At 61.6% G+C, this 115343-nt stretch carries 95 protein-coding genes, 1 other RNA gene and 11 pseudogenes (1 of these 107 running past the window's edge); 37 read left to right on the top strand and 70 right to left on the bottom strand.

Annotation, left to right across the window (positions count from 1 at the left end):
• The 4 genes from MF410_RS04145 to MF410_RS04130 form a co-directional block, all read right to left on the bottom strand.
• On the bottom strand, positions 1-1033 hold the 5' portion of the coding sequence (locus MF410_RS04145) for a SpoVR family protein (RefSeq protein ID WP_097628271.1). 518 nt of this gene lie to the left of the window's left edge; the window shows 1033 of its 1551 coding nt (coding positions 1-1033); its start codon is at positions 1031-1033; its stop codon lies off the left edge, out of view.
• On the bottom strand, positions 1030-2304 hold the full coding sequence (locus MF410_RS04140; RefSeq protein WP_097628270.1) for a YeaH/YhbH family protein: 1275 nt from the start codon (positions 2302-2304) through the stop codon (positions 1030-1032). The genes MF410_RS04145 and MF410_RS04140 overlap by 4 nt, the downstream gene beginning before the upstream one ends.
• A gap of 12 nt (positions 2305-2316) precedes the next feature.
• Entirely contained in the window at positions 2317-4260 is a 1944-nt protein-coding gene (locus MF410_RS04135; protein ID WP_003593409.1) for a PrkA family serine protein kinase, read from the bottom strand.
• A gap of 408 nt (positions 4261-4668) precedes the next feature.
• On the bottom strand, positions 4669-5145 hold the full coding sequence (locus MF410_RS04130; RefSeq protein WP_097628269.1) for a VOC family protein: 477 nt from the start codon (positions 5143-5145) through the stop codon (positions 4669-4671).
• A gap of 227 nt (positions 5146-5372) precedes the next feature.
• Here MF410_RS04130 and MF410_RS04125 point away from each other — a divergent pair, with 227 nt between their 5' ends.
• Entirely contained in the window at positions 5373-7850 is a 2478-nt protein-coding gene (locus MF410_RS04125; protein WP_097628268.1) for a UvrD-helicase domain-containing protein, read from the top strand.
• Between the two features lie 28 nt (positions 7851-7878).
• Here MF410_RS04125 and MF410_RS04120 read toward each other — a convergent pair whose 3' ends face one another.
• Positions 7879-8226, bottom strand: a complete 348-nt coding sequence (locus MF410_RS04120) for a hypothetical protein (protein ID WP_097628267.1) — start codon at positions 8224-8226, stop codon at positions 7879-7881.
• Between the two features lie 275 nt (positions 8227-8501).
• Here MF410_RS04120 and MF410_RS04115 point away from each other — a divergent pair, with 275 nt between their 5' ends.
• The 3 genes and pseudogenes from MF410_RS04115 to MF410_RS04105 all read left to right on the top strand — a co-directional run bounded on the left by MF410_RS04115 (position 8502) and on the right by MF410_RS04105 (position 10719).
• A complete protein-coding gene (locus MF410_RS04115) occupies positions 8502-9005 on the top strand; it encodes an EF-hand domain-containing protein (RefSeq protein WP_097628266.1) in 504 nt (167 codons plus the stop codon).
• A 250-nt stretch (positions 9006-9255) separates the two neighbouring features.
• Positions 9256-9881, top strand: a pseudogene (pncA, locus tag MF410_RS04110) (bifunctional nicotinamidase/pyrazinamidase).
• Between the two features lie 172 nt (positions 9882-10053).
• Positions 10054-10719, top strand: a complete 666-nt coding sequence (locus MF410_RS04105) for a dihydrofolate reductase family protein (protein ID WP_097628264.1) — start codon at positions 10054-10056, stop codon at positions 10717-10719.
• A 23-nt stretch (positions 10720-10742) separates the two neighbouring features.
• Here MF410_RS04105 and MF410_RS04100 read toward each other — a convergent pair whose 3' ends face one another.
• Both MF410_RS04100 and MF410_RS04095 read right to left on the bottom strand, forming a co-directional pair.
• Complete coding sequence (locus MF410_RS04100; RefSeq protein WP_097628317.1) at positions 10743-12335, bottom strand: hypothetical protein; 1593 nt, start codon at positions 12333-12335, stop codon at positions 10743-10745.
• A gap of 87 nt (positions 12336-12422) precedes the next feature.
• Complete coding sequence (locus MF410_RS04095) at positions 12423-12677, bottom strand: DUF2164 domain-containing protein (protein WP_097628263.1); 255 nt, start codon at positions 12675-12677, stop codon at positions 12423-12425.
• Between the two features lie 133 nt (positions 12678-12810).
• On the opposite strand from MF410_RS04095, the gene MF410_RS04090 reads away from it, so the two are divergent.
• Both MF410_RS04090 and MF410_RS04085 read left to right on the top strand, forming a co-directional pair.
• Positions 12811-13542, top strand: coding sequence for an AzlC family ABC transporter permease (locus MF410_RS04090; protein WP_097628262.1), 732 nt, complete (start codon positions 12811-12813; stop codon positions 13540-13542).
• A gap of 3 nt (positions 13543-13545) precedes the next feature.
• Entirely contained in the window at positions 13546-13854 is a 309-nt protein-coding gene (locus MF410_RS04085; protein WP_097628261.1) for an AzlD family protein, read from the top strand.
• A 24-nt stretch (positions 13855-13878) separates the two neighbouring features.
• Here MF410_RS04085 and MF410_RS04080 read toward each other — a convergent pair whose 3' ends face one another.
• Entirely contained in the window at positions 13879-15714 is a 1836-nt protein-coding gene (locus MF410_RS04080; RefSeq protein ID WP_097628316.1) for an aminopeptidase P family protein, read from the bottom strand.
• 278 nt (positions 15715-15992) lie between these two features.
• Between MF410_RS04080 and MF410_RS04075 the strand changes: the two genes are divergently transcribed.
• A complete protein-coding gene (locus MF410_RS04075) occupies positions 15993-16166 on the top strand; it encodes a hypothetical protein (protein WP_165503931.1) in 174 nt (57 codons plus the stop codon).
• A gap of 363 nt (positions 16167-16529) precedes the next feature.
• On the opposite strand, the gene MF410_RS04070 is transcribed toward MF410_RS04075, so the two are convergent.
• Together MF410_RS04070 and MF410_RS04065 are read right to left on the bottom strand one after the other, a co-directional pair.
• The gene (locus tag MF410_RS04070; RefSeq protein ID WP_097628260.1) at positions 16530-17408 is read right to left on the bottom strand and encodes a 50S ribosomal protein L11 methyltransferase; all 879 of its coding nucleotides are present in this window, start codon (positions 17406-17408) and stop codon (positions 16530-16532) included.
• A 68-nt stretch (positions 17409-17476) separates the two neighbouring features.
• Positions 17477-18078 (bottom strand): annotated as a pseudogene (locus MF410_RS04065) (SCO family protein).
• Between the two features lie 319 nt (positions 18079-18397).
• Between MF410_RS04065 and MF410_RS04060 the strand changes: the two are divergent.
• Positions 18398-18922: a chemotaxis protein CheW gene (locus MF410_RS04060; protein ID WP_239620183.1), complete on the top strand. Its 525-nt coding sequence runs from the start codon at positions 18398-18400 to the stop codon at positions 18920-18922.
• Positions 18923-19105: 183 nt separating this feature from the next.
• On the opposite strand, the gene MF410_RS04055 is transcribed toward MF410_RS04060, so the two are convergent.
• Complete coding sequence (locus MF410_RS04055; protein WP_097628258.1) at positions 19106-19597, bottom strand: CreA family protein; 492 nt, start codon at positions 19595-19597, stop codon at positions 19106-19108.
• 180 nt (positions 19598-19777) lie between these two features.
• Positions 19778-20368, bottom strand: coding sequence for a 3'-5' exonuclease (locus MF410_RS04050; protein WP_097628257.1), 591 nt, complete (start codon positions 20366-20368; stop codon positions 19778-19780).
• 283 nt (positions 20369-20651) lie between these two features.
• On the opposite strand from MF410_RS04050, the gene MF410_RS04045 reads away from it, so the two are divergent.
• Positions 20652-21188 (top strand): GNAT family N-acetyltransferase, encoded by a 537-nt coding sequence (locus tag MF410_RS04045; RefSeq protein ID WP_097628256.1) that lies wholly within the window; start codon positions 20652-20654, stop codon positions 21186-21188.
• 35 nt (positions 21189-21223) lie between these two features.
• Here the strand turns inward: MF410_RS04045 and ligA are convergent, their stop codons facing one another.
• From ligA to aqpZ, 10 genes are all read right to left on the bottom strand, one after another.
• Positions 21224-23380 (bottom strand): NAD-dependent DNA ligase LigA, encoded by a 2157-nt coding sequence (gene ligA, locus MF410_RS04040; RefSeq protein ID WP_097628255.1) that lies wholly within the window; start codon positions 23378-23380, stop codon positions 21224-21226.
• A gap of 387 nt (positions 23381-23767) precedes the next feature.
• Positions 23768-24295, bottom strand: coding sequence for a DUF6886 family protein (locus MF410_RS04035; protein ID WP_097628254.1), 528 nt, complete (start codon positions 24293-24295; stop codon positions 23768-23770).
• A gap of 73 nt (positions 24296-24368) precedes the next feature.
• On the bottom strand, positions 24369-26042 hold the full coding sequence (recN, locus tag MF410_RS04030) for a DNA repair protein RecN (protein ID WP_097628253.1): 1674 nt from the start codon (positions 26040-26042) through the stop codon (positions 24369-24371).
• 5 nt (positions 26043-26047) lie between these two features.
• Complete coding sequence (locus MF410_RS04025) at positions 26048-26917, bottom strand: outer membrane protein assembly factor BamD (protein WP_172643284.1); 870 nt, start codon at positions 26915-26917, stop codon at positions 26048-26050.
• A 244-nt stretch (positions 26918-27161) separates the two neighbouring features.
• Entirely contained in the window at positions 27162-28118 is a 957-nt protein-coding gene (lpxC, locus tag MF410_RS04020) for a UDP-3-O-acyl-N-acetylglucosamine deacetylase (RefSeq protein WP_097628252.1), read from the bottom strand.
• Positions 28119-28379: 261 nt separating this feature from the next.
• Complete coding sequence (ftsZ, locus tag MF410_RS04015) at positions 28380-30095, bottom strand: cell division protein FtsZ (RefSeq protein WP_097628251.1); 1716 nt, start codon at positions 30093-30095, stop codon at positions 28380-28382.
• A 55-nt stretch (positions 30096-30150) separates the two neighbouring features.
• Complete coding sequence (gene ftsA / locus MF410_RS04010; RefSeq protein ID WP_003565034.1) at positions 30151-31482, bottom strand: cell division protein FtsA; 1332 nt, start codon at positions 31480-31482, stop codon at positions 30151-30153.
• Positions 31479-32411, bottom strand: coding sequence for a cell division protein FtsQ/DivIB (locus MF410_RS04005; protein WP_097628250.1), 933 nt, complete (start codon positions 32409-32411; stop codon positions 31479-31481). The genes ftsA and MF410_RS04005 overlap by 4 nt, the downstream gene beginning before the upstream one ends.
• Positions 32399-33298 carry a D-alanine--D-alanine ligase gene (locus MF410_RS04000; RefSeq protein WP_239620180.1) on the bottom strand — a complete coding sequence of 300 codons (900 nt, stop codon included), beginning with the start codon at positions 33296-33298 and terminating at the stop codon, positions 32399-32401. Before MF410_RS04000 ends, MF410_RS04005 begins: the two co-directional genes overlap by 13 nt.
• Before the next feature lie 324 nt (positions 33299-33622).
• Positions 33623-34309, bottom strand: coding sequence for an aquaporin Z (aqpZ, locus tag MF410_RS03995; RefSeq protein ID WP_097628248.1), 687 nt, complete (start codon positions 34307-34309; stop codon positions 33623-33625).
• A gap of 206 nt (positions 34310-34515) precedes the next feature.
• Between aqpZ and MF410_RS03990 the strand changes: the two genes are divergently transcribed.
• Positions 34516-35445 carry an SDR family oxidoreductase gene (locus MF410_RS03990; RefSeq protein WP_097628247.1) on the top strand — a complete coding sequence of 310 codons (930 nt, stop codon included), beginning with the start codon at positions 34516-34518 and terminating at the stop codon, positions 35443-35445.
• A gap of 4 nt (positions 35446-35449) precedes the next feature.
• Here the strand turns inward: MF410_RS03990 and murB are convergent.
• From murB to MF410_RS03900, 18 genes and pseudogenes are all read right to left on the bottom strand, one after another.
• A pseudogene (gene murB, locus MF410_RS03985) lies at positions 35450-36425 on the bottom strand (UDP-N-acetylmuramate dehydrogenase).
• Positions 36422-37837, bottom strand: a complete 1416-nt coding sequence (gene murC, locus MF410_RS03980) for a UDP-N-acetylmuramate--L-alanine ligase (RefSeq protein WP_003593362.1) — start codon at positions 37835-37837, stop codon at positions 36422-36424. The pseudogene murB and the gene murC overlap by 4 nt, the downstream one beginning before the upstream one ends.
• A pseudogene (gene murG / locus MF410_RS03975) lies at positions 37834-38957 on the bottom strand (undecaprenyldiphospho-muramoylpentapeptide beta-N-acetylglucosaminyltransferase). The gene murC and the pseudogene murG overlap by 4 nt, the downstream one beginning before the upstream one ends.
• Before the next feature lie 6 nt (positions 38958-38963).
• Positions 38964-40118 carry a putative lipid II flippase FtsW gene (gene ftsW, locus MF410_RS03970; protein ID WP_003565051.1) on the bottom strand — a complete coding sequence of 385 codons (1155 nt, stop codon included), beginning with the start codon at positions 40116-40118 and terminating at the stop codon, positions 38964-38966.
• A 1-nt stretch (position 40119) separates the two neighbouring features.
• Positions 40120-41532 (bottom strand): UDP-N-acetylmuramoyl-L-alanine--D-glutamate ligase, encoded by a 1413-nt coding sequence (gene murD, locus MF410_RS03965; protein ID WP_239620177.1) that lies wholly within the window; start codon positions 41530-41532, stop codon positions 40120-40122.
• A gap of 7 nt (positions 41533-41539) precedes the next feature.
• Positions 41540-42640 (bottom strand): phospho-N-acetylmuramoyl-pentapeptide-transferase, encoded by a 1101-nt coding sequence (gene mraY, locus MF410_RS03960; protein ID WP_003593357.1) that lies wholly within the window; start codon positions 42638-42640, stop codon positions 41540-41542.
• A gap of 22 nt (positions 42641-42662) precedes the next feature.
• On the bottom strand, positions 42663-44096 hold the full coding sequence (locus MF410_RS03955) for a UDP-N-acetylmuramoylalanyl-D-glutamyl-2,6-diaminopimelate--D-alanyl-D-alanine ligase (protein ID WP_097628243.1): 1434 nt from the start codon (positions 44094-44096) through the stop codon (positions 42663-42665).
• Complete coding sequence (locus tag MF410_RS03950; RefSeq protein ID WP_097628242.1) at positions 44093-45613, bottom strand: UDP-N-acetylmuramoyl-L-alanyl-D-glutamate--2,6-diaminopimelate ligase; 1521 nt, start codon at positions 45611-45613, stop codon at positions 44093-44095. Before MF410_RS03950 ends, MF410_RS03955 begins: the two co-directional genes overlap by 4 nt.
• Positions 45614-45619: 6 nt before the next feature.
• The gene (locus MF410_RS03945) at positions 45620-47380 is read right to left on the bottom strand and encodes a penicillin-binding protein 2 (protein WP_003593354.1); all 1761 of its coding nucleotides are present in this window, start codon (positions 47378-47380) and stop codon (positions 45620-45622) included.
• Positions 47380-47863: pseudogene (locus MF410_RS03940) on the bottom strand (hypothetical protein). Before MF410_RS03940 ends, MF410_RS03945 begins: the two are co-directional and overlap by 1 nt.
• A gap of 1 nt (position 47864) precedes the next feature.
• Positions 47865-48890 (bottom strand): 16S rRNA (cytosine(1402)-N(4))-methyltransferase RsmH, encoded by a 1026-nt coding sequence (gene rsmH / locus MF410_RS03935; RefSeq protein WP_097628240.1) that lies wholly within the window; start codon positions 48888-48890, stop codon positions 47865-47867.
• A gap of 17 nt (positions 48891-48907) precedes the next feature.
• The gene (gene mraZ / locus MF410_RS03930) at positions 48908-49345 is read right to left on the bottom strand and encodes a division/cell wall cluster transcriptional repressor MraZ (protein WP_024320776.1); all 438 of its coding nucleotides are present in this window, start codon (positions 49343-49345) and stop codon (positions 48908-48910) included.
• A gap of 427 nt (positions 49346-49772) precedes the next feature.
• Positions 49773-50170: RNase P RNA component class A (gene rnpB / locus MF410_RS03925), an RNA gene on the bottom strand.
• Positions 50171-50223: 53 nt separating this feature from the next.
• Positions 50224-51398: pseudogene (locus tag MF410_RS03920) on the bottom strand (FAD-dependent oxidoreductase).
• An 11-nt stretch (positions 51399-51409) separates the two neighbouring features.
• Entirely contained in the window at positions 51410-52597 is a 1188-nt protein-coding gene (locus tag MF410_RS03915; RefSeq protein ID WP_097628238.1) for an FAD-binding oxidoreductase, read from the bottom strand.
• Positions 52598-52753: 156 nt separating this feature from the next.
• Complete coding sequence (locus tag MF410_RS03910; RefSeq protein ID WP_097628237.1) at positions 52754-53281, bottom strand: lytic transglycosylase domain-containing protein; 528 nt, start codon at positions 53279-53281, stop codon at positions 52754-52756.
• A gap of 261 nt (positions 53282-53542) precedes the next feature.
• Complete coding sequence (locus MF410_RS03905) at positions 53543-54304, bottom strand: N-acetylmuramoyl-L-alanine amidase (protein ID WP_097628236.1); 762 nt, start codon at positions 54302-54304, stop codon at positions 53543-53545.
• Positions 54301-55008, bottom strand: a complete 708-nt coding sequence (locus MF410_RS03900) for a DnaJ family molecular chaperone (protein WP_097628235.1) — start codon at positions 55006-55008, stop codon at positions 54301-54303. Before MF410_RS03900 ends, MF410_RS03905 begins: the two co-directional genes overlap by 4 nt.
• Positions 55009-55467: 459 nt before the next feature.
• Here MF410_RS03900 and MF410_RS03895 point away from each other — a divergent pair, with 459 nt between their 5' ends.
• The 3 genes from MF410_RS03895 to MF410_RS03885 all read left to right on the top strand — a co-directional run bounded on the left by MF410_RS03895 (position 55468) and on the right by MF410_RS03885 (position 58420).
• Positions 55468-56679, top strand: a complete 1212-nt coding sequence (locus tag MF410_RS03895) for a pyrophosphate--fructose-6-phosphate 1-phosphotransferase (protein ID WP_131711341.1) — start codon at positions 55468-55470, stop codon at positions 56677-56679.
• A 57-nt stretch (positions 56680-56736) separates the two neighbouring features.
• A complete protein-coding gene (locus MF410_RS03890; RefSeq protein ID WP_003593341.1) occupies positions 56737-57372 on the top strand; it encodes a LysE family translocator in 636 nt (211 codons plus the stop codon).
• 115 nt (positions 57373-57487) lie between these two features.
• The gene (locus tag MF410_RS03885; protein ID WP_097628234.1) at positions 57488-58420 is read left to right on the top strand and encodes a lytic transglycosylase domain-containing protein; all 933 of its coding nucleotides are present in this window, start codon (positions 57488-57490) and stop codon (positions 58418-58420) included.
• A gap of 26 nt (positions 58421-58446) precedes the next feature.
• On the opposite strand, the gene MF410_RS03880 is transcribed toward MF410_RS03885, so the two are convergent.
• The gene (locus tag MF410_RS03880) at positions 58447-59871 is read right to left on the bottom strand and encodes a serine hydrolase (RefSeq protein WP_097628233.1); all 1425 of its coding nucleotides are present in this window, start codon (positions 59869-59871) and stop codon (positions 58447-58449) included.
• A gap of 192 nt (positions 59872-60063) precedes the next feature.
• Here MF410_RS03880 and MF410_RS03875 point away from each other — a divergent pair, with 192 nt between their 5' ends.
• From MF410_RS03875 to MF410_RS03855, 5 genes and pseudogenes are all read left to right on the top strand, one after another.
• Complete coding sequence (locus tag MF410_RS03875; protein ID WP_097628232.1) at positions 60064-61308, top strand: DUF3419 family protein; 1245 nt, start codon at positions 60064-60066, stop codon at positions 61306-61308.
• Positions 61305-61979 (top strand): class I SAM-dependent methyltransferase, encoded by a 675-nt coding sequence (locus tag MF410_RS03870; RefSeq protein WP_097628231.1) that lies wholly within the window; start codon positions 61305-61307, stop codon positions 61977-61979. Before MF410_RS03875 ends, MF410_RS03870 begins: the two co-directional genes overlap by 4 nt.
• 125 nt (positions 61980-62104) lie before the next feature.
• Positions 62105-62902, top strand: a complete 798-nt coding sequence (locus MF410_RS03865; RefSeq protein WP_097628230.1) for a GH25 family lysozyme — start codon at positions 62105-62107, stop codon at positions 62900-62902.
• Between the two features lie 81 nt (positions 62903-62983).
• A pseudogene (locus tag MF410_RS03860) lies at positions 62984-64211 on the top strand (lytic murein transglycosylase).
• 132 nt (positions 64212-64343) lie between these two features.
• Positions 64344-65249, top strand: a complete 906-nt coding sequence (locus tag MF410_RS03855) for a DMT family transporter (protein ID WP_239620175.1) — start codon at positions 64344-64346, stop codon at positions 65247-65249.
• A gap of 457 nt (positions 65250-65706) precedes the next feature.
• Here MF410_RS03855 and metF read toward each other — a convergent pair whose 3' ends face one another.
• The 4 genes from metF to MF410_RS03835 all read right to left on the bottom strand — a co-directional run bounded on the left by metF (position 65707) and on the right by MF410_RS03835 (position 70287).
• On the bottom strand, positions 65707-66609 hold the full coding sequence (metF, locus tag MF410_RS03850; protein WP_097628227.1) for a methylenetetrahydrofolate reductase [NAD(P)H]: 903 nt from the start codon (positions 66607-66609) through the stop codon (positions 65707-65709).
• Between the two features lies 1 nt (position 66610).
• On the bottom strand, positions 66611-67636 hold the full coding sequence (locus MF410_RS03845) for a metalloregulator ArsR/SmtB family transcription factor (protein WP_097628226.1): 1026 nt from the start codon (positions 67634-67636) through the stop codon (positions 66611-66613).
• A 162-nt stretch (positions 67637-67798) separates the two neighbouring features.
• Positions 67799-69448: an energy-dependent translational throttle protein EttA gene (gene ettA / locus MF410_RS03840; RefSeq protein ID WP_097628225.1), complete on the bottom strand. Its 1650-nt coding sequence runs from the start codon at positions 69446-69448 to the stop codon at positions 67799-67801.
• A 98-nt stretch (positions 69449-69546) separates the two neighbouring features.
• Complete coding sequence (locus tag MF410_RS03835; RefSeq protein ID WP_097628224.1) at positions 69547-70287, bottom strand: ribonuclease; 741 nt, start codon at positions 70285-70287, stop codon at positions 69547-69549.
• 159 nt (positions 70288-70446) lie between these two features.
• Here MF410_RS03835 and MF410_RS03830 point away from each other — a divergent pair, with 159 nt between their 5' ends.
• The 4 genes from MF410_RS03830 to MF410_RS03815 are packed head-to-tail and all read left to right on the top strand — an operon-like array spanning position 70447 to position 75256.
• Positions 70447-71391 (top strand): alpha/beta hydrolase, encoded by a 945-nt coding sequence (locus tag MF410_RS03830; RefSeq protein ID WP_097628223.1) that lies wholly within the window; start codon positions 70447-70449, stop codon positions 71389-71391.
• Between the two features lie 17 nt (positions 71392-71408).
• Positions 71409-72365, top strand: coding sequence for a DMT family transporter (locus MF410_RS03825; RefSeq protein WP_097628222.1), 957 nt, complete (start codon positions 71409-71411; stop codon positions 72363-72365).
• Positions 72366-72381: 16 nt separating this feature from the next.
• On the top strand, positions 72382-73581 hold the full coding sequence (locus MF410_RS03820; protein WP_097628221.1) for a CaiB/BaiF CoA-transferase family protein: 1200 nt from the start codon (positions 72382-72384) through the stop codon (positions 73579-73581).
• A 16-nt stretch (positions 73582-73597) separates the two neighbouring features.
• Positions 73598-75256 carry a thiamine pyrophosphate-binding protein gene (locus MF410_RS03815; RefSeq protein WP_097628220.1) on the top strand — a complete coding sequence of 553 codons (1659 nt, stop codon included), beginning with the start codon at positions 73598-73600 and terminating at the stop codon, positions 75254-75256.
• Positions 75257-75306: 50 nt separating this feature from the next.
• On the opposite strand, the gene MF410_RS03810 is transcribed toward MF410_RS03815, so the two are convergent.
• The 3 genes from MF410_RS03810 to MF410_RS03800 all read right to left on the bottom strand — a co-directional run bounded on the left by MF410_RS03810 (position 75307) and on the right by MF410_RS03800 (position 76979).
• Positions 75307-75651: a RidA family protein gene (locus MF410_RS03810; RefSeq protein ID WP_097628219.1), complete on the bottom strand. Its 345-nt coding sequence runs from the start codon at positions 75649-75651 to the stop codon at positions 75307-75309.
• Between the two features lie 78 nt (positions 75652-75729).
• Positions 75730-76068, bottom strand: a complete 339-nt coding sequence (locus MF410_RS03805; protein ID WP_097628218.1) for a TIGR01244 family sulfur transferase — start codon at positions 76066-76068, stop codon at positions 75730-75732.
• 71 nt (positions 76069-76139) lie between these two features.
• Positions 76140-76979 (bottom strand): DUF4432 family protein, encoded by an 840-nt coding sequence (locus MF410_RS03800; protein WP_097628217.1) that lies wholly within the window; start codon positions 76977-76979, stop codon positions 76140-76142.
• Positions 76980-77234: 255 nt separating this feature from the next.
• On the opposite strand from MF410_RS03800, the gene MF410_RS03795 reads away from it, so the two are divergent.
• The gene (locus MF410_RS03795; protein WP_097628216.1) at positions 77235-78626 is read left to right on the top strand and encodes a L,D-transpeptidase; all 1392 of its coding nucleotides are present in this window, start codon (positions 77235-77237) and stop codon (positions 78624-78626) included.
• Positions 78627-78699: 73 nt separating this feature from the next.
• Here the strand turns inward: MF410_RS03795 and MF410_RS03790 are convergent, their stop codons facing one another.
• The 6 genes from MF410_RS03790 to MF410_RS03765 form a co-directional block, all read right to left on the bottom strand.
• A complete protein-coding gene (locus tag MF410_RS03790; RefSeq protein WP_097628215.1) occupies positions 78700-79398 on the bottom strand; it encodes a ParA family protein in 699 nt (232 codons plus the stop codon).
• Positions 79399-79627: 229 nt separating this feature from the next.
• Positions 79628-80779, bottom strand: a complete 1152-nt coding sequence (locus tag MF410_RS03785) for an iron-containing alcohol dehydrogenase (protein WP_097628214.1) — start codon at positions 80777-80779, stop codon at positions 79628-79630.
• Positions 80776-82161 (bottom strand): aldehyde dehydrogenase family protein, encoded by a 1386-nt coding sequence (locus MF410_RS03780; protein ID WP_097628213.1) that lies wholly within the window; start codon positions 82159-82161, stop codon positions 80776-80778. Before MF410_RS03780 ends, MF410_RS03785 begins: the two co-directional genes overlap by 4 nt.
• Before the next feature lie 203 nt (positions 82162-82364).
• Complete coding sequence (locus MF410_RS03775) at positions 82365-83729, bottom strand: glutamine synthetase family protein (RefSeq protein WP_097628212.1); 1365 nt, start codon at positions 83727-83729, stop codon at positions 82365-82367.
• Between the two features lie 144 nt (positions 83730-83873).
• Complete coding sequence (locus MF410_RS03770; protein WP_097628211.1) at positions 83874-85436, bottom strand: amino acid permease; 1563 nt, start codon at positions 85434-85436, stop codon at positions 83874-83876.
• 119 nt (positions 85437-85555) lie between these two features.
• The gene (locus MF410_RS03765) at positions 85556-86326 is read right to left on the bottom strand and encodes an N-formylglutamate amidohydrolase (RefSeq protein ID WP_097628210.1); all 771 of its coding nucleotides are present in this window, start codon (positions 86324-86326) and stop codon (positions 85556-85558) included.
• A gap of 177 nt (positions 86327-86503) precedes the next feature.
• On the opposite strand from MF410_RS03765, the gene MF410_RS03760 reads away from it, so the two are divergent.
• The 6 genes from MF410_RS03760 to MF410_RS03735 all read left to right on the top strand — a co-directional run bounded on the left by MF410_RS03760 (position 86504) and on the right by MF410_RS03735 (position 91997).
• Positions 86504-87376: a MurR/RpiR family transcriptional regulator gene (locus MF410_RS03760; RefSeq protein WP_097628209.1), complete on the top strand. Its 873-nt coding sequence runs from the start codon at positions 86504-86506 to the stop codon at positions 87374-87376.
• A gap of 191 nt (positions 87377-87567) precedes the next feature.
• Positions 87568-88671 (top strand): ABC transporter substrate-binding protein, encoded by a 1104-nt coding sequence (locus MF410_RS03755; protein WP_012558401.1) that lies wholly within the window; start codon positions 87568-87570, stop codon positions 88669-88671.
• A 71-nt stretch (positions 88672-88742) separates the two neighbouring features.
• A complete protein-coding gene (locus tag MF410_RS03750; protein WP_097628315.1) occupies positions 88743-89636 on the top strand; it encodes an ABC transporter permease subunit in 894 nt (297 codons plus the stop codon).
• Positions 89633-90421: an ABC transporter permease gene (locus tag MF410_RS03745; RefSeq protein ID WP_003593296.1), complete on the top strand. Its 789-nt coding sequence runs from the start codon at positions 89633-89635 to the stop codon at positions 90419-90421. Before MF410_RS03750 ends, MF410_RS03745 begins: the two co-directional genes overlap by 4 nt.
• 12 nt (positions 90422-90433) lie before the next feature.
• The gene (locus MF410_RS03740) at positions 90434-91495 is read left to right on the top strand and encodes an ABC transporter ATP-binding protein (RefSeq protein ID WP_097628208.1); all 1062 of its coding nucleotides are present in this window, start codon (positions 90434-90436) and stop codon (positions 91493-91495) included.
• Positions 91496-91691: 196 nt separating this feature from the next.
• Entirely contained in the window at positions 91692-91997 is a 306-nt protein-coding gene (locus MF410_RS03735; protein WP_097628207.1) for an NIPSNAP family protein, read from the top strand.
• A gap of 121 nt (positions 91998-92118) precedes the next feature.
• Here MF410_RS03735 and MF410_RS03730 read toward each other — a convergent pair whose 3' ends face one another.
• The 5 genes from MF410_RS03730 to MF410_RS03710 form a co-directional block, all read right to left on the bottom strand.
• The gene (locus tag MF410_RS03730; protein WP_097628206.1) at positions 92119-93120 is read right to left on the bottom strand and encodes an ABC transporter ATP-binding protein; all 1002 of its coding nucleotides are present in this window, start codon (positions 93118-93120) and stop codon (positions 92119-92121) included.
• A 10-nt stretch (positions 93121-93130) separates the two neighbouring features.
• Positions 93131-94192 (bottom strand): Gfo/Idh/MocA family oxidoreductase, encoded by a 1062-nt coding sequence (locus MF410_RS03725; RefSeq protein ID WP_097628205.1) that lies wholly within the window; start codon positions 94190-94192, stop codon positions 93131-93133.
• Positions 94189-95028 (bottom strand): carbohydrate ABC transporter permease, encoded by an 840-nt coding sequence (locus MF410_RS03720; protein ID WP_097628204.1) that lies wholly within the window; start codon positions 95026-95028, stop codon positions 94189-94191. The genes MF410_RS03725 and MF410_RS03720 overlap by 4 nt, the downstream gene beginning before the upstream one ends.
• A gap of 9 nt (positions 95029-95037) precedes the next feature.
• On the bottom strand, positions 95038-95985 hold the full coding sequence (locus MF410_RS03715) for a sugar ABC transporter permease (protein ID WP_097628203.1): 948 nt from the start codon (positions 95983-95985) through the stop codon (positions 95038-95040).
• Between the two features lie 218 nt (positions 95986-96203).
• Positions 96204-97463: an ABC transporter substrate-binding protein gene (locus MF410_RS03710; RefSeq protein ID WP_097628202.1), complete on the bottom strand. Its 1260-nt coding sequence runs from the start codon at positions 97461-97463 to the stop codon at positions 96204-96206.
• A 531-nt stretch (positions 97464-97994) separates the two neighbouring features.
• On the opposite strand from MF410_RS03710, the gene MF410_RS03705 reads away from it, so the two are divergent.
• Both MF410_RS03705 and MF410_RS03700 read left to right on the top strand, forming a co-directional pair.
• Complete coding sequence (locus tag MF410_RS03705) at positions 97995-98879, top strand: N-acetylglucosamine kinase (protein WP_097628201.1); 885 nt, start codon at positions 97995-97997, stop codon at positions 98877-98879.
• Positions 98876-99641: pseudogene (locus tag MF410_RS03700) on the top strand (GntR family transcriptional regulator). The gene MF410_RS03705 and the pseudogene MF410_RS03700 overlap by 4 nt, the downstream one beginning before the upstream one ends.
• A 162-nt stretch (positions 99642-99803) precedes the next feature.
• Here the strand turns inward: MF410_RS03700 and MF410_RS03695 are convergent.
• Positions 99804-100037: a type II toxin-antitoxin system prevent-host-death family antitoxin gene (locus MF410_RS03695; protein ID WP_097628199.1), complete on the bottom strand. Its 234-nt coding sequence runs from the start codon at positions 100035-100037 to the stop codon at positions 99804-99806.
• Between the two features lie 195 nt (positions 100038-100232).
• Positions 100233-104007 (bottom strand): annotated as a pseudogene (metH, locus tag MF410_RS03690) (methionine synthase).
• 170 nt (positions 104008-104177) lie between these two features.
• On the opposite strand from metH, the gene MF410_RS03685 reads away from it, so the two are divergent.
• Complete coding sequence (locus MF410_RS03685; protein ID WP_097628197.1) at positions 104178-105437, top strand: AGE family epimerase/isomerase; 1260 nt, start codon at positions 104178-104180, stop codon at positions 105435-105437.
• A gap of 42 nt (positions 105438-105479) precedes the next feature.
• Here the strand turns inward: MF410_RS03685 and MF410_RS03680 are convergent, their stop codons facing one another.
• The 7 genes from MF410_RS03680 to MF410_RS03650 all read right to left on the bottom strand — a co-directional run bounded on the left by MF410_RS03680 (position 105480) and on the right by MF410_RS03650 (position 111858).
• Positions 105480-105977 (bottom strand): heme-degrading domain-containing protein, encoded by a 498-nt coding sequence (locus MF410_RS03680; RefSeq protein ID WP_097628196.1) that lies wholly within the window; start codon positions 105975-105977, stop codon positions 105480-105482.
• Positions 105978-106066: 89 nt separating this feature from the next.
• Complete coding sequence (locus MF410_RS03675; protein ID WP_003593270.1) at positions 106067-106678, bottom strand: flavin reductase family protein; 612 nt, start codon at positions 106676-106678, stop codon at positions 106067-106069.
• 3 nt (positions 106679-106681) lie between these two features.
• Positions 106682-107425 carry an aspartate/glutamate racemase family protein gene (locus MF410_RS03670; RefSeq protein ID WP_097628195.1) on the bottom strand — a complete coding sequence of 248 codons (744 nt, stop codon included), beginning with the start codon at positions 107423-107425 and terminating at the stop codon, positions 106682-106684.
• Between the two features lies 1 nt (position 107426).
• The gene (locus tag MF410_RS03665; RefSeq protein WP_097628194.1) at positions 107427-108248 is read right to left on the bottom strand and encodes an ABC transporter permease; all 822 of its coding nucleotides are present in this window, start codon (positions 108246-108248) and stop codon (positions 107427-107429) included.
• 1 nt (position 108249) lies between these two features.
• Positions 108250-109158 carry an ABC transporter permease gene (locus tag MF410_RS03660; RefSeq protein WP_097628193.1) on the bottom strand — a complete coding sequence of 303 codons (909 nt, stop codon included), beginning with the start codon at positions 109156-109158 and terminating at the stop codon, positions 108250-108252.
• A gap of 267 nt (positions 109159-109425) precedes the next feature.
• Complete coding sequence (locus MF410_RS03655) at positions 109426-110724, bottom strand: PotD/PotF family extracellular solute-binding protein (protein WP_097628192.1); 1299 nt, start codon at positions 110722-110724, stop codon at positions 109426-109428.
• A gap of 45 nt (positions 110725-110769) precedes the next feature.
• On the bottom strand, positions 110770-111858 hold the full coding sequence (locus MF410_RS03650) for an ABC transporter ATP-binding protein (RefSeq protein WP_097628191.1): 1089 nt from the start codon (positions 111856-111858) through the stop codon (positions 110770-110772).
• A 115-nt stretch (positions 111859-111973) separates the two neighbouring features.
• Between MF410_RS03650 and MF410_RS03645 the strand changes: the two genes are divergently transcribed.
• Together MF410_RS03645 and MF410_RS03640 are read left to right on the top strand one after the other, a co-directional pair.
• Complete coding sequence (locus MF410_RS03645; RefSeq protein WP_165503930.1) at positions 111974-112129, top strand: hypothetical protein; 156 nt, start codon at positions 111974-111976, stop codon at positions 112127-112129.
• The gene (locus MF410_RS03640; RefSeq protein WP_131711337.1) at positions 112126-112836 is read left to right on the top strand and encodes a GntR family transcriptional regulator; all 711 of its coding nucleotides are present in this window, start codon (positions 112126-112128) and stop codon (positions 112834-112836) included. The genes MF410_RS03645 and MF410_RS03640 overlap by 4 nt, the downstream gene beginning before the upstream one ends.
• 188 nt (positions 112837-113024) lie before the next feature.
• On the opposite strand, the pseudogene MF410_RS03635 reads toward MF410_RS03640, so the two are convergent.
• A pseudogene (locus MF410_RS03635) lies at positions 113025-113439 on the bottom strand (DUF4174 domain-containing protein).
• 115 nt (positions 113440-113554) lie between these two features.
• Positions 113555-113938 carry a hypothetical protein gene (locus MF410_RS03630; RefSeq protein ID WP_003593258.1) on the bottom strand — a complete coding sequence of 128 codons (384 nt, stop codon included), beginning with the start codon at positions 113936-113938 and terminating at the stop codon, positions 113555-113557.
• Positions 113939-114299: 361 nt separating this feature from the next.
• Here MF410_RS03630 and MF410_RS03625 point away from each other — a divergent pair, with 361 nt between their 5' ends.
• The 3 genes and pseudogenes from MF410_RS03625 to MF410_RS03615 all read left to right on the top strand — a co-directional run.
• On the top strand, positions 114300-114524 hold the full coding sequence (locus MF410_RS03625) for a hypothetical protein (RefSeq protein WP_012558422.1): 225 nt from the start codon (positions 114300-114302) through the stop codon (positions 114522-114524).
• A gap of 25 nt (positions 114525-114549) precedes the next feature.
• Positions 114550-114789 (top strand): DUF2934 domain-containing protein, encoded by a 240-nt coding sequence (locus MF410_RS03620; protein ID WP_097628188.1) that lies wholly within the window; start codon positions 114550-114552, stop codon positions 114787-114789.
• 323 nt (positions 114790-115112) lie between these two features.
• Positions 115113-115340: pseudogene (locus MF410_RS03615) on the top strand (GIY-YIG nuclease family protein); the annotation flags it as partial.
• Positions 115341-115343: the final 3 nt, after the last annotated feature.

Genomic DNA, 115343 nt, shown 5'->3' with positions numbered 1-115343 from the left:
TCATCGCAAAACCGAGCGCATAGGGGTTGAAGCCCGAGAACCGGCGATCATCGTAGCTCGGCTGGAACACGACGTTGGAGTGCGACTTCAAGAATTCGAGAAAGTTTCCGTCGCTGATCTGCCCCCGCTCGTGAAGCCGGTTCATGATCTGGTAATGGACGAAGGTCGCAGTCCCCTCATTCATCACCTTGGTCTGCCGCTGGGGATGGAAATATTGGGCGACATGGCGGACGATGCGAAGGATCTCACGCTGCCAAGGCTGCAGCCGCGGCGCAGTTTTCTCAAGAAAATAGAGGATGTTGTCCTGCGGAAGACCCAGTGCAGCGCGGCGCTTTTCCAAGCCGCCGTCGCTCGTCTTCTTGGCCTTGCCGACCGGAACCGTACGCCACAGATCGTTGAACATCTGCTCCTCGTGGGCACGGCGCTCCTGCTGCCGCTTCTCCTCCTGGCGAAGGTCGATGGTGGTCTTGCCCGCATAGCGATGCACCCCGTGCGACATCAGCGCATGCGCCGCATCGAGCGTCCGCTCGACGGCCGTCTCGCCGTAACGCTCTTCGCAGCGGGTGATATAACCTTTGGCGAAATCGAGGTAATCGAGGATCCCTTCCGCATCGGTCCAAAGCTTGAAGAGATAGTTGTTCTTGAAGAAATGATTGTGGCCGAAAGCCGCGTGCGCGGTGACGAGCGTTTGCATCGTCGCCGTATTCTCCTCCATCAGATAGGAGATGCAGGGAGAGCTGTTGATGACGATCTCATAGGCGAGGTCGCGCATACCGCGGCGGTAGAAGGCTTCGTGATGCGCGAAGTGTTTGCCGAACGACCAGTGGCGGTAAAACAGCGGCATGCCGGTCGAGGAGTAGGCATCGAGCATCTGCTCCGAGGTGATGACTTCGATCTGGTTCGGATAGACGTCGAGGCCGAGTTCGCCGAGCGCGATTTCCTCGCAGGCGTCGTGGATGCGCTGGAGCGTCGAAAAGTCCCAGTCGGCCCCCTCGAACAACAGCCGCTCTCTTGGCCTCATCGTCGTATTCATGGCGTCACCCTCGACTGTGCGTCACGCTTCTGGAAGAGATCGTGGAAAACCGGGAATATTTCGCTTCGCCGGCAGACCTTGCGCATCGAAAGCGGCAGCAGCTCGGAGCGGATCCCGTCATAGAGCATCCATAGCGGTGAACGCGATACCGAAGAGTCACCGCCTTCTTCGCCGACTTCGATATAGGCGAAATACTGGCACAGCGGCAAAATCTCGCGCAGCAGCTGCCCGCTCAGGTTTCCGTCCGAATGGGCGTTGTCGCCGTCCGAGGCCTGGGCGCCATAGATGTTCCACTCTGCCGGATCGAAACGCGCCGCGATGATGCCGCGCATGGCCGCAAGGGCGCTGGAAACCAGCGTGCCGCCGGTCGCCGGACCATAGAAGAAGGTTTCCTCGTCGACTTCCTCGGCCTTGTCGGTATGGCGGATGAAGACGATCTCGACCTTCTTGTAGCGCTTCGACAGGAAGAGATAGAGCAACAGGTAGAACCGTTTCGCAAGGTCCTTCATGTGTTCCGACATCGAGCCGGAGACGTCCATAAGGCAGAACATCACCGCTTTGGCCACGGGTTTCGGCTCGTTCTCGAAACGGCGGTACCGTACATCCAGCGGATCGATATAGGGAATGCGGCGGCTTTTTTCCGTGAGGGATTTGAGTTTCGCCTCGAGCGCTAGGCGGCTCTCGTCGTCTTCGCATTCTACGATCTGCCGCTGCAGCGCTTCGATCTCTTCGCGGCGCGGCCGGTGAAGCGCGACGCGGCGCATCATCGCTAGCCGCGTCGTGCGGCCAACGGCAATGTTGGACGGCGATCCGGACACGGAATAGCCGGCCCGCAGCGGCGTTTCCTCTTCGGTTTCGGCTAGACGCCGTTTGGCAAGATCGGGCAGTTCCAGGTCGTCGAGGAATACGTCGAGGAATTCCTCGCGCGTCAGCACGAAACGGAAACCGTCCTCACCATCGCCCTCGCCCGCATCTTTTGGCTTGCCACCCCTGCCGCCCGGCGGGCGCGGAATGATATCGCCTTCGACGAACGCTCTGTTTCCCGGCAGGATGTGATCGGCGGTGCCGCCCTCGCCTTTGCGAAGGCTCGGTTCGGCCATTCCGTCGATCGGCAGGCTGATCTCCCCGCCGTCGAGTACATCGCGGATGTTGCGGTTTTGCAGAGAACGTTTGACCGCCTGCTGCACGGCGCCTTTCATGCGCCGAAGAAACCGTTGCCGATTTTCCAGACTTTTACCGCGCGGATTTAGCCGACGGTCGACAATGTGCATGGTGGCTCCGCATTAACTTGCCTGTTTGACGCGCATGTACCATTCGACGAGGCGCCGAACCTGCCTCTCCGTGTAACCCCGCGCGGCCATGCGCGAGACGAATTCGCTGTGCTTCTTTTCTGTTTCCGAATCCTTCTTCGATCCGAAGGAAATGACCGGCAAAAGATCCTCGACCTGCGAGAACATACGCTTCTCGATCACTTCCCGGATCTTCTCGTAGCTCGTCCAAGACGGATTTTTTCCGCCGTTGGCTGCCCGCGACCTCAACGAGAATTTGACGATTTCGTTGCGGAAATCCTTCGGATTGGCAATTCCCGCCGGCTTTTCGATTTTCGTCAGTTCCTGGTTGAGGAGCTCGCGATCGAGAAGCTGACCGGTATCGGGATCCTTGAAGTCCACGTCTTCGATCCAGGCATCGGCATAGTCGACATAGCGGTCGAACAGGTTCTGTCCGTAGTCCGCATAGGATTCAAGATAAGCCTTCTGAATCTCATTGCCAATGAACTCTGCGTAGCGTGGCGCAAGATCGGCCTTGATGAATTCCAGATAGCGCTTCTCGACATCGTCGGAAAACTGCTCGCGGCGGATCGCCTGTTCCAGCACATACATCAGATGCACAGGGTCGGCGCCGATATCCGTGGTGTCGTGATTGAAGGTGGAGGCGAGCACCTTGAAGGCAAAGCGTGTCGATATGCCGTCCATGCCCTCGTCGATGCCGGCCGCATCCCGGTATTCCTGAACGCTGCGGGCGCGCGGATCGGTTTCTTTCAGGCTCTCGCCGTCATAAGTGCGCATCTTCGAGAAGAATGTCGAGTTCTCATGCTTGCGCAGGCGTGAAAGCACCGAAAAACGGGCCAGCATTTCGAGCGTTGCCGGAGCGCACGGCGTATCCGCGAGTTCCGACCCTTCGATCAGTTTCTCGTAGATCTTTTGCTCTTCCATCACCCGGAGGCAATAGGGCACCTTGATCACACAGATGCGGTCGATGAAGGCCTCATTGTTCTTGTTGGCCTTGAAGGTCTGCCACTCCGCTTCGTTCGAATGTGCGAGGACGATGCCGGAGAAGGGTATGGCGCCGATATTTTCGGAGCCGATGTAATTGCCCTCCTGCGTCGCCGTCAGCAGCGGATGCAGCATCTTGATCGGTGCCTTGAACATTTCGACGAATTCAAGCACGCCCTGATTGGCGCGGTTGAGCCCGCCCGAATAGCTGTAGGCATCGGGATCGTTCTGGGAGTAGGTCTCAAGCTTGCGGATGTCGACCTTGCCGACCAGCGACGAGATATCCTGATTGTTCTCGTCTCCGGGCTCGGTCTTGGCGATGGCGATCTGGCGCAATCGCGAAGGCTGAATTCTGACGACGCGGAAGCGGGAAATGTCGCCGCCGAAGTCGTCGAGCCGCTTCAGGCACCACGGGCTCATCAGCCCGTTCAGGCGCCGCAGCGGGATGCCGTATTGCTCTTGGAGCAGCGACCCCATCGTCTCCGGATCGAAGAGGTTGAGCGGGCTTTCGAAAACAGGGCTGATTTCGTCGCCCGCCTTCAGCACGTAGATCGGATGAACCTCCATCAGCAGCTTCAGCCGCTCCGCCAAGGACGACTTGCCGCCGCCGACCGGGCCGAGGAGGTAGAGGATCTGCTTGCGCTCCTCGAGCCCCTGTGCCGCGTGACGGAAGAAGGAAACGATGCGTTCGATCGTCTCTTCCATGCCGTGGAAACCGGCAAAGGCCGGGTAGATCCGGATGGTCCTGTTCATGAAGATTCGGCCAAGCCGCGCATCTCTCGCAGTGTCGACCATCTGCGGCTCGCCAATCGCGGCGAGCAGGCGCTCGGTCGCATTGGCATAGGCGATCGGGTCTTTTTTGCAGAGATCGAGATACTCAGCCACCGACATATCGGTTTCGCGGCGCGCTTCGTAACTGCGCGTAAACGCATCGAATACGGATTCGTTCAGCATGGGCCCTCCAGTAAGGTTCTGCCGCAGGCTCAAAGTCGTATAACCATCGAGATGGCTACGACGTTCCTAAGAATCAATAATTTCGTAGCTATATTCGACGCTCACCGGCTGTTTCTTGCAACGCACAAAAACGTGCATGCACCGGTTATTTTTACTCTACGAAACTGTTTCTCATTATAGTTGAAAAAAGCACCCGTGCGGTATCAGCACATTTCGCGACGTGACAGAAAGATGAAAAGGGTGTGCAATGTCGCCCGTGATTCGAGTTCCGGAAAAATCGACGATTGGCAGCCAAATCTGCACAGAGTTCGGTGCTGGACAGCATGTGCCGGTTGGCGCCCGACATGGCGGAAACGGCCGCATGCCGGCCGTGAGCCAAGCGTTCGAATCATTCGCCGCCAGCACAATTCAGCCGTTGAATGCCTTCTCCAGCCCGGCGACATCGATCTTGACCATGCCGAGCATCACCTCGGTCACGCGCCTGGCCCGCTCGCGGTCGCCGTGGTCGATCATCTCGGAAAGCATGCGCGGCACGATCTGCCAGGATAGGCCCCAGCGATCTTTCAGCCAGCCGCAGGCCTCCGGCGTGCCGCCATTGGCGAGGAATGCTTCCCAGACCCGATCGATCTCGGCCTGGCTTTCCAAGAGGATCGCGATCGAGAAGGAATGGTTGAAGCTATCGAGCGGACCCGCCTTCATCGCCAGGAAGGCCTGATTGCCGAGCGTGAACTCGATCAGCTCGACGCTGCCGGGAGGCCCGCTCGGCGTTTCCGCCGGAAGAATGGTCGTGCGGCCAACCCTGGAATCCGGGATTATGGACACATAGAATTCGACGGCTTCGCGCGCTTCCTGCGCGAACCAGAGATTTGAAACGACCTTCGCCATGATGCAGCCTCCTTGTTGACGGTAGACCCGGACGATTGTCCGATGATCCAAGGACGCCCCGCCGACGCGGTTTCCGACAAGTGCGGCTGAAATTTTCCGTCGGGTTGCCTCTGTCCTATCAAGCAGCCTTGCCGCCATGCGTAAACCCCTTGGGATAGCGGCGGCTTGGGAATGAAAGCAGAACATCTTTTCTGGTCTTTCCTTCCCGAATCACTACATTACGCGCCATGAGCAATAGTTTCGACGATATTCCCTTCTTCGACGAAGAGCCGAGCGAGATGGCGCGCAAGCCGCAGCCGCCTGCCGCGCCCGCCGGAAGGGCGCCCGCCACCGGTGGCATTGCCGCCCGCGCCATGGCCGCCCGCGACGGCGGCAGCCGGCCGGATTATCTCTCCGGGCTGAACCCCGAACAGACCGAAGCCGTCGAAACCCTGGAAGGCCCGGTCCTCGTGCTTGCGGGCGCCGGCACCGGCAAGACTCGCGTGCTGACAACTCGCATCGCACATATCCTCAATACCGGCCGCGCCTTCCCCTCGCAGATCCTCGCCGTCACCTTCACCAATAAGGCGGCCCGCGAGATGAAGGAGCGCATCGCGTTGCTCGTCGGTGGCGCCGTCGAAGGCATGCCCTGGCTCGGCACCTTCCATTCTATCGGCGTCAAACTTCTGCGCCGCCACGGCGAGCTCGTCGGCCTGCGCTCCGATTTCACCATTCTCGATACCGACGACGTCGTCCGCCTGATCAAGCAGCTGATCCAGGCCGAAGGCCTCGACGACAAGCGCTGGCCGGCCAAGCAGTTCGCCGGCATGATCGACACCTGGAAGAACAAGGGTCTCGGCCCCGCCGATATCCCTGAGGGTGACGCGCGCGCCTTCGCCAACGGCCGCGGCCGCGATCTCTATTTCGCCTATCAGGCGCGCCTGACGACGCTGAACGCCTGCGACTTCGGCGACCTGCTGATGCATCCTATCGCGATCTTCCGCAAGAACCCCGATCTTCTGAAGGAATATCACGGCCGCTTCCGCTATATCCTCGTCGACGAGTACCAGGACACCAACACCGCTCAATATATGTGGCTCCGGCTCCTCGCCCAGCGCGCCAAGGGCGAGCCGCAGAACGTCTGCTGCGTCGGCGACGACGACCAGTCGATCTATGGCTGGCGCGGCGCCGAGGTCGACAACATCCTGCGCTTCGAGAAGGATTTCCCCGGCGCCAAAGTCATCAAGCTCGAGCGCAACTACCGCTCGACCGAACATATCCTCGGTGCCGCTGCCCATCTGATCGCCCATAATGAAGGGCGGCTCGGCAAGACACTGTTCACCGACCGCTCCGATCCGGACGACGTCAAGGTGCAGGTGCACGCCTCCTGGGATTCGGAGGAGGAAGCCCGCGCCATCGGCGAGGAAATCGAGCAGCTTCAGCGCGGCAAGCATCTGCTCAACGACATGGCGATTCTCGTGCGCGCCTCCTTCCAGATGCGCGAATTCGAAGACCGCTTCGTCACCCTTGGCCTCAACTATCGCGTCATCGGCGGCCCGCGCTTTTACGAGCGCCTGGAGATCCGCGACGCCATGGCCTATTTCCGCCTGGTCGCTCAAGCCTCCGATGACCTCGCCTTCGAGCGCATCATCAACACGCCGAAGCGGGGCCTCGGCGACACGACGGTGCGCGCGCTGCACGACTATGCGCGAGCCCGCGATATCCCCATGCTTGCGGCCGCCGCCGACATCATCGAAACGGATGAGCTGAAGCCGAAAGCGCGAAAAGCCCTCTTCGACGTGATTCAATCTTTCCGCCGATGGCAGGAACTGCTTGAAAACACACCGCATACCGAACTTGCCGAGCAGATCCTCGAAGAGTCCGGCTATACCGACATGTGGAAGAACGATAAGAGCGCCGAAGCGCCCGGCCGCCTAGAGAACCTCAAGGAACTGATCCGCTCGATGGAAAGCTTCGAGTCGATGCGCGGCTTTCTCGAACACGTCTCTCTCGTCATGGATGCCGAGACCAACGAGAACCTCGATGCCGTCTCGATCATGACGCTGCATTCGGCCAAGGGCCTCGAGTTCGACACCGTCTTCCTGCCCGGCTGGGAGGAAGGCCTCTTTCCGCATCAGCGCTCGCTCGATGAAAGCGGCCGCGCCGGCCTGGAGGAGGAACGCCGCCTCGCCTATGTCGGCATCACCCGTGCCAAGCACCGCTGCCACATCTGGTTCGTCTCCAACCGCCGTATCCACGGCCTCTGGCAATCAACCCTGCCCTCGCGTTTCCTCGACGAGCTGCCGGAAACCCATGTCGAGGTTGCCGAAATGGAGCAGAGCTATGGCGGTTACGCCCGCGGCGGCTACGGCCAATCCCGCTTCGACAAGGCGGAGCCCTTTGCCAATTCCTATTCCACGCCCGGCTGGAAACGCGCCCAGGCCAACAAGACCGATGCCACGCGCGACAATTGGGGCAGCCGCTCCGGCCACGCCGTCGAACGTATCGGCTATGGCGAAAGCGGCCCGAAGGGACGCACGATCGAAGGCGAGCTGGTGGCAAAATCCACCTCGTCGGAGCCTTCGCGTTTCACCCTCGGCGACCGCGTGTTCCACCTGAAATTCGGCAACGGCAACATCACCGGCATCGAAGGCAACAAGCTGACGATCGAGTTCGACCGAGCCGGGCAGAAGCGGGTGCTGGACGGGTTCGTCGAGCGCGTGTGATAATCACCTCTGCGCGACGCAAGACCCTTTACCCGAGCATCCGCATGCTGCCGAGCCCGAGAATATCGTTCATCAAGGCGATGCCCATCCCGATGGCCACGATCGACAATCCGATCAAGAAAAGTCGGCGCGACCGGTCATATTTGACGGCAAGCAGCGAGTCCCGCGCCAAGAGATCGGCAAACACCTTCACCTGAATAGCGATGCCGACGGTCAGGAACGACATCGGCAGCAGATCGACGCGGCTCCAGTTATTGGGATTGGAAACCCAGAGACTGATGAAATTGAGAGAGAAACCGAGGATGATCCCGGTCGCCGTCAGCGACCCGTTGCGGAACGTCGCATCGATCTTCTCGTTCGGCTCTGACTCGGACATGGTTTCGCTTCCGGCTTGGGTCTGAGCAAGAAAGGCAGAAATTGCGGCCGGGAGCAAGATCGGCCTCGCATCGCGCTTCCGCGCCCGGTGCAGAACTCCATCCGATCGAACCCATCTGTCTACAAAAACACAATAATTCCAAAAAGATATCTTTGGTAACCGAAAAGTTAACGTGTCAAAACGTCGCTTTGACGCTTGGCGCAAATCAGCTTAGCCCGGAACCTGCCCGTCCATGAAAGGCGGGCTTCACGACGAACTTTTCGAAGGAGGTTCAAGTGACCAGCGTTTCATCTCTCGGCAGCACATTATCCCAGTACCAGTCTCCGCTTTCCAGCCTCGACAAGAATGGTGACGGCGTCGTTTCGGCGGACGAACTCGCCGCCGCGTCGCAGTCCTCGTCATCCGGCGCGGCTGCGACATCAGCCGACGGTGACGACAGCAGCGCCGATATCGTCAAGAAGATCACCGCCGACATCCTGTCGCTGATGCTGTCCCTGCAAAAGACCGATGACAGCGACGATCAGGCTGATGGCAGCGATCAGAGCGACGACACCTCCAAGGGCGTTTTTGCCGCGATGGATAGCAATGGCGACGGCAAGTTGACCGAAGCCGAATTCCTCGCCGCTGATCCGAACAAGATCAGCACCTCAGGCGACAGCGATCCGCTGCTCACCAAAGTGCTGAGCGACATGCAGACGGCCCTCCAAGCCCATCGCAATACCTATGGCGCATCCCCTGCGGCAAGTGATTCCGTAGCCGACGCCGTGACCGCGGCATAGTTCGGCACGGGGTTCCGCCGGGGGAGCCTCGATCCGCCAGACGCAAAAGCGTCTTCCGCCTTCCCTTCCATTTCGACACGAGGGCCGTCGCAGGCTCTCGCGGTGATTGCATTAGCGTATTCTTTTTCAGCCACTTACTACCGCTAGTACCAGATTTAACACTTGCGCGTCGGCGCCTGGAAATCCACTAGTTGATGCGTTCAATATGCTTGGCGTCTTTACACTGGAATAAGCGAAGGGATTGGCCTTGATGAAAGCGCTGCTGCTCGTCGACATTCAGAATGGCTTCTGTCCGGGCGGCAATCTGCCGGTACCGGATGGCGATAAGGTGGTTCCTATCGCAAACAGTCTGATCGACAGCGGCAAATACGATCTGATCGTCGCCTCCCAGGATTGGCACCCGCCGGGCCATGGCAGTTTCGCCTCCGCCCATCCGGGTGCGGCCCCTTTCGAGATGGGCGAACTGTCGGGCAAGCCGCAGATGATGTGGCCCGATCACTGCATTCAGGGCACGCTCGATGCCGAACTGCATCCCGTGCTGAAATCCGAAGAGATCGACCTGATCCAGCAGAAGGGCGAGGATCCCGACATCGACAGCTATTCCGCCTTCCGCGACAATGACCGCGATGCCTCGACCGGCCTTGCCGAATTCCTCGAGGGCCAGGCTGTCACCGATCTCGACGTCTGCGGGCTGGCGACCGACTATTGCGTCAAGTTCTCCGCGCTCGACGCGCTGGAGATGATCCCGGGTATCCGCGTCCGCTTCATCGAGGATGCAAGCCGCGGCATCACCCCGAAGGCGTTGCCGCCGCCATCGACGAGATGCGCGCCCATGGCATCGCGATTATCGACAGCGCCGAAGTCCTGGACGGCTAACTGACGCTATAAAAGCGCGTCGCGATCGTTCAGATTCGCCCCCGGCACTTTGGCTCTTGTCTTTATGCATGTCGTTTTACGCGACAGGCTTTAAAAACAATGCGGGGAATGTCGGATTGGCGCACGCCGACCCGTCCTTGGCTATGAACACACCGACCATGGGAGTCGAGAGATGAGAAAGCTTGTGACCGCTGCCTTTGTCAGCCTGGACGGCGTAATGCAGGCGCCCGGCGCGCCTGAGGAGGATCCGACCGGCGGCTTCACCCTTGGCGGCTGGACCGTCAATTATTGGGACGAGGCGATGGGCCAGTTCATGGATGGGATCTTCACCGACCCCTTCGCACTGCTGCTCGGCCGCAAGACCTACGAGATCTTCGCCGCCCACTGGCCTTATGTCGGTGAAGACGATCCCATCGGTAAGGCCTTTAACGCCGCGACCAAATATGTCGCGACCACCTCGGCGGAGCCGCTCAGCTGGGAAAATTCCATTGCGTTGCGCAGCGATGCTGCCGCCGAAATCGCCCGGTTGAAACGGGAGGATGGCCCCGACATTCTCACCCAGGGCAGCAGCAGCCTTCTGCAAACACTGCTGGCGCACGACCTGATCGACGAACTCCGGCTTCTGACCTTCCCGGTGATCCTCGGCCCCGGCAAGCGCCTTTTCGGCCATGGCGCCAGACCGGAAGCACTGAAACTCACCGCCAACTCGGTATCGACCACGGGCGTCATCATGAGCGTCTACGAACGCGCCGGCGAGGTCGAACCCGGCAGCTTCGCCATGTCGGAGCCCTCGCAGGCCGAAATCGCGCGCCGGGAGCGGATGAAGCGGGAGGGCTGAGGAAGAGACTGCAGTCCAGTGTCTTACTTCATGACATAGGCATCGTAGGTCTCGTCGCTCCCGGCATCTGGGCCGAAGCGTTTGACGAGTTCTGTCGCACTCTGGAAAGCAGAGATATCCTCCGGCGTCAGGGACAACCGCCAAACATAGCTTTCACGCAAGGAGACGGGGGCCGTAATCTGGTCGAGCCGCCGCGAAAGAAGAATGACGACAGGCACCTGCTCACTCTGCTGCAATCGACGTGCCGTTTGCAGCATATCGGCAAGGCTGAGCGAAAGCCGCGCGTTGCGGGTATATCGCACGATGGCGCCGAACCGCTCCTCGCGCGGAAGATAGGTGCGATTGGAAAGATAATAGGGCAGCGCTTCCACGAGATAGTCGGGATCTGCCATGATGATCGCATCCTTGAGATCGGGGCGCGATTGAATGAACGCCCCGAAATCCCTGCTCCGGCTAAAGGGTATTTCGGCCACGAAGGCGCGATTGACCTTTTCGATACCGGACACGACCTGCAGCGCCAGTAATATCAGGAAGCACAGACGCCCGAACTTTACGCCGCTGCCGGTTGCCTTCATGCCGGCAACGTCCACTCCTTCACGCTGGAAGTTCGTGCTCAAGGCGGTCATCGCGATCATGAAAACCAGCCAGAGCGCCTGATGTCTGTATCCGCCGGGATAGACAAGCGTAAAAAGCAGCGAAAGCCCCAACAGAACAAGACCCGCTGCGATCATCGCCGGCCGCCTGTTCGCCAGCGACAACAGGCTGGCATAGACGAGCACGGACATCAGCGCTGTGAAAATGCGTGACGCCAGCGGATATGCCACGACCAATTCAAGGATGCAGTTGGGATAGAATTCCATAAAATGCGAACTGGGCGCAGCAAGAGCGCCAAGGGCAAGCAAAACGAAGTTCTTGCCACTGAGATCGTTCTGCCCCGTATCATTGAAGGTCGGATAGACCGTTACGAAACACAGGACAATTCCAACCGCGGCAATGGCGGCAGCTGTTGCAAAGGCCCGGTATTCCGTCAGAGGAGACCGCGGTCGCACCAGAATTAAATCGAAAAACCAATAGGCGAGGAAGCCGCCGACAAGGACGACCGAATGGACGTTGGAATTTGCCAGCAAGGCAAACAGCAGGCCGAGCAAGATCCCGTTGCGGGCTCCTTTCTCCCAGATCAGAACGATTAGGAAAATCACCAGCATGCTGATGCCGTAGTTTCGCGACATCGCGGCGTATTCGAAAATCGAAAAGCTGCCAAACAGCGACAGCAGCATGATGGGAAGCGGCAGTTTCAGCCTGAAAACAAGAAGATAGGCCGCGGCCGCCGCAATCGTCAGCGCGACAACCTTCAGAACGACGGGGGAGCCGACAACGACATAGGCGGCGCGCAGCAGGATATACCAGAGAGCTGGATGACCCTCGCCATGCAACTGGCGAAGCATATCGGCGAAATTGTCCCCCTGAAGGGCCAGCGACAATGCGCGAACCTCGTCACGCCAAACGGTTTCGGACCAGCAAAGAGCAGACGCCAGCGCAAGCCAAACCAAAAAGATCAACGGTTTGCCGAGCTTGGCGAAACGCGGTTCATCAACAACAGAGACAATCGAGGCCAAATGACACGCAAACCCGGTGAATGACAGCGTGACGACCATATCGGCCGTGACATAATTTGGCGTTAAATGTAGGCCGCCATTTGATTATCAGGCGCCAGAGGTTTTGCTCTCCCTCTCGAGAAGATGGATGTCCTCGGCTAGATCCTCCATTCTCTTCAACAAGGCAGCCTGGGCGTCTCTCAGCCCTCGATTGTAGAAGTACGGACCGGTCTCCTCGGCGAAGAAGTCGAGCAGGAATTCAGCCGGCAAGGCGCCAATAGGATCGAGCTCCCGGTCGAAATAAGCGCGAATGCGCGAAACGATCTCAGCCTTTTCGTCCTTGGAAAATTCGATCTTCTTCATGGTTTCCTCTTTGAATGCGACCGGGGCTGCGATGGTTCAGCGAAATCGATCGGTCAATCAATGAAATTCAATTGCCGCTGCAATCCATAGACCATAAGGGAAAGCTTGGATTCCAACAGGATAAGATGATCGCATGAATCGCGCCGACTTTGTTGAAGGTTTGCGGGGCGGCTCCGCCGTTGCGCTGGCGTCGGCGCCCTTCGGCGCTCTGTTCGGGGCGCTCGCGGTCGAAAACGGCCTGTCGCTTTCCGAGGTCGCCTTTATGAGCGCCACCGTCTATGCCGGCGCCAGCCAGATGGTCGGCATCGAGCTCTTCGGTCACAATGTCCATGCCTGGCTGATCGTGCTGTCGATCCTCGCCGTCAATTTCCGCCACGTGCTCTATTCGGCGGCCTTGGCGCGCTATATCGGCCATTTCACGCCGGTGCAGAAATTCCTCACCTTCTTCCTGCTCGTCGATCCGCAATTTGCCGAAGCGGTGAAGCGCAGCGAGGCCGGCAAACCGCTGACCTTCGCCTGGTATTTCGGCTTCGGCATCATCATCTATATCCCCTGGGTACTGATCAGCGTCATTGGCGGCATGCTCGGCGGCTTCATCGGTGATCCCAAGGCCATCGGCCTCGATATCCTGCTGCCGGCCTATTTCCTCGGCATCGTTCTCGGCTTCCGCAAGCGCGACAATTTCCTGCCCGTGGCGCTCGTCAGCGCGGTGGCTTCCGTGCTCGCCTATCGCTATGTCGGCTCGCCCTGGCATGTCAGCCTCGGCGCCGCTGCCGGCATCGTCCTTGCCGCCCTGCTGCCATTGCCGCCGCAGGAGCCCGATCTCGAAGCCGACGCCCTGCAATCCGAAGTGCATGAGGTCTGAGCCATGGAATTCGATCTTCACATGGCGCTCGTCATCCTCGCCGCCGCGGTCGCCACTTTCGCCACACGCATCGGCGGCTACATCCTCATCACCCGGATGAAGAGCATCCCGCCGCGCATGGAGGCGGCGCTGAATGCGGTGCCGGCCGCCGTGCTGACGACGCTGGTCGCACCTGCCTTTTTCATCGGCGGCTGGGACTCGAAGCTGGCGCTGATCGTCGCCCTCTTCGTCGGCCTGCGTTTCACCCATACGTGGATGCTGGTCGCCGCCTGGATCGCAGTGATGATCTGGCGTCATACCGCCGGCGTCTAAGGCCGGCATTCAGACGACATTGCCTTAATATTCCACCGGCAACGTCGCGTTTTCGAGCCACGCCCGGACATCGTGATCATGGATCAGCGGCATCAGCGCCTCGCGCGTGCGGCGGTGATAGTCGTTGAACCAGTGCAGCTCGTCATGGGTCAGAAGCTCAGGAATGACGAGACTGCGGTCGATCGGGCAGAAAGTCAGTGTCTCGAAGCCGAGCATGGCCGCGTCGCCGCCGTCGATCTCCTCGGCCGCGCGCACATAGATCAGGTTTTCGATGCGGATGCCGAAGCTGCCGGGCCGGTAATAGCCCGGCTCGTTGGACAGGATCATGCCGGGCAGCAGTTCCTGCGTCGAAAGCCTGGAGATGCGCTGCGGCCCCTCATGCACCGAGAGATAGGAGCCGACACCATGGCCCGTGCCGTGCGCGAAATCGGCCCCTGCCCGCCACAGCGCGATGCGCGCCAGCGGGTCGAGGTCACAGCCGCGCGTGCCTTTCGGGAAACGCGCGGTGCTGATCTGGATCATCCCCTTCAGCACCAGTGTGAAGAAACGGCGATGTTCTTCTGAAACCGCCCCGATGCCGACGGTACGGGTGATGTCGGTCGTGCCGTTGATATATTGCGCGCCGGAATCGATCAGGAAGAGCTCGCCAGCCTCGATCATCCGGTTGGTCTCGGTCGTCACGCGGTAATGCATGATCGCCGCATGTTCGCCAGCGCCGGAAATCGTGTCGAAGGAAATATCCTTCAACGGGTTCTGCATATTTTGGCCGACCCGGGCCCGCGCCGCTTCGAGGTGCTCGGCGGCAACAATTTCGCTCACTGTGCCGGGTTTTGTCTGCGACAGCCAATAGAGGAATTCCACCATTGCCGCCCCATCCTGCAGATGCGCGGCGGCCGAGCCATTGATCTCGACGTCGTTCTTGACCGCGCGCGGCAGCTTGGCGGGATCGGCGCCCTCCACCCCTTCGCCGCCCGCCTTGCGGATAATCTCGGCCAGCGCATAGGAGGCGATATCGGGGTCGATCAGCACACGGCCGCCATCCCTGGAGACGGCGCCCAGCCTCTCCTCCAGCGCCGAGGGCGGCAGCTGCGTGCAGATCTGCGCGAGATAGGCCTCCAACTCGATGCCGGTCTTGCGTTTGTCGAGGAAGAGCTCGGCCCGCCCGTCGGCATGGACGATGGCACGCGCCAGCGGATGCGGCGTGTGCGGCACGTCGGCGCCGCGGATGTTGAAGGTCCAGGCAACCGAGGAGGGATCGGCGATTAACACTGCCGCCAAGTTCTTCTTCGAAAGGTCGGCGGCGATCGTGGCGATTTTATCCCTGGCAAGCACGCCGGCCTGCGCAACATTCTGAATGCTGACCGCGCCGAGCGGCTCGGCCGGCCGGTCGCTCCAGAGCCTGTCGAGCGGATTGTGCGGCAGGAAGGTGAGCGTGCCGCCGATCTGCGAAAGCGATCGTTCCAGACGGCGCACCTCGGCACCCGCATGCAGCCAGGGATCGATGCCCAGCCGAAGCCCCTTGGCTCCGTTTGCGGCAAGCCAGAGATGCGGCGGCTCGTTGACGAGATCGCCGCTCGAGAAGACCGAACCGTCGACCTGTTCGGCAAGCTGCGTCACATAACGCCCGTCGACGAAGACGATCGCCTGCGTGCGCAGAACCATTGCAATGCCTGCCGAGCCGGTGAAGCCCGTCAGCCAGGCCAGGCGCTCCGAACATGCGGGAACATATTCGCCGTTGAACTCGTCGGCGCGCGGCACAAGAAAGGCGTCGATCTCGAGGGAATCGAAAGCAGCGCGCAGCGCCGATACCCGATCCCTGCCGAATTGGGGCGTGGAGGTGACTTCGAAGGACTGGAACATGCTGGAAACCCGAATGGTTGAGACGAATCCGGTAAAGGGGATGCCGGCCATGTTAGCGAAATTTCAATCGATGGGGAGAAAAAGCGACGAAACGAGTCGAAACCGTAGGGGCGGCCTAGTATTTTGACAGAACTGTGACGCCAAAAGTTAATTTGGCACGCTTTATGCATTAGCCGCATGGCTCCCATGAGCCAAACCCTCTGCCTCCGCCTTTCAGAATAGCTATATAGACGGCATCGAACGGTTCGCGATGAACCTGCAACAAAGGAATTTTTGAAATGGCCGCCTCTCTCTCGCGCTTCGCATACAGCAGCCCGGTGCAGGCTGGCGAACGCCAGACCGTACGTCACGTCATCGGCGCCCGCCGGCCGCAGAACGACGACAGCCTCAAGCTGCTCGGCGCGGGCCAGCGCGCCACGCGCCACAACGGCGCTCCCAGCTACGCGTTCTGAGTCTGAAAGCCCGTCCGTCTCCTCCCTCCCGGACCGGCCTATTGGAATGCAGTAGAGCCCGCTCGAGCGCTCCTCCCCTTTGAGCTCGCGGGCATTGACCGGATAGACCGGTCCAAGGCGGTGCCATCGGCACCGCCTTTTTTGTTGTCGTCGGTAGGGTTTAGCTGGTGGACAGGTTCCTGATATAGGCGCCGGTACGGTGAATGGCTCCTTCCGTCGACCCCACGCTCCGTCATGCGGCCTTGAGCCGAGCATCCATGCGGCAATGAGGTGATGTTCTCGCCAAACTCGCCGCCGGCGCAGTGAAACACCGCGTCGGATGCGCCATCAGACAGGCACTCGCCTCCTCATCGCCCCAAAAACTCAAGGCCGATCGAAATGGATCGTCACCCAGCCGTTCCGCCAGATCGTCCTGACATGCCGAAGCCTCGCGCCGCTATAGGCGGCGATCACCTTCCAGCGCTGCGCGGCGAGAATGCCCGAAAGGATCACCGAGCCGCCGGGTGCGAGATGCGTCGCAAGCTTCGGCGCCATGCGGATCAGCGGCCGGGCGAGAATGTTGGCGATGATCAGATCGAAGGGACCATGCTCGGAAAAGGCCGTCGAATGAAAGCCCGGCGCAGTCCGGGTGACGATGCCCGAGGCGATGCCGTTGCGGCGCACGTTTTCTGCCGCCACCCGCGTCGCGATCGGGTCGATGTCGGTTGCGAGCACCGGTATGTTCTTGAGCTTGCGCACCGCAATCGCCAGCACGCCGCTACCGGTGCCGAGATCGAGCGCGTTGCAGACCGGGCGCGACCGCACCACGGCGTCGATCGCCTCGAGGCAGCCGGCGGTCGTGCCGTGATGGCCGGTTCCGAAGGCCTGGCCGGCATCGATCTCGATGGCGATATCGCCGGGGCGGACCTTGTCGCGGTCATGCGAGCCGTGCACCAGGAAGCGCCCCGCCCTGACAGGCTTCAGCCCCTCCAGCGATTTCACGACCCAGTCGACATCGGGGATGACTTCCCGCTCCAGCCGGGCATCGGGGAAAGAGGCCTTCAATGCGGCCTCGACGCGGGAATGCACTTCGGCCTCGTCTTCGGCCATCATATAGATCGAGGCTTCCCAGATATCTTTCTTCTCGTCGATCTCGGTGGTGCCGATGGCAAAGTCTTCTTCGCCGAAGACCGCACTCAGAAGATCGAGGATCTCTTCGGCCTTGCTCTCGGTCGTCGTCACGTAAAGGCGGATTTCACTCACGATAGGCGGTCTTTCCCGTTTCCGTTGCTCGCCACCGGTCGAGGCAACGCCCCATCACGCTGAAACCATCACCCCTTATTGACGAGATTCTCCAGCTTCTTTACCGCCGTGTCCGGGTTTTCGCCATAGGCGATCGTTCCGGCAAACCGCCCGGCCGAATCGAGTAAGAAGACCGAGGCGGTGTGATCCATCGTGTAATCGCCGTTCGGATCCTTCTCGTCGACCGGCACCTTCTTGGCATAGACGCGGAAACCCTTGATGACTTCGGCAATCTTGTCCGGCGGACCCGAAATGCCGGTGATGCGCCTGGAAACGTTGGAGACGTATTCGTTCATAATCTCGGGCGTGTCGCGCTCTGGATCGACAGTCACGAAATAGGCTTGCAGCTTGTCACCCTTGGGGTCGACCTTCTCCATCCAGCCGTTTAGCTCGAAGAGCGTCGTCGGGCAAACCTCTGGGCAGTGGGTAAAGCCGAAAAACAGCGCCGTCGGCTTGCCGCGCAACGCTTCTTCGGTGATCGGCTGCCCGCTCTGCGAGACCAGGGTAAATGGAACACCGAAGGGCGCCTCCGCCGCCACATCCCCGATTTCAAAGGATACCATCTGACGAAGCCGAGAACCCCGGCAAGTATCAGGACACCGACCCAGACGGCGATGCGGAATGTCTTCATTGGCGAGATCCTCGATCCAGGCGGATGCGCCGCCCGCCTCTTCCGGCGTGATTATAGTCTCGACCGAAGGGGCGCAACTCAACAATATGTTTTCTGACCCGTGATTAATTGTCTCATCGGCCGCAGCCGTTCCCCGACCGGAAATCGCCCCCCAGAAATCAGCACGATAAAAAAATCGATGTTTGTGAATAGCTTGCCTTCAGAGCGACGGACAATCCCAAAATACATATCGTTAGGAAAGACTTAAGCCGTCACATCTATATTTAACGGCAGTTCTGCATCGCTACTCCGCCGGGGATAACTGGGAAGAATTCTGACCATGAACAACAACAACGCCATCAAGCAGTCGGGCGCTTATCTCGAAATCGTCTCGTTCCACCTGGGCGACCAGGAGTTCTGCATCGACATCATGGCCATCCGCGAAATCCGCGGCTGGGCGCCGGTGACGCCGATGCCGCACACCCCGCCCTACGTGCTCGGCCTCATCAATCTGCGCGGCGCGGTGATCCCCGTCATCGACATGGCCTGCCGCCTCGGCATGAAGATGACTGAGCCCTCCGAGCGCTCGGCGATCATCGTCACCGACATCGCCGGCAAGCTGGTCGGCCTGCTGGTCGAGCAGGTTTCCGACATGATGACTATCAAGAGCGAAGACCTGCAGCCGCCGCCGGAAATCATCCCGGAAGCCCAGCGCGCCTTCTGCCGCGGCATCGTCGCACTGGAAAAGACCATGGTCTGCTTCCTGAACCTCGATACGGTTATCGCCGACGAGCTTGACTCAGGCCGCTTGATACTTTTCCATTCTGGCATTGGAAGGCCCGGCTCGTCCGGGCTTTTTTATTAGGTGTCGAGAGTGCGGCAGGCATGATTTCCGTGTGCAAAACCCCTCCCCCAAGGGGGAGGGACTAACCGGGGCTACGCCTCATTCCCCCGAAACGTCGAGAATCTGGAAAGCGGGTGCGCCAAATTAAGCCCCTCCCTCTTGTGGGGCGGGGTCTTCATCACCGAGGACAGTAGTCCCTGAGCTTTACGGCTTCCCATTCTTCCACGTGACAGTCTGCCCATAGAGCGGAATCGTCGAGATCGACATCTTCGCAGAGCCATCCGTCAGTTCCCTGGAATGGGCGAGATAGATCAGCGTGTCGTTGGCCTTGTCGTAGATGCGATTGACGACCAGCGTCTTCCAGATCAGCGACATGCCCTGCCGGAACACTTCGCTGCCATCCTTGGACAGGTCGATATTGCCGATCTCGATCGGCCCCGTCTGCCGGCAGGCGATGGAATTGTTGGAGGGATCTTCGAACCAGTTGCCGTTCTTGAACCGGTCGATCAGGCTGCGGTCGAAATAGGTGACGTGGCAGGTGACGCCCTTGACCTCCGGATCGGAGAGCGCCTCGACGATGATGTCGTTGCCGATCCAGTCGACCCCGACCTTGCCGACGACCTCGGCCGAGGCGGCGCCTGCGGAAAGGGTGGCGAAGGAGAAGGCGGCGAAAAGAAGATTGCGCAGGTTGGACATGGCGGCTCCTTAGAGCGCCGCGCGTCCGACCGGACGCGCTAAGGACGCTCTATCACTTTAAATCTGCGCATAATCCTTTACGAAAATCGATTCCGATTACTGGGGTTATGCGCTGAATAATCCGCCTTCTAGATAAGTGCGTCCACATGCTTTGCAAGAAAGGCCGACTGCGGGAAAGGATCAGCCTTTCCGGCAGGTGCAGGGCTCATAGGCCCGCGCCGTCAGCCGGCCAGGCTTCATGCCGATCAGCGCCGGTATGGCGTGAACGGCATTGGCCTTGACCGCCTTCGCCATCTCGATGGCCGCAGCCGCGCAAACGATGGCGTCCTCGGCCGCATTGTGGTGCACAAAACGCAAGCCGAGATGCTCGGCGATCAGGTTCAGCCGATGCGAAAGGAAGTGCGGCCAGATCCGCTGCGCCATCTTCAGGCTGCAGAGATAGGTCAGCTCCGGATAGGATTGCCGGTAGAGATCGAGGCACGCCCGCCAGACGCTGAAATCGAAGGCGGCATTATGCGCGATCATCGTTGCGCCGCTGATATCCTCGTGGAACTCGTCCATCACCTCGGGAAATTCGGGCGCATCCTCGACGTGCTCCGGCCGGATGCCGTGAATCGCGATGTTCATCCCGGAAAAACGCATGTCGCGCGGCCGGATCAGCCGCTCCTCGACACGCGTGACCCTGCCCTCCTCGATCCAGGCAAGGCCGACGGAACAGGCGCTGCCGCGCTGTTCGTTCGCCGTCTCGAAGTCAATCGCAATGGTCTTCAAATCAGTACCCGAATCATTTCCTCGGGAACAGAAATACCGCCCCGCTCCCGGCCGCGCAAATTCGGCACGACGTACGGTTGACTTTTCACCCGGCATATCCAAACTTGCCGCCATGATCGGCTCCGTGACCGTGGCAGCGCTTATTCATCACACCACGACCCTTGAAGGGTACGCGGGAGCGATGGCGCGTTAGCAGCGATCCGATCACCCCGAAAACCCTGCCGAGGCGAGCAGGGTTTTCCAAAACCCGGGCTCTCCTCCTGAAACGAACGGAGAGCAGCCAATGTCTGAAAACGAAGAGACTGAGCCTGGCCGCCGGCCGCGCCTGCCGGAAGGCGTCCTCGTGCGCGCCGTCCGCCTCGCCGATGCGGAGGAGATCACCGATCTCATAAATCTGCCAGGCTATCGGGCCGGCACCCTGCGGCCGCCGTACCAAAGGGTCGAAGAGGTCCGCAAATACATGGAAAACCCATCGCCGGGCGCGCTCAACCTCGTTGTTACCTTGGATGGCAAGATCGTCGGCAATTGCGGCCTCCACCGTCTCTCCGGCCGCAGGCAGCACGTCGCCAGCCTCGGCATGGGGATACATGACGATTTCACCGGCCGCGGTTTCGGCCGCATCCTGCTCGGCGCCATGGTCGAGGCCGCCGACGATTGGCTGGATGTCAAACGGCTGGAACTGACCGTCTACACCGACAACGACGCCGCCATCGGCCTCTATAAGACGTTCGGCTTCGAGCGGGAGGGCCTGCTGAAAGCCTTCGGCTTTCGAGCGGGAAAGTATGTCGACGCCTATACGATGGCCCGGCTCAGGCTGTGAGTGGACGAGGCTGGCGGCTTGCCGTCATCAGCCTCTCACCCGCTGATCAGCGCCAGCCACTCGTCCTCGTCCATCGTCTGCACGCCGAGTTCGCGCGCCTTGTCGAGCTTCGAGCCGGCGCCGGGTCCGGCGACGACGATGTCGGTCTTCTTGGAGACCGATCCCGCCACCTTGGCGCCGAGGCTTTCCGCCCTCGCCTTCGCCTCGTCGCGAGTGAACTTTTCCAGCGAGCCGGTAAAAACCACGGTCTTGCCGGCGACTGGACTGCCGGTCGTTACCGGCTGTTCGGCCTGCTGGGGCGTCACTTCCTCGAGCAGCCGGGTAATCACCTCGACATTACGCGGTTCCTTGTAGAATTCGACCATGGCGCGCGCCACCACCTCGCCGATGCCCTCGATGGCGTTGAGATCGTTCCAGGCGTCGCCGGAAAGCGGTGCCGCCTCCTTCATCGCAGTCGCAAAGGCTTCGTAAGTTCCGTAGGAGCGCGCCAGCAGCTTTGCCGTGGTCTCGCCGACATGACGGATTCCGAGCGCATAGATGAAGCGGTGGAGTGCAATGCTGCGCCGTTCGTTGATCGCCGTATAAAGCTTGCCGACGCTGACCTTGCCGAAGCCGTCGATATTCTCCAGCTTGGTCAGCGATTGCTGCTGGCGCTTCTCCAGCGTGAAGATTTCGGGCGCGGTGCGGATCTGCAGCGACGCATCCTCGTGTTCGAAGAAGAAGTCGATCTGCTTCGAACCGAGCCCCTCGATGTCGAAGGCGTTGCGCGAGACGAAGTGCTTCAGATGCTCGGTCGCCTGCGCCCGGCAGATGAAACCGCCGGTGCAGCGACGCACCGAATCCATCTTGCCGGTCTTCTCGTTGACCTCGCGCACCGCATGCGAGCCGCAGACCGGGCAGGTTTTCGGAAATTCGTACGACCGGGCGTCGGCCAGGCGCTTTTCCATCACCACGTCGAGGATCTGCGGAATGACGTCACCAGCGCGCTGGACGATGACGGTATCTCCTTCGCGGATATCGTGATCTTCAGGCCGAATGCGCTCGCCGCTATTGCCGATACCCTTGATATAGTCCTCGTTGTGCAGCGTCGCATTGGTGACGACCACGCCGCCGACGGTGATCGGCTTCAGCCGCGCCACCGGCGTCAGCGCGCCGGTGCGGCCGACCTGGATCTCGATTTTCTCGACCTCGGTGAAGGCCTGTTCGGCCGGAAATTTATGCGCCGTCGCCCAGCGCGGTGAACGCGAACGAAAGCCGAGACGGGCCTGCAGTTCGAGACTGTCGACTTTATAGACGACGCCGTCGATGTCGTAGTCGAGATCCGGGCGCTCGAGGCCGATCTCGTCGTAATGCGCGAGGATGTCGGCGACCGAATTCAGCCGCTTCATCAGCGGGTTCACAGGAAAACCCCAGTCCTTGAAGGTCTGCACCATGCCGAATTGCGTGTCGGCTGGCATTTCCGAAATCTCGCCCCAGGCATAGGCGAAGAATTTCAGCTTGCGGCTCGCCGTCACCTTGGCGTCGAGCTGGCGCAGCGACCCGGCGGCTGTATTGCGCGGATTGACATAGGTCTGCTTGCCCTCTGCTTCCATCTGCCGGTTCAGGGCCAGGAAGTCGCTCTTGGCCATATAGACCTCGCCACGAATCTCCACCACCGCGGGTACCCCCTTTGGCAGCTCGTTGGGGATTTCGGCAATGGTGCGAATATTGGCGGTGACGTTCTCGCCCGTCGTGCCGTCACCACGTGTGGCAGCCGTCACCAGCCTACCGTTCTCGTAACGGATCGACATCGACAGACCGTCGATCTTCGGCTCGGCGGTAAAGGCGATCGACTGGTCCGGCAGACGGCCGAGGAAGCGATAAACGCTGGCGACGAAATCCTGCACGTCCTCCTGCGAAAACGTGTTGTCGAGCGACAGCATCGGCCGCGCATGGACGACGGGCGAGAAGGTGACGGAGGGCGCAGCACCCACCCGCCGCGACGGGCTATCCTCGCGGATCAGCTCGGGAAACCGTACCTCCAGCGCATCGTTGCGGCGCTTCAACGCGTCGTAATCCGCATCCGAAATCTCTGGCCGGTCCCTGCCATGGTAGAGCGCGTCGTGATGCGCGATCTCCTTTGCCAGCCGCTCAAGCTCGGCGGCAGCCTCTTCGATCGTCAACGTGTCGACGGCGGAACCTTCGGTGGACATGGAATATCACTCCAGAGAATCTGGCCAGAAATCTGCATTGTTTTTAGAGCAAAATTGCCGGATGAAAAGAGAGGCAATATCTGTCGCGTTGCGAAGATAGCTCTACCCCAGTCCGCAGCAGTACGCAGCCGGACACCGCTGACGTACAGACGGACCGCTGACCTTTCCACCCTCATTCCTGTGCCTGTCACAGGAATCCAGCCACCGCGCGTCTGCGCGGAGATTGACTCTCTTGCACCGAAGAAGAGTCTTCTGCGCCCAAGGACTTGGGCGCACTGGATTCCTGTGACGGGCACAGGAATGAGGGAGGTTGGGGCCGGCTTTCTCGCCAAAATTCGACACGCGGAGCATCGCACAGACGGATAGCATTTGAATACCCTCCCCGCCCTATTCCCAATCCCTCGCATTGCGCAACCGGATACCGCTGACATGCAGGCTGGTGGTCCAGAGGCCCTTCAGCGGCCGCAGACTGTCGAGCACTCGAAGCTCCACCCGGCGCGGCGCAAACTCCCGATCGAGCCGCGATATGGCAACCCGTTCCGTGGGAATGACGCGTCTGCGCGATACCCACATGCCCGCATCGTCAAGATCTTCGAACTCCTCCGCCGGCATCTCGTAACGATGGATCGTCTCTGCCTCGAGCCTTTCCAGCCAATGACGCTCGACAAAGGCGACGGCGCGCCAATCGCCGAGCCAGCGCCGCCGTTCGGCCTCCGGCGTATCCGACGTTGCCCATGCCAGAATGCGCGGGCAGTCGCGCGGAAAGAGATACATGAAGTCATGATCGCCATCGATCGCCCAGACGAGCGGACCATTCAGCCATTCCCGGCCGAGCGGGCGAATGGAGGGAATGCGGACGGGGCGCGGTTCGAATATGGCAATATCGGGATCGTCGCTGAAATGGAAAAGCCGCATGGCGAGGGATCACCGCTGAACGAGCGATTGGCATAATGTGAATCGAACGCATGTCACAGCGGCCGTCTGGCGATCAGCCGTTGCCGGCCAGCAGCCGCTTCGCCGCCGCCCTCGCCTCTTCGGTCACCGAAGCTCCGGCCAGCATCCGGGCGATCTCTTCGGTGCGGTCCTTCTGCTCCATCGTTGCCACGCGCGTGGCGATCTTTTCCGACCCTTCGGCGACCGGCCCTTTGGAGATCAGAAGATGCGTCGCCGCTCTCGCGGCGACCTGCGGCGCATGCGTGACAGACAGCACCTGCACCCGCTCCGACAGCCGCTTCAGCCGCAGGCCGATCGCATCGGCCACCGCACCGCCGACGCCGGTATCGATTTCGTCGAAGACGAGCGTCGGAGCCGATCCGCGATCGGCAAGCGCCACCTTCAGCGCCAGCAGGAAACGCGACAGCTCGCCACCGGAGGCGACCTTCATGATCGAGCCCGGCCGCGTGCCCGGATTGGTCTGGACATGGAACTCGACGACGTCGATGCCTTCGGCAAGCGCCTCCTGCGCATCCGTGGTGATCTCGACCATGAAACGGGCGCGTTCGAGCTTCAGCGCCGGCAGCTCCGTCATGACGGCCGTAGCCAGTGCGGTGCCGGCATGATGGCGCTTGTCGGAGAGCGAGCGCGCCGCCGTATCGTAATTCTCGTGCGCCAGGCCGACTTCGGCTTCGAGCCTGGCAAGCCTTTCCTCGCCCGCATCGAGGTCGGCAAGATCGGCGATCATGCGGACGGCAAGAGCCGGCAGCTCGGTGACGGGCACCGAGTATTTTCGCGAAGCAGCCCTGAGCGCGAAAAGCCGCTCCTCCACCCGCTCCAGCTCTCTCGGATCGTATTCTGTCTTGCGCAATGCCGCCTCGACTTCCATCTGGGCGTTGGAAAGCTGGTCGAGCGCGGCATCGAGCAGCGTCACGGTGTCTTCAAGCAGGCCCGGCGCCTCATGGCTCTTGCGCTCCAGCCGTCGCACCAGCGAAGCGATATGAGGCACGGGCGAGGCATTGCCGTTCAGGAACTCGGAGGCCTCGGCGATATCGCCGGCGATTCGCTCCGCCTTCATCATCTTCTGCCGGCGGTCGGCGAGTTCGTCCTCCTCGCCATCTTGCGGCGAGAGCTTCTCAAGCTCTTCGACGGAAGATCGGAGATAGTCGGCTTCGCGCGCCGCACCTTCCACCTTCTCGCGGTGCTTCTTTAGCATCCGCTCGCTGTCGCGCCACAGACGATAAAGCCGGGAAACCTCCGAAACCTCATCGGTGAGACCGGCGAAGGCATCGAGCAGAGTGCGGTGGGCATTGGTGTCGACAAGGGCGCGATCGTCGTGCTGGCCGTGGATTTCGACCAGCATCTGGCCGGCCTGACGCATCAGCTGCACGCTGACCGGCTGATCGTTGACATAGGCCTTGGTGCGCCCGTCCGCCGATTGCTGGCGACGGAAGATCAGGTCGCCCTCGTCGTCGATGCCGTTTTCACGCAGCAACTTGCGGGCGCCGTGGTCCATGCCGACATCGAACACCGCCGTCACCTGGCCCCTGTCCTCGCCGTGGCGCACCAGATCGCCATCGCCGCGTCCACCGAGCGCCAGCGACAGGCTATCGAGCAGGATGGATTTGCCTGCTCCGGTCTCGCCCGTCAGCACGGAGAGGCCGGTCTCGAAGGCAAGATCCAGCCGCTCGATCAGGACGATATCGCGGATCGAAAGCTGGATCAGCATTGGCCTCAGGAACCGAGCAGGAGTTTCTTGCCTGCCGCAGCGATCCACGAGCCCTTGTTTTCACGCGGCTCGGCACCGCCGGTCTGCAGCAGCTTGTAGGAATCGGCGTACCACTGGCTGTCGGGATAATTGTGGCCGAGGACGGCAGCCGCCGTCTGCGCCTCGTCGACAATGCCCATGGCGTAATAAGCCTCGACGAGACGCGCCAAGGCCTCTTCGATCTGGTTCGTATTCGGATATTTCTCGACGACGATGCGGAAGCGCGAGATCGCGGCGAGATATTCCTTCCGCTCCATGTAGTAGCGGCCGATCTGCATTTCCTTGCCGGCGAGCTGGTCCCGCGCAAAGCGGATCTTGGCCTGGGCGTCGTCGACATATTCGGAGTTCGGATAATTGTCGATGACGGCCTGCATCGCTTCGATCGTCTTGGCCGAGGCGCGCTGATCCTGGGTCACGTCGACGATCTGCTTGGAATAGGTGAGACCGATGAGATACTGCACATAGGCCGCATCCTGTGATTTCGGATATTGCGACATGTAGCGGTTGCCGGATGTAAGCGCATCGTCCAGGCGGCCCTGGCGGTATTTGACGAAAGTGCTCATGACAAGCGCCTTGCGCGCCCATTCGGAGAACGGGTTCTCGCGGTCGATGGCGTCGAACTTGCGCGCCGCTTCCGCCATGTTGCCGGCCTTCATGTTGGCAAGGCCCTGTGTGTAGAGCACATCCGGCGGATCGGTTTCGAGGCCGAGCTTGGTGATGTCGATATCGGGATCCGACTGGCAGCCGGATATCGAGGCGCCCGCGCTGAGCACCAGAAGCGATGCGAACAAAGCACGCGCTGTCTTCATCATACCGTCAGATCCTGCATAACCCATTCGAAAGAACCCCACTGCCGCCGCTCGCTCCACGGCAGCCACGCCTCGCTGGCGTTTCTAGCCATAAATGTGCATCAAGAGCAACGCAATGATAAGGCATTAACGCATTTTTGTGGCAGCAGCCGGGGAATGCCCGGCTTTTCCTCTTCTTCCCCGACCTGTGGCAGTAAAGCATCTGACCCGGCGGACATAAAAAAACCGCCTCCGGGAAAGAGGCGGCCTGGTCTTGAGAATATGCTGGAGGTCATGCCGACCAGGGAGCGAATCCGGAAGCGCTGACCGCGATCAGTTCGCGGGCGGCGACACGCTGGCGCGGCGTCGACGTCTCCACAACCTCATAGGCGGAGGGATCGGCGAGCAGCGCCTTCAGCGCATTGGCATTCATCTTATGGCCACCGCGGTAGGACCGGTAGCAGCCGATGAACGGCGCGCCGGCAAGCGATAGATCACCGACGGCATCAAGCGTCTTGTGGCGGACGAATTCGTCCTTGGCGTAACGCAGCCCTTCGACGTTGATGACGGTATTGTCGTCCGAGATGACGACGGAATTTTCGAGCGAGGAGCCGAGCGCGTGGCCCGAAGCCCAGAGACGCTCGACATCGCGCATGAAGCCGAAGGTGCGGGCGCGGGAAAGCTCGGCCTTGAAGACGGCCGCGGTCATGTCGCCGGCCCACTTCTGCCGGCCGATCAGCGGGCAGTCGAAATCGATCTCGACCTCGAAGCGCGTGCCGTCATAGGGACGGAATTCGCTCCAGGAGCCGCCATGCTCGATTCGCACCGGCTTGGTAATGCGGATATAGCGGCGCTTGACGCCAAGCGAGACCAGGCCGACCTGCTCGATCGCCTCGACGAAGGGCAGCGAACTGCCGTCCATGATCGGCATTTCGGAGCCCTGCACCTCGATCACCACATTGTCGAGGCCGAGCGCATAGATCGCCGCCATCACATGCTCGATCGTCGCGACCGAATGGGCGGGCGAGAAGCCGAGTACGGTGCAGAGGTCGGTATTGCCGACCTGCGAGGAGACGGCCTTGAGTTCGGTGATATCGCCATTGGCATGCATGCGCTGGAAAATGACGCCGGTATCCGATTCGGCCGGGTTCAGCGTGATCGAGACATTAGCACCCGAATGGACCCCGATGCCCGAAAGCGTCACGGGACGCGATACCGTCGTTTGAAAACCCAGCAAGCCAATTGCCATAAATTCTGCCTTTATTCTTCCGCACCGGCAGTCTGCCCAATCGGCGCGGTCATCGTTCATTCTGTACAACGAGCCTGTCAAAAGGACTCGTGGGGCAGTTTCCTTGCACCATACTTACGTGCCCCGGCGCTCCAATCCAAATCACTGTTTCTTTCGCTTTGTAACGAAGTCACACGATTGAAATCGCTAGCGAATCACGGACTGAAAAACAGCAATGCCCGGGACCTTGATCCCGGGCATGAACGGTGCAGAGTTAGCCGCTCAATTCGACTGGCGACGCAGGAATGCCGGGATTTCCAGCTGGTCGTCTTCCTGCATCATCCGCGCCTGCGGAACCGCCCTGCCCTGATCATCGAGATTGCCGCGACGCGGTGCGTAGAGGCTTGCTTCAGGCGACAGCGGACGGCGCTGCTGCGAAGCGGCCGGCGGTGCGGCGGTCATGTCGGCGGCCACGGCTTCGTCGTCGCGACGGCCGAGCGAATTGGTGATTCGCTTGAGCAGGCCCATCGGACCGCGCTCTTCCGCTGCATGCGCGGAAGCCGGCTGCGTGCGGTGGTCGAGTTCGGCCTGGACGACCGGCGGGAAATCCTCGACCTTCGGCATGCGCATCGGTTCGGGCGCCTGGCGGATGATCGGCTCCTGCCGGACCGGCTGCTGCTGGACGGGCTGGCTCACGATCGGCTGGCTCATGACGGGCGCTGGAGCCTGCTGCTGCACCTGGGGACGCGTGACGGGAGCTTCCGGAGCAGGCGCGAAAATCTTGCTCTGCGGACGGAAGGTTTCCTGCTGTACCACTGGCTGCTGTACCGGGGCGCTGGCACGCGGGGCCGGGAATTCGAGTTCGCGTTCCATCTCGGCTTCGCGGATGGTCTGCGCGATCGGATCCACCACCTTCGGTGCCTGCATCACGGGGGCAGGCTGAACTGCGGCCGCTGCCGGAGCAACAGCCGCGGAGGGACGGATAGCAGGCCTTGCGACCGGCTGAACGTTGCGCTCGGCGGCTTCGCTGATCGCCCGATCGATGCCGGTTGCGACGACCGAGACGCGGATGATGCCCTCAAGCGATTCGTCGAAGGTGGCGCCGAGAATGATGTTGGCGTCGGGATCGACTTCCTCGCGGATGCGGGTCGCGGCTTCGTCGACTTCGAAGAGGGTGAGGTCGCGACCGCCGGTAATGGAGATCAGCAGGCCCTGGGCGCCCTTCATCGAGGTTTCGTCGAGCAGCGGGTTGGCGATCGCGGCCTCGGCGGCCTGCAGCGCGCGGCCGGAGCCGGAAGCTTCGCCGGTACCCATCATCGCGCGGCCCATTTCGCGCATGACCGAGCGGACGTCGGCGAAGTCGAGGTTGATGAGACCTTCCTTCACCATCAGGTCGGTGATGCAGGCAACGCCCGAATAGAGAACCTGGTCGGCCATCGCGAAAGCGTCGGCGAAGGTGGTCTTGTCGTTGGCAATGCGGAAGAGGTTCTGGTTCGGAATGACGATCAGCGTGTCGACAGACTTCTGCAGTTCCTGGATGCCCATCTCCGCCAGGCGCATGCGGCGCCCGCCTTCGAAATGGAACGGCTTGGTGACGACGCCGACCGTCAGGATGCCCTTGTTGCGGGCGGCCTGGGCGACGACGGGCGCTGCGCCCGTGCCGGTGCCGCCGCCCATGCCGGCGGTGACGAAGCACATATGCGTGCCGTTCAGGTGATCGATGATCTCGTCGATGCACTCTTCGGCGGCCGCGCGGCCGACTTCCGGCTGCGAACCGGCGCCGAGGCCTTCAGTGACGTTGGCGCCGAGCTGGATGACCCGCTCCGCCTTCGTCATCGTCAGCGCCTGGGCATCCGTGTTGGCGACGACGAAGTCGACGCCCTGGAGACCGGCGGTGATCATGTTGTTGACGGCGTTGCCGCCACCGCCGCCAACGCCGAATACGGTGATGCGCGGCTTCAGCTCTGTGATGTCAGGCTTTTGCAGCTTGATGGTCATGGTACCTGTTCCTTCTCTCTCTGGCCGCATCGCCACGCCGGCCAATCACTCAATTTCAGAAGCTTTCCTTCAGCCACTGGCCCATCCGGGCTATGCGGCTGTTATTTCCACCAAGCGACATGAGCAGACCGCTCTGTGACGCATGTGTCTCCATGTCCGCGACCTGCGGATAGATCATCAGGCCGACGGCCGTCGAAAAAGCCGGGCCCTTTGCCGCCGTCGGCAGTCCCGAGACGCCCATCGGGCGGCCGATGCGGACGTTGCGGGCAAGAATGCGCCGCGCCACATCGGCAAGGCCGGTCAGCTGGCTCGCGCCGCCGGTCAGGACGACGCGCTTGCCGACGATCGGGCTGAAGCCGGAGCGCTGGATGCGGTCGCGGATCAGTTCCATCGTTTCTTCGATTCGGGCCGAAACGATGCGCGAAACCAGCGCCCGCGGCACCTGCGACGGCTGGTCGCGATCATCCTCGCCGATCGGCGGAATCGAGATCAGCTCGCGCTCGTCGGAGGAATTCGAAAGGGCCGTGGCATGCACGACCTTCAGCCGCTCCGCATCCTCGATACGGGTCGAAAGGCCTCGCGCGAGATCGGTGGTCACGTGATGGCCGCCGAGGCCGACGGCATCCGTATGAACGAGCTTGCCTTCGGCAAAGACCGAGATCGTCGTCGTGCCGCCACCCATGTCGATCGCAGCGCAGCCGAGCTCGACTTCGTCATCGACGAGAGCCGCCAGGCCGGATGCATAGGGCGTCGCGACGATGCCCTCGACCGACAGATGCGCGCGGTTGACGCTGAGCTCGAGGTTCTTCAGCGCCGAGCGCTCTGCGGTGACCACATGCATATCGACGCCAAGCGCATCGCCATACATTGCCAGCGGATCGCGAATACCGCGCTCGCCGTCGAGCGAAAAGCCGGTTGCTAGCGAATGCAGCACCGAACGATCCTGGCGCAGCGACTGCTGGCAGGCGGCCGACAGTACCTTCTTCAGATCGTTGAGTTCGACTTCCTGGCCGCCGAGATCGATCGTGGCCGTGTAAATGTCACTGCCGAGGCGGCCGGCCGTCAAATTGACGATCAGGCTCTCGACAGTCAGCCCGGCCATGCGCTCCGCCGCGTCGACGGCGAGGCGAATGACGCCTTCCAGCGCGTCGAGATCAGCGATGACGCCGGTCTTGATGCCGCGGGAACGCTGGTGCCCGATGCCGATGATCTCGATATTGTGCGTGCGGCCCGGCAGGATCTGGCTTTCCTCGCGCGGCGTCAGCCGGCCGATCATGCAGACGACCTTGGTCGAGCCGATGTCGAGCACCGAAACGACATGCGACCGCTTCGACGAAAGCGGCTTCAGGCGCGGCAATCCGAAATGGGATGAACCGAACAAGCTCATATATTCTGCCCCGCCTTCTTCAATTCCTTGGTGCGCTCTGTCACAGCCGTCTGACGGCGGACTGCCGCCTCCGGCGTCAGCTGGATTGCGGTTCTATCGGACAGCCTGAGATCGACCGCGGCAATGTCCCGCTCCAGGAGCTGATGCTCCTTGTCGAACTTCGAAAGCGTCGCCAGCGCCTGGTCGATACCGTCTTCCGGCAGCTTGACGACGACGCCGTTATCCATGTGCAGATCCCAGCGACGGCCTGATATCCAGACATAGGCCTTCACGCGGGCCTTGACGTCGGGCCACTTCGAGAAGGCGTCGTCGAGCGACGCCGCCGCCGTCTCCGCATCGCGGCCGACGACGAGCGGCAGCGACGAAAACTTGTTGTCGCGCAGCGGCGCAATGACGCTGCCGTTCTTTTCGATCAGCGAAAGCTCCTGCCCGTGCTGCCAGATCGCATAGGCCTGACGCTCCTTGAGCTTCACCTCGATCGTCTTCGGATAGATCTTGCGAACCTCGACACTTTCGACCCACGGAAGATGCGCGATCTTCCGGCGGGCGGCATCGACGTCGAGGGCGACCAGCGAGGTCGTGCCGTCGAGGCCGATCAGTTGCAGGATCTCGATTTCGGACGTCTCCGAATTGCCGGAAACCTTCACGTCCTCGATCGCAAAACCCGCCGCCGTCGTCGTCGCCTGCGCAACGGCTTCGGTGTGGCCGCCGAGCGACATGCCGTAAAGCCCGGTCGCAGCCAGGAAAGCCAGCGCCGAGATCGTGCCGGTATGGGCCGGGATGTAGATGCGGCCGCTGCCGAGGCTGATCAGGAAACGGGTAACGCGGCGCAGCGGACGCGGCAGGACGAATCGCTCTTCGGCTTCCATGACCGGAAGCACGGCATGATGGCTGGGGCGCCCTATCCTCTTTACTGTCAACGCAAACAAGACGCGTCCTCCACCATCCACCGGAGAAACTCACCAAAGGAATAACCGGCATGACCGGCCATTTCGGGCACAAGCGAGGTTGGAGTCATGCCTGGCTGGGTATTGACTTCCAGCCAGATGATTTCGCCGTCTTCGGAGAAACGATCGTCGTAACGAAAGTCGGACCGACTGACGCCGCGACAACCGATTGCCTGATGCGCCCTTAGGGCCAATCTTTGTATTTTTTGGTAAATATTCGGTGAAATTTTTGCCGGGATGACGTGTTTTGAACCGCCGGCTGCGTACTTGGAATCGTAATCATAGAAATTGTGTCCCTGCGGCACCACCTCGGTGACGCCGAGCGCAGTCTCGCCCATGACGCCGCAGGTGAGTTCGCGGCCATAGACATAGCGCTCGACAAGCACATCCTCGCCGTAGCGCCACTCGGTGGAGCTGACGACTTGCGGCGGATGCGCCTGATCTTCCGTGACGATGACGACGCCGAAGCTCGACCCTTCCCGCACCGGCTTCACCACATAGGGCGGCTTCATCGGATGCGTCGAGGGAAAGGCGAAACGGTTGATCACCTGCGATTCGGCGACCGGAATGCCGGCAGCGGCGGCAACAAGCTTCGCCTTGTCCTTGTCCATTGCCAGCGCCGAGGCAAGCACGCCCGAATGCGTATAGGGGATCTCGAGATATTCGAGGATGCCCTGAATGGTGCCGTCCTCGCCGAAGGGGCCATGCAGCGCATTGAAGACCACATCGGGTTTCAACGCGGCAAGCTTTTCGGAAACGTCGCGCGCCACATCGATGCGTGTCACTTCGAAGCCTTCCGATTCGAGGGCTTCTGCGCAAGCCTTTCCCGAGGAAAGGCTGACAGGCCGTTCCGAGGAAAATCCGCCCATCAGGACAGCGACATGCTTGCGAACTCATCAACACCCCCAAAAAATAACTTTCATTCTCGAAATCGACGCTTGCGCGAAGCTGTCTGCGCCGTTTCGGGCCTTTGTCCGACCTGCATGCATTAGAGCATCATTATGGTTAATGAAGTGTTTACTTTCGTTAACTTCTTCTTCCCAGGCGCAGCATTTGTCCGTGCCGCGCACTTCATTTTTCGAAGCTTCACGTCTTCGAAGTTTCAGGGTGGACATCTCAGCCGATCTGTCAAAACGGAAAAGCCCGCATGGAAAAACCACGCGGGCTCAACGGGATAGCCTCCTGCCTTGTGGTCAGTCGGCGTCGTCGAGAAACTTCCACACGAGCCCCCCGAGCACCCCGCCCGCAAGCGGTGCAATCCAGAACAGCCAGAGCTGCTGCAATGCCCAGCCGCCGACGAAAAGCGCCTGGCCGGTGGAACGCGCCGGGTTGACCGAGGTATTTGTCACCGGGATAGACACGAGATGGATCAGCGTTAGCGCGAGGCCGATCGCAAGTGGCGCGAAGCCTGCAGGCACGCGGCTGCTGGTCGATCCCAGGATGATGATCAGGAAGAACATGGTCAGCAGCACTTCGATCAGCAGTGCCGAAAGCAGCGAATAACCGCCCGGCGAATGATCGCCATAGCCGTTGGCGGCAAAGCCGCCAAGTTCGAAACCCGCCTTGCCGCTGGCAATGAGATAAAGCAGTGCGGCCGCAGCAACAGCGCCAACAACCTGGACGACGATATAGGGAAGCAGGCGTGCCGCGGGAAACCGCCCGGCGACCGTCAGGCCGAGGGAGACGGCGGGGTTGAAATGACCGCCCGAAATACCGCCCACGGCATAGGCCATGGTGAGCACGGTCAGGCCGAATGCAAAGGCCACCCCGACAAAACCGATGCCCAATTCGGGATAGGCCGCGGCAAGGACGGCGCTGCCGCATCCACCAAAGACAAGCCAGAACGTGCCGAGAAACTCCGCAACAAGACTCTTTCGCATGCGCACCTCCTAAATCTCAACCAGAGAGTTTATCGGGAATCTGCTACAATTCGAGTCCGGTCAAGCTGGTGAGAAATGCTGCGGCAAGCTTCGCGCAAGGATCGAGAAACTGTGCATCCGAGGAAAACAGCCAGCGCGGCTTTTTTATTGATGCGGTCGGCACTTCCGGCTAACCCGAGCACTCAAGGTCAAGCGGGGAACAGATCATGCGATGCCTCATCACCGGCGCGGCCGGCTTTGTCGGCGGGCCTCTCGTCGAAAGACTGCATGGCGAGCGGCTGTGGGAGCTTCAGGTGACGACGCGCTCCGCAGCCGCCGGCTTTCCGGCAGAGGTGCGGCATTTCCCCATCGAAATATCCAGCGAAACAGACTGGACGGCCGCTCTCGACGGTGTTGACGTCGTCGTCCATCTCGCCGCCCGGGTGCACATCATGAATGACCGCGCGGCCGATCCTCTGACGGAATTCCGCCGGATCAACACCGCCGCCACGCTCAATCTCGCCGAGCAGGCCGCACACGCCGGGGTAAAAAGGTTCGTTTTCATCAGCAGCATCAAAGTCAATGGTGAAGAAAACGACCGGCCCTTCCGCCACGACGATACGCCGATGCCGCTTGATCCCTATGGCGTTTCGAAGTTGGAAAGCGAAATCGGCCTGCATGAAATCTCAGCCCGAACAGACATGGAAGTCGTCGTCATTCGCCCGCCCCTCGTCTATGGGCCTGGCGCCAGGGGCAACTTCGCCCTGCTCGTCGGACTTGTCCGGAAGAAGATACCGCTCCCCTTCGCATCGCTGAAGAACCACCGGACACTGGTTGCGCTTCCAAATCTCGTCGACCTGATCGTCACGGCCATGACGCATCGGGATGCGACCGGCCAGACCTTTCTCGCCGGTGATGGAGAAGATCTCTCCACACCCGGGCTCATCGAAGGCATTGCCGCGGGCTTGGGCGTCAAACCGATGCTGCTTCCCTTCCCTCCCGCCTTGCTGCAGTTGGGTGCGAAATTGACGGGAAAAGACGCGGTCTACCAGCGTCTTTGCGGTTCCCTGCAGGTCGACATATCCCACGCCCGCGACGTGCTCGGCTGGTCGCCCATCGTCACGCCGCGCGAAGGTTTGAAGCTCGCCGTGCAGTAAAAAGCTATTCGCTGGTGACACCGTGGAACGGGCGCACTTCGCGGCCGGGCATGAAGACGCCGAGGCGCTTGATTTCCCATTCGAGCTTGATGCCCTCTTTCTCGAAGACCTCGCGGCGCACCTGTTCGCCGAGATATTCGAGATCGTAGCCGGTCGCCTGCCCCATGTTGATCATGAAGTTGCAGTGAAGCGACGACATCTGCGCTCCGCCGATGACGAGACCGCGGCAGCCTGCCTCGTCGATCAGTTTCCAGGCCGAATGGCCGGCAGGGTTCTTGAAGGTCGAGCCGCCGGTCTTTTCGCGCACCGGCTGCACCGTCTCGCGATGATTGCGCACGGCGTCCATCTCGGCGCGGATCTGGGCGCGCTCCTCCGGATAGCCCTCGAACAGCACGGAGGTGAAGATCAGCTCGCTGGATGCGGTCGAATGACGATAGGAATAGCCCATCTCGGCATTGGACAGCACGTGCCTGTTGCCCTTGCGGTCGACCGCGTTGACCTCGATTAGCCGCTCGCGCGTCTCCACGCCATTGGCCCCGGCATTCATGCGCGCTGCGCCGCCGATGCTGCCCGGAATACCGTAGAAGAAATGAAAGCCGCCGATGCCGTTATCCATCGCCATCGCCGCCACATGCTTATCGGGGCAGATGCTGCCGGCCAGAATGCGGTTTTCGCCGGCAAGCTCGACAAAGCCGAAGCCCTTGGCGGACAGGCGCAGCACGACGCCGGGAATGCCGCCGTCGCGCACCAGGATGTTGGAGCCGACGCCGATCACGGTCAGCGGCACCTCTTCCGGCAAGATTTTCAGGAAGGCGACGAGATCGTCGATATCATGCGGCTGGAACATCGAGCTCGGCGAGGCCGCCTGCCCTGAACCAAGTGACGCGGTCCATGGGGGCATCCGGCGTGATGCGACCGCGGATATCCTTTACACCGTCTCCGAGAGACGCGAGAAGCTTTTCCCCATTCACCTGTTTCATACGGACTTTCCCGATAGGCCTTCCAGTTGCTTGGGCAGCGCCGCCGCCCAGGATGTGATGCTCCCAGCCCCCAACAGAACCACGAAATCGCCAGGCTTTGCAACCTCCGCAACCATCTGCGGCAGAAGCTCTGCCGAAGTGAGAAAGCGAGCGTCGCGATGGCCGCCGGATTTTATCCGCGAGACCAGCGACACGGAATCGATCCCCGCGATCGGATCTTCGCCTGCCGCATAGACCGGCGCCAGGAAAATGCTGTCGGCATCGTTAAAGCAGGCGGCGAATTCCTCGAACAGGCTTGCCAGGCGGCTGTAGCGGTGCGGCTGATGGACCGCGATGATGCGCCCCTTGCAGGCTTCGCGGGCAGCGCGCAGCACCGCCTTGATCTCGACCGGATGGTGACCGTAATCGTCGAAGATCTGCACCCCGTTCCATTCGCCGGTCAGCGTGAAACGGCGCTTGACGCCGCCGAAGGAGGCTAGCCCCTTGGCGATATCGGCGCTCGATATGCCGAGCCGGTTGGCTACGGCGATAGCCGCCGTGGCGTTGGAAATATTATGCCGCCCGGGCATCGGCATGACCAGCCCCTTGAGCTCGATCACCTGGCCGGTGCGGCGGCGGCGGATTTCGACGTCGAAGATCGAGCGTGTGCCGTCGATGCGCACATTCTTGAAGCGTACGTCGGCCTGCGGGTTCTCGCCATAGGTGATGATCTTGCGATCCTCGATGCGGCCGACCAGCGACTGCACCTCGGGATGGTCGAGGCACATAACGCCGAAGCCGTAAAACGGCACGTTCTCGACGAACTGCCGGAAGGCGGCGCGCACGGCGTCGAAATTGCCGTAATGGTCGAGATGCTCCGGGTCGATATTGGTGATGACGGCGACATCCGCAGGAAGTTTCAGAAACGTGCCGTCGGATTCGTCGGCCTCGACCACCATCCACTCGCCCTCGCCCATGCGGGCATTGGTGCCGTAGGCATTGATGATGCCGCCGTTGATGACGGTCGGATCGAGCCCGCCGGCTTCGAGCAGGGTGGCGACCAGCGAAGTGGTCGTCGTCTTGCCATGCGTGCCGCCGATGGCGATCGCATTGCGGAAGCGCATCAGCTCGGCAAGCATTTCGGCGCGGCGCACCACCGGCAGCAGCTTTTCGCGGGCGGCGATCAATTCCGGATTGCTCTTTTTTATCGCCGTCGAGACGACGACGACTTCGGCATCACCCAGGTTCTCAGCCCGATGGCCGACGAACACCTCGATGCCCTTGTCGCGCAGGCGCTGGACATTGGCGCTATCGGCCTGGTCGGATCCCTGCACCTTGTGGCCGAGATTGTGCAGCACCTCGGCAATGCCGCTCATGCCGATGCCGCCGATGCCGATGAAATGAACGAGACCGATCGCCTTCGGCAGTTTCATGCGCGTGTCCTCTTCAATTCCGCAATTGTCCGTCCGGCGGCAATAGCCTCAACCATGTCGGCAAGCAAGTTCGCGGCATCGGGTTTTCCGGCGAGTTTCGCCGCCGCTGCCATGTGCGAAAGCTTTTCCGGATCGTTCATCACAGCCGTCAGGATCGCCGCGATCTTCTCCGGCGAAAGCTCGGATTGGGCGATCACCTTCGCTCCGCCGGTCGCAGCCAGCGCTGCCGCATTCGCCGCCTGGTCATGATCGAGAGCGTGCGGGTAAGGCACCAGCACCGCCGGCCGACCAATGACGGAGATCTCCGAAACCGTCGAGGCGCCCGAGCGGCAGATGACAAGATGGGCCTTCGCCAGCCTCTCCGCCATGTCGGTGAAGAAAGGCGCGATATCGGCCCCCATCTCCAGCTTGGCGACGCAGCCGCCGACCATCTCCATATCCTCGGGACGCACCTGCTGGGTGATGCGCAGTCGCAGACGCAGCGCGTCGTCAAGCAGGCTAATCGCCGTCGGCAGCGCCTTGGAGAAATATTGCGCGCCCTGGCTGCCGCCGAAGACGACAAGATTGAAGGCTTCGCCGGGATGCGAGGGCGTATAAGGCACCTCGGCGGCAGCGATGATTGCCGGGCGGACCGGATTGCCTGTCGTTACGGTCTTGTCCGGGAAGGCGCCGCCCCCTCCGGCAGGAAACCGCCGGCAATCCCCTGTACGCGGGTCGCCAAGGCCTTGTTGGCACGGCCCATCACGGCATTCTGCTCGTGGATCATCGCCGGCACGCCAAGCCTTGTCGCGGCAAGCAGCGGCGGCACTGTCGGATAGCCGCCGAAACCGACGACGATGACGGGCTTCAGCCGCTGGATCAGCTTCTTTGCGGCCCGCATGCCGCTCCAGAGCGTCCACAGCGAACGGGCGACGGCGACCGGGTTCTTCGAGCCGATCGTCGCCGACGGCACGACATGGATCTCTTCGGCCGGGAACTTGCCGGCATACCGCTCGGCCCGGCTGTCGGTGACGAGATGCACCGAGTAGCCGCGCTCCTTCAGCTTGAAGGCCAGCGCCTCCGCCGGGAACACATGGCCGCCGGTTCCCCCGGCGGCAAGCAGCACGATGCCTTTGCTCATGGCCTTTTACTCCGCCGGCATGCCGTGCGGGACGCGGAAAAGGCTCCGGTCCTGCGCACGTTTTTCCGGTCGATGACGCGTCAGCGCCAGAATGAAGCCGGCGGTGACGCAGATCGCCACCATCGACGAGCCGCCGTAGGAAATCAGCGGCAGCGTCATGCCCTTTGCCGGCAGCAACTCGAGGTTGACGCCGATATTGATGATCGACTGGATGCCCATCTGCAGCACCAGGCCGGCAACGGCGAAGCGGTTGAAGTCGTTGCGCTCGCGATAGGCATGCGATAGGCCGCGCAACACCAGCACGGTAAAGAGCGCCACCAGCGCCATGCAGAAGACGATGCCGAACTCCTCGGCCGCGACCGAGAAGATGAAGTCGGTATGTGCATCCGGGATGATGCGCTTGACGATACCCTCACCCGGCCCCTGGCCGAACCAGCTGCCGCGGATGATCGCCTCGCGCGCCGTGTCGATCTGGAACGTGTCGCCCTCGCCGGTCATGAACTTGTCTATTCGCAACGCGACGTGCGGGAAGACGTAATAGGCGCTGAGCAGGCCGCCGGCGCCGCCGATGCCGAGCAGCATGATCCAGATCCATGGCATGCCGGCCATGAAGAACATCCCGCCCCAGACGGCCGTAGTCAGGATGGTCTGTCCGAGGTCAGGCTGCGCGACGAGCAGGGCGGCGACGATGGCAAACAGAATGATGGCGAAGAGATTACCGGGAATCTCCGGCTGGCGCGCATGTTCGGCAAACAGCCAGGCGCAAACCACGACGAAGGCGGGCTTCATGAATTCCGACGGCTGGATCGAAAGGCCGGCGATCCAGATCCAGCGCCTGCCGCCCTTAACCTCCTGTCCGACGAACAGCACCAGCACCATCATGGCGAGCGAGATGATCAGCAGCAGGATCGCCGTTCGCCGCACTTGCCGGGGCGTCAGGAACGACAGTCCGAGCATGACGGAAATCGAAGGGATCATGAAGGCCGCATGGCGCTTGACGAAGTGGAAGGGCTCGAGCCCGATGCGCTCGGCAACCGCGGGAGACGCTGCAAACGACAGCATGAAACCGATGCCCATCAGGAAGATGAACATCGCCAGGAAGAAGCGGTCGATGGTCCAGAACCAATCGGCCAAAGGCCCACGTTCCGCGCGGCTTACCATGTCATTTCTCTCCTGTTGCCGAACCGATCAGCATCGCAATCCCGTCAAGCGCTGCCACGTGTCCGACGAAGGCTTCACCCCTGACTTCGAAATTCTTATACTGATCGAAGCTTGCGCAAGCCGGGGATAACATGACGGCCGAAGCGGCGGCCTCGTCGCGCTCGGCATCGGCTGCCGCATGCACGACCGCGCGCTCCAGCGTGCCTGAAATCTCGTAAGGCACGGCCTCGCCGAGTGTCGCTGCGAATTCCGCCGCCGCTTCGCCGATCAGATATGCCTTGGCGATGCGCGGAAAATAGGGAGCGAGCGTGGTGATGCCGCCTGATTTCGGCAGGCCGCCGGCGATCCAGTAGATGCGATCATAGCTCGAAAGCGCCGGTGCCGCAGCATCGGCATTGGTCGCCTTGGAATCATTGACGAAGACGACGCGGCCACGCTGCCCCACCGGCTGCATGCGATGCTTGAGGCCAGGGAACGAGGCAAGGCCGGCACGGATGTCGTCGGCGGAAATACCGACGGCAAGGCAGGCGGCCACAGCTGCGGCGGCGTTCTGCGCATTATGGCTGCCGCGCAGCGTCTGGATACCGTCGAGATCGGCGAAGGGCAGCATGGCGCCGCCGGCGGCCTGAATGAGCCTGGTGCCCTCGGCATAAATGCCTGATGCCACCACGCTGCGGCGCGAAATGCGCACCACCTTGACACCCGCCCGCTCGACGCGGTCGGCAATCAGCGCCGAATGGCTGTCGTCGACGCCGACGACCGCCACATCGCTGCCGGCGACCAGCCGTTCCTTGACATCGGCGTAATGCTGCATCGTGCCGTGACGGTCGAGATGATCGGGCGTCAGGTTGAGCAGGATGCCGGCTGACGGGTTGAGCGTCGGTGCCAGGTCGATCTGGTAGGAGGAGCATTCGACGACGTAATAGCGTCCGGCCTTCGGCGGATCGAGCGTCAGAACCGCCGTACCGATATTGCCGCCGAGCTGCGTATCATAGCCGGCGCTTTTCAGAATATGGGCGATCAGCGCCGTCGTCGTCGACTTGCCGTTGGTGGCTGTGATGGCGATGAACGGGCAATCCGGCGCATGGGCGCGGCGCTCGCGCACGAAGAGTTCGACATCGCCGACGATATCGACGCCGGCGGCGCGCGCAAGATCGACGGTCCAGTGCGGCTTCGGATGGGTGAGCGGCACGCCTGGTGATAGCACGAACAGCGCCTGCTGGCTCCAGTCGATGGTATGCAGATCCTCAGTCCGGATGCCCTCGGCGGAAGCCTTGGCGACGCTGTCGGGATTGTCGTCCCAGGCGGTCACCTCGGCGCCGCCCGAAACCAGCGCCCGGGCGGTGGCAAGGCCCGAGCCGCCGAGCCCGAAGAGCGCGACCTTCCTGTCCTTGAGCGTCGTGACCGGGATCATGGCCGCCTCACCGCAACTTCAGCGTCGAGAGGCCGAGCATGGCAAGGCCGACGGCGATGATCCAGAAGCGGATCACCACCTGGCTTTCGGTCCAGCCCTTCTTCTCGAAGTGATGATGGATCGGCGCCATCAGGAAGACGCGCCGGCCGGTCATCTTGAAGAAGCCCACCTGGATGATGACCGAAAGCGTCTCCATGACGAAGAGGCCGCCGATGATCGCCATGACGATCTCGTGTTTGGTGGCGACGGCAACAGTGCCGATCGTGCCGCCGAGCGCCAGCGACCCGGTATCGCCCATGAAGATGGCGGCCGGCGGCGCGTTGAACCACAGAAAGCCCAGCCCGGCGCCGATGACGGCGCCGAGAACGACGGCAAGCTCGCCGGTGCCGGGCACGAAATTGATCTGCAGGTAGTTCGCAAACACCACATTGCCGGCGAGATAGGCGATGACGCCGAAGGAGGCGGCGGCGATCATGACGGGCACGATAGCTAGCCCGTCAAGGCCGTCGGTCAGATTGACGGCATTGCCGGCGCCGACGATGACGAAGCCGCCGAAGACGACGAACATGATGCCGATATTGATCATGAAGTCCTTGAAGAAAGGAAAGGCGATCGACGAACCGAAGGTCGAGCCGGCAACGCCCGAGGCAAGGGCGGTGCGCATCATGAAATAGACGGCGATGCCGGCGATGACAAATTCGATGCCCAGGCGCGCCTTGCCGGAAAAGCCCATATGGCTCTGCTTCGTCACCTTGAGATAATCGTCATAGAAGCCGATCGCGCCGAAACCGAGCGTCACCAGCAAGGTGGCGACGACATAGACGTTGGAAAGATCGGCCCAGAGCAGCGAGGCGCCGACGATGCCGGCAAGGATCATAAGCCCGCCCATGGTCGGTGTGCCGGCCTTTTTGAAATGGGTCTGCGGCCCGTCGGCGCGGATCGGCTGGCCCTTACCCTGCCGGATGCGCAGCGAATTGATGATGGTCGGCCCGAACAGGAAGACGATCAGGGCTGAGGTGAACAGAGCAGCGCCTGTACGGAAGGTAATATATCTGAACAGGTTCAGAAACTTGAAATATTCCGACAGTTCGACAAGCCAGATCAGCATTCAGGGCCCCTTGTTTACCCGATCAAAGTTCGCGTTGCGTGTCGGAAAATGGCGGGAACTTGTCAAGGAGCGCGGCGACGATCTTGCCGAAACCGATGCTCAGAGACGATTTCACCATCAACACGTCGCCTGGCGCGACCGAGTTCAACACATAATCCGTCAATTCGGCGGTGTTCTCGCGATATTCGACATGGACGCTTTCCGGCAGCGATTCCTTGAGCGCGGCCATCTCTGCGCCGGCGAGCCAGACATGTTCGATACCGGCTGCAAGCAGCGGCACGGCCAGATCGGTATGGACCTTCTGCGCATACTCGCCCATTTCAAGCATGTCGCCCAGCACGGCGATACGGCGTCCGCGGCTGGTCGGCTCGGAGGCCGCCAGCAGTGCGATCGCCGCGCGCATCGAAGCCGGATTGGCATTGTAGCTTTCGTCGATCAGCGTGAAGCTGCCGCTGCCGATCGAAAGCCGGTGGCGCTTGCCCCTGCCCTTTTCCGGCTTCAGCGTCGCAATCGCTGCGATCGCCCTTTCCATGTCGGCACCGACGATCCTGACGACCCCGAGCGCGGCGAGCGCGTTCTCGGCGATATGGCGGCCGGGCGCGCCGATCGCGACCTCCAGCGTCTCGCCGCCGATCGTCAGCCACAGCGTCGAATTCTCATCCGCGCCGTTGAATTCCGCCAACCGGAATTCGGCCTTGGCATGCTGGCCGAAGGAATGGATATGCTCGATACCGAGCGACTGAGCCGTGCGGTCGAGGAAATTGAACTGGTCGTTGTCGCGGTTGAGCACCACATGGCCGCCTGGCTCGACCCCCTCGAAGATCTCCGCTTTGGCGGCAGCGATCTCTTTGATGTTCTTGAAATTGCCGAGATGGGCCGGTGCGATCGTCGTGATGATGGCGACATCGGGACGGATCATCTCGACCAGCGGCCGGATCTCGCCGGGATGGTTCATCCCGACTTCGAAGACACCGTAATCCGTATCGTCAGGCATGCGCGCCAGCGTCAGCGGTACGCCCCAATGATTGTTGAAGGAGGCGACGGAGGCATGCACCTTGCCGGAGGGCGACAGCACATGCCGCAGCATTTCCTTGGTGGTCGTCTTTCCCACGGAGCCCGTCACCGCGATGATCCGGGCCTTGGAGCGCTCGCGCGAGGCAAGGCCGAGCCGGCCGAGTGCCGCAAGCACATCCTCCACGACGATCATTGGCACCGTCAGGCGGCCCATGGCCGGAAGCCTCGCCTCACTGACGACGAGAAGGGAGGCGCCGTTCGCCACCGCCATCGACGCGTAGTCGTGACCGTCGACACGGTCGCCCTTGATCGCGAAGAAGGCTTCGCCCGGGCTGATCGAGCGGCTGTCGATGGAAATGCCGGTGATGCCTTCGGGCAGAGTGCCGAAGGGCCGCCCCGCCATTGCTGCGATCATGTCTTCGGTCGTCCAGAGCCAGCTCAAGATTGCAGTTCCTCCAAGGCCTTGCGCACCTCCGCATGATCGGAGAACGGCAGGGTGACGCTACCGATCGTCTGCCCTTCCTCATGCCCCTTGCCGGCGACGATCAGTGTATCGCCGGATCGCAACATACCAACAGCCTCGCGGATTGCCGTGGCGCGATCGGCAATTTCCGAGGCGCCGGATGCTGCCGCCATGATCTCCGCCCGGATCGCGGCCGGCTCCTCCGAGCGCGGATTGTCGTCGGTGACGATGACGACGTCGGCAAGTCGGCAGGCGATTTCACCCATGATCGGCCGTTTGCCGCGATCGCGGTCGCCGCCGCAGCCGAAGACGACGACGACGCGGCCGGTGGTGAAGGGCCGGACCGAGCCCAGCACGTTTTCCAGCGCATCCGGCTTATGGGCATAGTCGACATAGGCGAGCGCGCCGTCTTTCGTATGGCCGACGAGTTCGAGACGGCCGGACGCGCCGACGAGCTTCTCGAGCGCGGCCATCGCAACTTTCGGCTCGACGCCGGTCGACATGGCAAGACCTGCCGCGACCAGCGCGTTGGCCACCTGGAAATCGCCGGCCAGCGGAATATCCACCTCGAAGATCTCGCCGCCGATATGGATCTCGGCGGTCTGCTTGTGGCGGAAGTGCTCGACACGTTTCAAGGTGAGGTAGACGCCCTTGCGCCCGACGGTGCGCACATCGTGACCGGCAGCGGCAGCGGCCTTGATCGCCTGCGCCGACCATGGATCGTCGGCGAAGATCACCGCCGGCGCGCCCTTCGGCAGCAGCGTATCGAAAAGCCGCATCTTGGCGGCCATATAGGCCTCGACCGTGGGATGATAATCCATGTGGTCGCGGCCGAGATTGGTGAAGGCAGCGGCGGCAAGCTTGACGCCGTCGAGCCGGCTCTGGTCGAGGCCGTGGCTGGAAGCCTCCATCGCCGCATGCGTGACACCTTCGCCGGCAAGTTCGGCCAGTAGTTTGTGCAGCGACACCGGATCGGGCGTCGTCAGCGAACCATATTCGTTGCGCGTCGGCGAGACGACGCCTGTTGTGCCGATCATCGCCGCCGCATGCCCCGCATGCGCCCAGATCTGCCGGGTAAAAGAAGCCACAGAGGTCTTGCCCGCCGTGCCGGTGACGGCGACCATGGTCTCCGGCTGCCTGCCGAAGAAGCGCGAGGCGGCGATCGAAAGGAAACGGCGCGGCTCCTTGACCGCAAGCACCGGGATGGAAGCCTCGACGGCCTGGGAAGCAATCGCGACGGCGGCACCCCGGCCGGCGGCATCGGCGATGAAGCCCGCGCCGTCCGCCTTGCTGCCGGCGACAGCGACAAAAGCATTGCCCGGCGCCACATGGCGGCTATCCGAAGACAGGCCCGAAATATCAAGCAAGCCTGCCGGGCCTTCGAGCTGTGCTTCAATTTCCGGAAACTGATCTCCGGCCAGGTCTCGCAATTTCATCGAATGCACTTTTCTCTCTTGAAGCCGGTCCACCCCTCGCGAATCGGCGTCGATATTCATTCACACTCAATAAGACACCAGCAAGGCCGATCCGCCCTCCCCGAATTTCGGCTCGATGCCGAGAATGGGGGCCGCGCGGCTGATGATCTCGCGGGCGATCGGGCCAGCGGTACCGGCAGAGATCGTTCCGCCGTATTGCTTTTCGCCGGTTTTCGGCTCGTCGCAGAAGGTGATCACCGCATATTTGGGATCGTTGATCGGGAATGCGGCAATGAAGGAGTTGAAGTTCAAGGTCGCGGAATAGCGGCCGTTCACCACTTTATCGGCCGTGCCGGTCTTGCTGCCGACGGCAAAACCTGGCACGCGGGCGACGCGGCCCGATCCCTTGTATCCGTTGAAATCGAGAAGATAGCGGATCTCGTCGCTGGTCGTCTTCTTGATCACCTGCGTGGCGATTTCATCGGCCTGTTCGCGGCTGCGCGGCAGGAATGTCGGCTCGATCAGCTTGCCGCCATTGACGAGAGCGGCCGCCGCCACCCCTGTCTGCAGCGCCGTCGTCGAGACGCCGTGGCCGAAGGAAATCGTGATCGAATTGATCTTCTTCCAGACCCGCGGCTGGCTCGGCATCTTCACCTCAGGCAGCTCGGTCTGCATCTTGGTCAAGAGGCCGAACTTGGTCAGATAGTCCTTCTGCGCGTCGATGCCGACGATGTCGATGACGCGCGCCGTGCCGATATTCGACGAATACTGGAAAATCTCGGGCACGGTCAGCCAGCGGCGCTGCCCATGGAAATCGTGGATCGTGAAGCCGCCGATATAGATCGACTTGCTGGCATCGAACGTGTCGGTCATCTTCACCTTGCCGGTGTCGAGCGCCATCGCCAGCGAAAAGGTCTTGAAGGTCGATCCCATTTCGAAGGTGCCGTTGGTCATCCTGTTGAGCCAACCCTCCTTGGCTCCTTCCTGCGGATCGTTCGGATCGAAATCCGGCGCCGAGGCCATGGCCAGCACTTCCCCGGTATGCACGTCGATGACGGCAGCACCCGCCCCCTTGGACTGGAAGTTGTTGACGGCGTTGACGACCGCGTCCCGAACGATGTTCTGCACGCGCAGGTCGATCGACAGCCGCACCGGCTCGAGCGGCTGGTCGCTGGTCATGCCGACCGAGGCGAGGTCGGCGAGCCCCTGGTCGTCGATATATTTCTCCATCCCGGCGACACCGCGGTTGTCGATGTTGACGTAACCGAGGATATGCGCGGCGGTCGAGCCGCCCGGATAGAAGCGGCGCTTTTCCGGCCGGAAGCCGATACCGGGAATGCCGAGCGCCAGGATCTGGCTCTGCTGCTTCGGCGTCAGCTGCCGGCGCAGCCAGGCGAAATGCGACGTTTTGACCGAGAGCTTCTTATAGGTATCCCGGACGTCGAGCTCCGGCAGAACAGTCGCAAGCTTCTCGACCGCCTCGTCGGCATCGACGATCTTGTTGGGTTCGGCAAACAGCGAGACGGTGCGGATGTCGGTCGCCAGCACTTCGCCGTTGCGGTCGAGAATGTCGGGGCGCGAAGCCATCAGCCGATCGGGCGGCAGGATGCTGGAGACGACCTCCTGATCCTTCATCGCATATTCGACGAGACGGCCGCCGATGACGACATAGACACCCATGAAGCCGAGGATCAGCAGACCGACGCGGCTTTTTGCCTGCCCTGACTTCTTCTTGCGGGATCCCTCGATCGCCAGGCCGGCAGGAGAAGGACCGCCGAAACGATTGTAAACTCCAGCGGAGAAATGCGCCTGGCTCTTCAAGACCATGATGCGAGAAAGAAACGACATTATTCCACCGACCCCGTTTCGATCTCGTCTGCTTCATCCTCCTCCGCGGCGCGCGGCGCGGGTTTTGGAACGGGCTGCGCCTTCGTCGTGACCGTCGCGCCTTTGGCGCCGGCCAGGGCTGCACCTTTCGCGCCGGCCTCGGTCGCGCTCTTGGCGCCAGCCTTGGCCTCGGTCACGTCGGGCACGGGAACCTCGGATTTCAGCATCGGCAATTCCTTAGCATGCACCAGCGCCGTCGATTGCGTCGGCTGCAACTGCAACTCGTCATCATAGGCCTTGACCAGCCGCTCCAGCCGGTTCGGCTGCGATTGCAGCGCCCAGTCAGCCTTGAGAAGGTCGATCGTGTCCTCCTCGAGCTTGATCTCGGCTTCGAAGGCGATGAACCTCCTCGAACTTCAATTCAGCGCGATGCTTGATCGTATAGGTGACGGCGGCGGTGGCCGTCATAACGCCGATGAGCACGAGATCGAACGTTTTCAGCATATCAACCTCCAAGCTTTCCGAGACTGGCGAGATTGGGAAACCCGAAGAGCGACATATCCGCAGCTTCAGCGGCGGCCTCCGTCCTCAGGCCGGCGCGCAGCTTGGCGGAGCGGGCGCGCGGATTGATCTCCGCCTCCACCTCGCTTGCCGAAACCATCGGCTTGCCGATCGCCGCGAAAGTTGCCGCCCGCTCATGCGCGACCGGCAGATGCCGCGACCCCGACGCCTTGCCGGCGCGGTCGGAGAAGAATTTCTTGACGATCCGGTCTTCGAGCGAATGAAAGGTGACGACGACGAGCCGGCCGCCCGGCTTCAGCGCTGCTTCCGCCGCAAACAGCGCCTGCGCGAGTTCGCCGAGCTCGTCATTGACGAAGATGCGCAAGGCCTGGAAGACACGCGTTGCCGGATGGATTTTGTCCTTCATCTTGCGGGGCGTGACCAGCTCGATGAGACCGGCAAGATCGCGTGTCGTCTCGAACGGCTTTTCCTCGCGGCGCTTCTCGATCGCATGCGCGATGCGCGGCGCCTGGCTTTCCTCGCCGAGGAAATGGAAGATGCGGATCAGATCGGCGACCTTGGCGCGGTTGACGACATCGGCCGCCGAAACGCCCGCGGCCGACATACGCATGTCGAGCGGCCCGTTCTTCTGGAAGGAGAAACCACGCTCGGCCTCATCGATCTGCATGGAGGAAACGCCGATATCGAGGACGACGCCATCGAGCCCGCCTTGCGGCGCATGATCGGCAAGATGCGAGAATTGCGAATGAACGAGCTTGAGACGGCCGCCATGGGCAGCAACCATTGCCTGGCCGGATGCAATCGCCGTCGGATCGCGGTCGAGCGCGATCACCTCGGCGCCGGCCGCAAGAATGGCGGCGCTGTAGCCGCCCGCACCGAATGTACCGTCGAGGATGAGCTTGCCGGGCGCGGGCGCCAACGCCGAAAGCACCTCATCAAGAAGAACAGGAATGTGACGAACCGGTCCGCCACCGGCATCAGTTGAACCTCCGCCAGGATTCGCCACCATTCCGTTCCCTCGTTCTTTCAGGAACGCTTGCCCGCCAGCTTGCGCTCCCCTCGTGCCTGCGCCTGCGCAGCCACAAAAGCCTGCGGCTGCCAAAGCTGAAAATGATCCGCCCGACCGACGAAGGTCACCTCGTCCGAGATGCCGGTAAAGCCGCGAATGAAATCCGTGACCATCAGCCGCCCCTCGGCGTCGAGCTTCATGAAGACCCCGCCTCCATGAATGAGAAGCGACATCTCGTTGGCATCCGGCGAAAACGGATCCTCCGCAGCAATCTGCCGTTCGAATCTTTCGAGAAGATCCGGACCGCCGACGCTGATCGCCGGAAACACAAAGTCCTGGAAGCAATAGAGCTCCTGAACATTGCGCTGCGCCAGCACGGACCGGAACGCCGAGGGCACGGAAACCCTGCCCTTGGCATCGATCCTGTTGGTCGCATTCGAAAGGAAGCGGCTCATCACACGAAACATCCGTTCCCGCAGGGATCCGGACCAAAAGACGCCCGAAACTCCCGATATCAGGCACAGCTTCGCAAGCCGGATGAGCAAAAACCCCTCCGACGCTTCCGGAGAGGAAGACGTCTTTGCTTTGCGATGAATGGGCAGGTGATTGCCCTGGTGCAGTGCGCATTTGGGATAGCATGGGACCATATGGGCGTCAATGGGATACGCCCATTTTGCAACAGACGCATGATCAAAAATTTATAAGCTGTTAAGTTTAACAAAGAGTTAGGATCGCCCTGTCGCGATGGTCGCGCAGCGGTGCTTTTGCAAAAAGAATTTTCAACAGGCGGACTGCATGAGCTTCCACTTGAAAACTTTCGATTTCAGCGGCTTACCGGGAAGTGATTCCTGAAATCAGGGCTTGATCGCGCCACAAAAGTTAATCGCCAGTTGGCCTGTAAGCCGGGTTCTGTATGGCTCCGGCGTGAACCGGAACGTGGCAGCCATTCCTCTGGGACAGCGTTCGCACGCTGCCTCGCGCAACCCACCCGGATGACTGGCCTGGAAACCGGCCGGAAGGCCTTTCGGCCTGCCGCGTCATCCCTATTCGGTCTTGCTCCCGGTGGGGTTTACCGTGCCATTTCCGTTGCCGGAGATGCGGTGGGCTCTTACCCCACCCTTTCACCCTTACCTGTCATGACAGGCGGTTTGCTTTCTGTGGCACTTTCCCTGAGGTCGCCCTCGCCGGACGTTATCCGGCACCGTGTTTCCGTGGAGCCCGGACTTTCCTCACCCTACCGCCTTTCGGCATTGATAGAGCGCGGCTGCCCAGCCAACTGGCAGGGGTCCCATAAACGAGAGAGATGGCAATTGCCACCGAAATCAAAATTTATTTAGCGAAATTCCGGTGTGAAATCCGTGGAGTAGCCATGTTCGCTGATTCTGCCTGACAAAAGCAGGTCAGCCCCAAGCCGGCCGATTTCGTCCGAACTCTTGGCCGAGGTGCCGGCGCAGCCCGTCAGCACCGCGATTTCAGGCGATGAGGTGTAGCCGATCATCGGGTAGCCGCTCTCCGTCTGCGAGACGACGCAGGCCGCCGTCGAAATCGAGAGCGGCGCCAAGTCGGGCACGAGACCTTCGACGATGCGTTCGTGATAGGCGCGCACGGTCTCGCGCCCCTCGGTTTTGAACCAGGCGCGCATCGCGACCTCGTCACCGAGCGCCAGATCGTCGGGATCGCCGCCGATCTTCAGGTAGAATTTGCCGTCGGGATAACGGATCGGCGGCAGCAGATAGATATGCGTGCCGGGCACATCGAGAATGAGCGACGGCATGGCCGCAAGGCGCACCGCATCGGTCTCGCTCACCTCGAAAAGCGTTACCGTCCGACCATAAACCGTCATGGCAACCGGCTTCGGCAACAGATTCTCTGCAATGGAAAATCCGCCCGCCGCCAGCAATACCTTCTCACCGCAATAGCTCCGGCCGCCGGCAGTCTCGACGACAGCCGATCCGCCCACGCTGCGGATCGAGACGACATGGTCGCGAATGACGGCAGCACCTGCCTTTTCCGCCAGCAGCGACTGTGCCTTGACCAGGCGGCGCGGGCTGATGTGGCCGGCCCCCTTGCCTCGAAGACGCCGGCAGCGGCACTGGGAAAGGCGAAAAACGGAAAGGCGGCCCTCAGCCCAGCCTCATCGAGAAAGCGGGTCTCGACGCCGAGCGAAACGGCCGCCTGCCGGGTCCTCTCGAGATAATCGCTTCCATCAGGCGCGACGACCACGCAGCCGACCTCGCGATAGAAGTCGATGCCGCTGTCGCGGGAAATCTCGCGGTAACGGCCGATCGCGCGGTTGGCGAGCAGCGCCCAGTTGCGATCGGGATCGATGGTGCGGGTGATGCGCCCCTCGTCGTAATGGCTGGCGAAGACGCCCTGATGCGCCTTGCGATCATCAGGCTCGTCCGGGCCGATCACTCCCACGCCATCCACCTGGCGCGCCAGATGCCGCGCCGCCGCAGATCCCATCAGCCCGCGGCCGACGACGATATATTTGAAATCGACTGCCATGATGCTCCCTTTCAGGCAAAGACCGGCGTCAGCTCGCCGCCGAAATCACTGTCGCGGAGCGCACCTTCGGTCAGAAGCACGGCGCCCAGCCGTCCGAGTTCGTCGGAGGATTTGGCTGCGACGAAATTGCCGCCGGTGAGCACCGCGATGCGTGGCGACTGCGTAAATCCAGCATAAGGATAACCGGTCGGCGTGAAATTCGCCACGCAAGGCCCCGAGGTGACCGGGCAGCCGGCAAGCGCCGGCATCAACGTGAGGGCGATGCTTGCGAGATGCTCGCGTTCAGCTACGCTGCCATCCGAACGGAACCACGCGCCGACATTCTCCAGCTCTCTGAAAGACAGCATCTCGGTGTCGCCACCGAGTTTCAGGTAGGTCTTGCCGTCGGGATAACGCACCGGCGGCAGGATATAGATGTGGTCCTCCTCCCGGTCACCGAGCACGATCGTCGACGGCATGTCGCCGAAGATCGCCATCTCGTTCTCACTGATCTCGTAGAAGGCGACCGTGCGCGCCATGACCCTGGTATCGACGGGACGCGGCAGCAAGGCATTGAAATTGCTGAAACCGCCGGCAGCGACCAGCACGCGCTCGGCACTGTAGGTTCTGCCACCGGCCATCACCTCGACATGGGAACCGGCGTCGCGCACGGATGTCGCGGTTGCTTCGATCAGCGAGACACCGCCCTGTTCGGCAAGCCTCGCCTGCGCCCGCACCAACGCCCGCGGGTTGATGTGCCCGGCGCGCTTGCGCTCGAAATATCCGGTGAAATCAGGATCGACGGCAAGATAGGAAAAACGTTGGCGAAGGTCCGACGGCGCGAGGGTCTCGATATCGCTGCCGAGTGTCCGGCTGACGGTGAGCGCCCGGTTGATATAGTCCTGCTCGTCCTTTGGCGGCGGACCGGCAAAGAGGCAACCGACTTCGGAATAGAAGGAAATGCCGCTCCTTGCCTCGATCTCGCGGTAGCGGTCGAGCGCACGGGCGGCGAAACTTCCCCAGGTCAGATTGCCGTCGAACGTGCGGGTGATGCGCGCTTCGTCGTAATGGCTGGCGAATATCCCGTGATGGGCCTTGCGTTGCTCCGGCTCGCGCGGGCCGATCAGCGCAATGCCGTCGGCCATCGAGGCGAGATGCCGTGCGGCAGCCGCCCCCATCATGCCGCGCCCGATGATGATAAACCTGAAATCGACTGCCATATCTAACCTCGTGTCGAGGTGGCCTAACCTCATCGCGAGGTGGCCTAATCTCATCTCGAGGTAGCCCACCTCGTTTCAGGTGGGGATATCACGGCAAGCATCCTGATTCATATCGCAAATGCCGGAAAAATTCTCGGCCGACGCGTCCGGCGAAGCTCAGTCGAGCATCGCCAGGACCTTGCCGCAATAGGTCTTAGACACCGGGTTCATGCGCGTGGCGGCATGGCCGGCATTGTATTTCAGGATCGTGTTGCAGGTCTGCCCGCCGCCGAGCTGATGGGCGGCCGCCAGGTATTTCATCCCGTATTTGATGTTGGTCTCCGGATCGAACAGGCCCTTCTTCGTGCCGGAATAGCCCATCATCCGCGCCGTCGCCGGCTTGATCTGCATCAGGCCGATTTCGCCGGCGCTGCCGCGTGCCTTCGGATTGAAGTTGCTCTCGACACGCACGACGGCCTGGGCAAGCGCGACCGGCACGTCGTACTCAGCAGCATATTTATTGATCAGCGCGGCATAGGGAACGCTGGCGGAAAAATCGGGCATGGCATAGCCGCTCTGGCGATCGACGGTTTTCAGCGGGATGGTTTCAGCCCTGGCACCCCAGTCATCACCAGCCAAGGCAAAACTATATCCCGCCAGCAGCATGCCAACGCATGCCGCAGCACCAACAATCATATTCTTCATGTAGTCTATTCACTCCGACCCATAGAATTGCAGGACTGCGCGCCTCGCCGTCATCCGGTCATACGCGATCAAGGACTGATCGTGTTCCGCAGCAATTCTTATCGTTTCATTTGGCGCTCGTGGTTACACTTGAAAAAGCCGTGAGCGCTGTTCAGCGGGCGTTCTTAGACCATCGCAATGAGGAGATAATAGGGAAATGATGTGGCGAGGCGGTTTTCTCGCCAGCCGCAGAAATATCGGCCGGAAATCGGCCTCTTCCGCTCAGGAAAAACGCGGCAGCGCCGACAGCAGCCGGTGCAGCGTGTCGATCGTCGAGAAATCGGCGATGCCGTCCACCCGTTCAGGCCGGAAATGGCGCTGGAAAGCTTCCACGTCTCCCGCCGTCTTCTCGGAAAATTGTCCTGTGATTTCAGTGCCATAGCCATATAGAGACAGCATCGACTGCAGCGCTTCGACAGGCTGGCCGGCATCACCCTGCTGGAAGAAGCGCCCGCCGGTGATCGTTGCCGGCTCGACCCAGTGACCGACGCCCGCCCTGTGGAGCTCGCCCCATGGGAATTTCTCACCCGGATCGACCTTGCGGATCGGGGCGACATCGGAGTGCCCAAGGACCCGCTCCGGCGCGATTGACCAACGTTCGACACAGTCACGACACAATTCGATCACCGCGGCGATCTGCTCTTTCGGGTAATCGGGAAGTCCGCCGGGGTGGCCGGCATTGGCGATCTCGATGCCGATCGACAGCGAATTGATATCCGTCTCGCCGTGCCAGCTGCTCTTTCCCGCGTGCCAGGCCCGCCGCACCTCCGGCACTAGCTGCACCACCTCGCCGTTCTCATGCACGAAATAATGGCTGGAGACCTGGCTCTCGGCGCGACAGAGCCAGTCGAGCGCGCCATCCGCCGTCGGCATGCCGGTATAGTGCAGCAGGATCATGTCCGGACGGCGCCCGTCCGCGCGCTCGCCGTGGTTCGGCGAAGGCTGCACGCGGGCGCTCCCGCAGTCGGCCTCGAAAGAGGTCATGCGGCGCGGCGTTCCTTCTCGATCGCCGCATAGGCCGCATTCAGCGCCGCCATGCGCTCATTGGCGATGACATGGAACTCCTTCGGCACGCCGCGCGAGATCAGCCGGTCGGGATGATGTTCGCTGACGAGACCGTGATAGCGGCGGCGGATGGTCGGGAAATCGTCCGAGGGCAACACACCGAGCACCTTGTAGGGATCGCCGCCTGTGGAGACGTGGCGGGCGGCGATCTGCTCGAAGCGCATCTCGCTCATCTGAAAGATCTCGCCGATATGGCTGAGGAAATTCAGTTCCTTCTCATGGATCAGCCCATCGGCCTTGGCGATATGGAAGAGACCGTCGAGCACGTCTTCCAGCACGGTGCAATTGGCCGCGCAGGTAACGCAAAGCGTCGAGAGCCGTTCGGCATAGGCTTCGTAGCCGGCCACGTCCTGGCGTGCGAGGTTGTAAAGCCTGGCGACGTTCTTTGCCTGGTCCTGCGGGAATTCGAAGATTTCGCGGAAGGCTTCGACCTCCTTCTCGCTGACGATGCCGTCGGCCTTGGCCATCTTGGCCGACAGCGCGATGATCGCCACGGAGAAAGCCACCTTGCGCCGGGTCTCGGGATCACCTTCAAAAACCGTTCGGATAGCCTCGACCACCGCCGACAGCGCATTGCCCGCGGTATTGCCAATGGCATTCAACAGTTTTTCCCAGAAGGACATCGAAATCTCTCGCACGCTTGTCAACTTATATGCAGATAGCTTGACCAAAGAATCGTAGCCTTTGCAAGGCGACTATTGGTCGTAGGGCCGAACACAGTTTTCACGATTTGGTAATTGTCGCACCGCAGCAAAGGTTCCTCCTGCGCTCGGCACCTCCGCTTCGCGGCGCGCCGCGCCGGCAATTTCCACAAGAGTTCTCCGCAGTCAGAACCGGCTTGAAACGATTATATCAACTCTTCCGGCCGCAACGCGGCAGAAAGGCGCTTTTTCGTAAATTCTTTACTTTACAGGCTCCCTTCCCTGCCGCATCCATGCGCTCATGCATGTCGCCCGGAGGTGTGCAGCGGATCCGGGATAACGACATCCATGAAAACAATGCGCTAAGGCGCGTCGCTTGAATCGAATTCGAGGCGACGCCTGTAGCTGAAGCCGCCGCACCGAAACGCCATAGGAGGGATCATGGCCAAGCAGAAAGTTGCAATGCTGACCGCCGGAGGCCTGGCGCCCTGTCTTTCCTCCGCCGTCGGCGGACTGATCGAACGCTACAGCGACATCGCCCCCGACCTCGATCTCGTCGCCTACAAGTCCGGCTACCAGGGCGTATTGCTCGGCGACAGCATCGAGATCACCCGCGAGATGCGCGAAAAGGCGCCGCTGCTACATCGTTATGGCGGCTCGCCGATCGGCAACAGCCGCGTCAAGCTCACCAATGCCGCCGACTGTGTCAAGCGCGGTCTGGTCAAGGAAGGGGACAACCCGCTGCGGGTTGCCGCCGAACGCCTCGCCAATGACGGCATCACCATCCTCCACACGATCGGCGGCGACGACACCAACACCACCGCCGCCGACCTTGCCGCCTATCTCGCCGCCAACGGTTACAACCTCACCGTCGTCGGCCTGCCGAAGACCGTCGACAACGACGTCGTGCCGATCCGCCAGTCGCTCGGCGCCTGGACGGCCGCCGAAGTCGGCGCACATTTCTTCGACAATGTCGGCAACGAACAGACGGCCGCCCCCCGCACCCTCGTCATCCACGAGGTCATGGGCCGCCATTGCGGCTGGCTGACCGCCGCGACCGCCCGCGCCTATCTCCAGCGCACCAGCCGCAACCAATATGTCGACGGCCTGATGATGGACGCGCATCTGAAGAGTATCGACGCCGTCTACCTGCCTGAAATGGCCTTCGACCTCGACGCTGAGGCCGCCCGCCTGAAGGAGAGCATGGACCGCAACGGCCACGCCACGGTCTTCGTCTCCGAAGGCGCCTGCCTCGACGCCATCGTCGCGGAGCGCGAAGCCGCCGGCGAGACGGTCAAGCGCGACGCCTTCGGCCATGTGAAAATCGATACGATCAATGTCGGCGCTTGGTTCCAGAAGCAGTTCGCCAGCCTTTTGAACGCCGAACGTTCGCTCGTGCAGAAATCGGGCTACTTCGCCCGCTCGGCGCCGGCCAACAGCGACGACCTCCGGCTGATCCAGAGCATGGTCGATCTTGCAGTCGAGAGTGCGCTCAACAGAGTCTCCGGCGTCACCGGCCACGATGAAGCGCAAAACGGTAAATTGCGCACTATAGAATTCCCGCGCATCAAGGGCGGCAAGGCTTTTGACCTGTCGACGGCATGGTTTGCCGAAGTCATGGACAATATAGGCCAGAAATACAAAGAAGCGTGATTGACGGATGGTTAATATGATGTCTTTGCTTGTTCCTGAGGAATAGGAGGAGACACCATGTCACTTGAAGCTTGGCTCGCTTTTGCGGCCGCATCCGCCATCATGCTGGCCATACCGGGACCGACGATACTGCTCGTCGTTTCCTATGCGCTCGGTCATGGACGCAGGACGGCGTTTGCGACGGTGAGCGGTGTGGCGCTTGGTGACTTCACCGCGATGACGGCGTCTCTCTTCGGTCTCGGCGCCGTCCTCGCCGCCTCCGCCACCCTCTTCACCGTCCTGAAGTGGATCGGCGGCGCCTACCTGATCTGGCTGGGAATCAAGCTCTGGCGGGCCCCGGTCATCGGCGAACCGGTTGCCGACAACGACAATCTGCCGGAAGAGAAATCGCTCAAGATCTTCCTCCACGCCTATGTCGTCACCGCCCTCAATCCGAAGAGCATTATCTTCTTCGTCGCCTTCGTGCCGCAGTTCCTCAATCCGGCCCTGCCCTTCGTCGGCCAGATGGCGATCATGGAAGCAACCTTCCTCGTGCTGGCGATCCTCAACGCTTCCGCTTATGCGTTTCTCGCCCATACCGCGCGCGGACTGATTCGCAAGGCGAGCGTCCAGCGCGCCGTAAACCGCACAGGCGGCACTCTGCTGATCGCTGCAGGCGCCGTAACCGCCGGGTATCGCCGTATTGCAGCTTAGAAATAATCCGTGGTTGCCGGAATGCCACGAATAGGTTAATGGGGTCGTCGGATTTAAGCTTTTTAGTAACTTTTATAACGCTGCCGGGGCGGCGCGATTTCACGAAAGTGACGGAATGGTAGCGATCGGATTGTCCGGGCTGAAACGCAGTCTTGTCGTTTCTACGGTGCTCTGCTGTGGCGTGATGACCGGCTGCGCGAGTGTCGAATACACCTCCCAGGCCGAACTGACAGCTGCGCAGACCGTGGTGCCGATGCCGAAGCCCGGTGAAGACGCCACGCTTGCCGCAATCCCGACGGCCGAAGGCACGGCCGCTCAGGCGGTCGCCGGTGCCACCCTTTCCCCGGCATCCCCTGCCCTGACCGCAACGGCGATGCCGACCGTGACCGCCTCCCAGCGTGCCGATCTCACCATGGAGCCGGCAGCCTACGCGCAGATCCCGCTGACACCCGAGATGACGGCGATCCAGTCCGTGGTACCGACGCCGCGTCCGGGAGCGCCGGCACAGCCGGCAACGCAGCTTGCTTTTGCCGCGACACCGCAGAACGGCGCGCTTGCGGCACTTGCCGCAGTCGACACGACGCCGCGCGCCAGCATGGACTACGGTTTCGATGAATCCGGGCCGATCGATCCGCCGACGGCGCCGCCGATGTTCAGCGACGACGACAAGGACGATGCGCCGACCGTCGAAAAGAGCTTCGTCACCAAGCTCATTCAGAAATATTCGAAACTCTACGAAATTCCCGAGACGCTGCTCCACCGCATAGTCCATCGCGAGAGCCGCTACAATCCGAAGGCCTACAACAAGCGCGGCTATTTCGGCCTCATGCAGATCAAGTACAACACTGCCAAATCAATGGGTTATGACGGCGCCCCGGGCGGTCTCTTCGATGCCGAGACCAACATCAAATATGCCGCGAAATATCTGCGCGGCGCCTGGCTCGTCTCCGACAGCAAGGAAGACGATGCCGTGCGTCTCTATGCGCGCGGTTATTATTACGATGCCAAGCGCAAGGGCATGAACGACGTCGCGCAGGGCAATTACTGACAACTACCCCAGAAAGACGGCTCGGCCTATGGCCGCGGCTGGACCTGCCGCTCTGATCCGGCCTGCAGTTGCGGCATGCCCAATTGCGGCGACGCCGCCAGGACTGCCTTGAGAAGCGTTTGCGGCTGATAACCGAGCCAGCCCGGAGTCAGGCCAAGCCGGACGACGACCAGATTGGCGGACGGCACGATCGCCATGCTTTGCCCGTCATGCCCCGTCAGCCAGAACGTGTCCTCCGGCAGCCCGAATACAGCACTCGAGCCGCCGGGCGCGAGCCACGCCTGGCCTTGCGTATACCGGCCGTTCGATGCTGCCGTCGGCGTGCGCATGGCGCCGACGAACCCCTCCGGCAACAGCCGCCGGCCATTCCAGACGCCATCCTGCAGCAGGAACTGTCCGAAACGCGCCCAGTCATGCGCAGTCGCATAGAGATAGGAGCTTCCGGCAAAGGTGCCGCGCGCGTCGAGCTCGAAGACGGCGCTGGTCATGCCGAGCGGGGAGAAGAGCGCATCATGCGGATAGGAAAAGGCTGCCTGCGCATTGCCGACCCTGTCCATCCAGATGCGTGACAAGAGCGCCGCCGTGCCGCTCGAATAGCGGAACCGCTGCCCGGGTGCTGCCTCCATCGGCGCATTGGCCGGCAGCGAGACCATGTCTGGATCGAGATAGAGCATGCGCGTCACATCGGCAACGCTGCCGTAATCCTCATTGAAGGCAAGCCCGCTCTCCATGCCGAGCAGGTCGGAAACCTTGATCCTCGCACGCTGATCGTCCTTCCACTGTGCCATCAAGTGATCGTCGTCGAACGAGACCTTGCCGTCGAGCATCAGCCGGCCGAGGATGGCCGCGTTCACCGTCTTCGTCATCGACCAGCCGATCAGTGGCGTCTTCGACGAAAATCCGGGACCATAGGCTTCGGCGACGATACGGCCGCCGCGCACCACCACGATCGCCCGCATGGCCGGACCGGCAAATCGGGCATCGGCCAGCACCGCGGCGATCTTCGCGTCCGGCTGATTGCCAGTGCCCTCGCCTTGCGGCCACACCGCGTCATTCGCCTGCATCTTGGCCGGCGGATCGAACGGCACCGCGTTAATCGCCGCCTCGAAATTGCCGTCCGGCACGCTGGTGCATCCGAGAGCGCCGCGATAGAGCGCATAACTCGATGCGAACAGCCCCATGAAGCGCGCCGTCACCCGGCCGCTGTCACGCTCGACACCGACGCGAACCAGCCTCAGCAGCGGATTTCCCGGCGCCTGGACGTCGTCATGCAACACATCGTCGGCATCCCGGCTGGCGACGAAGACATTGGAGCAGACGATCTTGGCGGCGTAGCCGTCCCCGACGCGCAAGAGCTCCGGCGGCCAGGCGAAGAGCCAGCCGGTTCCGGCAGCGATGATGAGAGCCACAAGGAGAGCAAGCGCCTTCAGGACACGCAGCACAAATCGCATGGCATTCCTCCATGCCGGGAGAGAAGCAGGAATCGCGCCTGTCGGAAAGGGGCCGGTGCGAAGTAGGCGCACCATTCCGATCACTCTTCATTGATGCCGGAGCCTTCCGAGAACGGTGCCCCACAGCCCACGTCATCAAACTGTAGCAGTGGCGCGCTACACGCCCTGAACGCTAAAAAGGTGACAGAACTCATGTCAGAATTTGCACCGGATGCCGGCTTCCGCAAGAACCGGAAACTCAAGGACGCCCTTCTCCGCCACAAGGCTTTTTCGAAGGAAGGTTTTTCCGAGCGTCTCTTCGGCCTCCTCTTCTCCGGCCTCGTTTATCCGCAGATCTGGGAGGATCCGGATCTCGACATGCAGGCGATGGAGCTGAAGCCCAACCATCGCATCGTCACCATCGGCTCCGGCGGCTGCAACATGCTCGCCTATCTCTCCAAAGCGCCGGCATCGATCGACGTCGTCGACCTCAACCCGCACCATATCGCGCTGAACCGCCTGAAGCTCGCCGCCTTCAAGCATCTGCCGGATCATGCCGATCTCGTCCGTTTCCTGGCCATGCCGAACGAGAAGTCGAACAGCCGCGCCTACGACCGGCATCTTGCCGTCAAGCTTGACGAGGCGACCCGCAGCTATTGGAACGGCCGCAAGTTCGGCCGCCGCCGCGTCACCGTCTTCGACCGCAACATCTACGAAACCGGTCTGCTCGGCCGCTTCATCGGCGCGGCCCATCTTCTTGCCCGCCTGCATGGCGTCAAGCTGCGCGAGATGACCAAGACCCGCTCGATCCGCGAGCAGCGCCAGTTCTTCGAAGAGCAGATCGCGCCGCTGTTCGAAAAGCCGGTGGTGCGCTGGATCACCGGCCGCAAGAGCTCGCTCTTCGGCCTTGGCATCCCGCCGCAGCAATATGACGAGCTCGCAAGCCTGGCCGCCGACCATTCGATCGCACCGGTGCTGAAGCACCGCCTGGAAAAGCTCGCCTGTCATTTCCCGATGCGCGACAATTATTTCGCCTGGCAGGCCTTCGGCCGCCGCTACGGCACTGAAGAGGAAGGCCCGCTGCCGACCTATCTGAAGCCGGAGCACTATGAAGTGATCCGCGCCAATGTCGACCGCGTCAACGTCCACCATGCAAGCTTCACCGAGCTTCTGGCCCGCGAGCCGGCCGCCTCGCGCGACCGCTACATCCTGCTCGACGCGCAGGATTGGATGACGGACGAGCAGTTGAACGACGTCTGGCGGGAAATCACCCGCACGGCGCGTGAAGGCGCCCGCGTGATCTTCCGCACCGCCGCCGAAAAGAGCATCATCGAAGGCCGCCTGTCTCCTTCGATCCGCGACCAGTGGGACTACTTCGAGGAGAAGTCGCGCGAGCTGACGGCCCTTGATCGTTCGGCGATCTACGGCGGCTTCCACATTTACGGGAAGAAGGCGTGAGCAAGGTCGGCACCGAGACGGCAGGAAAGAGCGGCGAACATGCCAGCCTGATGGATGGCATGTACCGCTACCAGCGCCATATCTACGATCTGACGCGCAAATATTACCTTCTCGGCCGCGACAGCACGATCCGCAATCTCGATGTACCCGAGGGCGGCACCCTACTCGAAGTCGGTTGCGGCACCGGCCGCAACATGGCCTTCGCCCACAGGCATTTCCCGACAGCCAAGCTGTTCGGCCTCGACATTTCCCAGGAAATGCTGATTTCGGCGCGCAAGACCTTCGCCACCAAGGCGACGATCCCGGAATTCCGCGTTGCCGATGCCACGGCCTTCACCCCGCGCGAATTCGGCGTCAGCGGCTTCGACCGCATCCTGATCTCCTATGCCCTGTCGATGATCCCGGACTGGGAGCGCGCCGTCGATGCGTCGATTGCCGCACTCAACCCCGGCGGTCAGTTGCACATCGTCGATTTCGGCCAGCAGGAAGGCCTGCCCGGCTGGTTCCGCCGCATGCTGCAGTCATGGCTCGCAAAATTCCACGTCACCCCGCGCTCCGATCTGCGGGAGCTCCTGGAAGCGCAAGCCCATGAAAACAACGCGAGATTGTTGTTCGACACCGTCGGCGGCGGTTACGCCTGGCGGGCGGCCATTATCAGCAACCGCTCATAATTCGCTTGAAACTAACCGATTTTTTACGTTGATATGGTGAAAAGAGGGTTATCCTCTGCCGACTCGTCTTTTTCGAAGGTCAGGCTGTGGGGCAAAGAGATCATTCGGTTCACGACGGGATGCCCATGCGCCGGCTTTTGTTTTGCGTTCTGCCTCTGGCCATTCTCCTGGCAGGCTGCTCCTCTTCTGGCCACGACTATCTCGAAACAGCATCGATCAAGCCGAAGACGCGATTCAAGGACACCGATCCGCAGGATTTCGGCCCGAAACATCCGCGGCAGAACCAGGTCCACGGCATCGATATCTCCAAATGGCAGGGCGATATCGACTGGGCGACGGTCAAAAATTCCGGTGTCGCCTTCGCTTTCATCAAGGCGACGGAAGGCAAGGACAGGGTCGATCCGCGCTTCGACGAATACTGGCGCGAGGCGCGCGCCGCCGGCATCCCGCACGCGCCCTACCATTTCTATTATTTCTGCTCCTCGGCCGATCAGCAGGCCGACTGGTTCATCCGCAACGTGCCGAAGGAGGCGATGCGCCTGCCGCCGGTGCTCGACGTCGAATGGAACGCCGAATCGAAGACCTGCCGCTACCGTCCCGACCCGGAAACGGTGCGCGCCGAAATGCAGCGTTTCATGGACCGGCTGGAGGCCTATTACGGCAAACGCCCGATCATCTACACCTCGGTCGATTTCCACCGCGACAATCTCGCCGGTTACTTCCAGGATTATCATTTCTGGGTGCGTTCGGTGGCAAAACACCCCGAAGTGACCTATTCCGACCGCCGCTGGGCCTTCTGGCAATATACCTCGACCGGCGTCATTCCGGGCATCAGCGGTCCCACGGATATCAATGTCTTTGCCGGCAGTGCAAAGAACTGGAACAATTGGGTCGCTGCCGTTTCCAAGGATAGAAATTCTTAGTAACGTCTTTCAATGTTTCTTGCTTCCGTCACATTCCTCTGGGAAAGCGACGGACATCCATTTGATATAAGGACCGCATCCATGCACCGCTCGCTCGCAAGCCGCTCTGCACTCGCCCTCCTGTTTGCCCTCGCCCTTGCGGGCGGCGCAGCCGCCCAGCAGGCACCTGCGGCGGATCCAGCCGCTCCGGCAGCACCCTGCGGCGGCGATCTGTCCGCCTTCCTTGAAGGCGTCAAGAAGGATGCAGTTGCCGCCGGCGCAAGCCCGGCAGCCGCCGACTCCGCTCTTGCCGACGCCGAGATCGACCCCAAGGTTCTGAGCCGGGATCGGGCCCAGGGCGTCTTCAAGCAGACCTTCCTTGAATTCTCCCAGCGCACCGTCAGCCAGGCTCGCCTCGACATCGGCCGCCAGAAGATGAAGCAATATGCCGACGTCTTTGCCCGCGCCGAACAGGAATTCGGCGTTCCCGCTGGCGTCATCACCGCTTTCTGGGCGATGGAAACCGATTTCGGCGCCGTCCAGGGTGATTTCAACACCCGCAACGCCCTGGTGACGCTGTCGCATGACTGCCGCCGCCCGGAGCTCTTCCGCCCACAGCTCGATCGCCCTCATCGAGATGGTCCAGCACGGCGATCTCGACCCCGCCACCAATACCGGCGCCTGGGCCGGCGAGATCGGCCAGGTGCAGATGCTGCCGCGCGACATCATCGCCTACGGCATGGACGGCGACGGCGACGGTCATGTCCGCCTGAAGCAGAGCGGCCCGGACGCCATCCTGACGGCGGCTAAGTTCATCCAGCATCTCGGCTTCGAGCGCGGCCAGCCCTGGCTGCAGGAAGTCACCCTGCCCGATAACCTGCCCTGGGAGAAATCCGGCCTCGGCGGCACGATGACGGCAGGCGAATGGTTCGCGCTCGGCGTCAAGCCGCGCGACGGCAACACCGCCTTCGGCAACCTCGAAGGCGATCTGGTGCTGCCGCAGGGCCGCATGGGACCGGCCTTCATCGCCTACCCGAATTTCAAGATCTATCTCGAATGGAACAAGTCGTTCATCTACACGACCTCGGCCGCGTATTTCGGGACCCGGCTTTCCGGCGCCCCGACCTATCTCAAGGGCGTGCCGGAACAGGGCCTCGCCAACGACCAGATGAAGACGCTGCAGACCAAATTGCAGTCGCTCGGGCATGATGTCGGCGAGATCGACGGCATCCTCGGCTCCGGCACGCGTGTCGCGATCCAGAAAGAGCAGCAGCGCCTCGGCATGCCGGCCGACGGCTGGGCAACGCCTGCCCTCCTCAACGCTCTCTGATCGCCGCCTGCACCTCACCGCCACCCGCGTCGCAAGAAACGGGTGGCGCGGTCCGCCGTCTGCGCTAAGCATGAGCCCTGACAGCCGGTGCCGGTTTTTAGCAACCGAGCGGCTTACGGTGGAGGAACCGGTATGGACAGCAGAATGAATGCCTGGACCTGGGGCCTGCTGCTCCTGCTCGGCCTGATCTGGGGAGGCTCCTTCTTCTTTGCCCGCATTGCCGTTCAGCATGTGCCGCCGCTGACCCTTGTCTTCCTTCGGCTGCTGCTCGCCGCGCTGGCGCTTCACGTCTATATCGCCGGCCGCTTCGACGTCTATTCGATCCTCAAGGCGCGCTGGCGCGAATTCCTGATCCTTGGGCTCATCAACAATGCTCTGCCGCATGCGTTGATCTTTTTCGGCCAGACCCGCATCGGCGCCGGTCTTGCCGCGATCCTGAACGCGACGACGCCGATCTGGACCGTGCTGATTGCCAACTACTTCACCTCGGACGAGAAGCTGTCCTCGGCAAAGATCGCCGGCTGCCTCGTCGGCCTCGCCGGAACGATCGTGCTGATCGGCCCCGGCCTGGCGGCCGGCGGCGAAGCGCCGCTCTGGGCTCTGCTGCTTCCCGTGCTCGCCGCCGTCTCCTATGGCTTTGCCGCCACCTACGGCAAGCGGTTCAAGGATGTTCCCGCACCGGTCACCGCGGCCGGCCAGTTGACGGCATCCTCGCTGATAACTCTGCCGCAGTCGCTGCTGGCCGATCGTCCCTGGACGCTCCCGATGCCGCCGGTCGATATTCTCGTCGCCGTGCTGGCGCTGGCGCTGGTATCGACCGCCTTCGCCTATATCCTCTATTTCCGGATCATGGCGGCGGCAGGTGCCACCAACGCCTCGCTCGTCACCTTGCTTGTGCCGCCGAGCGCCATCCTTCTCGGTGTGCTTTTCCTCGGCGAAAGGCTCACACCCGGCGAATTCGCCGGCATGGCGCTGATCGGTTTCGGCCTCGTCATTCTCGACGGCCGCGCCTATCGCCGGATGGTGAAGACCACCTGATCCAGGTTGCGAATTCCGCGTGTTTTCAACCGCTTGCCTCTTCGCCATGTTTTCGGCGCATAGGTAAACCGGCAATCGCCGGATTTAACGGCACGTTAAAATCTGTGAACAAAAATTTATCGAATATAATCGATTAGTTTCAACGGCTTGCCGCTAGCCTCGCCGACTTGTCCACCGCGCCCTTCGGCAGCGCAGCATAGAATCCGCTTCCCAACCGACATATTTCCGACATATTATCGGCCGGTTAACGCGAGGAGACAGACATGGGACTCACGCAATCCTTGAATGTTCTGTTGGTCAGTGCAGCGTTTGCTTTCGTTCTGTCCATGCTCTTCATCTGAGCTGGCCGATGAAAGTGGAATGACTGGTAGTACCTGAACTCCCCTGATCAATCCGCTAATGAAAAAGCGCATGTCCCGCCCGACATGCGCTTTTTCACCTTTTCAAACCCTTTAGATCAGGCCGCAGCGCCCGCGCTTTTTGCCGGCCGGCGGCAAAAGCCGAGATTGTCGAGCACAGCGGAAACCAGCGGCGCGCGGTTCATCGTGTAGAGATGGAACTCATGGATGCCGCGCCGGACGAGATCCTCGATCTGTTCGGCGGCGATATCGGCGGCGACCTTTGCCCGCTCCTCGGGCTTGTCGTCGAAGCCGGCGAAGCGTTCATCGAGGAAGGCCGGGATGATCGTGCCGCAGGCGCCGGCGAAACGCTTCAGCTGCGTCAGGTTCTGGATCGGCATGATACCGGGCACAACGGGGATCGAGACCCCGGCAGCGCGCACCTTCTCCAGGTAGCGCTCGAAATTGTCGTTGTCGAAGAAGAACTGTGTCAGCGCCCGGTCGGCGCCGTTATCGGCCTTGCGCTTCAGCATGTCGATATCGGCGGCCGTGTCACGGCTTTCCGGGTGTTTTTCCGGATAGGCGGAGACCGAAATCTCGAAATCGCCGACCGACTTAAGGCCAGCCACCAGCTCGGCCGCATTGGCATAGCCGCCGGGATGCGGCTGGTAGGGGGCGCCGGCGCCGCCGGGCGCATCGCCGCGCAGCGCCACGAAATGCGTGACGCCGACCTTGCGGAACGTCTCGATCATCTGGTGCGTCTCTTCCTTCGTCGCGCCGACGCAGGTCAGGTGCGAAGCGGTGGCGAGCGGCGTCTGCGACAGGAAACGCGTGACGGCGGTCAGTGTCGGCGCCTTGGTGGTCCCGCCGGCGCCATAGGTAACCGAGACGAAATCCGGGTCCCAGTCCTGCAGTTTGCTGACCGTATCCCACAGCTGACCTTCCATCTCCTCCGATTTCGGCGGGAAGAATTCGAAGGAGATCCCGATGTTGCGGCCGCGTGCCTCGTTATTCAAAGCCATGTCATACTCTCCCGGCAAATGTAGGTTCGGCGCCTTCGCTTAGTTGCGAAGCCATCAAGCGCCTCGGATCGCGCGCGAGCCAGACGGTGACCGTCAACCCCTGCCCGCTTTGCTGACCCGGATGAAGGTCCACGACCTGCTCGACGTCGAGCCCGGCCCTGTGCAGCCAGTCGGATATCGCCTGGTGCGAAAAGCCGAGACGGACATGCGCATGCTCGTCGCGGAGATATTCGAGCGTGTGCGGCGCAAGGTCGATGACCACGAGCCGGCCACCCGGCCGGAGCATGCGCGCCGCTTCCGCGATCGCAATTTCCGGCTGGTCGAAGAAATGCAGCACCTGGTGGATCGTCACCAGATCGAAATCCTGGCCCTCGAACGGCAGGTTCAAGATATCGGCATGGCGCACGGTGGCCTTGGTGATGCGGGACTTATCGAGATTGGCGCGCGCCACGCTCAGCATGTCGCGGCTGGCATCGACGCCGATCGCCCGCCGGTAGAGCCCCGACAGCAGTTCGAGGATGCGGCCGGTGCCGGTGCCGAGATCGAGCAGCGAATCGATCGGCTGACTGCCGAGCAGCCGGATGACGGCGGCGTCGACCTCTTCATCGGCGGCATGCAGGCGGCGAAGCTCGTCCCACTCAGCGGCGTTGCGGCTGAAATAGGCCTGCGCCCGCTCGGCGCGCTGGCGCTTGACCTGCGACAGCCTTTCGCCGTCGCGAAGCACGGTCGGATCGTTCTCGGAGACATGCTTCAGTAATGCCCGCACCAGCATCGCCGCCTTGCCCTCCTGCTTGAGGCGGAAATAGGCCCAGGCGCCTTCCTGGTAGCGTTCGATCAGTTCGGCCTCGCCAAGCAGCTTCAGGTGGCGGGAGATGCGGGGCTGGGATTGGCCGAGAATTTCGGTAAGATCGGTTACCGTCAGGTCGCCGCTGTCGAGAAGCGCCAGAAGACGCAGGCGCGTGGGCTCGCCGGCCGCCTTCATGACGTCCACCAGCGCATCCAGTCCAAGCTTCAAGGGTTCGCTCATCTTCAGTCCAATCAAGATATAAAGATATCTTTATGTGATTTGGACGATGGTGACAAGCGGCATTTCGCGCTTGAGCGAAATTGCCTGCTCAAATTGCGACAGGCCAGACGTGAAAAAGCCCCGGTAGAAACCAGGGCTTCGTGACTGCAAAAACGGCTGCAATCAGCGCGTCAGGCGCTTATGGGCCTGGCTGCCCGGATTGAGGGCATCGGGACCAAGACGACGCACCTTGTCCTGCTCATAATCCTCGAAATTGCCTTCGAACCATTCGACATGGCCTTCGCCTTCGAAAGCCAGGATGTGCGTCGCCAGGCGGTCGAGGAACATGCGATCGTGGCTGATGATGATGGCGCATCCGGCAAACGCCTCAAGCGCGCTTTCGAGCGCACCCAGGGTTTCCGTATCGAGGTCGTTGGTCGGTTCGTCGAGCAGCAGCACGTTGCCGCCGGCCTTGAGCATTTTGGCAAGGTGAACGCGGTTGCGCTGGCCGCCCGAGAGATTGCCGACCTTCTGCTGCTGATCGCCACCCTTGAAGTTGAAGGCGCCGCAATAGGCTCTGGAGTTCATATCGAACTTGCCGAGCTTGATGACCTCGGCGCCGCCAGAGATTTCCTCCCAGACGGTCTTGCTGCCGTCGAGTGCGTCGCGGCTCTGGTCGACATAACCAAGATGGACGGTCTCACCGATGCGGATCGATCCCGCATCCGGCCTTTCCTGGCCGGTGATCATACGGAACAGCGTCGTCTTGCCGGCGCCGTTCGGGCCGATAATGCCGACGATGCCGCCCGGCGGCAGCTTGATCGACAGGTCGTTGATCAGCGTGCGGCCCTCGAAGCCCTTGGTGATGCCTTCCATCTCGATGACCACCTGTCCCAAGCGCTCGCTGACCGGGATGATGATCTGCGCATCGCCGGGACGCTGCTTTTCGGCCGCCTCCACCAGCTGTTCATAGGACTTGATACGCGCCTTGGACTTGGCCTGACGAGCCTTCGGGCTGGAGGCGATCCATTCCTGTTCGCGGCTGATCGCCTTCTGGCGGCCGGCCTCTTCCCGGTTTTCCTGCTGCATGCGCTTGGCCTTGGCGAGCAGGTAGGCCGAGTAATTGCCTTCGTAGGGAATGCCGCGGCCGCGGTCGAGTTCGAGGATCCAGCCGGTGACGTTGTCCAGGAAGTAGCGATCGTGGGTGATCATCATCACGGCGCCCGGATAGTCGCGCAGATGCTTTTCGAGCCAGGCGATCGTCTCGGCGTCCAGGTGGTTGGTCGGTTCGTCGAGTAGCAGCAGGTCCGGCTGCGACAGCAGCAGCCGGCAGAGCGCGATACGGCGGCGCTCGCCGCCGGACAGGCTGGTGACATCGGCGTCGCGCGGCGGGCAGCGCAAGGCTTCCATCGCCATCTCGACCTGGCTTTCCAGATCCCAGAGGTTCTGGCTGTCGATGATGTCTTGAAGCTTGGCTCCCTCTTCCGCCGTCTCGTCGGAATAGTTCATCATCAGTTCATTGTAGCGTTCGAGCACGGCCGTCTTCGAGGCAACGCCTTCCATGACGTTTTCGAACACCGTCTTGTTGGGATCGATATGCGGCTCCTGCTCGAGGTAGCCGACCGTCGCTCCTTCGGCGAGCCAGGCTTCGCCGGTATATTCCTTGTCCTGGCCGGCGATGATGCGCAGCACAGTGGATTTACCGGCGCCGTTTGGCCCGAGAATACCGATCTTGGCATCCGGGTAGAAGGAAAGGTGGATGTTCTCCAAGATCTTCTTGTTGCCATAGGCCTTGTTGAGGCCGGACATATGATAGATGAACTGACGTGCCATGCTGCGCTGCTCCGGGCGGGAAACTTCGATTGTGCCGCTATGTAGGCGAAACAGCGCCTTCGGGCAACGCCGAAACCCGGTTTACGCAGGATTTCCGGTCAGAAGCCCGCTGCGTCGACGACGCCCTCGTCGCAGCCGAACGTCGTTTTTCCCGCGCCCTGGATCAGATCGCCAAGCCCGGTGCTCTTCGCCGACGCCGCCCCGGCGGCTTCCGAAAGCCCGATGGTCAACCCGCTGATCATCTTGACATTGCCGGCCCGACGGCAGCTCATCTTGACGCGTTCGCCGGCACCCGGCCCGAAGCTCTTGTCGAAAGCCGCCTTGATCGCCTCAGCCTTGACCGGCTTGCCGATATTAGCGGCGAAGAGATCGCGCACGGCCGAGGTGTTGAGCGCGCCGACGAGGTGCACGCCGACGCCGAAATAATCCTCGGCGCTCATTTTCGTGCAGGTGCCGTGCTTTACCCATTCATGCCGTTCCAGGCCGGATTGTGTGCCGGGCATCGCCTTTGCCAGCGCCGCCTGCGTCTCGGCCGACAGCGTAACCGCCGGCAGCGTGTCCCACTTGCCGTCCTTGTCGGCCGCTTTCTGCTCGGCGCTCACGTCGCAATAATCCTGCCGCATCGGCCAGAGCCCGTGCAGCGAAAAATTCGTCGCATCGGCGCGCTCGACGGTCTGGCTTGCGCATTCGGCCTTCTTCTGGTTCGTCTGGCAAAAGGCCGGCTGCCAGCTCGCCGAAAGAATAAAACGGGTGCGCCCACTAGCCTCCTGCGCCACGGCGGCGCCAGCAAGAACCATCGATACGGCGAACGTCAAGGTACGCAACTGCATGCTGCTCATTTCAACCCCCAAAAAAGAACAATACAGGAACAAATAAGCACGAAGATCGAAGACCCGCAACCCTGAATCGCAGCAGGAACGCAATTTGTTATCGGATAAACCCGGAACCGATGTTGCTTTTGGGCGGTGATCTGGTCTGTTGCCGCAAGGAGGATCCCGATGTTTTCTGAAACACAAAGGCTCGCTTCGACGGGGGCGTCGCTCGCCTATCACCATGATGAGGCCGTCGGCCCGGCACGCGGCATCCTGTTGATATCGCACGGTCTCGCCGAACATTCGAAACGCTATCGCGCCTTTGCCGAGGCGATGGCGGCGCGCGGCTATCATGTTTATGCCCATGATCATCGCGGCCACGGCGAGACAACGGCGCCCGACGCGCCGGTCGGCCGCTTCGCCCGGCGAGGCGGCGTCGACAGGGTGATCGGCGACGTCCTTGCCATGCGCGCTCACGCGGCCATGCGCCATCCCGGCCTGCCGGTAATCCTCTTCGGCCATTCGATGGGGGGCCTGATCGCCCTTAATGCCGCCGTCACGGCGCCGGCCGATTTTAACGCCGTCGCCGTCTGGAATTCGAATTTCGCCGTCGGCCTTGCCGGCCGCGCCGCCCAGGCGATCCTGCTTGCCGAACGCATGCTGAAGGGCTCCGACGTGCCGAGCGGCCTGTTGCCGAAGCTCACCTTCACCGCCTGGGGGAAATCGATTGCGGGCCGCCGCACCGAGTTCGACTGGCTGTCGCGCCTTCCCGGTGAAGTCGACAAATATGTCGCCGATCCGCTCTGCGGCTTCGACGCCTCGGTCTCGCTCTGGCTCGATCTCTTCGAAATGACGTTTCGCGCCCCGCAGAAGCTCCATCTGGATCGGCTGCCGCGCGACCTGCCGATCCATCTGGTAGGCGGCGGAGAAGACCCGGCGACCGAGCGCGGAAAAGCCGTGCTCTGGCTGTCAAACCATTTGAAAGCCTGCGGCTTCTCTCGTATCAGCACTGAGATATATCAGGACATGCGGCACGAAACGCTGAACGAGATCGGCGCGGATGCTGCAACCGCCGCCTTTGCGGACTGGTGCGACGAGGCCCTCGCCAGATTCCAAACGGCAAGATCCTGAGCCAGAGAGATTCCGTCATGAGCAGCACCTCCGCCCGCCCCGTTTCCTCAGCCTCCGAGGTGACGACAGGGCTCGCGCTGATGTTTCTTTCGGTGATGTTTTCGCCGCTGATCGATATTTTCGCCAAGCTTGCCGTCGTCACCATCCCCTCCGCCGAGGTTACCGCCGGCCGCTTCGTCGTGCAGGCGCTCTGCATGCTGCCGATCGTCATATGGCGGCGCAGCTTTGCCGATTTCTCCTGGCGCCAGAGCCTGTTCCATGCCATCCGCGGCTTGATCATCACCGTCTCGATGATCTCTTTCGTCACCACGCTGAAATACATGGCGGTTGCCGACGCGATTGCGATCTTCTTCGTCGAGCCGATCATGGTGACCATCCTCGGCGGCATCTTCCTGAAGGAGACGATCGGCTGGCGGCGCTATACCGCCTGTGGCGCCGGCTTCTTCGGGGCGATGCTGATCATCCAGCCGAGTTTCCAGGAAGTCGGCTATATCGCCCTCCTGCCCGTCCTCAGTGCGCTTTGCATCGCGATCTTCGTGCTGATGACCCGCGTCCTCTCGCACCGGGAAGATCCCTGGGCGATGCAGTTCCAGATGGGCATCTGGGGCCTCATCTTCTGCGCCGTCCTGCTTTTTATCGGCGATGGAAGCGGCTCTGATCTCTTCGATCCCGTCGTGCCCGAAGGCAGCGCCTGGTTCTACGTCGCCGGTGTCGGCGCCATGGCCGCAATTGCGGGCATCTTCGGCGTCTATGCCTATCGCGCCGCACCCGCCTCGACGCTGGCGCCGCTGCAATATTTTGAAATCGTCTCAGCGACGATCTTCGCCTGGCTGGTTTTCGGCGACTTCCCGGACGCGGTCAAATGGCTCGGCATCGCCATCATCATGGCATCGGGCTTGTACATCCTCTGGCGCGAGCGCCGCTTTGCTTCAAGGCCTGTATCCGATACATCTGAGGCGACGCTGGCGCCGTAAAGACCGACGAGGGAATATGACGCAGACCACGAAAAAGCCGCCGCTTGCAGGCATCCGGGTGATCGAGCTTGCCCGCGTGCTGGCCGGCCCCTGGGCCGGCCAGATGCTTGCCGATCTCGGCGCCGACGTCATCAAGGTAGAAAACCCCGACGGCGGCGACGATACCCGCCAATGGGGGCCGCCCTTCGTCGAAGGCGCGGACGGCGAAAATCTCTCGGCCGCCTACTACCACGCCACCAATCGCGGCAAACGCTCCGTCACCGCCGATCTGAAGAGCGCCGAAGGTCAGGATTTCGTCCGCCGCCTGGTTGCGTCAGCCGATGTGGTGATCGAGAACTTCAAGCTCGGCGGTCTCGTCAAATACGGGCTCGATTACGACAGCCTGCGCAAGGTCAACCCGAAGCTCGTTTATTGCTCGATCACCGGCTTCGGCCAGACCGGCCCCTATGCCAGCCTCGCCGGCTATGATTACATCGTCCAGGGCATGTCCGGCTTCATGTCGATCACCGGCGAGCCGGACGGCCAGCCGATGAAGGCCGGCGTTGCCATCGCCGATCTCTTCACCGGCATCTATGCCGTCTCGGCGATCGAGGCCGCCCTCATCCACGCGCTCAAGTCGGGCGAAGGCCAGCTCGTCGACATGGCCCTGCTCGACGTGCAATCGGCCGTTCTCGCCAATCAGAACATGAACTACTTGGTTTCCGGGGCCGCCCCCACCCGCCTCGGCAATGCCCATCCGAATATCTCGCCCTATGAGGTCGTGCCAGCGGCGGACGGTTTTCTCATTCTTGCCATCGGCAATGACGGCCAGTTCCGCCGCCTCTGCGCCATCCTCGGCCTGGATGCCATCGCCGGCGACGGGCGTTACGCCACCAACAAGGCCCGCGTCGCCAATCGCGGCGAAGTCCGCCGTCTCGTCTCCACCGAGACACTAAAATGGCGCAAGGCGGATTTGTTGAAGGCCTGCGAGGAGAATGGAGTTCCCGCCGGCCCGATCAACACGATCGAGGAAATGTTTGCCGATCCGCAGGTAGAAGCCCGCGGCCTGCGCATCGATCTTGCCGATCGCGCCGGTACCGTCATCCCCGGAGTCAGGACGCCGGTAGTGCTGTCGGAAACGCCGCTGCACTATAGCAGGCCGAGCCCGCGTCTCGGCGAACACACCGAAGAGATTCTGGCGGAACTCGCCGAGCGCGAGAGGAAGGCATCGTCATGAAGAAGGCAGCATTGTCATGAAGAAGACTGGCGGGGAACTAATCGTCGAGGCGCTGAAGGCGAACGGCGTCAAGCGTCTGTCCTGCGTGCCCGGCGAGAGCTTCCTTGCCGTTCTCGATGCGCTACGCGACAGCGACATCGATGTGATCGTCTGCCGCCAGGAAGGCGGCGCGGCGATGATGGCCGATTGCTGGGGCCGGCTGACCGGCGAACCCGGCATCTGCATGGTCACCCGCGGCCCCGGCGCCACCAACGCGTCTGCCGGTCTGCATATATCAAAGCAGGATTCGATCCCGATGATCCTCTTCATCGGCCAGGTGCAGCGTGAAGCACGCGAGCGTGAGGCTTTCCAGGAGGTCGAATTCCGCCGCGCCTTCACCGAATTCGCCAAATGGGTGGGCGAGATCGACGATGCCGCCCGCATTCCCGAGTTCGTCACCCGCGCCTTTGCGATCGCAACCTCCGGCCGCCCCGGCCCCGTGGTGCTGACGCTGCCGGAGGATATGCTGCGCGACGAAGTCGAAGCGCCCCGCGCCAAGCGTTATGTCAGCGTCGAGGCCCATCCCGGCCGCCGCCAGATCGACGATCTCTATCTGAGACTGCTCAAAGCCGAGCGGCCGATGGTGATCCTCGGCGGCACGCGCTGGGATGCCGATGCCGTCGCCGATTTTGCAATCTTCGCCGAACGGTTCCAATTGCCGGTCGGCTGTTCCTTCCGCCGGCAGATGCTGTTCGATCATCTCCACCCCTCCTATGCCGGCGATGTCGGCATAGGCATCAATCCGGCGCTGGCAAAGGAGATCAAGGAGAGCGACCTGCTGATCCTGCTCGGCGCCCGCATGTCGGAAATGCCGTCTTCGTCCTATACGCTGATCGATATCCCCTACCCCCAGCAATCGCTGATTCACGTCTATCCCGATGCGTCCGAACTGGGCCGCATCTACCGCCCGGATCTCCCCATCTGCGCCGCACCTGCCGATTTCGTCGCGGCCCTTGCCGATCTGGAAGCGCCGGCCGAGCCGCATTGGGCGGAGCGCACGCAGCGCATGCACCAGGCCTATCTCACCTGGTCGAAACCGCCGGCGACAGGTCCGGGCGCCGTCCATATGGGGCCGATCATGGAGTGGCTGGAAGCCAATACCGGGCCGGAGACGATCTTCACCAACGGCGCCGGCAACTACGCCACGTGGCTGCACCGCTTCCATCGTTTCCGCCGCTTCAACACCCAGGCCGCGCCCACCTCAGGCTCGATGGGTTACGGCCTGCCCGCCGCCGTCGCCGCCAAGCGGCTCTTTCCAGAGCGCGAGGTCATCTGCTTTGCCGGCGACGGCTGTTTCCTGATGCACGGCCAGGAGTTCGCCACTGCCATCCGCTACGGCCTGCCGATCATATCGGTCGTGGTCAACAACGGCATCTACGGCACGATCCGCATGCATCAGGAGCGCGAATATCCCGGCCGCGTCAGCAGCACCGACCTGACCAACCCCGACTTCGCAGCCCTTGCCCGCGCCTATGGCGGCCATGGCGAAAGGGTGGAAAGCACCGAGCAATTCGCCGCGGCCTTCGAGCGGGCGCGCGAAAGCGGCAAGCCGGCAATCATCGAAGTTAAACTCGATCCCGAGGCGATCACGCCGACACGCACGCTCTCGGAAATTGCGCAAACAAAAAGCCGGTAAGTCCGTGAGCTCACGCACCTACCGGCCTTGATGCAGTGCTGCGGCGACGATCAGTCGATCGCGGCCGTGACGATGAACTCGACCTTGTATTTCGGCGCTGCGAGCTTGGCTTCGCTGGTGGCGCGGGCCGGCGGATTGGCCGGATCGATCCAGGCTTCCCAGGCGGCGTTCATCTCGGCGAAATAGGCAATGTCGGAGAGATAGACGATCGTCTGCAGGATCTTCGACTTGTTGCTGCCTGATGCAGTCAGCAGGCGGTCGACTTCGGCAAGCGAGGACTTGCACTGATCGGTGACGCTTTCGCCCTCGCCGACCTGGCCTGCGAGATAAACCGTGTTGCCGTGAATGACGGCGCCGCTCATGCGTGCGCCGACGTCGATACGCTTAATGCTCATCATAGTCTCCTGAGTGAATGGGAAGGTGGCGGCGGCGCTGCGGTGCAGCGCCGGAAAATCGGCAGCCGGAATGGGGGCCTAGCTGCGGATATGGTGGGTCTTCTGGTAGATCGCCGTCGAGCGGGCGCCGGAGCGGCAATAGCCGAGCATCGGTCGCGGGAACTCGTCGAGCGCGTCGACCATGCCCTGGACCGCTTCCTCGGTCACGCCCATCGGCCCGACGGGCACATGGGTGATCTCCAGACCGAGTTCCTTGGCACGTGCCTCGATAACGGAAAACGACGTCTGATCGGGGCTCTCATGGTCGGGGCGGTGGCAGACGATCGATTTGAACCCAAGCGCCTTGATATCGTCGAGGTCCTCGGGCGTGATCTGACCCGAAACCGAATATTCATCGTCGATCTGGCGAATATCCATCGTCCTGTCTCCTCAAAAATGGTGGGCTGAAGGTCTACGACGCAGCTTGGCAAGCGTCAACAACACTTCGCTCACAGGAAGGCAAAGCTCAGCCCATAGCTGCGGCTATCGCCGGGCGCCAGCATGTGGAACTCGCCGGCTGCCTCAAGCTCGTCACGCAATACCCAGCGATGCGAGACCGGCTCGATGCCGATGATATGGGCCGGCGCCTTCTGGTTTCGCCACACCTGCAGATAAGGCAGCGTGTCGGCGCGGAAACGCACGCGAAGCGTCCTGCCGCCGATCGCGGCGATGGGCCCTAGGCGAACTTCGGCAAAGCCCTGCTCCGTTGCCGGCGCCGGCACGCAGAAGATGCCGCCCGGCTCCTCGCCGAATGTCCAGGGGAAACCGCCATTCTCCAGCATCCCGCCCTCGATCCGCGTGCCCTCGTCCAGCCATTTACCGCCGGTGTTCATGTGATACATCAGGAAGGTCGGCACCGTCCGATCGCTGGTGTTGATGACCCGGTCCTCGAGCCGGACCTCACCGGTCGCCCCATCGATCCGCCACAGCCGCTCGATGCGCTGCGGCAGTCCTTCGACGGTGGTGATGTCGATATCGGCCCGGCATTCGGCATTGCCGTTCTCCAGTTTCGTCCACAGCACCTTGGCCGCATGGCCGGAGGCCGATCCGTGCAGCGGATAGACCTTGCCCTCGGCGCTACCGGCGATCGGCTGGCGGTGGCGGATATGGTCCGGCCCGCAGGTGAACAGGAAGCCTTCGAGCGAGTGATCGATTCGGGGATCGCCGTCGTCGGGAATGGCGCGCTTCGGCGCGATGTCGACGCCTTCGACGATGCATCCGCCGATATCCAGCACCGATGCTTCATCGAGCATCAGGCGCGGCCCGCTTGCAGCGGCAAATTCGATCATTGCAGTCTCCTCAGGGGCTTATCGGCCGAGTAGCGTTAGATTTTGCGCCGTCTTTCGTCAATCGAACCCTTTTCCTCTCTTGCGCTTTTGCCGCAACCATGGATTTTGCGGAACTGACGCGGAGACGCAAACGTTTATGAGTAAAAGGAAATCTTAGTGATTTTCATATTTTGTTCAGCACGGTTTCATAAATTCCACACTAGCGTCAAAATTCGCAGGTGTGTGTCGGCCTAGTCACTGTTCGAGGTGTGAGACGTGAATCGTTTTTTAAAGTCGGCATTTTCGCTTGCGGCCGTGCTGGCAGCCATTGCCGTTGCAGCACCGGAGGCCGGCGCGCAGCAGTTCCGTGACCGCCGCCAGAGCGATGTCGTACTCGTCACCCCGAGCGGCGAAATCCTCGACTATGTCCCGCGCGGCTATATCTACGCCCGCGACCGCAGCGGCAACCGCGTGCTGATCGACGACTACGGCAATGTCGTCGCCACCGAGATGCGCGCCCGCGGCTACTATCCGCCGCGGCCCGGCCCGCGCGACGTCTATGCCGACCAGAACGGCAACGATCCCTATTACGCCGACGATGGCGACGCACGTTACTCCGAGCGCGGTGCGGTCACCGGCGGCATCCCGCGCGATGCGGCGATCGAACGCCAGCCGCTCGGCGAACAGCCCTATCCCCAGGACAACAGCATCGGCAATCCGCAGTCCGGCGACGATTATGCCTCGATCGATCCCGACCAGCAGATTCCGCCCGCCGACGCGCCCAAGGCCGCGCCGGACGAACCCGTCATCACGCTGAAGAATAAGTCGAAGCCGGAGATCGTCGCGCTGCAGGTCTTCCTCGACCGCGCCGGCATCTCGCCCGGTGTCATCGACGGCCATATGGGCTCGAACGTCACCAAATCGGTCTATGCCTATGACCAGATGACCGGCTCCAAACTCGACCCGAACGACACCGACGCCATTCTGGAAGAGTTGCGCATGAACGGCGGCCTGCCGGTCGTCAGCTACACGATCACGCCGGCCGATGCCGCCGGCCCCTATGTCGCAGAGATCCCGGAAGACTATTCGCATAAGGCGCTGCTGCCGTCGCTTGCCTATACATCGACCACCGAAATGCTGGCCGAGCGCTTCCACATGGACGAGGCCTTCCTCAAGGAGATGAACCCCGGCGCTGATTTCAGCGTCGCCGGCACCGTCATCAAGGTCGTCAATCCGGGTGAGCCGAAGAGCGGCGAAGTTGCCCGTATCATCGCCGACAAGGGCCGCAAGCAGGTCTTTGCCTATGATAGCGCCGGCAATCTCATTGCCGCCTATCCAGCATCGATCGGCTCCACCGACACACCCTCCCCGTCGGGCATCGTGACGGTCGAGCGCGTCGCCTTCAATCCCGGTTACACCTATAATCCGAAGATCAATTTCCAGCAGGGCGCCAACGACAAGATCCTCAACATTCCGCCCGGCCCGAACGGCCCGGTCGGTACCGTCTGGATGGCGCTCTCCAAGCCGACCTACGGCATCCACGGCACGCCCGAGCCTTCCAAGATCGGCCGCACCCAGAGCCACGGCTGCATTCGCCTGACCAATTGGGACGCAACCGAGCTTGCCAAGATGGTCAAGCCGGGAGTGACGGTCGAATTCGTCGATTGAAGCCAGCGTGATAACGACACGGAAAAGGCCGCCGGATCGCTCCGGCGGCCTTTTCGGTTTATACGGGGGATGTTCAGGCCGCCGTTGCCATACGGAGCGACACCGTCAGCCGGGCGGGCAGCTTGCTCATGATCTCCTCGGCAAAACAGGTGGCGTTTTCACGCGCCTTGTCGAGATTGCTGACGCGGGCGGGATCGAGCGTGTGCAACGTGCCGCCACAGTCGAAGATGTCTCGGAAGGCGGAGCGTTCGATGATCGCCGTGTCCAGCACCGGCACATGCCGCTCGCTGAGCAGCGATTTGACGAGTTGCAGCGCCCGGGTCGTGACCATCGAGTTGACGCGGGTCAGCACCACTGAATGACCGATCTTGATACCCGCCTTTTCGTCCAGATACTGCAGCAGTTCGAGCACCTGCGCGCCGCCGCGCGCATCCATCGCACAGCCCTGGATCGGGATCAGCACATGGTCGGAAAGACCGACGGCGGTGGCAAGCAGCGGATTGCGCGCACCCGGCAGGTCGACGATGAAATAGTCGGTATTGTGCTTGTTCTCACTGATATGCAGCGGCAGCGAGGCGGTGGTGACGAAATCGATCACCGAAATATTGGGCACATGACCAGATATCTCGTGCCAGCGCGAAATCCAGTGCTGCGGATCGGCGTCGAGAATGGTGACGCGAAAACCCTTGCGGGCAAGCTCGGTGGCGAGCAGGAGAACAGCGGTCGTCTTGCCGGCGCCGCCCTTGGTATTTGCGAATGTGATGACAGGCATGTTCAGTCCTCGGAAGGAAATGGTGCGAGCCGGAATCGCTCTTTTACGCACCATCGGAGCATCGTGCGGTTAATCCATCCTTTCTAATCATGGTTAACAAATTCCAAACACGCGCGCCGAAATTGCAGCCGGTATTTTTCACATCCCTAAAATTGGGGATGTCGCTAGAATGAAAAAAGCCCGGCAAGCAAGGCTTTCCGGGCCGGTCTGCAGGTCCGATCTTATGATCTCAGAAGCAATCGCTGAAAAGCGCCTTGGTATTCTCGAGCGTCATGGCAACCGGGTTGCCGCCCGCGCTCGGATCTTCGATCGCCATGGCCGACAATTCGTCGATGCGGTCGGCAGCGATTCCCATCGCCGTCAGCGTCTCCGGCACGCCGAGGTCGGACCGGAGCTTCAATACATAGTCGTAGAAGCCGTCGAAACCGCCCGAAATACCGAGATAGGCGGCGGCGCGGCTGATCTTTTCCTCGATCGCCGTGCGGTTGAAGCGCAGCACCGCCGGCATGACAACTGCGTTGGTCATGCCGTGATGGGTGTTGTAGACGGCGCCGATCGGGTGCGACAGCGCGTGAATGGCGCCGAGCCCCTTCTGGAAGGCGACAGCACCCATGGCGGCAGCGGACATCATGTTGGCGCGTGCTTCAAGATCGGTGCCTTCCCGATAGGCGCGCGGCAGGAATTCCTTGACGAGCCGCATGCCTTCGAGCGCGATGCCGGCCGACATCGGGTGATAGAAAGGCGAGGAATAGGCCTCCAGGCAATGGGCAAAGGCATCCATGCCGGTGCCGGCCGTGATGATCTTCGGCATGCCGACGGTCAGTTCCGGATCGGAGATGACGACACCAGGCAAGAACTTCGGATGGAAGATGATCTTCTTCACATGCGTTTGCGAATTGGTGATGACGCTGGCGCGGCCGACTTCCGAGCCGGTACCCGCTGTCGTCGGCACGGCGACGATCGGGGCAATGCCTTCGAGGCTTGCCCGCGTCCACCAGTCGCCGATATCCTCGAAATCCCAGACAGGCCGGGTCTGACCTGCCATGAAGGCGACGCACTTGCCGAGATCGAGGCCCGAGCCGCCGCCGAAGGCGACGACGCCGTCATGGCCGCCATCCTTGAAAGCCTCGACGCCGGCCTCGAGGTTCTTCTCGTTCGGGTTCGGATCGACGTCGGCAAAGATCGCCCGGCCAAGGCCTGCATCTTCGAGAATGTCGAGCGCGTTCTTGGTGATCGCCATCGAGGCGAGGCCGCGGTCGGTGACCAGCAGCGGCTTTTTGATGCCGAGGCTCTTGCAGGCGTCTGCCAGTTCCTTGATCCGGCCCCGGCCGAGCTTGACCGATGTCGGATAGCTCCAGTTTGCGGTGATGTTGCTGCTCATACTGTGACTTTCTTCAGGTGGAAGGATTTCGGGCGCGTCAGATTCTGGAAGCCGATGATCGACAGCGAGCCGCCGCGGCCCGTCTCCTTGACGCCGGTCCAGCAGAGCGCCGGGTCGAGATAATCGGCGCGGTTCATGAAAACGGTGCCGGTTTCGATCTCGCGGCCGAGCCGCCCTGCCCGTTCGGCATCCTTGGTCCAGAGCGAGGCCGTTAGCCCGTACTGGCTGTCGTTCATCAAGGCGAGCGCCTCTTCGTCGCTCTTCACCTTCATGATGCCGACCGCCGGACCGAAGGTCTCCTCGCGCATGAAGGCCATGGAATGGTCGACATCGACGAGAACCTGCGGTGCGAGATAAGCGCCGCCGTCGTCCTGAGGGAAAAGCTTGGGATCGACAAGCGCCTTGGCGCCCTTGGAGACCGCATCGGCAATCTGCTCGCGCACCACCTTGGCGAAGCGCTTGTTCGCCATTGGTCCGAGCGAAGTCTCGGGATCGAGCGGATTGCCGAGCTTGTAATTCGACACCCAGGCGACCGACTTTTCGACGAAGGCGTCGTAGAGGGATTCGTGCACATAGATGCGCTCGATGCCGCAGCAGCACTGGCCGGAATTGTAGGTCGCGCCGTCCATCAGCGTATCGACGGCCGCCTCAAGATCGGCGTCTTCCATGACGTAACCCGGATCCTTGCCGCCGAGTTCGAGGCCGAGGCCGGTGAAGGTGCCGGCGGCGGCCCGCTCCATCGAGCGCCCGCCTTCGACCGATCCGGTAAAGTTGACGAAATTGAAGCTGCCGGCAGCAATCAGCGCCGAGGTCGTCTGATGATCGAGGAAGACATTCTGGAACACGTCCTCGGGAATGCCCGCCTCCACGAAGGCCTGCACCAGCCGCTCGCCGACGAGCAGCGTCTGCGAGGCATGTTTCAGAACGACGGTATTGCCCGCCATCAGCGCCGGCGCAATCGTGTTGATTGCGGTCATATAGGGATAGTTCCAGGGTGCCACGACGAAGACGACGCCATGCGCTTCGCGCTCGATGCGGCGTTCAAAACGATCGCTCTCCTCGATGACAACAGGCGCCAGCGCATCGGCAGCGATCGAGGCGACATAGTTGGAGCGCTCGTTGAAACCCTTGTATTCGCCGCCATACTTGACCGGCCGGCCCATCTGCCAGGCAAGCTCCGGCACGACGACGTCGGACATCTCGTTCAGCCGCGCAGCACCCTTCAGCACCAGTTGCACGCGCTCTTCGAGCGGCCGTTTCGCCCAGGCCTTCTGCGCCTTGCGGGCCCGCGCCACAACATCCTTGGCGGCATCGAGAGAAAGTGCGGCGCGTTCGGCATAGACCGACCCGTCAACCGGTGAAATGCATTGGATCATCGTCATGATCGATTTCCGTCCTCGTATTGATCAAAATTTCGGCGAGGGCATGAGCCCCTCATCCGCCTGCCGGCACCTTCGCCCCGTAAGCGGGGCGAAGGGGGATAGCCGCAGCGTCTCCGTCCCATCTACCTCTCGTATGGCAAGTCCCCTCTCCCCGTAAAACGGGGAGAGGGTTAGGGTGAGGGGCAAACAACCCGCAATCCCTACTAGGCTCTTTCGAAACCGCGCGCCACTTCCCAATCGGTGATGCGGCGGTCGTATTCTTCCTGCTCCCATTCGGCAGCACGGGTATAGTGGTCGATCACATCATCGCCGAAGGCTTTGCGCAGCATTGCCGATTCCGTCATTGCGGTCGTGGCGGCGCGGAGCGTGCGCGGGATTTCTCGAATATCCTTGCCGCCATAGGCGTCGCCGACGAAAGGAGCCTCGAGCTCGAGCCTGTTCTCGATCCCGTCGATACCGGCCGCAAGCAGCGCGGCAAAGGCGAGATAGGGATTGAGATCGGAGCCGCCGACGCGGCACTCGATGCGGATACCCTTGGTCTCTTCGCCGCAGAGGCGATAGCCGGCGGTGCGGTTGTCCTTGCTCCAGATCGCCTTGGTCGGTGCGAAAGTGCCGGCCATGAAGCGCTTGTAGGAATTGATGTAGGGCGCCAGGAAATAGGTGATCTCGCTCGCATGCGCGAGAAGCCCTGCAACATAATTATGCATCAGCGGCGACATGCCGTATTTGCCGGTATGGTCGAAGAACAGCGGCTTTTCCTCAAGGCTCCAGAGCGACTGATGGATATGCGAGGAACTGCCGGCGGCATTGTAATTCCACTTGGCCAGGAAGGTGATCGCCTTGCCTTTCGACCAGGCGATCTCCTTGCAGCCATTCTTGATGATCGCGTGCCGGTCGGCCATGGCGAGCGCATCGGCATAACGCACGTTGATCTCCTCCTGGCCGGCCGAGGCCTCGCCCTTGGAGTTCTCGACCGGAATGCCGGCGCCCTGCAGCCCGGTGCGGATCGCCCGCATCACCTCTTCCTCCTTGGTAGTCTGGAAGATGTGGTAGTCCTCGTTATAGGCGCTGGCGAGCTTGAGGTTGCGGTAGCCAGCCGTATGCGCCGACTCGTAGCTCTGGTCGAACAGGAAGAATTCGAGCTCGGAGGCCATGTAAGCCTTCATGCCCATATCTTCGAGGCGCTTCACCTGCTTCTTCAGGATTGCACGCGGCGAATGGGCGACCTCTTCATGGGTGTGATGGTCGAGCATGTCGCAGAGCACCAGCGCCGTGCCCTCGAGCCAGGGAATGCGGCGCAGCGTCGCCAGATCCGGCTTCATCGTATAGTCGCCGTAACCCTTTTCCCAGCTGGTCGCCTTATAGCCGGAAACCGTCTCCATCTCCATGTCGGTGGCGATCAGATAGTTGCAGCTATGGGTTTCCTTCCAGGCGCTCTCGACGAAATATTCCGCCTGAAAGCGCTTGCCCATCAGACGGCCCTGCATGTCCACCTGGCACGCAAGAACCGTATCGATGCGCCCTTCGGCAACATCCTTCTTGAGATCGTCGAATGTGTAGCTGCTCATGGTTGATCCGCCTGACATTGGAATTGAGATGATCGGGGCAACGAAATCGCATGCGCTCGGCCGATGTGGGCCTGATGCCTTTTCGTTGAACCGGCGATGGGGCCGCAGGAGCGGCCCCGCCATTTGAGAGGGAAGCCTCGATGCTTATTTTTCGCCGCTTTCGCCAACCGCCGCTTCGGCAGCTGCGATTTCGGCCTGGCGCTTTGCCACCTCAGCGCCGATCGGCGGTCCCTTGAAGCGCCGGCTTTCAAAACCGAACCAGACGATTGCGGTCATCAGAAGGAAGCCAACGGTAACGTAAAGGGCAGCACCGTTCGGCGGTTGGATTCCGAGAATGAAGATCAGAACCATCGCGATGATCGACAGCACTGCAAAGAGCTTGAAGAGGCCTTCGCCGAGGTTCCACGGTCCCATCTTGTCCCATTTCGATGTGCCCCAGGCGAAGAGGCCGAGCGTGATCGGGATCGCGAAGGAGAAGAAGAGGAAGATGACCGTGCACGAAACGACGATGGTGTACACCGGCGTGTCGCCAATTTTCATGATATCGAGTGAGGTGAACCAGACGAACAGCACCGAAAGGATCGAGCCGGTCCAGATCGCAGCCACCGGCGTGCGGTACTGCGGGCTGACTTTCGACAGCGCCTTCGATGCCGGTAGGCCGCCGTCACGCGAGAAGGCGAAGATCATGCGGGAAACCGAAGTGACGGTAGCAAGGCCGCACAGCCACTGACTGACGAGGATCGCCAAGTAGAGGATGTCCTTCACGGTCGCGTTGACCTGCGTGTCCATCGCCCAGAAGAACACGTTCCAGCCCTGTTTTGCTGCATCGTCCATATTCGGCAGCATGAGCACGAAAGAGCACAGCATGATGTAGCCGAAGAGTGCCGACCACAGAACTGAGGCGACCATGCCACGCGGCACCGAGTGGGCGGCTTTGACCGTCTCTTCCGACGTATGCGCCGAAGCGTCGTAGCCGGTGATGGTGTAGATCGGCAGCAGCAGACCGAGCAGGAAAACCCAGCTGCCCGACGTCGTCGGCCAGACACTGCCGCCCGCTTCGCCGGAGTAATTGGCGAAGGTGAAGAGCCGGCCGAATTCATATGACGGGGCCGATAACAGGCACACTACGGCAAGCGCGATGGCGGTCGCGAAGATCAGATAACCCGAGAAGTCTGTCAGCTTTGCGGTCAACCCTATCCCCATATGGTTCACGAGCGCCTGTGCGCCGGTGATGATGACGAGGAAGACGATCCGCACCGTGATAGTGTCCGTCAAGCCAAGATAGCCCGTGCCGAACGTACCCATGAAGAAATAATAGGTGCCGACATTGATGGCGCCGAGCACCGTGACGAGACCGAGCAGGTTGAACCAGGCGGTCAGCCAGCCAGTGAAGCGGTTGCCGAGGATCGAACCCCAGTGATAAAGCCCGCCGGCCGTCGGATAGGCGGAGCTGATCTGCGCCATGGCAACGGCGAAGACGAGCGAGATGAAGCAGCCGAGCGGCCAGCCGATGCCGATGGCGGCTCCGCCGGCACCGGAGGTCGCTTGCGCCAGCGAATTGATGCCGCCGGAGAGGATGCAGATGATGGAAAATGAGACGGCGAAGTTCGAGAACGAGCTCATGCGTCGTTCGAGTTCTTGGGCATAACCCATGGAATGCAGGATGTGCACATCCTGCTTCTTGTCCAGTTCGGAATAATCCGACATGACTTCCCCCTGTTCACGATCGGCCGCGGGATTGCGGGCCGGTTCAGTGCCAAATTGCCCGCTGCATTTGCGCCGTGCGGACGTTCGCAGTTAGACTGCTCCCTCGGGTCTTCTTTTTATCAGGCGTCCAGGCTTTGCTGGAGCAGCCCTTTTAGATAGTCGGCCATGACCCCTTGGCCGACATCGTCTGCGACGAGGTCGTTGCGGACCTCGATCATCACATTGCGCAAGCCGTTCGACAGCCCGTGCAGGATCAGCGTGTGAGTCACGCCATCCTCAGGCCCGTAAGGCTGGTTGCGTTCCGTCCTGTAAAGCGGCGCCTCGGCCGCAGCCTCCAGCATGCGGTCGGCGAGCCGGCTGTCCTCGTCGTGCAATATGCCGAGTTCGACGGCGCGTTCGCGGCCGTGATAGACCGGCGTGAAGCTATGGATCGTCACGATGATGCTGTCTTGCCCCCTCGCCCGGCGATCGCGGATCAGCCCGCGGATGGCGTCGTGGAAAGGCACGTAGAGCGCGTCGGTGCGCGCAAGCCGTTCTTCGGCGGTCAAATCCGTGTTGCCGGGAACGGCATAGATCTCGCTTACTTCAGGCATGGCGCCGGGTGAACTCGGCGGCCGGTTGCAGTCGTAGATCAGCCGAGAGAACCGCTGATAGACGAGCGTCGCATCGAGCCCTTCCGATAAGCGGCGGGCGACTGAAAGAGCCCCCGGGTCCCAGGCAATGTGGCTTAAGAGCGCTTCGCTGGGCAGGCCGAGATCACCGAAATGAGCGGGAAGCACATTCGAAGCGTGCTCGCAGACGAGCAGCACCGGGCTTCGGCCGCCGACGCGCTCGATCCCGACGCAATCACCGTCCGCTTCGCTGAGGATTTTTGGCCCGGCCAGCACCAATGGCGCCACTCCTATCCCTTAATAAAAGCTTTCCAAGAAAAGAATTCTTCAGGTTTCGGTCACTGTCAAGCGTCGACTGAAAATTTCTTTTCATGACAGTAGTTGACATGGATTATGACAGCGTTGTTAACTTTGAGCGGGAAAGTGGCGCCAGACCACCCCGGGGAGCATCGTTAAGTGACAGTTGCATCGAAGACGGTTTCGGACGTCATACACTCGCATTTCGGGGTGCTGACGCGCGCCGAGAAGCAACTGGCCGAAAGCCTTCTCGACAATTATCCGGTATCCGGTCTCGGCAGCATCACCACGATCGCCGAGAATGCCGGCGTTTCAACGCCGACTGTCGTGCGCATGGTGCAGAAGCTCGGCTTCAAGGGCTATCCGGACTTTCAGGCGCATCTGCATCTGGAGGTCGAAGCGACGATCTCCAACCCGATCGCCAAGCATGATCGTTGGGCCCAGAACGCACCTGGCACGCATATCCTCAACCGTTTCGCCGATGCCATCATGAGCAATCTGCGCCAGACGTTGACCGATCTCGACACCGCGACCTTCGACAGCGTCGTCTCACTGCTGTCGGACCGCAAGCGCGGCCTCTATTTCGTCGGCGGCCGCATCACCGGCGCGCTTGCCGAATATTTCTTCACCCACATGCAGGTGATTCGGCCGGCGACGACGCTGCTGTCGTCGAACTCCAGCAGCTGGCCGCAATATGCTCTCAACATGAATGCCGGCGACATTCTGATCATCTTCGACATCCGCCGCTACGAGCAGGAGATGGTGAGCCTTGCCACTGCCGCTCGCAAACGCGGCGCAGAAATCGTCGTCTTCACCGACCAGTGGAGCTCGCCCGCCGCCAAGCTCGCCCGGCATGCCTTCCGCGTTCGGATCGAGGCGCCGTCGGCTTGGGACTCCTCCGTCGTCACCCTCTTCATCGTCGAAGCACTCATCGAGGCCGTTCAGAATTCCACCTGGGACGAGACGAAGGAGCGCATGAAGACGCTTGAGGGCTTGTTCGAGCAGACCAAGCTTTTCCGCAAACCGGGTTAGGAGGGACAAGAAAAACAAAGGGGAGAACAAGGACGGACTTTCGCGGAAACAGGTCGTGTCGTCGCAAATAAAACACGTGTCGCAAACGCCTGCTATTCATAGCAAAATTAACGTCATCCACCCGTCACACAAGCTTCATGTAAGCTGATTAACAGCATCGCCAGACACTGAAAACCCGAAGGAGAACAACAGTGATCTCTAACATTTCTCGACTTCTGTCGCTCTCTACTGCGATGATCGTGGCTTCGACCGCGATTGCCGCCGCCGAGCCGAGCGCTGAACTTATCGCCGCCGCCAAGAAGGAAGGCACCCTGACCACGATCGCTCTTCCGCACGACTGGTGCGGCTACGGCGACGTCATTGCGGGCTTCAAGGCCAAGTATGGCCTCGAAGTCAACGAACTGAACCCGGACGCAGGTTCGGGCGACGAAGTCGAAGCCATCAAGGCCAACAAGGGCAACACCGGTCCGCAGGCTCCTGACGTCATCGACGTCGGCCTCTCCTTCGGTCCGTCCGCCAAGAAGGACGGTCTGATCCAGCCTTACAAGGTTTCCACCTGGGATTCGATCCCGGACACGGCCAAGGATGCCGAAGGCTTCTGGTACGGCGACTATTACGGCGTTCTCTCGTTCCTCGTGAACAAGGACCTCGTCAAGGAATCGCCGGCCGACTGGACCGACCTGAAGAAGAGCGACTACGCAAACACGGTCGCGCTTGCAGGTGATCCGCGCAGCGCCAACCAGGCTGTCCAGGGCGTCTATGCTGCTGGTCTTTCCGCATCCGGCGGTGACGCGGCCAAGGCAGGCGAAGAAGGCCTGAAGTTCTTCGCCGAACTCAACAAGGCTGGCAACTTCGTGCCCGTCGTCGGCAAGGCGGCTCCCTTCGCTCAGGGCTCGACGCCCATCATCGTCGCCTGGGACTACAACGCCCTGTCCTGGGGCCAGAGCCTCAAGGGCAATCCTCCGTTCGAGGTTGTCGTTCCGAAGACGGGCGTCGTTGCCGGTGTCTACGTCCAGGCGATTTCGGCCTTCGCTCCGCACCCGAACGCTGCCAAGCTCTGGATGGAATACCTCTATTCCGACGAAGGTCAGCTTGGCTGGCTGAAGGGATATTGCCACCCGATCCGCTTCAACGATCTTGCCAAGAACAACAAGATCCCGAAGGACCTGCTCGACAAGCTGCCGCCGGCAGCAGCCTATGAAAAGGCTGTTTTCCCGACGCTCGAAGAGCAGGCGGCCGGCAAGGAAACCATCACCAAGAACTGGGATTCCGTGGTCGGCGCCAGCGTCAAGTAACCCCTGATCCTGCCTCCCCGCCCAACGGCGGGGAGGTTTTCTCACTCCGACGCCCCAGGATGAGCTTTTCCATGAGCACCGTCTCAACGCCTATGGTCAGCAGCGCCCCCTTGATCAACAGAGATCGCGTGATCGACTGGCTGGGCATTGCACCCTTCATTATCTTCTCGCTGCTGTTTCTGATCATCCCCACGCTTTATCTCGTGGCGGGCGCGTTCCTGACACCCGAGGGTAGTTTTACGCTGAAGAATATCGGCGATCTTTTTACGCCATCGATCATGAGCGCTTATTGGATCAGTATCCGCGTCTCGGTCGCCTCGGCTCTGGGCGGCGCGTTGATCGGCTTTTTCCTCGCCTGGGCCGTCGTGCTCGGCGGCCTGCCGAACTCGGTGCGCTCGACGCTTCTGACCTTCTCCGGCGTCGCCTCCAATTTCGCCGGCGTGCCGCTCGCCTTCGCCTTTCTGGCAACGCTCGGCCGCACCGGCCTCGTGACGGTCTTCCTGCGGGAATGGTTCGACTTCAACCTTTACAGCACCGGCTTCAACCTGCTGTCCTTCTTCGGCCTCACCATCACCTATATGTATTTCCAGATCCCGCTGATGGTGCTGATCCTGACGCCTGCGCTCGACGGCATGAAGAAGGAATGGCGTGAAGCCTCGCAGATCCTCGGCGCCACCAACCGTCAGTACTGGACGATGGTCGCGATGCCGATCCTCTGGCCGAGCCTGCTCGGCACGACACTGCTGCTCTTTGCCAACGCCTTCGGCGCCATAGCCACCGCCTTCGCGCTGACCGGCAGTTCGCTGAACATCGTGCCGATCCTGCTCTACGCGCAGATCCGCGGCGACGTTCTGCACAATGCCAACCTCGGTTACGCAATCGCGCTCGGCATGATCGTGATCACCGGCGTATCCAACGTCCTGTACCTCATGCTGCGCATGCGCGCCGAACGGTGGCAGAAATGAAAGCGCAACGTCTCGGAGCCTGGATCGCCATCATCCTGGGCGCGTCCTATTTCATCATTCCGCTAATCGGCACCATTGAATTTTCGCTGCGAATGCGCCGCGGTGAATACAGTCTCGATGCCTATCAGTCGGTCTTCTCGGACGCCCAGTTCCGCGAGACCTTCGGCTACTCCATGATGATGGCGCTTCTGACCATCGTCTTCGGCATGCTGCTCGTCGTGCCGACGGCCTACTGGGTGCGGCTGCGGCTGCCGCAGATGCGCCCGGTCGTCGAATTCATCACGCTGCTGCCGCTCGTCATTCCGGCAATCGTCATCGTCTTCGGTTATCTCAGGATGTACAACTCGTCGTCCTATCTGCCGCTGACGGGTTCGACGACCGGCACCAACATACTGCTGGTCTTCTCCTACATCACGCTGTCCCTGCCCTACATGTACCGCGCCGTCGACACCGCCATGCGCGCCATCGACGTCCGCACCCTGACGGAAGCAGCCGAAAGCCTCGGCGCGCGCTGGACGACCATCATGTTCAGGTGCATTTTTCCCAACGTCATGAGCGGCGTGCTGTCGGGTGCCTTCATCACGCTGGCGATCGTCATGGGCGAATTCACCTTCGCTGCCCTGCTCAACCGCCCGGCCTTCGGCCCCTACCTGCAGCTTGTCGGCGCCAACAAGGCCTATGAGCCTTCAGCACTGGCCGTCATCGCCTTCTCGATCACATGGCTCAGCATGGGCCTGCTCAACCTCGTTTCCCGCTTCGGCAAAGCCCGTCCGGCAAAGGCTTAAGGTAATCGGCTCATGTCTTTTCTCACGCTGACCAACATTCAGAAATCCTTCGGCCCGGTCCAGGTCGTCAAGAACTTCAACATGAACATCGAGAAGGGCGAATTCGTCTCCTTCCTCGGACCGTCAGGCTGCGGCAAGACGACCGTTCTGCGCATGATCGCCGGCTTCGAAACGCCGACCGGCGGCACGCTGACCATCAACGGCAAGGACCAGAGCGCGCTGAAGCCGAACCAGCGCAATATCGGCATGGTCTTCCAGGCCTATGCGCTGTTCCCGAACATGACGGTGCACGACAATGTCGCCTTCGGCCTGAAGGTCGCCGGCGCCCCCAAGCCTGAAATTGATGCCCGCGTCAAGGAAATGCTCGGCCTGATCAAGCTCGACCACCTCGCCGACCGCTTCCCCTACCAATTGTCGGGGGGCCAGCAGCAGCGAGTCGCTCTTGCCCGTGCGCTTGCCGTCAAGCCGCAGGTGTTGCTGCTCGACGAGCCGCTCTCCGCACTCGACGCCAAGATCCGCGTGTCGCTGCGCGAGGAAATCCGCCAGATCCAGCAGCAGCTCGGCATCACCACGGTTTTCGTTACCCATGACCAGGAAGAGGCGCTGTCGATCTCCGACCGCATCGTCGTCATGAACGCCGGCAAGGCCGACCAGATCGGTTCGCCCTTCGAGATCTATAATACGCCGGCAACGCGCTTTGTCGCCTCCTTCGTTGGGACGCTGAACCTCATCGAGGCCAAGGTCGTCGATCCCGACGCCAACCGCATCCAGATCGGCGATCAGGCCATCACGCTGAAGCAGTCGGTCGCAGCCCACAAGGCCGGCGAAACCATCTCGCTGGCGCTGCGCCCGGAAGCGGGCTCGCTCTCCGACACCGTCAGAAGCGATACCGCGCTCACCGGCCAGGTCGTCTCGGCCCACTTCCTGGGGTCGGTCATCCGCACCCGCATGAATGTCGGCGGCAACGTCATTTCCTTTGACATGTTCAACAGCCCCGGCGTCACCCCGCCGCAGGCCGGCGAAACGGTGACGCTGCGCTTCATGGCGGCCGATCTGCTGGTCATCCGCGACTGAGTTTGACAATACCGCTGACGCAAAAGGCGCCGCAAAACGGCGCCTTTTTCAGGTCGGTTGGCCGAACTGTCACCAAGCGTGATGCAGCCATCACCACAAAGCACTTGAACTCTCCCAACTCGGTGCCAGAAGTTGCCCAAACCAAATGAGCCGGGACAGCTCTTCGCCCGGCGTTTCAAGCGACGGGATATTTTCAATGATTACTTGCCACCTGCGTTATGTGATCGATCCGTACAAGCTCGCCGAATTCGAGGAATATGCCCGGCTCTGGATTCCGATCGTCAACAGGATGGGCGGCACCCATCACGGTTATTTCCTGCCATCCGAAGGCGCCAACAACATTGCCGTTGCATTGTTTTCCTTCCCGAGCCTTGCCGCCTACGAGGACTATCGAACCCGCATGGCAAGCGATCCGGAATGTCAGGCCGCTTTCGAACTCGACAAGCGCAACCGCAGTATCGTCAGCTATGAACGTAGCTTCATGCGGCCGGTGCTCAACTGATCGAACCGGCGGACGGCCGCTGCATATTAAAACCCCGCAGGTGAATTGACCCCCGAAAGTTGGACATCAACCTTCGGGGGTCAGTCAGTTCAAGGCCGCAGGGCTTGCGCTTGTCATACGCTCAGCGGATTGCCTGGTCGTCCACATCGAAGCGGTGCACACGCGCCTGATCCGGCGTCGCATAGACGGTCTCGTCGGGCTCGTACTGATGTTCGCCGAACAGACGCGCCGTCAGCAGGCCGCACTGATCGGATTCCAGATAGATGATTGTATCGGCGCCGAGATGCTCGACGTGCACGACCTTCGCTGCCCAACTCCCCTGCTCGCGCGATAATGTCATATGTTCGGGACGCACGCCGATCGTCTTGGCACTGTGATCCCCGACCTTTTCGGCCGCGATGAAATTCATCTGCGGCGAGCCGATGAATCCGGCAACGAAGACGTTCGCCGGACGATTGTAGAGTTCCATCGGCGAGCCGATCTGCTCGATCGCGCCGGCATTCAGCACGACGATCTTGTCGGCAAGCGTCATCGCCTCGACCTGGTCATGGGTTACGTAGATCATCGTCGCCTTCAGGCTGCGGTGCAGCCGAGCGATTTCAAGGCGGGTCTGAACGCGCAGCGCTGCGTCGAGGTTCGACAGCGGCTCGTCGAACAGGAAGAGTTCCGGTTCGCGCACAATGGCGCGGCCGATCGCGACGCGCTGGCGCTGACCGCCCGAGAGTTCGGCCGGCCGCCGCGCCAGATAGGGGGCGAGCGACAGCATGCCCGATGCCTTGCCCACTCGGCTATCGATCTCGTCCTTGGGCGTGCCCGCCTGCTTGAGGCCGAGGCCCATGTTGTCCTTGACCGTCAAGTGCGGATAGAGCGCATAGGACTGGAACACCATGGCAATGCCGCGCTTGGCCGGCGGCGTCAGCGTCTCGTCGCGTCCGTTGATGACGACGGCGCCCGAGGTGACGTCCTCAAGGCCGGCAATGCTGCGCAACAGCGTCGATTTTCCGCAGCCTGAGGGGCCGACGAAGATGACGAATTCGCCGTCCTCAACCTCGAGGTCGATGCCCTTCAGCACCTCATGCGTGCCATAGGTCTTGCGGATGGATTTGAGTTGAAGTGATCCCACTGATTTTTCCTTACAATCTGACCGGCTGGCCGGTGCGCACGCTCTCGTCGGCGGCAAGGCAGATGCGCAGCGACGCCACCGCATCGGCCATATGGCGATCGAGGTTCAGATCCTCGCGGATCGCCCTCAGCATGAAGGCCTGTTCCAAGTCGCAGAGCGCCTGATGACCGGGCTCGCCCGTCATCCTCATGTCCTGGTCGGGCCGGATGAACTTGCCGTCCGGCCCGGTTTCGGCCGTATGCAGACGGATCACGGAAGTCTTGGTGTGCGTGTCGATATCGTCGGACTTGGCGTTCGGATCCATGACGATCGACACCGCACCCTTCGGCGACATCACATCCTTCACGAAGAAGGCGGTCTCCGAGATCATCGGTCCCCAGCCGGCCTCGTACCAGCCAACCGAACCATCCTCGAAGAGCACCTGCAACTGACCGTAATTATACATGTCGGCGGCGATCTCGTCGGACAGCCGCAGCCCCATGCCGCGCACCTCGACTGCCCTTGCGTCGGTGATCTGACACATGACGTCGACATAATGCACGCCGCAATCGACGATCGGCGACGTGGTTTGCATCAGAGACTTGTGCGTCGCCCAGGTCGGGCCGCTGGACTGCTGGTTGAGGTTCATGCGGAAGACGTAAGGCGGGCCGAGCTTGCGCGCTTCCTCGATCAGCTTCGTCCATGAGGGGTGATGGCGAAGGATATAGCCGATCACCAGCTTGCGCCCGGCCTTCTTCGCGGCAGCGACGACCCTCTCAGCGTCGGCGACGGTGGTCGCCAGCGGCTTCTCGACGAAGACGTCGCAGCCGGCCTCGAAAGCGGCGACGGCATAATCGGCATGGCTGTCGGAATAGGTGTTGATCGAGCAGAGGTCCGGCTTCAGCTCGGCGAGCGCCGTCGCGAAATCGGGATGGATCGTATAGGCCTGCAGCTCGGGCTCCAGCTTCGGCGTCGAGCGGTTGACGAGACCGACGATCTCGAAGCCTGGATTGTTGTGATAGGCGAGCGCATGGCTGCGGCCCATGTTGCCGAGGCCGGCAACGAGGACGCGGATGGGTTTCTCGTGGCTCACTTGACGGCTCCTGACGTAATGCCGCGGATCAGCTGCCGCGAGAAGATGACGTAGAGAACGAGGATCGGCAGGATCGCCAGCGACAGCGCCGCCAGCACCGCGTTCCAGTTGGTGACGAACTGGCCGATGAAGATCTGCGAGCCGAGCGTTACCGTTTTCGTGGCCTCGGAGGGCGCCAGGATCAGCGGGAACCAGAGATCGTTCCAGATCGGGATCATCGTGAAGACGGCGACGGTCGCCATGGCCGGCCGAACCAGCGGCAGCACCAGGCGGAAGAAGATCGCATATTCGGAAAGCCCGTCGATGCGCCCGGCATTCTTGAGATCATCCGAGACCGTGCGCATGAATTCCGACAGGATGAAGATCGCCAGCGGTATGCCCTGCGCGGTGTAGACGAGGACCAGCGCCGTCAACGTATTGACGAGGCCTGCCGCCACCATGCCCTGCAGGATTGCCACCGTGCCGAGGCGGATCGGGATCATGATGCCGATCGCCATATAGAGCCCGAGCAGCGTGTTGCCGCGGAAGCGATATTCCGAAAGCGCGAAGGCCGCCATGGCGCCGAAGAGCAGTACCAGCAGGATCGAGACGATCGTCACGACGAAGCTGTTCTGGAAATAGGTGGCGAAATCGCCCTGACCGAGCACCGTCTGATAACCGACCAGACTGAATGTCGACGGCGTCGGCACCATCAGCGGCTCGCGGAAGATCGAGGCGCGATCCTTGAACGAGTTGACCACCGTCAGGAAAACCGGAAACAGCGCGACCAGTGTATAGGCGCCAAGCGCCAGATGCACGAGGCCGGTGCGGATCGGAGATGTGCGTGCCTTGGACATGCGCGCTCCTCAGAACTGGTAGCGACGCATGCGCCGCTGGATGACGAAGAGATAGAGCGAGACGCCGGCGAGGATGATGAGGAACATCACCGTGGCGATCGTCGCGCCCATCGAGCGGTCGCCGAGCTGAAGCTGGAAACCGAAGAAGGTGCGGTAGAGCAGCGTACCGAGAATATCGGTCGACATATCAGGTCCGGCGAGCGCCCCTTGCACCGTGTAGATCAGGTCGAAGGCATTGAAATTGCCGACGAAGGTCAGGATCGAGATGATGCCGATTGCCGGCAGGATCAGCGGCAGCTTGATCTTCCAGAATTGCGCCCAGCCAGTGATGCCGTCGCATTCGGCCGCCTCGATCACCTCTTCGGGGATGCTGAGCAACGCGGCATAAATCAGCATCATCGGAATGCCGATATACTGCCAGTTGGAGATCAGCGACACTGCGATCAGCGCCGAGCCGGGCTTGCCGAGCCAGGGCGCAAACAGGAATTTCAAGCCGATGAGATCGAGCATCCAGGGCGCCACGCCCCAGATCGGCGACAGGATCAGCTTCCAGATGAAACCGACGATGACGAAAGAGAGCAGCGTCGGCAGGAAGATCGCCGTGCGGTAAAAGGCGACACCGCGCAGCTTCGGCACCGAAAGCAGGGCGGCAAGCGCCACGCCGATCGGGTTCTGCACGCACATGTGGATAGCGAAGAAGATCAGGTTGTTGACCAGCGCGTTCCAGAAGTCATGCGCCCAGCGCGGATCGCCGAACAACACCCTGAAATTCGCAAGTCCGACGAAGGCCGGCTGACCGTCGACGATATTGTAGAGCGAAAGCCTAAGCGTTTCGATGAGCGGCAGCACCATGACGGCGGAATAGACGATCACCGCGGGCAGCATGAAGACGAAGATGTGCCAGCGCACCGGGCGCTTGATCGGGACGATATCGATCGCGTTGTCGGTTTGGCTCATGGCGTTTGCCTGTTCTCGTCGACTGGCCGCAATCCTGCGGGCGCAGATGGAAGATGTTGCGCCTCACCCGAACTCTCTGCCGACGGGGAGAGAGGCAATACCCTGCTGGGATGCGAAATCGGGCTGAGAGGTCGCTGCGAGTTCTGCTTCTCCCCGCGCGCGGGGAGAAGGTGGCCGGCAGGCCGGATGAGGGGCCGCAAACGCGGCCCCCCGCCACGTCACTTGGCCGGCTTGTACCAGCTGTCGAGGCCCTTCTGGAGCTTTTCGGCAGCGACCTTCGGCGTATCGGTGCCGTTGATCACGTTGGCGGACTCGACCCAGGTCTCGTTTTCAAGGTTCGGCGTGCCGCGTGACAGGATCTGGTAGGTCGAGCGCACGGTCGACTTGTACGGACCGCGCCAGGACACGAATTCCTGAGCGAGTGGATCGGACATCTTGACCGGGTTGGAGTTCAGGCTGAAGAAGCCCGGCAGCGCGTTGGCGTAGATATCGGCGAACTCGGGCGATGCGACCCAGCTGAGGAATTTCTTGGCTTCCTCGGCATGCGTGCTCTTCGCGTTTAGGGCAACGCCGATATCGGGATGGTCGGAGATGTAGCCGGTGTCACCGGCCTTCGGAACCGGCGGCGGGAACGCGCCCATCTTGAACTGGGCCTGCGTGTTGAACAGCGCGATTTCCCAGGAACCGGCCGGATAGATCGCGGCGCGGCCAAGCGTGAAGAGGTTCTGGCTGTCCGAGTAGGTCTGGGCTTCGAAGCCGTCCCCGAGATAGGGCTTCCACTTGGCAAGCTCTTCGTAGGGCTTGACCCAGTCGGCGTCCGTCAGCTTCTGCTTGCCGGCGATAAGCGCTTCGCGGCCCTCTTCACCCTTCCAGTAGTTCGGGCCGATGTTCTGGTAGCCCATAGTCGCGGCTTCCCAGAGATCCTTCGTGCCCATGGCGAGCGGGATGTAGGTACCGTCGGCCTTGATCTTGTCGAGGGCTGCATAGAACTCGTCCTGCGTCTTCGGCACGGAGATGCCGAGCTTGTCGAAGGCATCTTTGTTGTAGATGAAGCCGTGGATGACCGAAGCCATCGGCACGCAGAAGGTCGACTTGCCGTCGTCGGTGGTCCAAGCCGCCTTGGCGACGGCTGAGAAGTTCTCCATGCCCGGCAGGCTGGTAATGTCGACGAGCTGCTTCTTGTTGAAGAGTTCCAGCGAAGCGTCGAACGGGCGGCAGGTGATGATGTCCCCTGCGGAGCCGGCATCGAGCTTGGCGTTCAGCGAGGCATTGTATTCGGTCGGCGCGGTCGGCGAGAAGACGATCTTGATGCCCGGGTTCTTCGCTTCGAAGGCCGGAATGATCTTCTCCTGCCAGATCTGCAGGTCGTCGTTACGCCAGCTTTCGACTGTCAGCGTGACGTCGGCGGCATGGACGAGACCTGCCGAAGTCAGCAGGCTGGAGGCAAGCAGAAAGCTTTTCAGAGCAGTGTTTTTCATTTCCCTCTCCTGTGTTTTGAGCGCCGCAAGGCGCTGTTTTCGATCTGAAACAAGCAATTGGTGTGCTTGAGGAAACACCCAACGCCTCTTGGAGGGCCGCCAGCACCTGCCGGCCCCGAAAGCTCGACGGACGCAAAGGCGGATCGCTTGCGGCCGGACTGCGCGCTGCCCCGTGACCTGCATCGGGCGCGGCAAAATTGATCGGGAAAAGCCGATGGATACCGAACTTCGCCACCAGTCTGACAAGCGGTGGGTCGTTCTCTCGATCATCCTCGAAGCGGTTCCGGCTTGGCTTTGCCGCCGGTTTTCGCGGGCTTCGATGTGCTGTTCCCTTTTGCCGAATTAAGTCCAAAAAAATACCAATTGTCCAGCCGAATTTAACTTTTCTGCCCCAAAAAATTCATTAAAAAATTTTATCAAATAAAATCAACATGATAAAAAGACGAATTTTCTCTATCATTCCCACTTGGTAAATGGTATTTTTTTGGTATTGTAATAAAAAACATAGGGAACGGCGTATTCGGAGGCCCGATGACGGAGCTTGCAATCGGCATAGACGGCGGTGGAACGAGCTGCCGAGCCGCGGTCGCGGACAGACACGGCAATGTCATCGGCCGCGGCAAAGCAGGCCCGGCCAATATCCTGTCCGATTTGGAAAATTCTCTTCTCAACATTGTCGAATCCGCCCGGCAGGCGCTGATAGATGCAGGACTTGCGGCTGAAACCATCGCCTCTGTTGCATCAGTCGTCGGCGTCGCCGGCGCCAATGTCACGGATTACGGGCAGCGAATAAAAAAGGCCCTGCCCTTTGCCGAAGGCCGCGTCGTCACCGATGCGCTAATTGCCCTACAGGGCGCGCTCGGCGATGGCGACGGCATCGTCGGGGCCTTCGGCACCGGCTCGGTCTATAATGCCCGCAGGAACGGCCGGCTGAACGGCATCGGCGGTTGGGGCTTCATCGTCGGCGACCAGGCAAGCGGCGCCCGCCTCGGCCGCGACCTGATGGAGCGATCGCTGCTCGCCCATGACGGCGTGCGCCCGTCGTCTCCCATGACCGAAGCGATCATGGCCGAATACGGCAGCGATCCTGAGCGCATCGTCGAGTTCGCGCATTCGGCAAGACCGATGGATTTTGCCCGCTATGCACCTGTGGTCTTCGAACATGCGGCTAAGGGCGATGCCGTCGCGGTCGGCATCATCACGGACGCGGCAACGGCAATCGGCGAAAGCCTCGAAGCGCTGCTCTGGCCTGAATGCCCGTCGATCTGCCTGCTCGGCGGCCTTGCAGGAGCCTATGAGCCGTGGCTTTCCGAACGCTACAAGGCACGGCTTGCCAGGCCGAAGGGCGATGCCCTGCAGGGTGCGGTCGAACTTGCCGTCAAGCTCCTGCACGACGAACAGAGAGGTGCGGCATGACCGACGACCTGGCCACCCTCCTGTCCCTGGAGCGTCTGCAGGCGGCCGGCACCGGCCCGCTCTACGTCAAGCTGCGCCGTACGCTGGAAGAGGCCGTGCGCACCGGTACGCTCGGTCACGGCGATGCGCTGCCGCCGGAACGCGACATCGCGGAATTCGCCGCCGTCAGCCGCGTCACCGTGCGCAAGGCGATCGACGAACTCGTCGCCGACGGTCTGCTGGTGCGCCGCCATGGTTCCGGCACCTTCGTCGCCAAACCCGTCTCAAGGGTCGAGCAGCGCCTGTCGCAGCTTACCTCCTTCACCGAGGACATGGCGCGCCGCGGCATGTCCTCCCGTTCCGAATGGCTGCACAAGGGCATCCACACCCCCTCGCCCGACGAGATGATGATTCTCGGCCTCGGCACCGACGTGAAGGTTTCGCGCCTCTCCCGCCTGCGCATCGCCGACGACCAGCCGCTGGCAATCGAAAATGCCAGCGTCTCCGGCGAGTTTCTCCCCGATCCCGCCGCCGTCACCAATTCGCTCTATGCCGAACTCGAACGACTCCAGGTCCGCCCGGTGCGGGCCGTGCAGCGCATCTCGGCGACCAACATGAAGGAAGCCGACGCCCAGATTCTCGGTGTCTCCGTCGGTGCCGCCGGCCTGTCGATCGAGCGCATCTCCTATCTCGGCTCCGGCCGCGCCGTGGAATTCACCCGCTCGCTCTATCGCGGCGACGCCTATGATTTCGTCGCCGAGCTCGACGATCGGGGTTACCTGAGCCTACCAGAAGCGAGTAATCCAGCGCTCATTTCCGGCGAGTTGATCGAAGATCGCATCGGCGGAAGTGATCGGTATCCCATTCAGCATGGCAGTGGCGGCGACAGCCGTTTATCGCCAGTCAGCGCCCATGCCCAGGCATGGGTATCGAGTAGAAGGGAATTCACTCGCCCCCTTCCCAGGCCGCAAGGTCGCCCTCATCCATGGGCGCGAAAAAGTCAGGCCCATTTCCAGCAACCAGCCCCTTGAGCAGGCCGATCTTGAAGGAAGATTGCACAATCGGCATGATCTTCACGACAGGCTTGCGTCCCCTAGCGATCACCACTTCTTCACCGGAAAGCGCGGCGTCGATCAATTTCGATAGATTGGCCTTCGCGGCATGGATAGTAACTTGCATCGCGGCCCCATTCGCTGCTTGGCAGAGAATGCCATTACAACATCAATTCGGCTATCGAATTCGAAAAGCTAGAACGCGGATCATTATTGAACCATATCAAAATCATAGAGCCGGAAAGTGAATCACTTCCCGGCTTTCATTCATTGAATCAGTTCCTGAGCGCGCCGCCTCAAGCGGCTGCGAAGACTCAGCAAATCAGGCGGCGTCTTCGATCTCCTCGCTGGTCTTGCGCGGCACGTAGTTTAGCACCGGCCCGAGCCAGCGTTCGACTTCGGAAACCTCCATGCCCTTGCGCTTGGCATAGTCTTCCACCTGATCGCGCTCCACCTTGGCGACGCCGAAGTAATAGGAGTCGGGGTGGCCGATATAGAGACCCGAGACCGATGAGCCCGGCCACATCGCATAACTCTCCGTCAGCTTAACACCGGCAGCCTTTTCCGCGTCGAGCAGCCTGAAGAGCGTTGCCTTTTCGGTGTGGTCGGGCTGGGCGGGATAACCCGGCGCAGGCCGGATGCCGGCATAGGCTTCGGTGATCAGATCCTCATTGCTGAGCGTCTCGTCTTTTGCATAGCCCCAATATTCGCGCCGCACCTGCTCGTGCATGCGCTCGGCAAAGGCCTCGGCGAAGCGGTCGGCCAGCGCCTTGACGAGGATCGAGGAATAGTCGTCGTTCGCACGCTCGAAGCGCTCGGCGATGGCGATTTCCTCGATGCCCGCCGTCACCACGAAGCCGCCGACATAATCCTGCACGCCGCTTGTGACAGGTGCCACGAAATCGGAGAGCGCCACGTTCGCCCGCCCATCGCGCTTCGAAAGCTGCTGGCGCAAGGTGTAGAAGGTGGCAAGCTCCTTGCTGCGGCTTTCATCGGTGAACAGCCGAATGTCGTCGCCGACGGCGCCAGCCGGCCAGAAGCCGATGACGGCGCGCGGGCGGAACCACTTTTCGTCGATGATCTTCTTGAGCATCGACTGCGCATCAGCCCAGAGCGCACGCGCCGCTTCGCCCTGCTTCTCGTCCTCGAGAATGGCGGGGTAACGGCCGCGCAGTTCCCAGGTCTGGAAGAACGGCGTCCAGTCAATATACCGCGCAAGCTCGGCCAGATCGTAATCCTCGAATACCCGCGTGCCGAAGAATTGCGGCTTCGTCGGCTGGTAGCCGGACCAGTCGACCTTATGCGCATTGTCGCGGGCCCGCGGCAATGGCAGGCGCACTTTCTCTGCCTCGCTGCGCGCATGGGCGGCCGCCACCTTGGCATATTCGGCCCTTGTATCGTCGACATAGCCCTGGCGCGTCTCCGGCGACAGCAGCGCCGAGACGACGCCGACGGCACGGCTCGCATCGGTGACGTAGATCGCCTGCCCCTTGTTGTAGCCGGGATGGATCTTCACCGCCGTATGCACACGGCTGGTCGTCGCCCCACCGATCAAAAGCGGGATCTCAAAACCCTGCCGCTCCATCTCGGCCGCGACATGCACCATCTCGTCGAGCGACGGCGTGATCAGGCCGGAGAGGCCGATGACGTCGACCTTTTCGGCAATTGCCGTCTCGAGGATCTTTGTCGCCGGCACCATGACGCCGAGGTCGACGATCTCGTAATTGTTGCAGGCCAGCACGACGCCGACGATGTTCTTGCCGATATCGTGCACGTCGCCCTTGACCGTCGCCATCAGGATCTTGCCGGCCGAGCGACGTTCTTCGCCGCCGTTCAGGCGCTTTTCCTCTTCCATGTAGGGCAGCAGCACGGCGACCGCCTGCTTCATGACACGCGCCGACTTGACCACCTGCGGCAGGAACATCTTGCCCGAGCCAAACAGATCGCCGACGACGTTCATGCCGGCCATCAGCGGCCCTTCGATGACGTGCAGCGGCCGGGCCGCCTGCTGGCGCGCCTCCTCGGTATCGGCTTCGATATATTCGGTGATGCCGTTGACCAGCGCATGTTCGAGACGCTTCTCAACGCTCCATTCGCGCCAGGAAAGATCCTGGACCCGGCCTTCCCTGGCGCCGGCGCCGCGGAAACGCTCGGCGACTTCGAGCAGCCGCTCGGTGCCGTCGGGGCGGCGGTTCAGCACCACGTCTTCGCAGGCCTCGCGCAGTCTCCGGATCGATATTGTCGTAGACGGCGAGCTGGCCGGCATTGACGATGCCCATGTCCATACCCGCCTGGATGGCGTGGTAGAGAAACACGGCGTGCATCGCCTCGCGCACCGGCTCGTTGCCGCGGAACGAGAAGGACAGGTTGGAGACGCCGCCGGAGATATGGACGAGCGGCATGCGCTCGCGGATCGTTCGGGTCGCCTCGATGAAATCGACGCCGTAATTATTGTGTTCTTCGATGCCGGTCGCGACCGCGAAAATGTTCGGGTCGAAGATGATATCCTCGGGCGGGAAGCCGATCTTCTCTGTCAGAAGCTTGTAAGCGCGGGTGCAGATTTCCACCTTGCGCTCATAGCTGTCGGCCTGCCCCGTCTCGTCGAAGGCCATGACGACGACGGCGGCACCGTAATTGTGCAACAGCCGCGCCTGGGCGAGAAAATTCTCCTCGCCTTCCTTCAGCGAGATCGAGTTGACGATCGGCTTGCCCTGGACGCGCTTCAGGCCGGATTCGATGATCGAGAATTTCGAACTGTCGATCATCACGGGCACACGGGCGATATCGGGCTCGGCGGCGATCAGGTTGAGGAACTCGACCATCGCCTTTTCGGAATCGATCAGGCCCTCATCCATGTTGATGTCGATCACCTGCGCGCCGTTCTCGACCTGGTCGCGTGCGACGTCGAGCGCTGCCGTGTAGTCGGCATTGGTGATCAGCTTGCGGAACTTCGCCGAGCCGGTGACGTTGGTGCGCTCGCCGACATTGACGAAGGGGATGTCCTTGGTCAGCTCGAAGGGTTCGAGGCCCGACAGCGACATGAAAGGGCGATGCTCGGGAAGCGGCCGCGGCTTGTACTTGGCGACGGTCTCGGCGATCGCCCGGATATGCTCGGGCGTCGAGCCGCAGCAGCCGCCGACGATGTTGACCAGGCCTTCGCGGGCAAAGCTGTCGATCTGCGCCGCCATCAGCTCCGGCGTTTCGTCGTACTGGCCGAATTCGTTCGGCAGGCCGGCATTCGGATAGGCGCAGATGAAAGTATCGGCGACACCCGAAAGCTCCTGCAGATGCGGGCGCATCGCATTGGCGCCGAGGGCGCAATTGAGCCCGATGGTGAAGGGATTGGCGTGGCGCACCGAATTCCAGAAGGCCGACGGCGTCTGGCCGGAAAGCGTGCGGCCGGAAAGGTCGGTGATCGTGCCGGAGATCATAACGGGCAGGCGCACGCCCTTGGCCTCGAAGCGCTCCTCGCAGGCGAAGATCGCCGCCTTGGCGTTCAGCGTGTCGAAGATCGTCTCGATCAGGATGATGTCGGCGCCGCCGTCGATCAGGCCGTCGATCTGCTCGCCATAGGCGGAGCGCAGATCGTCGAAGGTAACGGCGCGGAAACCGGGATTGTCGACGTCGGGCGAAATCGAGGCGGTGCGGTTGGTCGGGCCGATGGCGCCAGCGACGAAACGGCGGCGGCCGTCCTCGCGCTCGGCACGCTGTGCCGCGCGGCGGACGATTTCCGCACCCTCCTTGTTGAGGTCGTAGACCGCCCCTTCCATCTCGTAATCGGCCTGGGCGATGCGGGTCGAGGAGAAGGTGTTGGTCTCGAGAATATCGGCGCCGGCCTTGGCGTATTTATAATGGATCTCTTCGATCGCATCCGGCTGGGTCAGGATCAGAAGGTCGTTATTGCCCTTCTGGTGGCAGGCGCAGCCGATAAAGCGGGTGCCGCGGAACTGGTCTTCGTCATAGCCCAGCCCCTGGATCTGCGTGCCCATGGCGCCGTCGAGGACGAGGATGCGCTCGCTCGCGGCTTTGCGCAGCGCTGCGAAAATTTCGTTGCCGTCACGTTTGCCCGTTTCCGGACCAAAAAGAGTATCGAACACGGGAGGGCTCCTTGACGTCGTAAGACCAGACAGTTCAAATCACATAAAGATATCTTTATGTCAATATATGCCTATCGATTTCGTGCTTTGCAAGTCTCAGCGGATGACAGGCTTGAACGGCCTCTATATAGGCAATTGACACGCATTGCCCACCAAATCGGAGGAGTATCATGGCACCCGCAACCGGCAACGCCGCGCTTGGCAACTGGACGAGCCGCGCCTATCACCGCGACTGGCTGCTTGCCCAGGCAAACGGCCTCTTCGATTTCTTCCAGCACAATTCGGTCAACCCAAAGGGCGGCTTCTACGATCTCGACGATAACGGCACGCCGCTCGATGCCGAGGGCCAAGTGCGCAGCATCCATATCGCCGCGCGCGCCGTGCATTGTTTTGCCATCGGCGCCCTGCTCGGCCGTCCGGGTGCTGCCGACGTCGTCGACCACGGCATGGACTATCTCTGGAACCATCACCGCGACCTGAGGAATGGCGGCTATTTCTGGTCGCTCGACAACAGTGGTCCGGTCGATTCCAACAAGCAGGGTTATGGCCATGCTTTCGTGCTGCTCGCCGCCTCATCGGCCAAGACGATCGGCCATCCGCTGGCCGACGGCATGCTTGCCGATATTACCGAGGTCCTGAACACCAAGTTCTGGGAGCCGCGCCACGGCGCTATCGCCGAGGAATTCACCGCCGACTGGCAGCCGCTCGACGGCGGCGCCTACCGCGGCCAGAACTCCAACATGCACCTGACCGAAGCGCTGATGGCCGCCTTCGAAGCATCAGGCGACCGGGATTACCTGACCAAGGCCGAAAGCATCGCCGACCTCGTCATCCGGCGCGCGGCCGGTTCGGTCGACTGGCGCGTCGCCGAGCACTTCGACGCCGAATGGAAGCTCGACAAGCAATACTATCATCCGAACGAAATGTTCCGCCCGGCCGGCACGACGCCCGGCCATTGGCTGGAATGGACCCGCCTCATCCTGCAGCTTTGGGCCCTCGGCGGCAAACGCATCGAGTGGATGCCGGATGCGGCCAAAGCCCTCTTCGAGCAATCCATGGCGCTCGGCTGGGACAGCGACAAGGGCGGCTTCTTCTATACGCTCGACTGGAACGACAAGCCCGCCAAGCGCAATAAGCTCTGGTGGCCGGCCTGCGAGGGTGCGGCCGCCGCCCATTTCCTCAACGAGCACCTGCCGAGCGACTATCACGAGGAATGCTACCGCAAAATCTGGAATGTGATCGAACGCGCCTTCATCGACCATCGGAACGGCGGCTGGCATGAGGAGCTGACGGAGGATCTCGTTCCCGCCCATTCGCTCTTCCCCGGCAAGGGCGATATCTACCACGCCCTGCAGGCCTGCCTCATCCCGCTCTTCCCGGCAACCGGCAGCCTGACGAAGAGCATTACTGAGGCCGGCGGCAGGCTCTGAGGTTCACTGAACCGGCGCCCGCCTATCCAGCAAATGGCCGGCTCAGAGCAGCGGGTCGAGCCGCAGCGTGTCCAGATCCTTTGCCAGCATCAGCGCCAGGGCCTCGACCGCGAGATTGTGGTCGTCGCGCTGGGGCAGGCCGGAGACGGTGACCGCGCCGATGCAGCCGGTGCCCTTGACGTTGATCGGGAAACTGCCGCCATGCGGCGCATAATCGGCGCCGGAAAGCCCGTTATCCTCGACCGTCTTGCCGTCCTTGCCGAGCTTCAGGCCGGAGGCATAGCTGCTGCGGAAATAGCGCAGCACCATGTTGCGCTTGCGTCTGACCCAGTTGACGTTGTCGGGCGTCACGCCAGGCAGTGCGGCATAGAAGACCGGCATCGAATGCAGGGTCACATCGATCGCGATGCCGAGGCCGCGCTCGGTGGCAAGTTCCTGCAGGAGCTTGCCGAGTTGCCATGCCGTCGTCAGATCGAAAGCGTCGAAGCTCAGCGCCTTCTCCTGTTCCGCGATCCGGCTGAGATCCTGTTCGACTGTCATGGCTAAGCACTCCTCTGCCGTGATGATCCGCTGCGACCATTCTTGCGGGGAGCAAAAAAGTAAAGCAAAAACTTGGAGGTACCCCGGGCTCAGAGTTTCGGCGTCAGCATCTCGAAGCGGTCGCGGATGGTGGCGCAGGTATCGCCGCCGAGCCGCGCAATGGCATCGACGGCGGCCGGATCGACATGCAGCCGTTCCGGATCCACGACGCCGTCCTGATAATGCGCATAGACGATCTCGCCCATGACGATCTGCCGCGAGCGCCCGAGCTCCAGCGTCACATGCCGCCGGCATTCGAAGGCTGCCGGCGCCTCGGCGATCCAGGGCGAGGCCACCTTCGCGCCCGGCATCGCCGTCAACCCAGCCTCCTTCAACTCGTCGACGCCGCGGGGATAGCGAGCGCCGCAGACATGCATCGCCTCGGCGATGGCGAAAGAGACGATGTTGACCGTGAAGACCTCGGTCATGCGAATATTGTGGCCGGTGTCCTTGAACGACATGTCGGCATTGTTTTCGACCCCGATCGCGAGGATCGGCGGATCGGCCGAAAGGCAGTTGAAGAAGCTGAAAGGGGCTGCGTTGATCCGCCCGTGTTCGTCGACCGTCGTCACCAGCGCAATCGGCCGTGGAATGATCGTGCCGATCATCAGCTTGTAACGCTCGCGCTCACTGAGCTCTTTGAAGTCGAAGGAGATGGCCATGGCTCAGCCGAGCTTCCCGGCCGGCGCAAAGACGCCCATCGCTCCGGTGAAGGGTTTCGGCAGCGGCGAGGCGTAGGAGCCGCGCTTGCTGGTGGAAAGGCCGAGCGAAACCAGCGCCTCTGCCTGCTTGACGGCGGCCGAGACACCATCGATGACGGGCACGCCGTAGATATCCTGCAATTCCCTCGCCAGATCCGTCATGCCGGCGCAGCCCAGCACGATCGCCTCGGCGCCGTCTTCGGCAAGCGCCCGTTCGATCTCGGCCCTGAGCTTGCCGATTGCGCCCGAGGCCGGATCTTCAAGCTCGAGCACCGGGATATCGGAGGCGCGCACCTTGGCGCGCTCGCCCATGCCGTAGCGGCGCACCAGATTGTCGATCAGCACCCGTGACCGCTCCAGCGTCGTCACCACGGTGAAGCGTTGCGCTAGGAAACCCGCTGTCGCGACGGCGGATTCGCAGAGCCCGAGGATCGGCACATCGGCGAAACTCCGCGCCGCGTCGAGCCCAGTATCGTCAAAGCAGGCGATGACGGCCGCGTCGTAACCCGCCGCCCATCGTTCCTTCAGTTCGGAAAGCAGGCCGGGGATCGCCAGCGCCCCGTCATAATGGCCCTCGATGGAGACAGGCCCCATCTGCGAAGTGGCGGCGATGATTTCCGTGCCTGAAGCAGCCACCGCCCGCGCAGCGGTGGCCGCCTTCTCGGTCATGGAGGCCGTGGTGTTCGGATTGACGATGAGGATGCGCATGTCAGTTGATCTTTGCCTGCCGCCGGCTGAGCATCGTCATGATGCCGAGGGCGATGAGAATGATGGTGAAGGAAAACAGCGTCGTCACCGTGCCGAGCGCATAGAGCACCGGCGTCGTGACATTGGTGGTCATGCCGTAGATTTCGAGCGGCAGCGTATTGTAAGTGCCTGACGTCATCAACGTGCGGGCGAATTCGTCATAAGATAGCGTAAAGCCGAACAGGCCGACGCCGATCAGGCTCGGCGCGATCATCGGCAGCACGACATGGCGGAAGGTCTGCCATGCGGACGCGCCGAGGTCGCGCGCCGCCTCTTCATAGGCCGGCGAGAAGCGGTTGAAGACGGCAAACATGATCAGCACGCCGAAGGGCAGCGTCCAGGTGAGATGCGCGCCGAAGGCCGAGGAATACCAGGCGGGCTTCAGCCCGCCCTCCTGGAAGACGACGCCAATGCCGAGCGAAACGATGATCGACGGCACGACAAGGCTGGCGACAGTGGCATAGAACAGCACGGTCGAACCGCGGAAACGGCGGCGGAAGGCGAGGCCGGCGAGCAGCGACACGGTGACGGTCACGGCCATGACCATCAGCCCGAGGCTGAAGGAGCGCCGGAACGAGGCGCCGAAATCGCCGACCGCCTGTTTTTCGAACAGGTTGAAGAACCAATGGGTGGAAACGCCGTTCATCGGGAAGGTCAGCCCGCCGTCCGGCCCCTGGAAGGACAGGATCAGCACCGCCGAGAGCGGACCGTAGAGGAACAGCACGAAGACTGCGAAGAAGATCGCCAGCAGATAGAATTCGAGGCCGCGTTTTTCGTGGTTCATCTCAAAGCTCCTTGCGGATGTCGACGACGCGCAGGATGGCTGCGACCATCAGCAAAACCACGGCCAGCAGCACCACGGCATTGGCGGCCGCCGCCGGATATTGCAGCAGCGACATCTGGTTCTTCATCATCAGCGCCACCGAGGCGCTCTGGCCGCCGGACATCACCTGCACCGTCGAGAAATCGGCCATGACGAGGGTGACGACGAAGATCGTGCCGATCGCCATGCCGGGTTTTGCCAGCGGAATGACGACATTCCACAGCACCTGCCAGCCGGAGGCGCCGGCATCACGCGCCGCCTCGAACAGCGACCGGTCGATGCGCATCAGCGTGTTGAAGATCGGCGTGACCATGAACAGCGTATAGAGATGCACCATGGCGAGCACGACGGCGAAATCGGAATAGAGCAGCCATTCGATCGGCTGCGGGATGATGCCCATCTTAATAAGCGACGAATTGACAAGGCCATTGCGCCCGAGCACCGGGATCCACGAGATCATGCGGATGATGTTCGAGGTCATGAACGGCACGGTGCAGACGAGAAACAGGATCATCTGCGTCGAGGTCTTGCGGATGTGGAAGGCGAGGAAATAGGCGACCCAGAAACCGATGAGAAGCGTCAGCGCCCAGACGATCGCCGTGAATTTCAGTGTGTTGAGATAGGTCTTCCAGGTTACCCATGAACCGAGCGTGTCGGTGTAGTTCATGGTGAGGAAGTCGGGATAGAGGCCGGCGAAATCGTAGTCCCAGAAGCTGACGACGGTGATCATGGCGATCGGCAGCAGGAAGAAGAAGCCGAGGATGGCGATCAGCGGCGTCGCCTGGAGATAGGAGATGGCTGAGGGGGAGAGGCGCAACTTGCGGCGTATAGGCTGCTTGCTGTCTTCCGTTGCCGCTGCGATGGTCGCCATGATCGGTTCTCCGTTCTCACTAGATCAGGTGGGACGGGAGCGCGTGCAGCCCCCTCATCCGCCTGCCGGCACCTTCTCCCCGCTGGGGAGAAGAGGAATCGCGGCACCGTCTCGGCAGCCGCGAGCCTTGATCTTTTGTTGCCTGCCGAGCGGCAAGCTCCCCCTTCTCCCCAGCGGGGAGAAGATGCCCGAAGGGCAGATGAGGGGCGGAGCGCAGCGACGTCTAGAGCATCAGCAAAAGACAATGCTTCTCCGCCCCCTCGCCGATCAAGCAGCGATGAACTCGTTCCAGCGGCGGACCATGTAGCGGTCTTCGTCCATCACCGAGTTCCAGCAGGCGACGGCCCCCATGCGTGCTTCGAAGGCGCCGCCGTCGCGCACCGCACCGGCCTTCTCCATGACCTTGCCTTCGGGCGACAGGATATCGCCCTGCGCCGGCTTGCCTTCGATCCAATAGCCCCATTCGTCAGCCGACATGAAGTTCTTGGCGGTGTCCATGCAGGCGGAGTAGTAGCCCTGGCGGTTGAGATAACCGCCGACCCAGCCTGATGTGTACCAGTTGATATATTCATAGGCCGCGTCGAGCTCGGCGCCCTTCAGATGCGAGGCAAGGCCGAGTCCGCCGCCCCAGGCGCGGTAGCCTTCCTTGAGCGGCTGATACTTGCAGGCGATGCCTTTGGAGCGGACGGCGGCCACAGCCGGAGACCACATCGACTGGATAACGACCTCGCCCGAGGCCATCAGGTTGACCGACTCGTCGAAGCTCTTCCAGAAGGCGCGGAACTGGCCGTCGCCCTTGGCCTTGATCAGGAATTCGATCGTCTTGTCGATCTCTTCCTTGGTCATGTTGCCCTTGTCGGCATATTTGATGTTGCCCATGGCTTCCATGATCATCGCCGCATCCATGATGCCGATCGACGGGATGTTGAGGATCGAGGTCTTGCCCTTGAACTTCGGATCCATGATGTCGGCCCAGCTGGTGATGTCGCGGCCGACGAGATCCGGGCGGATGCCGAGCGTATCGGCGTTGTAGATTGTCGGAACCATCGTCATCCACTGCGTCGGCTCCTTGGCGAACTTCTTGGAGCCCTGCGCCTCGACGAAGCCGACCGTGTGCGGCGCCGTGCCCTGGGCGATGACGCTGTCTGCCTTCAATTTGCCGTTGATGAACAGCGGCACGATCTTGTCGTAATATTTGAGCTTCTTGACGTCCATCGGCTGCAGCACGCCCGTCGGAAACACCTTCTTGGCGATCCAGTATTCGATATCGGCAATGTCGTAGCTGTCGGGCTGGGTAACGGCCCGCTGGGCGGCGGCGTCGGAATCGGTCGCCGTCATCTCCAGAGTGATGCCGAGATCGGCTTTGCACTTCTCGGCGATGGCATTGATGTTCGAAACGCCGGTGCCGAACTGGCGAAGCGTGATGTTCGTCTTAGCCCAGATGGTGGGAAAGCCGGTGAGAGCGCCGGAGCCGGCAATGGCGCCGACGGCGGCGGCACCCGTCTTCAGCAGGGTGCGGCGGGAAAGACCCTTCGCGGCCTTGGTCGATGTCGTTTCAGTCGTCATGTCAGTTCCCCTTTTTTGATGTGGAAGGTCTTGGTTTTTGATTGGTCATGCGGAAGCGCGGCCGAGCAGCACGGCATCATCGAGTTCCCAGCTGAGCGCGACCGTCTCGCCGACGGCGACCGGGCGGGCGAAATAGTCGCTGTCGTCTGATATGACCGTGAAGTCGTCGCTGCCGGCGCCGAGCACGGTGATCTTCACGGAGGAGCCGCGATATTCGACGTTGGAGACGACGCCGTTGAAGCCGAGCGTCCATTCGCTCGCCACCTGCAAGCGCACGCGGTCGGTGCGAATGCCGATATCGACCGGTTCGCCGACCTCCCTGCCCGCCCCGCGCACGGAAAAGCTCTGCCCCTCCGGCACGGTCATGACGAGCACGCCGTCCTCGCTCGATGTCACCCGGCCGCTGAGCACGTTGTGATCGCCCATGAAGCGGGCGACGAAGGCGGTTGCCGGCTTCTCGAAGACCTCGCGCGGGGCAGCCGCCTGCTCGATCCGGCCATCATTCATGATGACCATGATGTCGGCGAGCGCCATCGCCTCTTCCTGGCTGTGGGTGACGTGCACGAAGGTGATGCCGAGCGACTTCTGCAGCTTCTTCAGTTCGGCGCGCATGCGGATCTTCAGGAACGGATCGAGCGCCGACAGCGGCTCGTCGAGCAGCAGCGCCTCAGGGTCGGTGATCAGTGCGCGCGCCAGCGCCACGCGCTGCTGCTGGCCGCCGGAAAGCTGGGCCGGACGCCTGTTAGCATAGGGCTCCATCTGCATCAGCTTCAGCATGTCGAGCGCCTTGGCCCGCCGCTCCGCCTTGTCGACGCCCTTCATCTTCAGGCTGAAGGCGACATTGTCGATGAGATCGAGATGCGGAAACAGCGCATAGGACTGGAACATCATCGCCGTGCCGCGCCGGGCCGGCGGGAAATCGGTGACGACTGTATTGCCGAGCCGGATATCGCCCGACGAGATGCTCTCATGGCCGGCGATCATGCGCAGCGTCGAAGTCTTGCCGCAGCCGGACGGGCCGAGGAAGCAGCAATAGGAGCCGGCCGGAATCTTCAGGCTGATCGCCTGTACCGCGGTCGTTGCCCCATAGACCTTCGAAACGGATACTATATCGATCTCTGCCGCTTTCGACATCATGCCTTCCCCTGTTTGGAAAAGACGATGCACTTGCCGTGCCAATTTGCCGACGACTTCTCAACCCATTGTGAATCATGGGTTTTCTCTGCCGTAGATCGGAGGGAGATAAAGTATGAGCAAAACGATGCCTGCACAGGATTTAGGCTATCGTCCTCAATTTATGCAGATGATCGTATACAATTTGCTGGCGCTTCGAGCACAAATTCCGTTTAACTTTTGCCGGGAAGCCAGATATGGTTTGCCGATCACAGGAAATCGATTTTCATGAAATCCGCTGCCAAGGCCATGCAGGCCGAAGACTCCGCCGAAACCAGCGCACAACTGATCCGTGATTCCATTCGCGAAGCAATCGTCGAGCGCAGGCTTTCGCCCGGCACCAAGCTCTCCGAAAAAGATGTCGGCAACCTCTTCAGCGTCAGCCGCACGCTTGCCCGCGCGGCACTGCAGGCGCTCTCCTATGAAGGTCTCGTCAGCGTCGAGAAGAACCGCGGCGCCTTTGTCGCCTATCCCTCGCCCGACGAGGCCCGGCAGATCTTTGCCGCCCGCCGCCTGGTCGAGCCCGGCATATTGCGAGAGGCAGCCGCGCGGATCACGCCTGGTGACATCAGCCAGCTGAAACAGCTTCTGCTGGAGGAAGGCCGCCTGATGAGCGAGCGCGGCCAGACGGCGCGACGCGCCGAGATCAAGGCGTCAGGCGATTTTCACCTGAGGCTGGCCGAGATCTCCGGCAATGCGATCATGCAACGCTTCATGGAAGAACTGGTCGCCCGCTCGTCGCTGGTGATTGCCCTTTACGGCCAGTCGACCGCCTCGAGCTGCGGCCATTCAGAACATGGCGAGATCATCACGGCGATCGAAAATAACGAGCTCGACCGCGCCTGCCAGCTGATGCTGCATCACATCACCCATATCGAGACCGATCTCGACCTGCGCGAACGCAAGAGCCTCGGCCTCAAGGAAGCCTTCGAGCTTTAATGCATGTCACCCGGAAGTGTGCAGCGGTTCCGGAATAACGACATGCATCGAAACAAAGAGCTGGAGCGCGTCGCATGAATCAAGTTTGATGCGACGCGCATTAGGAATGCCTTTCAGGCTGTCGGCATGCGAAGACGCCGGGCGCGCGGCTTCGCCACGCCGTCGCGTGTCCCGCGCAGTCCGAAGCCCTACCAAGGCGTCTGCTTCGGCAGCATCTTCGAAGGCCGCGAAGATATCCTCCGCAGTCCTCGGCTCATCCGAGCGCAGCTTGACGGTCCCGTCGCGCCCGATCAGGATCAGCCCGAACTCGCCGGATGGCGGGCCCTGCAGCCGCTCTCTGACATCGTCGGCATCGAGATCGGAGCCATCGTCGAACAGCGAGAAAGCGCCGCCGCCGGCGATGATGAAAACTTCGACGTCTTCCTCGATGAGACGCATATGCGCGTTCCGCAGCCATTCGTCCTGGATGACGGCGCGGTCGTCCTGGGCATCGGCAAAGATGATCAGCACCCGCTTCCTGTCGCGAAACTGCTCGAGCGACTGCGGAAGTTCCGGTTCACGCCGCGGCGTGCCGATGATTTCATGAACGATGGATTTCAGCATGGTGCTTATTCCTCACCCGCACTGGCGGCGGGCATGCCAGTAAACGGCTGGCAATGGGCGAGGTTCCGCCTGGAAGCGGAAAAGGATCGCAGCCATGGCCGCGATCCTCATCCTGTCAGTCGCGGTTCTGATCTTCGGCCGCGTGGGCCGAAACGGCGACGAGATCGACCGTGCCGTTGGCAAGCAGGCGCTTGCGCACCAGCACGCGCATGACACGCGCCGCCGTCGAAAAGGTCATCTGGTCGAGCGGGCCTTCGCCCTCCCACGGCTTGGTCAGCCGCTCGGTGACGGCGCCGACGATGTTCATCGGCACGATGTCGGTGCATTCGCGCATGGCTTCGAATACGAAGCCGATAGGGATGACCCGTCCTTCGTAGGTGACGATCGGTTCGGTCAATTCGCTGTCCCATTCCTCGAAGGCGTAAAGTGCTTCGCGAAACAGCTGCTGGAGGGTAAACGGCGCGTGGCCGTCATGAAGTGGCGGCAGGGCATTCATCATGTCTGTCTCCTCTTGATGGGTTGAGGCCAAAGTCCTCCGGTCTCGGTCGCGCCAACGCGGGGAATGGCAGGTTTTGCTGCCCCTGCGAACCGAATAACACTATTGATTCTATAGAGTAACGCGCCGGGGTAAAGCCCAATTCTGCGCCCTTGCGGAAGCGAATTCCATAACGCGCTGATTTTCTTGCGTGTTTTAGTGGAAATTTTCTCAGCCACGCCCCTTCCTGAAAATCCATGCCAGCGGCTGCAAATCGCCCCGCAATGGTACGACGGGGCGAAAAAACCCTGCAAATTCACGGAACTTTTGCCGCTGTAATTTGTTTTGTTCTCACACTTCGAAAAACAGTCTGGGGTAATCACCAATGACGCAAATCCATGAACCGGAGCGCCGAAGCAGAATCCTGCGCGGCCGCCCATATAGCCTTGATGAATTCGCTTCCAAATATGGTCTTGGCGGCGAGCAGGCCGAAAGTCTTTTCACCCGTTTTGGGCCCTCTTCGATCGAGCTCGACCTGCTGATGGCTGCCAAGCGGCGCCTGCCGGTTCGTAACGACGGGCCGGTTCCGCAGGACAGAATTGCCGAATAACACCTTTCACGAATGGAATAGATAGATGAGCGACAAGCGCCACGAATGGATTAGCAAAAGAGCTTACGCGATCTGGGAAGAACAGGGCCGCCCCGAAGGGCGCGGTGACGAACACTGGCGCCAGGCAGTGGCCGAGCGCAATGCCCTGGAACGCACACAAGCCTCTGTCGACGGCCGCGAGGTGCTGGTGAAATTTCGCCCGAAACAGCCGCGGCCCGAACTGCCGCTCCAGGATTGGCTCAACCCTTCGACCAAGGTTGGCTGATCTCTATCTTATGTTGGCTGCTGAGGCCCCTGCGGGGAACCTCAGGATGAGGGCGGAGAGAGGTTGCGGCTTACCTCATCGGAGATTGCGGCGCCTTACGCCGATAGCCTAGCAGCAGGGCACAACAATGCGGGCGGAGAGAGGGCGCGGCTTGCCCGCCCAAGAACGCAGAGCCCTGCCGCCGACGGTCTAGCCTCAGGGCACAACAACTAGCCCTCATGGTGAGGAGGCACGCAGGGCCGTCTCGAACCACGAGGGCGGGTGATGGCCACTCCAGCGCCGCACGATTGCTGCTCACTCGCTCCCCATGCTCGCCTCTCGCCATGGAAGTCACAATCTACATCCTCCGTTGCAGCGACGGCTCTTATTATACCGGGCTGACCAAGCAGGAGATCGAGGCGCGTGTCTGGGAGCACAATGCCGGCACCTATGACGGCTACACCGCCAAGCGCCTTCCCGTCGAACTCGTGTTCACCGAAACCTACGACCGCATCATCGACGCCATCGCCCGCGAGCGCCAGATCAAGGGTTGGTCGCGCCAGCAACGGCAACGT

Source organism: Rhizobium sp. C104, from assembly GCF_022354505.1.
Lineage (GTDB): Bacteria > Pseudomonadota > Alphaproteobacteria > Rhizobiales > Rhizobiaceae > Rhizobium > Rhizobium redzepovicii.
Note: the sequence above shows the minus strand (reverse complement) of the source record. Positions and strands in the feature narration are given on the sequence as shown.

What these genes read in the sequence shown, in the direction of transcription:
- MF410_RS03670 (WP_097628195.1), bottom strand. Translation starts at nt 107,425, where the DNA reads ATGCGCATCCTCATCGTCAATCCGAACACCACGGCCTCCATGACCGAG.
- MF410_RS03945 (WP_003593354.1), bottom strand. Translation starts at nt 47,380, where the DNA reads ATGTCGTTTCTTTCTCGCATCATGGTCTTGAAGAGCCAGGCGCATTTC.
- lpxC (WP_097628252.1), bottom strand. Translation starts at nt 28,118, where the DNA reads ATGGCAATTGGCTTGCTGGGTTTTCAAACGACGGTATCGCGTCCCGTG.
- MF410_RS03895 (WP_131711341.1), top strand. Translation starts at nt 55,468, where the DNA reads ATGGCCAAGCAGAAAGTTGCAATGCTGACCGCCGGAGGCCTGGCGCCC.
- MF410_RS03685 (WP_097628197.1), top strand. Translation starts at nt 104,178, where the DNA reads ATGGCACCCGCAACCGGCAACGCCGCGCTTGGCAACTGGACGAGCCGC.
- MF410_RS03630 (WP_003593258.1), bottom strand. Translation starts at nt 113,938, where the DNA reads ATGATGAATGCCCTGCCGCCACTTCATGACGGCCACGCGCCGTTTACC.
- MF410_RS04140 (WP_097628270.1), bottom strand. Translation starts at nt 2,304, where the DNA reads ATGCACATTGTCGACCGTCGGCTAAATCCGCGCGGTAAAAGTCTGGAA.
- MF410_RS03715 (WP_097628203.1), bottom strand. Translation starts at nt 95,985, where the DNA reads ATGAGCCAAACCGACAACGCGATCGATATCGTCCCGATCAAGCGCCCG.
- MF410_RS03845 (WP_097628226.1), bottom strand. Translation starts at nt 67,636, where the DNA reads ATGAGCGAACCCTTGAAGCTTGGACTGGATGCGCTGGTGGACGTCATG.
- ftsZ (WP_097628251.1), bottom strand. Translation starts at nt 30,095, where the DNA reads ATGACCATCAAGCTGCAAAAGCCTGACATCACAGAGCTGAAGCCGCGC.
- mraZ (WP_024320776.1), bottom strand. Translation starts at nt 49,345, where the DNA reads ATGAGCCGCTTCCTTTCGAATGCGACCAACAGGATCGATGCCAAGGGC.
- MF410_RS03695 (WP_097628199.1), bottom strand. Translation starts at nt 100,037, where the DNA reads ATGCAAGTTACTATCCATGCCGCGAAGGCCAATCTATCGAAATTGATC.
- MF410_RS04085 (WP_097628261.1), top strand. Translation starts at nt 13,546, where the DNA reads ATGGAATTCGATCTTCACATGGCGCTCGTCATCCTCGCCGCCGCGGTC.
- MF410_RS03735 (WP_097628207.1), top strand. Translation starts at nt 91,692, where the DNA reads ATGATTACTTGCCACCTGCGTTATGTGATCGATCCGTACAAGCTCGCC.
- MF410_RS03815 (WP_097628220.1), top strand. Translation starts at nt 73,598, where the DNA reads ATGAAGAAGACTGGCGGGGAACTAATCGTCGAGGCGCTGAAGGCGAAC.
- MF410_RS03620 (WP_097628188.1), top strand. Translation starts at nt 114,550, where the DNA reads ATGAGCGACAAGCGCCACGAATGGATTAGCAAAAGAGCTTACGCGATC.
- MF410_RS04045 (WP_097628256.1), top strand. Translation starts at nt 20,652, where the DNA reads ATGTCTGAAAACGAAGAGACTGAGCCTGGCCGCCGGCCGCGCCTGCCG.
- MF410_RS04125 (WP_097628268.1), top strand. Translation starts at nt 5,373, where the DNA reads ATGAGCAATAGTTTCGACGATATTCCCTTCTTCGACGAAGAGCCGAGC.
- MF410_RS03705 (WP_097628201.1), top strand. Translation starts at nt 97,995, where the DNA reads ATGACGGAGCTTGCAATCGGCATAGACGGCGGTGGAACGAGCTGCCGA.
- MF410_RS03790 (WP_097628215.1), bottom strand. Translation starts at nt 79,398, where the DNA reads ATGCCTGTCATCACATTCGCAAATACCAAGGGCGGCGCCGGCAAGACG.
- MF410_RS03650 (WP_097628191.1), bottom strand. Translation starts at nt 111,858, where the DNA reads ATGTCGAAAGCGGCAGAGATCGATATAGTATCCGTTTCGAAGGTCTAT.
- MF410_RS03890 (WP_003593341.1), top strand. Translation starts at nt 56,737, where the DNA reads ATGTCACTTGAAGCTTGGCTCGCTTTTGCGGCCGCATCCGCCATCATG.
- MF410_RS03780 (WP_097628213.1), bottom strand. Translation starts at nt 82,161, where the DNA reads ATGACGATGATCCAATGCATTTCACCGGTTGACGGGTCGGTCTATGCC.
- MF410_RS03655 (WP_097628192.1), bottom strand. Translation starts at nt 110,724, where the DNA reads ATGACGACTGAAACGACATCGACCAAGGCCGCGAAGGGTCTTTCCCGC.
- MF410_RS03800 (WP_097628217.1), bottom strand. Translation starts at nt 76,979, where the DNA reads ATGATCGAATTTGCCGCTGCAAGCGGGCCGCGCCTGATGCTCGATGAA.
- MF410_RS04055 (WP_097628258.1), bottom strand. Translation starts at nt 19,597, where the DNA reads ATGTCCAACCTGCGCAATCTTCTTTTCGCCGCCTTCTCCTTCGCCACC.
- MF410_RS04120 (WP_097628267.1), bottom strand. Translation starts at nt 8,226, where the DNA reads ATGTCCGAGTCAGAGCCGAACGAGAAGATCGATGCGACGTTCCGCAAC.
- MF410_RS04105 (WP_097628264.1), top strand. Translation starts at nt 10,054, where the DNA reads ATGAGAAAGCTTGTGACCGCTGCCTTTGTCAGCCTGGACGGCGTAATG.
- ftsA (WP_003565034.1), bottom strand. Translation starts at nt 31,482, where the DNA reads ATGAGCTTGTTCGGTTCATCCCATTTCGGATTGCCGCGCCTGAAGCCG.
- MF410_RS03830 (WP_097628223.1), top strand. Translation starts at nt 70,447, where the DNA reads ATGTTTTCTGAAACACAAAGGCTCGCTTCGACGGGGGCGTCGCTCGCC.
- MF410_RS03750 (WP_097628315.1), top strand. Translation starts at nt 88,743, where the DNA reads ATGAGCACCGTCTCAACGCCTATGGTCAGCAGCGCCCCCTTGATCAAC.
- MF410_RS03915 (WP_097628238.1), bottom strand. Translation starts at nt 52,597, where the DNA reads ATGGCAGTCGATTTCAGGTTTATCATCATCGGGCGCGGCATGATGGGG.
- ligA (WP_097628255.1), bottom strand. Translation starts at nt 23,380, where the DNA reads ATGTCCACCGAAGGTTCCGCCGTCGACACGTTGACGATCGAAGAGGCT.
- MF410_RS03770 (WP_097628211.1), bottom strand. Translation starts at nt 85,436, where the DNA reads ATGTCGGATTATTCCGAACTGGACAAGAAGCAGGATGTGCACATCCTG.
- MF410_RS03885 (WP_097628234.1), top strand. Translation starts at nt 57,488, where the DNA reads ATGGTAGCGATCGGATTGTCCGGGCTGAAACGCAGTCTTGTCGTTTCT.
- MF410_RS03875 (WP_097628232.1), top strand. Translation starts at nt 60,064, where the DNA reads ATGTCAGAATTTGCACCGGATGCCGGCTTCCGCAAGAACCGGAAACTC.
- MF410_RS03910 (WP_097628237.1), bottom strand. Translation starts at nt 53,281, where the DNA reads ATGAAGAATATGATTGTTGGTGCTGCGGCATGCGTTGGCATGCTGCTG.
- MF410_RS03675 (WP_003593270.1), bottom strand. Translation starts at nt 106,678, where the DNA reads ATGGCCATCTCCTTCGACTTCAAAGAGCTCAGTGAGCGCGAGCGTTAC.
- MF410_RS03880 (WP_097628233.1), bottom strand. Translation starts at nt 59,871, where the DNA reads ATGCGATTTGTGCTGCGTGTCCTGAAGGCGCTTGCTCTCCTTGTGGCT.
- MF410_RS03645 (WP_165503930.1), top strand. Translation starts at nt 111,974, where the DNA reads ATGAGCAAAACGATGCCTGCACAGGATTTAGGCTATCGTCCTCAATTT.
- MF410_RS03785 (WP_097628214.1), bottom strand. Translation starts at nt 80,779, where the DNA reads ATGAGCAGCAACATCACCGCAAACTGGAGCTATCCGACATCGGTCAAG.
- MF410_RS03835 (WP_097628224.1), bottom strand. Translation starts at nt 70,287, where the DNA reads ATGAGCAGCATGCAGTTGCGTACCTTGACGTTCGCCGTATCGATGGTT.
- MF410_RS03640 (WP_131711337.1), top strand. Translation starts at nt 112,126, where the DNA reads ATGAAATCCGCTGCCAAGGCCATGCAGGCCGAAGACTCCGCCGAAACC.
- MF410_RS04130 (WP_097628269.1), bottom strand. Translation starts at nt 5,145, where the DNA reads ATGGCGAAGGTCGTTTCAAATCTCTGGTTCGCGCAGGAAGCGCGCGAA.
- MF410_RS04075 (WP_165503931.1), top strand. Translation starts at nt 15,993, where the DNA reads ATGGCCGCCTCTCTCTCGCGCTTCGCATACAGCAGCCCGGTGCAGGCT.
- MF410_RS03660 (WP_097628193.1), bottom strand. Translation starts at nt 109,158, where the DNA reads ATGGCGACCATCGCAGCGGCAACGGAAGACAGCAAGCAGCCTATACGC.
- MF410_RS03950 (WP_097628242.1), bottom strand. Translation starts at nt 45,613, where the DNA reads ATGAATATCGACGCCGATTCGCGAGGGGTGGACCGGCTTCAAGAGAGA.
- MF410_RS04095 (WP_097628263.1), bottom strand. Translation starts at nt 12,677, where the DNA reads ATGAAGAAGATCGAATTTTCCAAGGACGAAAAGGCTGAGATCGTTTCG.
- MF410_RS03810 (WP_097628219.1), bottom strand. Translation starts at nt 75,651, where the DNA reads ATGAGCATTAAGCGTATCGACGTCGGCGCACGCATGAGCGGCGCCGTC.
- MF410_RS03865 (WP_097628230.1), top strand. Translation starts at nt 62,105, where the DNA reads ATGCGCCGGCTTTTGTTTTGCGTTCTGCCTCTGGCCATTCTCCTGGCA.
- MF410_RS03680 (WP_097628196.1), bottom strand. Translation starts at nt 105,977, where the DNA reads ATGACAGTCGAACAGGATCTCAGCCGGATCGCGGAACAGGAGAAGGCG.
- murD (WP_239620177.1), bottom strand. Translation starts at nt 41,532, where the DNA reads ATGATCCCGGTCACGACGCTCAAGGACAGGAAGGTCGCGCTCTTCGGG.
- aqpZ (WP_097628248.1), bottom strand. Translation starts at nt 34,309, where the DNA reads ATGCGAAAGAGTCTTGTTGCGGAGTTTCTCGGCACGTTCTGGCTTGTC.
- MF410_RS03990 (WP_097628247.1), top strand. Translation starts at nt 34,516, where the DNA reads ATGCGATGCCTCATCACCGGCGCGGCCGGCTTTGTCGGCGGGCCTCTC.
- MF410_RS03665 (WP_097628194.1), bottom strand. Translation starts at nt 108,248, where the DNA reads ATGAACCACGAAAAACGCGGCCTCGAATTCTATCTGCTGGCGATCTTC.
- MF410_RS03745 (WP_003593296.1), top strand. Translation starts at nt 89,633, where the DNA reads ATGAAAGCGCAACGTCTCGGAGCCTGGATCGCCATCATCCTGGGCGCG.
- MF410_RS03775 (WP_097628212.1), bottom strand. Translation starts at nt 83,729, where the DNA reads ATGAGCAGCTACACATTCGACGATCTCAAGAAGGATGTTGCCGAAGGG.
- MF410_RS03805 (WP_097628218.1), bottom strand. Translation starts at nt 76,068, where the DNA reads ATGGATATTCGCCAGATCGACGATGAATATTCGGTTTCGGGTCAGATC.
- MF410_RS04080 (WP_097628316.1), bottom strand. Translation starts at nt 15,714, where the DNA reads ATGTTCCAGTCCTTCGAAGTCACCTCCACGCCCCAATTCGGCAGGGAT.
- murC (WP_003593362.1), bottom strand. Translation starts at nt 37,837, where the DNA reads ATGAAACTGCCGAAGGCGATCGGTCTCGTTCATTTCATCGGCATCGGC.
- ftsW (WP_003565051.1), bottom strand. Translation starts at nt 40,118, where the DNA reads ATGGTAAGCCGCGCGGAACGTGGGCCTTTGGCCGATTGGTTCTGGACC.
- MF410_RS03720 (WP_097628204.1), bottom strand. Translation starts at nt 95,028, where the DNA reads ATGTCCAAGGCACGCACATCTCCGATCCGCACCGGCCTCGTGCATCTG.
- MF410_RS03900 (WP_097628235.1), bottom strand. Translation starts at nt 55,008, where the DNA reads ATGTCCTTCTGGGAAAAACTGTTGAATGCCATTGGCAATACCGCGGGC.
- MF410_RS03855 (WP_239620175.1), top strand. Translation starts at nt 64,344, where the DNA reads ATGGACAGCAGAATGAATGCCTGGACCTGGGGCCTGCTGCTCCTGCTC.
- MF410_RS04135 (WP_003593409.1), bottom strand. Translation starts at nt 4,260, where the DNA reads ATGCTGAACGAATCCGTATTCGATGCGTTTACGCGCAGTTACGAAGCG.
- metF (WP_097628227.1), bottom strand. Translation starts at nt 66,609, where the DNA reads ATGGCTTTGAATAACGAGGCACGCGGCCGCAACATCGGGATCTCCTTC.
- MF410_RS03710 (WP_097628202.1), bottom strand. Translation starts at nt 97,463, where the DNA reads ATGAAAAACACTGCTCTGAAAAGCTTTCTGCTTGCCTCCAGCCTGCTG.
- recN (WP_097628253.1), bottom strand. Translation starts at nt 26,042, where the DNA reads ATGCTGATCCAGCTTTCGATCCGCGATATCGTCCTGATCGAGCGGCTG.
- MF410_RS04035 (WP_097628254.1), bottom strand. Translation starts at nt 24,295, where the DNA reads ATGCGGCTTTTCCATTTCAGCGACGATCCCGATATTGCCATATTCGAA.
- MF410_RS04025 (WP_172643284.1), bottom strand. Translation starts at nt 26,917, where the DNA reads ATGGGTTATGCAGGATCTGACGGTATGATGAAGACAGCGCGTGCTTTG.
- MF410_RS03740 (WP_097628208.1), top strand. Translation starts at nt 90,434, where the DNA reads ATGTCTTTTCTCACGCTGACCAACATTCAGAAATCCTTCGGCCCGGTC.
- MF410_RS03905 (WP_097628236.1), bottom strand. Translation starts at nt 54,304, where the DNA reads ATGACCTCTTTCGAGGCCGACTGCGGGAGCGCCCGCGTGCAGCCTTCG.
- mraY (WP_003593357.1), bottom strand. Translation starts at nt 42,640, where the DNA reads ATGCTGATCTGGCTTGTCGAACTGTCGGAATATTTCAAGTTTCTGAAC.
- MF410_RS03625 (WP_012558422.1), top strand. Translation starts at nt 114,300, where the DNA reads ATGACGCAAATCCATGAACCGGAGCGCCGAAGCAGAATCCTGCGCGGC.
- ettA (WP_097628225.1), bottom strand. Translation starts at nt 69,448, where the DNA reads ATGGCACGTCAGTTCATCTATCATATGTCCGGCCTCAACAAGGCCTAT.
- MF410_RS04000 (WP_239620180.1), bottom strand. Translation starts at nt 33,298, where the DNA reads ATGGGCGGATTTTCCTCGGAACGGCCTGTCAGCCTTTCCTCGGGAAAG.
- MF410_RS04060 (WP_239620183.1), top strand. Translation starts at nt 18,398, where the DNA reads ATGAACAACAACAACGCCATCAAGCAGTCGGGCGCTTATCTCGAAATC.
- MF410_RS03820 (WP_097628221.1), top strand. Translation starts at nt 72,382, where the DNA reads ATGACGCAGACCACGAAAAAGCCGCCGCTTGCAGGCATCCGGGTGATC.
- MF410_RS04090 (WP_097628262.1), top strand. Translation starts at nt 12,811, where the DNA reads ATGAATCGCGCCGACTTTGTTGAAGGTTTGCGGGGCGGCTCCGCCGTT.
- MF410_RS03825 (WP_097628222.1), top strand. Translation starts at nt 71,409, where the DNA reads ATGAGCAGCACCTCCGCCCGCCCCGTTTCCTCAGCCTCCGAGGTGACG.
- rsmH (WP_097628240.1), bottom strand. Translation starts at nt 48,890, where the DNA reads ATGGTGGCGAATCCTGGCGGAGGTTCAACTGATGCCGGTGGCGGACCG.